The sequence below is a fragment of the Roseateles sp. genome, assembly GCF_039595295.1.
In the GTDB taxonomy this organism is placed as follows: domain Bacteria; phylum Pseudomonadota; class Gammaproteobacteria; order Burkholderiales; family Burkholderiaceae_C; genus Roseateles.
The window spans coordinates 1-89,326 of sequence record NZ_JBCNLU010000022.1 but is presented as its reverse complement, the minus strand read 5'-3'; the positions used below and the strand labels follow the sequence as shown (position 1 = coordinate 89,326).

The window sequence follows — 89,326 nt, the reverse complement described above, 5'->3', positions numbered from 1 at the left end:
GTCTTGTTGGCGTAGAAGCTGAACACCGTGGCGTTGCTGCCCATGGTGCCGATCAGCTCCTTCTCCAGCGTCGTGGGCAGCGCGTGCGCCGCGTCCTCGACCACCTTCAGCCCGTGCTTGCGCGCGATGTCCAGCAGCGTCAGCATGTCCACCGCCAGACCGGCGTAATGCACCGGAATGATGGCCTTGGTGCGCGGCGTGATCTTGGCCTCGATCTGGTCGATGGCGATGTTCATCGTCGCCGGGTCGATGTCGACCAGCACCACGTCCGCGCCCATGTAGCGCACCACCTCGGCGGTGGCCGTGAAGGTGTGGGTCGTGGTGATGACCTCGTCGCCGGGGCCGATGCCCAGGGCCTCCAGCGCCAGATGCAGGCCGGCCGTCGCGGAGTTCACCGCCACGCATTCGATCTGCGGCTCGCCGAGGAACTCGGCGAAGGCCTGCTCGAAACGCTTGGCCTTGGGGCCCGTCGTGACCCAGCCGCTGCGCAGCGTGTCGACGACCTCGGCGATCTCTTCCTCGCCCAGCTGGGGCAGTGCGAACGGGAGGAAGGGCAGCTTCTCGCCGTCGGGGTTCTGGTCTTGGCTCATGGTGTCTTGGTGATCAGCGCCAGCACATGGCTGCGCAGCAATGGAATCGTGTTGAGGACGCGGTAGGCGGCGGGATGCAGGCGGCAGGCCGCGCGTGCGAGCGGCGGGGCCAGCGTGACGCGGCGCACCGTCGCCCGGCCCTGCGGGAACAGCGCGCGCACGCGCGCCATCGGCATGCCCCGGACGTCCGGATTGCGCGGATTGTCGACGATGAAGTCGTACCAGAGCACCGCCCCGCCCGGCTTGAGCCAGCGCCACATCGCGTCGGCCAGCCGGCGCTGCAGCGCGTCGTCCAGGATGGAGGAGAACACCGTCGACTGCAGCACCAGGTCCTGGCTGCCCGGCTCCACCGCCGCCTGCGAGGCATCGCCCGCCAGCAGCCGCAGCTGCTGAGGGAGCGCGGCGCGGGCCGCGTCCAGGCGCTCGGGCAGCAGCTCGATGCCGGTGAGGTGCTGCGGCAGCGCGCCCAGGCGCAGCAGGTCCATCAGATTGCCGCCCGCGCCGCAGCCGACCTCGGTCATGCGCCACTCGGCCGGCGGCAGCGGGCCGTCCGGGCCGGACAGACTGGATCCCGGCGCGGCGCGATGTGCGGCCAGCAGCCGCAGCATCGCGGCCTGGCGCTCATGCAGCATCTGCCAGACCTCGGGGCGCAGCAGGCTGTAGCGCTCCAGCCCGGCCAGCCGCTCGTCACGGCGGGCATAGCGCTGGGCGATGGCCTGAAGTTCTCGGTCCTGGGTCATGTCGTCGTCGGCAAGGCCGGGGTGAAGACTGCGTGGAGGGTCAAGTCACCGCGTCGATGAAGCGCTGCGCGAGCACCGGATAGGTGTGATTCGCCAGCACGAATTCTCTGCCGCGCTCGCCCATCGCCTCGCGCTCGGCGGCGGGCACGGCGGCCAGGCGCAGCAGGCCGTCGGCCACGGCCTTCGCATCCTGCGGCGCGACGGTCAGTCCGGCGCCGGCCTCGGCCACCGGATCGTTGCCCGCCTCCACCGAATGCAGCACCGGCCGCTTGGCCATCATGTAGTCCATCAGCTTGTTGGGCGCGATGCCGAAACGATAGATCGGCGTGCGCTGCCAGCCGATGTAGGCGATGTCGAAGCCCTTGAGCAGCGACGGGATCTGCGCCTTCGGGATGGGCGGGAACATCGCGACGTTCGTCAATCCCTCGTCACGCACGCGCGCTTCGAGCTTCTCGCGCAGATGGCCGCCGCCCACGAGCACGAAGCTCATCGGCTTGTCCTTCAGCAGCTTGGCGGCGTCGAGCAGCACGTCCAGCGCATTGGGCTCGCCCATCGAGCCCGCGTAACCCACCACCGTGCGGCCCGCCGCGCGCAGCGCGACCAGGTGCGCCTGCACCGCGGCGTCCAGCGGCTCGCCGTGCTCGCTCCACTCGTCCAGCGTGATGCCGTTGGGGACGATGTGCAGCTTGTTCAGGTCCAGGCCGTGATCGGCCATGTGACCGTGCACCTTGGGCAGCATGGACACGACCACGTCGGCATCGCGGTAGGCGTCGTTCTCGGCCTTCTGACAGAGCATCGCGAAGGGGTGACGCGGCGACATGCCCGACAGCTCGATCGGCGAGAGCGGCCACAGGTCGTGCACCTCGTAGACCAGCTTGGCCTTGGCCAGGCGCGCGATGCGGCGCGCCACCCACACGTCCATCGGATAGGTGCTGGAGGCGATGACCACGTCGGGCTCGAACTCGCGCGCCAGGATGTCCGCGTCCTTCCAGACCTGACGGCAGAAGGACCAGATGTTCTTGACCCGGCCCATGCCGTTGCCCTGGTACTCGGGCGTGTCGTAGAAGTGGTAGTTCACGCCGCTCATGCGCGCCATGCCGGGGTCCGGCTGCGTGGTCCGCACATGCGAGTAGGACGCCCCCAGGATCAGCACCTGATGGCCGGCCTTCACCCATTCGCGGGCCAGGTAGAAGGGGCGGTATTCCATGCCGTGCTTGGGCGAGCCGGCGTAGTGGTTGATGAGCAGCAGCTTCATGAGGACGATGGGAAAGATCAGAGCTCGGACGTTCAGGCGCTGGACATTCAGACGTCCTGGCGCTTCAGGCGCTCGATGAATCGGGAGACGGCGGGTCCGAACATCGCGTGCTCCGCGATCCAGGCCCGGTTGGCGGCGCCCAAGCGGTCCGCGTCGACGGACTGGCCGGCGACATCGGCCTCGCCGAGCAGCATCTGCAGACGGTCGGGCAGCGTCGCGAGGTCCTCGTCTTGCTTGAGGATCAGGCCGTGGCGACCCAGCAGGGTCTCGGGCTGAACGAGCTCCAGACTGCCGGCGGTGCCCAGCACCTCGTGATTGGCGGGCAGGTCGGAGAGGATGGGCAGGCACTCGTGCGCCATGGACTCCAGCACCGAGACCGACACCGAGTCGCTCTCCGGCAGGCTCAGGAACCAGCGCGCATGGGCATAGCGGCGGCCCTGCGCTGTGGCGTCCAGGCGGCCGGTGAATTCGATGCGATCGGCCAGACCCAGCGAACGCGCCTGATCCTCCAGCGCGCCGCGCAGCGAGCCGTCGTTGGCGACGACCAGGCGCGCCTCGGGCCGCTTGGCGGCGATGGCGGCGAAAACCTCGATCACGCGATGCGGCTGATAGATCGGCTCCAGCCCGCGGTTGGCGAAGAACAGCCAGGGCTGTTTGCGCACGTTCTGCTTGGGCATCTGCTCCAGGCCGAAGGGGAAGGTCATGACCTCGGACGCGCCCAGCTCGCGCATGCGGGCGGCCATGTATTCGGAGTCGGAAGTCGTCACGGCGCAGGCCTTGAGCACCTGCGTGGTCAGCCAGCGATAGGCCCAGCCTTGATTCGGCGTGACCAGGATGTCGCTGCCCCAGGCCGAGCCGGCGATGCGGGCCCGCAGCTTCCAGCCGCGGCGCGCCGCCCAGGCCAACGTGCCGTGCGAGGTCAGGTAATGCGCATGCAGCCAGTCGGCGTCGACCTTGCGCAGCCAGGCGCCCAGCGCGGGCAGCTGCTTGAGCACGGCGATGTTGCCACCTGCATGCGCGGGGTCGGTGCTCAGCGCCAGGCGGCGGTCCTCGGGAATCAGGAAGAGGAACTCGGGCGCGAAGCCGCGGGTGGACGCGGCCCAGAGCTCGAGATCGCGCTGCTGCGAGAGCGCGCGGGCCCATTTCAGGAGGTGGGGGCTCTCGCCGTCACCGATCAGGACCAGTCTCATGCAGGCACTCCGTGGAAGCCGGGTCGAGGCGCGGCACCGCGCACCAGCCATCCCAGATAGATCGCGAAATAGAGGGGCAGCAGCACGGCGATGACGCCCAGCGCTGTCGTGAAGTGACCGCCCTGGCTCAGGACGACGGCGACCGGCAGCACGTAGAGCGAGTTGCCGATCAGGCTGAAGATCAGGGCGCCCTGCTGGCGGCCGGTCACCATGGGCGTGACCGTCAGCGGCGCGGCAATGAAGTGCGCGGCGACGTAGGGCGCGAGCCACCGGCCGTACTCGCCCGCTTGGGCCCAGTCGGCGCCCAGCAGCCAGCCGAAGAAGGCCGGGCCGACGGCCATCAGGAAGACCATGCAGGGCAACGCCACCATCGCCAGCAGGCGGATCGCGCGGATCAGGCGCGGACGCAGATCGGCGCCGCGCTGCCAGTCGCGGGCGAGCTCGCCCAGCAAGGCCTCGGACAGTGCGCCTCCCACCAGCGTCGCCGGGGCTTTCACCAGACGCACCATCAGCGCGTAATAGCCGGCCGTCGCGGCGTCGGCCCAGGCGGCGATCAGCGCGAGGACCAGGGTCTCCTGCGCCGCATTGACGAAGGCGTGCGGGCTGTTGAGCAGCGGGAACTGCTTGTAGCGCCAGGCCAGGCGGCGCAGGTGGCGCCAGTGCCAGGTCTTGCCGGACTGGTCCAGCCGGGTGGCGCGGCGCCAGCGGCTGCCGCGCTTGAGCAGCCACAGCGGCGCGAGCAGCGAGGCCAGGCCTTGCGACAGCACCAGCGCCGCGACGCCGGCGAAGCCCCCCAGCGCGGCTACCGCCTGCGCGGCGGCCATCACGCCCTGCTGCAGCACGCGGGCCTGGGCGATGACGCCGATGTTGTTCTGGCGGTTGTTCCACAGGCTGAGCGCCTGCTGCAGCCCCGCCAGCGCGACGATGGGGGCGAGCATCAGCAGCCACGGGTCGAGCGCGTCCAGCGAGACCCAGCGACCGCCGAGCTTGGCGTGATGCGCCATCGCGAGGTGCCAGGTACCGGCGCCAACGGCCGTCGCCAGGCCCATGAACAGGGCGATCCAGAGCGCCAGCTGCAGCACGAGCGCGGCCTCGCCGTCGCGGCGCGGGATGACGATGGCGTACTCGTAACGTGCGTTGGCAATGGTGGCGAGGTTGGCCGCCAGCGCCACGAACAGCGCCCAATGGCCGAGCGCCTCGGCGCCGTACCAGCGCGTGAGCAGCGGCGCGGCCAGCATCGGGATCGCCTGCGTGAGCAGCGAGGCGCTCGCCAGTTGCGCGAAGCGGCGGCGGATCGTCATCGCCGCCCTCCGAAGCGCTCGGCGATCGCGCGCACGGCGGCGCGCTGCGAGGCGCTCAAACGCGCATGGCGGCCCAGCGGCAGATTGAGCACGGTGCGTGCGGCGCGCTCGCCGTGCGGGCAGTCGCCCTCGGCGTAGCCGAAGCGACGGCTGCCTTTCGGATGGACGACGTCGTCGAACCAGGTCCCGCCGACGATGCCGGCTTGGGCGAGCGCTTCGATGGCGGCGTCGCGCGTCGCGGTGTCAGGCAGCAAGACGGGGTAGCGGAGCAGCACATCGCCACGCCCGACGACCGCCGCGCTCGTGGCCAACAAGGGTGACGACGCGGATGTCAACGCGGATGTGGACGCAGATGTCGACGGAGAGACCGCTACGGCGACCTGTCGCTCCCATCCCGGCAGATCGGCAAGCAGCGCGTCGTACTCCCCCGCCTGGGCGCGGCGCAGCGCATGGATCTCCGCGAAGCGGCGCGCCTGGGCAAGACCGATCGCAGCGCTGAGCGGATGCAGGCCGGCGCGGTAGTCGGGCTGGCTGTCGCCGGCGATCTCGCTGTCCGGCGTCTTGGCGACGACGCCCAGCATCCGCGACGGCGTGCGCAAGATCGCGATCAGCGCATTCAGCGCCGGACGCGGCAAGCTCATCGTGAGCCGATGCCAGCCCAGCGTGAGCAGCTGCTTGACGACGGTCGAGGTCGACGGCGCATGCCGCGCGGGGCGCTTGGCCTCGAAAGCGGAGAAGCGCTCGCGCAGCGCGGCGTCGTGAACGACGAGCGCGCCGCCCGTGCCGGTCGTCAGCGGCTTCGAGTACTCGAAACTGAAGAAGGCCGCATGGCCCAGCGTGCCGGCGATGCGGCCCTGGGCATCGGTGCCGCCCCAGGCATGCGCGGCGTCCTCGACGATGACGATGTCGGGATGCTCGGCGCGCAGCCGATCCAGGCAAGCGGTGATGAAACCGAAGTTGTGCGGCACGACCACCAGCCGCGTCTTCGGGCCGATCGCGGCGGACCAGTCCTCGACGCTCGGGTTGAAGCTGTCGGCGGGGATGTCGACATAGCGGACCGTCAGCCCCAGGTGCATGAACACGTTGGGCACGACGACGCAGGTGTAGCCGGGCAGCAGGACTTCCGATCCCGGCGGCAGCTCAAGCGATGCGGTGAACGCGTGCAGCGCCGCGCGGCCGCTGCCGAAGAGTTTCAGCTCGCCGGCATCGATGCCCAGGCTGCGGGCGAACACGGCGCGGAAGTCATCGCCGCTGGCGTGACCGCGCCGCAGCCAGTGCAGCAGCGCGGCAGGCAGATCACGCCAACGCAGCGCGCCGGCGACATGACCTTTCATGAGCGGGTCGACGGGGCGATGGCGCCGTCGATGCCCTCAAGCCGACTGGCCAGCTCGTCGTCGAAGACGGCGCCTTGCGTGGCCTCGGCGGCGGAAGCCGCGCCGCGCTCGGCATCGATGCGATGCAGCGGCCGTGCCGGCACGCCGCCGTAGACCCAGCCCGAGGCCAGGTGCCCTCGCACCACCGCATGCGCCGCGACGACCACGTCGTCATCGATGACGCTGCCTGGCAGCACCGTCACGCGGGCGCCGATGAACACGTTGCTGCCGATGCGCACGTCGGCGCGCCGGTAGGCCTCGCGGAACAGGCCGGTCGCGGTCACCGCGTTGGACTCGCAAAAGACCATCAGGCCCGGCCCGATGGCGACGTCGTCCCCGATGGACAGGCGCTGTCCCGCGACCAGCAGATAGCCGCCCGGCGCGATATGGCTGCGCGCGCCCATCGTGAAGCGACCCTGGCCGGTGGCCAGCACCTGCACGTCGCGATAAAGGATGGAGCCGTCGCCGATCGCGCTGCCGGCACCGGAGCGCACGCGCGCACCGGGATGGATCTGAACGCGCGCCCCGACCCGCAGTCCCAGCCACGCCGCGACCCGCGCCCCGATTCGCGCGCGCACCGCATCCAGCGTGTACCCCAGCAGCGCCATCGGGTGCTTGCCTCTCGTGGTCCGGGTCAGGTCAGCGCGGCGCGCAGCGCGGCGACGACCTGGTCCTGTTGCGCCTCGCTGAGGTCCGCGCTCATCGGCAGGCTCATCACGCGCTGCGCGGCGGCCTCCGAGTGGGGCAGCGGCGTCGCGATGCGGCAGCGGTTCTCATAGGCGGGCTGACGATGCAGCGGCTTGGGGTAATGCACCGCCGTCGGAATACCGGCCTGCTTCAGCGCCTCGACCACCGCCTCGCGGCGGTCCACCTGCACGGTGAACTGCGCCCAGACGCAATCGCGGTCCTCGCGCACGGCCAGACGCTGCAGCGGCAGCTCACCGATCAGCTGCTGGTAGCGCACGCCGATGGCCAGGCGCTGCGCGATCTCCCAATCGAAGCGCTCCAGCTTGCCCAGCACGACCGCGCATTGCAGCGTGTCCATACGGCCGCCGACACCCACTCGCGTGTGCGTGTAGCGCTGGCTCTGGCCGTGGACGCGGATCTCGCGCGCGGCTTGCGCCAGCACGTCGTCGTCGGTGAACAGCGCGCCCCCGTCGCCGTAGCAGCCCAGCGGCTTGCTCGGGAAGAAGCTGGTCGCGCCCCAGGTCGACAGGCCGCAGCTCTTGCGGCCCTTGTACGACGCACCGAAGGACTGCGCCGCGTCCTCGATCACCGGGATGCCGCCGTGCTTGGCCGCGATCGCATTGATCGCATCCATGTCGCAGACCTGACCGTAGAGGCTCACCGGCATGATGGCCTTGGTGCGCGGCGTGATGGCCGCCTCGATCAGCGTGGCATCGAGATTCAGGCTGTCTGGCTCGATGTCGACGAAGACCGGCACGCCGCCCAGCAGCACGATGGTCTCGGCCGTCGCGGCGAAGGTGAAGGGCGTGGTGATGACCTCGTCGCCCGGCTGCAGGTCCAGCGCCATCAGCGCGATCAGCAGCGCCTCGGTGCCGCTGGCGACGGTGATGCAGTGCTTCGTGCCCGCATAGGCCGCGAGCGCGGTCTCCAGCTCCTTGACCTCGGGACCCATGATGTATAGGCCGTGGTCGAGCACGCGCTGAATGCGCGCGTCGATGCTGGGCTTGAGCGCCGCGTACTGGGCTTTGAGATCGATGAAGGGCAAGGGGATCGACATGATCAGAACTCGCCTCGAAGAATGGCTTCCTCGACCAAGTACATGGGCTTCTTGCGGACCTTCAACAGCCACAAGGCGTGGGCATAAACGAAGAGCTCGCGCCAGCGGCGCACATAGGCGCCATACAGACGCTTCTGATAGGCCCAACGCTTGGGGAAGACTCCCAGTTCATAGTTGTCCAAGAAGCCAACAATCCGCACCAGCCGATCCATATCCAATTGGTTCGCCGCGATGTACAGGCAGCGCTTGGAAATCCCCGCATGGTGGAACATGTTCTTCACCACGGCATCACGGAACACGATGGCAGGCATCTCGATCACGGGCAAACCGGCCTGCGGGCCGCGTTCCTCCGGGAGGACCTCAAAGGTCTGCGTATCGATGTGACAGTCGTACGACTGGCGTCGCCCATCTGGCCAGCGCACCGTCAGCGTCAGGTCGCCAGCGCAACCTGCGGGACGTCCCTTCGCCTTGAAGTACTCCATGAAGCGCTCGACCATCCGGTCGTTGATCTTTACGGCATTCTCCTGTTCCGTGTACTTGACCAGCGTCGCCGAAACCTTCTCGCGATAGGCGCTCAACGACTCCTTCAAGTTCTCGAATTCCGTCTCAGGTCGTAGCGAGAACCCCCGCTCCGAGCTCCACGTCGAGCCAGGCATCATCACCTGAAGTTTCCAGTCCACATTCGGCGCGCGATCGCAGTACTCGCGCAGTTGAAGCGGATTGGAGATGTAGCCGTTCATGCCGTAAACGTCGTCGTGCAGATGACAGTGGTTGGAAGCAAAGGGCACCGCATGGCGCGGTTTGACGGCATCCATGAACCCCTGGAACGAACGGAAGTAGTGTTCTCGATCATCGGCAACGAAGCTCTCATCGCCGATAACCTTGAAGCAGACACGGGCGTTCGCCGAAGAATGTGATCGGAAGGCGAAGTCGATTTTTCCGTGCCTATTTACGATGTTCTGCAATGCCGCGCCGGCAATCTTTGCGTCGTTCGCATTGAGCAACACCGTTCCACCACCTTCGACGACGATCGCAGCATCGTTGAGATAGCGACCAAACTGGTACATCGTGAGCGTCAGATCACCGATCTTGAGCGGCTTCCCGTGCGGAAGTCTGACCACGTCCTTGAACCCAATCGCTTGAAGGTCCTCCGCGCTGCGCAACCCCGGCTCATCAGGCACGATGATCCGCTTGCCGCGAAGCAGCTTCTTCAAAGTGGGACCGTGCCAATGATCCCAGTGGACATGGCTGATAACCACCGCATCCACCGCAGCCAACTCGGACTGGTCGAACACAGGCTCCGGGAAGTTCCACCACGAGCGCCAATAGCAGGAGCCGAGCAGCCACGGATCCATCAGGATCGACGCCCCACCTTGCTTGACCAACAACGAGGCATGGGACAAAACCTTGAACTCCACAATCACTCCCTCAGCGTCTGGCGACGCAGTTCTTCTTTCAACCTTCAGCCCGTGCCAAACGGCAGCCGGACTCCGTGACTTCATATCGCTCGCCGCTCGCCGGACACACTGCCCAGCCGGCGACAACTTCCAGCTTCTCGCCATGCCGGCTCATCCAGCCGATCTGGCGGGCCGGCACGCCGACCATCAGCGCGTAGGGCCGCACATCGCCCTTGATCACCGCGCCGGCGCCGACGAAGGCGTACTCCCCGACGGTCGCGCCGCAGACGATGGTGCAGTTGGCGCCCAGCGTCGCGCCGCGCCGGATCAGCGTGCGGCGGTACTCGTTCTTGCGCGACACCGCCGAGCGCGGGTTGTAGACATTCGTGAAGACCATGGACGGGCCGCAGAACACGTCGTCCTCCAAGGTCACCGCGTCATAGACCGACACGTTGTTCTGGATCTTGACGTTGCGGCCGATGGTCACGTCGTTGCCGACGTACACGCCCTGCCCCAGCGAGCACCCGTCCCCGATGCGCGCGCCCGCGCACACGTGGCTGAAGTGCCAGACCTTGGTGCCCTCGCCCAGCTGCGCGCCCTCGTCGACAAGGGCGCTGTCGTGTTTCCACCAGCCCATGTCAGAACACCAGCGGCAGGCCGACGCGCTGTCCGTCGCGCGCGCTGCGGTAGCAGGCGATCAGCAGTTCCAGCGAGCGCAGACCCTCGTAGCCGTCGACCTGCGCCTGCGCCTCGCCGCGCAGCGTCTGGATGACGTTGTCGTAATACGCGGCGTGGCCGAAGCCGTAGACGCTCGTGGTCTCGTAGCTGGCGTTCTTGACCAGCTCGTCATCGGGATGCGGGGTATCGAACTGCCAGTGCTCGATCTTGTTGACCGCGGTGCCGCCGATCTTGACCGTGCCCTTCTCGCCCAGGATGGTGATCGAGCCCTCCAGGTTCTGCGGGTAGGTCAGCATCGTGACGTTGATCGACGCCAGGCCGCCGTGGCGCAGGCGCAGGCTCATCACGCCGGTGTCCTCGGCCTCGATGTCGCGGTCCAGCGTCGCGGTGTAGGCGTGCACGTTGTCGACCGGGCCGACCAGCCAATCCAGCAGGTCCACGTAATGGCTGGCCTGGTTCATGAAGGCGCCGCCGTCCATGTCCCAGCGGCCGCGCCAGCGGGCGGCGTCGTAATAGCTCTGCGGACGGGTCCAGAACACGTTGACCGTGCTCATGAAGATGCGACCGAAGCGGCCCTGGTCCAGCGCCTTCTTGACCAGCTGCACGGTGGCGTTCAGGCGGTTCTGCTTGACGACGAAGAGCTTCACGCCCGATTCGCGGCAGGCGCGGACCATGGCCTGGCCTTCCTCGAACTTGGTCGCCATCGGCTTTTCGCTCAGCACGTGCCGGCCGGCCTGGGCGCAGGCGATGGCCTGCTGGGCGTGCAGGCCGCTGGGCGTGGACAGCACGATCAGGTCCGCATCGGAGCCGGCCAGCAGCGCCTGCAGCGAGTCGAAGCCGCGCTCCGCCGGCAGGCCGGTCTGGGCCAGCGCGGCCTGGACCGCCTCGGGGCGGATGTCGCAGACGGCGACCAGCTCGGCGCGGCCCTGGTGGCGGGCCAGCGCCTCCACGTGATTCTTGGAAATGCGGCCGCAACCGACGAGGGCGACACGGACGGGCCGGTCCAGGATGGGGAACTGAGACATGGGGGGCGATTTTAAAAGCCTAAAATCGCGCCCTGCCTTTTTTGCAGCCCACGATGAGCCAGTCCCAAGACCCCCAGATCGGCACCGACACGCCGGCGCCCGCCCAAGACGAAAACAAGCTGATCGCCGAACGCCGCGAGAAACTCGCCGCCGTCCGCGCGAAAGCCCAGGCCAAGGGGGTCGCGGCCTTCCCCAACGACTTCAAACCGCAGCACCGCGCCGCGCCGCTGCAGGCGCGGTACGGCGAGCTGGCCAATGAGGAGCTCGAGCCGCAGGCCGTGCAGGTCACGGTGGCCGGCCGCATGATGCTCAAGCGCATCATGGGCAAGGCGAGCTTCGCCACGCTGCAGGACGCGACCGGCGCGATCCAGCTCTTCCTGTCCAAGGATGCGCTGGGCGAGGAGGTCTACGCCGACTTCAAGCACTTCGACCTGGGCGACATCCTGGGCGCCGAGGGCACGCTCTTCCGCACCCGCACCGGCGAGCTGTCGGTCAAGGTGACGACGCTGCGCCTGCTGACCAAGTCGCTGCGTCCGCTGCCGGACAAGTTCCACGGCATGGCCGACCAGGAGCAGAAGTACCGCCAGCGCTACGCCGACCTGATCTCGGACGGCAAGGCGCGCGAGCGCTTCGTCGCGCGCTCCAAGGCGGTGTCCTCGATCCGCTCGTACATGGTCGACAACGGCTTCCTGGAAGTCGAGACGCCCATGCTGCATCCGATCCCGGGCGGCGCCAACGCCAAGCCCTTCATCACGCACCACAACGCGCTGGATCAGGAGATGTACCTGCGCATCGCGCCGGAGCTCTATCTGAAGCGTCTGGTGGTGGGCGGTTTCGAGCGCGTCTTCGAGATCAACCGCAACTTCCGCAACGAGGGGATCAGCGTCCGGCACAACCCCGAGTTCACGATGATGGAGTTCTACGCGGCCTACTGGACCCACCAGGAGGTCATGAGCTTCACCGAGGAAGTGATCCGTCACGCGGCCCGCGCCGCGACCGGCAGCGCGCTGGTGACCTACGCCGGCAAGCCGGTGGATCTGGAGAAGCCCTTCACCCGCCTGTCCGTGCGCCAGTCGCTGATCGTGCACGCCGGCGTGACCGAGGCCGAGGCCGATGACGCCGAGGCGCTGCGCGCCAAGCTCAAGGCGCTGGGCGAGGAAGCGCCCGCGCATTGGGGGCTGTCGGCGCTGCAGTTCGGCATGTTCGAGGCGGCGGTCGAGGAGAAGCTCTGGGAGCCGACCTTCATCGTCGACTACCCGGTCGAGGTCTCGCCGCTGGCGCGCGCCTCTGACGCCGATCCGACGATCACCGAGCGCTTCGAGCTCTTCATCACCGGCCGCGAGTACGCCAACGGCTTCTCGGAGCTGAACGACGCCGAGGACCAGGCCGCGCGCTTCCAGTCGCAGGTCGCCAACAAGGACGCCGGCGACGAGGAGGCGATGTTCTTCGACGCCGATTTCATTCGCGCGCTGGAGTACGGCATGCCCCCGACCGGCGGCTGCGGCATCGGCATCGACCGCCTGATGATGCTGATCACGGACAGCCCGTCGATCCGCGACGTGATCCTCTTCCCGGCGCTGCGCCGCGAGGGTTGATGTGACGCGGGGCCTGCGGGCCCTGCCGCCGCCCCGGACGCTTCCGGGCGGCTCCAACGCCAACGGCGAAAGCCAAAACGCGAAAGGGACACCGATCGGTGTCCCTTTGCTTTTGGTCTCTGCCCCGATCGCCGGCCGGCGCATCCGGCGGTGTCGAGGGGGCCGGCCCGTGAGGGCCGTGCGAGGTCAGGCCTTACTTGGCGGCGTTGACCGGCTCGGTCGAAGCGCCCTTCTTGGCGAGCTTCTGAGCGGCGGCCTTGGCGGCCAGCTGGCTGGCGGTGGGGGCGTTGATGCCGTTGCTCAGGCCGCTGACGCCGGCTTGGTCGGCCGACAGGGTGGCGACTTCGCCGGAGTCACGGGCGGCTTGCAGCTCGGCGATCACTTCGGCGCGGGTCTTTTCGACCGGCTCGGCGGCGAAGGCGGCACCAGCGGACAGCAGGGCGGCGGCGATCAGGGTGAACTTGTTGAGCGTGTTCATGGCGGTTTCCTTCAGGGGTTTGTTGCACCGGACTCCGCACTCCGCGTCGTCCATGGGTTGAACTGTAGGCGTCGGACCCTAGGGGAAACACTAGACAAACCGGAAAGATCCGTTCATGGATCGTCAACAATCGCCCAGCTGAGCGGTGACCGTACAGTGACAGGGGTCAAGGATGGCTGACACATTCGTGCAATCGGGCACGGAGCGGCAAACCGGCCGTCCGAGGGAAACACACCACCCCGGCGGCCGGCGTCTTGCTCACTTGTGCTTGAAGACCGGCGAGCGCTTCGCCAGGAAGGCGTCCATGCCCTCGCGCTGGTCGTCGGAGCCGAACAGCGCGTGGAAGTAGCGGCGCTCGACCGCGACGCCGTCGGTCAGCGGGCCTTGGTAGGCCAGGTTGACCAGTTCCTTGATCAGCATCGTCGACGGGCCGCTGAAGCCGTTGATGGTCTCGGCCGCCGTCAGCGCCTCGCTCATCAGCTGCTCGGCCGGGACCACGCGCGACACCAGGCCCGCGCGCTCCGCCTCGGCGGCGTCCATCATCCGGGCGGTCAGCAGCATGTCCATCGCCTTGCTCTTGCTGACCGCGCGCGGCAGGCGCTGCGTGCCGCCCGCGCCGGGGATGATGCCCAGCTTGATCTCCGGCTGGCCGAAGCGCGCCGTGTCCGCCGCGATGATGAAGTCGCACATCATCGCCAGCTCGCAGCCGCCGCCCAGCGCGAAGCCCGCCACCGCGCCGATCACCGGCTTGCGGATCTCCAGAATCGTCTCCCAGTTCTTGGAGATCAGCCCGCTCTTGAAGGCCGACATGAAGGTGTGCGGCGCCATCGTCGGGATGTCCGCGCCCGCCGCGAATGCACGTTCGCTGCCGGTCAAGACAATGCAGCCGATGCCATCGTCCGCATCGAAGGCCCGCAGCGCGCGGCCCAGCTCGTCCATCAGCGGATCGCTCAGCGCGTTCAGCTGCTTGGGACGATTCAGGCGGATCAGGCCGGTCTTGCGCTCGCCGGTGCCGACGACCTCCACCAGGATGTTCTCGAAAGGCGTCTCGGTCAGGGCTTGGGTCATGAGGGTCTCCTTGGAATGCGGGCAACTATAGGGGCGACGAGGCGGCGCTCGAAGCCGGCGCGGCCGGCGCCATCGCCTGCAGCGGCATGCGCTTGAGCACCAGATCGATGTGGGTGCGCGGATCCCGTGGCCGGTCCTGCCAGATCCGCACCCGCACCGGCATGAACTGCAGCGAGGGCGCCAGCCAGAACTCCGCCTGCATGTCGCCGCGCGTGTCGTCCATGTCGGAGTCCACGTGCCAGGCCGGGATGGCGCCCATGGGCGTCTGCACATCCTCCAGCCCGCGCACCTTGTAGCGCCACAGGTGCAGGTTGCGCGGCAGCGCCAAGGGCTGCTGGATGAGCTGATCCGCCTGCGCCGTCTGCCGGCCGGTCAGGAACATCCAGGTCAGTTGCACGAACTGGCTGGCCGCGTCCTGTGTGCCGTCGGGCGCGGGCTCGCGCCGGCCGTTGGACATCCGCACGCCGCCAAGGTCGAACAGCAGCGTCGACTGCCGCTTGGCGCCGGCCAGTCCGCCGGTCACCTCGTCGAAGCGCTTGGGCACCAGGCCCATCGGCGTGATCTCGCCGTCGCTGCTCAGGCGCCGCGACATCAGCGGCGCGAAGGACGGCCCGACCCAGGCCTCCAGATGAACTTGATAGTGCGCGCCGGTCCGCAGCCACTGGACGCGGGCGTCGCCATGGATGGCCCCGCGGAAATCGCCGCCCAGCGTGTACTCGAGCTGCGTCGACAAGGGCCATTCGACGCCGGGAATGAAATCACCCACCGCGTCCGAGACCGCCAGCGCCGAAGGCGCGACCAGCGTCTGCAACTCGGGCGGCGGCGGTCGACTGGCCACCTCGTCCGGCGGGATCGGCGCGATGCCCTCGTTCGATGCGGGCGACGGCGCCAGTCGGGGCGCAGGCGCGCCCGGCCTTCCTTCACTGCCCTGCGGCGGTTTGGGCGGTTCGGCCTGAGGAAGCTCGCGCACGAAAGCCGCTTCGAGCCGATCCGGCTCGGGCGTCTCCGGCATCCATCGATCGTGCAGGTCCTGCGCGCCGCGCAGCAGCCACAGGTGGGCCGCCAGCACGGCCAGCGTCAGCAGGCCCAGGCCGAGCGCACCGCGCCCGGCTCGCGGGCTCAGCCGCCCAGCCATGCGCGGCGCAGGCTCTGCGCCCGCGCCGGGGCCTTGTCCAGCAGCCCCAGGCAGACCGGGCGCGCCGCCCCGTCCTGCGCCGGCAGCGCCAGCTTGAGCGTCAGCATCCGCTGATCGCGCGAGACCAGCAGGGTCAGGCGTTGCGGGTCCTGCTGATCGAGCATCAGGGGCAGGTCCTCCAGCTTGCGCACGCGCCAGCCGTTGCAGGCGATCAGCTCATCGCCCGCGCTCAGCCCCGCCTCCAGCGCCGCCGACTCCAGCAGCACCTGCTTGACCATCACCACGCCGTCGGCCTCGGTCACCCGCAGGCCCAGGCGCTGCGCCAGCGTCGGCTTGTCATGGCCCCAGCGCACGCCCATGCGCTCCAGCAGCTGCGGCAGCGGCAGATCGTCGGTGCCGTGTACCCAGGTCGACAGCGCCTGCGCCACGGTCTCGCCGCCGATGTCGCTCAGCTTGCGCAGGATCTGCGCCTCGCTCACCGGGCCGCCGCCGGTCTCCTTCCAGAGCCCCCGCATCAGCTCGTCCAGCGAGGCCGTCTTCTCCGCGCCGCGCAGCGTCAGGTCCAGCGCCAGCGCCACCATCGCGCCCTTGGCGTAATAGCTCACCACCGCGTTGGGCGTGTTCTCGTCCTGGCGGTAGTACTTGGTCCAGGCCTCGAAGCTGGAGCGGGCCACGCTCTGATGCTTGCGGCCCGGCGCGCCCAGCACCTGGGTGAAGGTCTGCGCGATCAGCTTGAAGTAGCGGGCCTCGTCGATCAGCCCGGCGCGCACCAGGAACAGGTCGTCGTAATAGGAGGTGAAGCCCTCGAAGAACCACAGCAGCTCGGTGTAGTTCTCCTGGTCGTAGTCGTAGCGCTCGAAGACGTCGGGCCGCAGGCGCTTGACGTTCCAGGTGTGGAAGTACTCGTGGCTGATCAGGCCCAGCAGCTTGACGTAGCCGTCGGTGACCTCGGCCTGGCCTAGCCGCGGCAGATCGCGCCGCGACGCGATCAGCGCCGTGCTGGCGCGGTGCTCCAGGCCGCCGTAGCCGTCGTCCACGCAGTTGAGCAGGAAGACGTAGCGCCCCATCGGCGGCTTGCTCTTGTGGCAGTGCCAGAAGGCGATCTGCGCCTCGCAGATGCGCTGGGCGTCGCGCAGCAGGCGCTCGCCGTCGAAGATCGGCAGCGCGCCGGCGACGATGAATTCATGCGGCACGCCCTCGGCGACGAACTCGCCGCGCCAGAACGGCCCCAGTTCGAAGGGGTGGTCGGCCAGCTCGTCGTAATCGGCGGACTCGAACAGATGCGGCGTGCCCTCGACCGCGCGCATCGCCGTGCCCACGTCCCAGTCCTTGGGCAGGCCGGCCAGCTCGAGGCGATGCGGCGCCGACTCCTTGCCGTGCACCCGCAGGCACAGGCTGGTCGGGTTGAAGAAGCCGCGCTGCGCGTTCAGGAAGGCCGCCCGCACCGAGGTGTCGAAGGCGTAGACCGAATAGCTCACGACCAGCGCGCCGCGCCCGCTGCAGTCGAAGGACCAGGTGTTCTTCGCGTCCTGCCGCACCGGCACCTCGCGCTGACCTTGGCGGGCGGTCACGACGCCGAAGTGGCGGGAGAACTCGCGCACCAGATAGCTGCCCGGGATCCACACCGGCAGGCTGAGCGTCTGTGACGGCTCCGGCGCGGGCACGGTCAGCGTCACCTCGAAACGGTGCGCGTGCGGGTCGGAAACGGCGACGCGGTAATGGATCGCGGCGGTGGCCGAAGCGGTGTGGGAAGTCATGACGGACAGCCTACCAAGACTGGCCCGGCCGGGAATAGAGTCCTGTCCCTGCCGGGCGTTTGGCGCTCAGGGACGACCCGAGGTCGAACGGCGAGCCCCCGGGGCTGCCGAACTCGCCTCAGGTGCCCTGGGCGGCGATGAAGCAGCACAGCGCCGCGACGGCGCTCAGCCGGAAGCGCAGCGTCAGCCAGGCCGAGGCGCCCAGCGACGGATACAGCCGCCGGTCCACCAGGTAGCAGACGATCAGCAGCACGCCCTCGATGACCAGGCCGGCATAGGCGGGCATGGTCGAGGCGATCCAGGCCAGCAGCGCCGGCGCCACGCCCCAGATGAAGGGCGTGGGCGAAGGGACGGTCTGGCGGAAGCCCAGACCCCAATGGATCGCGCCCAGGAAGGAGATCACCACCGCCGCATAGCGCGACAGCCCGTCGGTGACGTAGGGATGGGCGTCCTCGCGCACCAGCCAGACCAGCGCGGCCCCCAGGATGAAGGGGATCAGCCCCGCGTAGCCCAGCCGCAGCGCGACGGGATTGACGCCGCGCAGCGACGCGGCGGCGGCGGAGTTGGGGGACGGGGTGACGGTGCGGTCGTTCATCGCTGGGGCGCCTGGGGCGCGTTGGGCCGCGGACCAGGCCGCGGGGACGGATCAGGATTTCTTCTCGATCGCCTGCAGGCGCTGTTCGAGCTGCTCGGCGGAGATCGCACCCGGCGCGCGCGAGCCGTCCTCGAAGAGGATGGCCGGCGTGCCATTGACGCGGATCTTCTGGCTCAGCGCCAGGTTGCGGTCAATGGCGGCGGCGTCGCACTTGCCGTCCGGACGCGGCAGCGCCGCGCCGTCCAGCATCCAGTTGCGCCAGGCGACGGTGTTGTCCTTGGCGCACCAGGCGGCGCGGGCCTTGTCCGGGGAGTCGCCGCCCAGGATGGGGATGACGAAGGTGTAGACCGTCACGTTGTTGGCCTCCTGCAGCGACTTCTCGAAGCGCTTGCAGTAGCCGCAGTTCGGATCGGCGAAGACGGCGATGCGGCGCTTGCCGTCGCCCTTCTTCCAGACGATCGCGTCCTTGAGCGGCAGGGTCGAGAAGTCCACCGCGGTGATCTTGTTGACGCGGTCCTGCGTCATGTTGCGCTTGTTCTTGAGATCGAGGATCTCGCCTTCGACCAGGTACTGGCCGGTGGCATCGGTATAGCGGATCTCGGAGCCGATGCGGACTTCCCACAGACCGGCGATCGGGCTGGGGCGGACCTCGTCGACCTTGATCTCCTTGGGCAGGATGGTCGCGAGGTTCTTGCGGATGGTGTCCTCGTTGGCCTGCGCGGTGCAGCCGAACAGCGCCAACGCGGCCAGCGCCAGCGGCAGGGCCAGGGACTTGCGGGAAACGGTCTTCATGGTCGCCTTCATTCGATTCGTGCCATCGGTGCGCCGCGTGGATGTCACGCGAGGATTCACACGGGGGATGGACGGGATTGTGTCGCTCACTGGCCCAGCGCGCGCGCCGTCAGCCACTTCTTCAGGGGGCCCGCGCGGTCGACCAGTCGCAGGCCTTCGTTGCGCAGGCGCGCGATCACGGGGACTTGACTGGCGAAGCCGCGCAGCAGGCCGTCAGTGAGCTCGCCCATCGCCCAGGTCGGCGCGATGCGGGCGCGCTCGTAGCGGCGCAGCAGCTTCTCGTCGCCCAGTGTCCGCCAGGACTCGCGGGCGGTGATCACGTCGACCAGCGCTTCCACGTCGGCCAGGCCCAGGTTCAGTCCCTGGCCGGCGAGCGGATGCACCAGATGCGCCGCGTCGCCCAGCAGCACCCAGCCGGGGCCGCACAGCGTGTCGGCGCGGCACAGCTGCAGCGGCCAGGCCTGGCGCTCGCCCGCCAGCGACAGCGTGCCGGCCACGCCGCCGGTCGCTTCCAGCAGCGCGGATTCGAACTCGGACTTGCCGCAGCTCAGCAGCTGCTGGGCGCGCTCGCGCGGGAGCGACCACACCATCCCATAGCTGTTGCCCGGCTCGGGCCGGTCGAAGGGGAGCAGCCCCAGCACGTCCGGCGAGCGGAACCACTGCCAGGCCTGGTTCTGATGCGGCTGGCTGGAAGTCAGCCGTGTGGCCACGCCGAGGTGGCCGTAGTCGTGGCGCTCGTAGCGGACGCCGAACTCCTCGGCCGCGCCGGTGTCGCGGCCCTCGCACAGCGCCTGCAGCGTCGCGGGGACGGGCTCGGTGACGCGATGCACATGCGGGGCGAAGCGCAGCGCGGCGTCGAGCTGGTCTTCCAGCGCGGCCGCGTCGACGATGTGGCAGAGCTCGCCGGCGCCCTGCTCCCAGGCGCTGAAATGCAGCTCCGCGCCGGCGCGGTCGCCGTGGATGCGCATGTCGTGCACGGGCGTGCGGGCGTCCTCGGCCAGGCCTTCCCACACGCGCAGCCGGGTGAGCAGCGCGACCGAGGCGGCGTTGAGCGCATAGGCGCGCACGTCGCCCGAGCGGTTCGGTGCCAAGGGGCGGGCCAGCAGCGCGACGCGATAACCGCGGGCGCCGAGCGCCAGGGCCAGACTGCGGCCGACGCAGCCGCTGCCGCGCACGAGGACGTCGAACTTTTCCATGGCGGGGGATTGTAGGCAGGGGGCTGGGGTCCACCCGGTCGGGCCGTCTAAAATGCGCGCTTCGCGCCGCGGGCGTCGCCGCCGGCCCACAAGCGCCGGGGGGTTGACGGAATCCTCTGGCCGCCCTTTCTCAAGTTCCCGAAAGCTTTCCTATGAGCCTCAAATGCGGCATCGTGGGCCTGCCCAACGTCGGCAAGTCCACCCTCTTCAACGCCCTGACCAAGGCCGGCATTGCCGCCGAGAACTATCCCTTCTGCACGATCGAGCCGAATGTCGGCGTGGTCGAGCTGCCGGACCCGCGCCTGGGCGCGCTGGCGGAGATCGTCAAGCCGGAGCGCATCGTGCCGGCGATCGTGGAATTCGTGGACATCGCCGGTCTGGTGGCCGGCGCGTCCAAGGGCGAAGGCCTGGGCAACCAGTTCCTGTCGCACATCCGCGAGACTGACGCGATCGTGAACGTGGTGCGCTGCTTCGAGGACCCGAACGTCATCCACGTGAGCGGCAAGGTCGACCCGATCGCCGACATCGAGGTGATCCAGACCGAGCTGTGCCTGGCCGACCTGGGCACGGTGGAGAAGAGCCTGCACCGCTACAACAAGGTGGCGCGCGCGGGCGACAAGGAAGCCATCGCGCTGGTGAAGGTGCTGGAGAAGTGCCAGGCGGCGCTGGACCAGGCCAAGCCGGTGCGCACCATCGACTTCAGCAAGGAAGAGCTGGTCATCCTCAAGCCGCTGTGCCTGATCACGGCCAAGCCGGCGATGTTCGTCGGCAACGTGGCCGAGGACGGTTTCGAGAACAACCCGTTCCTGGATCGCCTGAAGGAATACGCGGCGGCGCAGAACGGTCCGGTGGTGGCGATCTGCGCCAAGACCGAAGCCGAGCTGTCGGAGATGGAGGACGAGGACCGCGCGATGTTCCTGGCCGAGATGGGCCAGGACGAGCCGGGCCTGAACCGTCTGATCCGCGCGGGCTTCAAGCTGCTGGGTCTGCAGACCTACTTCACCGCGGGCGTGAAGGAAGTGCGCGCCTGGACCATCCGCATCGGCGACACGGCCCCGCAAGCGGCCGGCGTGATCCACACCGACTTCGAGCGCGGCTTCATCCGGGCTCAGACCATCGCCTTCGAGGACTTCGTCCAGTACAAGGGGGAAGCCGGCGCCAAGGACGCGGGCAAGATGCGCGCGGAAGGCAAGGACTACGTGGTCAAGGATGGGGACGTGTTGAACTTCTTGTTCAACGTCTGATTCCAGCCGATCCCACCATCAAATGAAGTCCCCGGCGGCCGCCAGGCCCCGGGGACTTCGCGCATTCAGGCGGCGCCCTTCCCCGCCGACGCGGCGCCGGCGCGCCAACTCTCCATCAACACCCGCGCATGCTCCCTCGCCGCGCGCTTGATCATGGCCACTTCGTCAGGCCCGAACTGGTCCCAGCGCAGCTTGGTCAGCATGGTCCGCTTGCCCAGCGAGAACACCATCACCTGTCCGCACAGCATCATCACGCGCATCGGCAGCATCGGGTCCGTCGGCTTCAGGCCGCAGTAGCGCGCCACCAGCCGCGCCGAGACCTCGCCCATGCGCGGCCGCACCGTGCTGTCGAAAAGCTCGAAGAGCACGCCCGGCGCATGCCCCACCTGCTCATGCGCGATGAAAAGCCGGCGGTACTCGGCATCGTCGGGCAGCAGCTGGAAGTCGGTCAGCGCGTCCAGCATCTCGCCGAAGGCCTCAAAAACCTGATCCGGCGTCGCCGCCGGATCCTCCAGCACGGCTTCCGTCCGCGTCACCACCGGCGCGAAATGGGCCCGTGAGCTCTCCGCGATGTATTCGGCGCAGGCCCGGTACACGCCTTCCTTGTTGTCGAAGTAGTACTGCAGCGCCGGCGCATTCACCCCCGCCGCCTTGGCGATCTCGCGCGTCGAGGCCCCCTCGAAACCGCGCTCGGCAAACAGCCGCATCGCGACTTCGATGATGCGGCGACGCGTCTCCTCGCCTCGGGCATACGAGGCTTCGGCGCGGTGGCGGGGCGGGCGGACAGGGCGAACGGGGCGATCGGTGGCGTCGGTCATGGCGGGCGGTACGGCTGGCCGTCAGGCTGCTCGCGGTCGCGGCGCCTCGCCGTGAAGGTCTCGTGAAGACCGCGGCGGAGAAAACGCACACGTCGGCGCGAACCCGACGGAAAGCAAAATATAGCAGTTGACATAAATATTCCAACTGGAAAAAGATATCGGTCGGAATAATTCTTTGCGCCGGAGATCCGGCTCGACCATGTCCTCCCAGACCTCCGCCGGCCCGCACGGGCCCGACGCCGCGCCGTCCTCCGCCCTCTCTTCCCCCTCCACTTCCGCGTCCTCCAACGGCAAGCCGCCCCGCAAGCGCCGTCCGGTGATGCTCGCGATCGCCGCGGCCGCCCTGGTCGCCGCCGGCGTCTACGGCGTGCACTGGTGGACCGTCGGTCGCTTCATCGAGTCCACCGACGACGCCTACCTCAAGGCCGACAGCGTCACTGCCGCGCCCAAGGTCGGCGGCTACGTGACGCAGGTCTACGTCGTCGCCAACCAGCCGGTGAAGCGCGGCGACCCGCTGGTGCGGCTGGACCCGCGCCAGTACCAGGCCGCCGCCGACCAGTCGCAGGCCACCATCGACGCCCGCAAGGCCGACATCCGCCGCGTCGAAGCGGACCTGCTCCAGCAGCAGGCGCAGCTCGCGCAAGCACGGGCGCAGGCCGATTCGTCCCGCTTCGCGCTGGCCCATGCGCAGGACGAGCTCACGCGGCACACGCCGCTGGCCGCCACCGGCGCCACCACCGCCGAGCGCCTGTCCGAGCTGCGCAACACGCGCGATCAGGCCGTGGCCAGCCTCTCCGCGAGCAACGCCGCGGTGAAGGCCGCCGAGGGCAAGCTCAAATCCAGCGAGGCGCAGATCGCGCAGACCAAGGCGCAGGTCGAGGCCGGCGAGGCCGCGCTGCGCCAGAACCACCTGGACGTCGACGACACCGTGGTGCGCGCCTCCATCGACGGCCGCGTCGGCGACACCACCGTGCGCGTCGGCCAGCTGCTGCAACCCGGCACGCGGCTGATGACCGTGGTGCCGACGCAAGACGTCTATCTCGTCGCCAACTTCAAGGAGACGCAGATCGGCCGCATGCGCGCCGGCCAGCCCGTGACGCTGCGTGTCGACGCCCTGCCCGATGCCGAGCTCCACGGCACCGTCGAGAGCTTCTCGCCCGGCACCGGCGCGCAGTTCGCGCTGCTGCCGTCGGAGAACGCCACCGGCAACTTCACCAAGATCGTCCAGCGCGTGCCGGTACGCATCCGCGTCGAGACGACCGCCGCCGTGCGCGATCGTCTGCTGCCCGGCCTGTCGGTGACGGCCGAGGTCGACACGCGCGAGGGCGCCGCCAAGTCCGCTGAGAGCAAGTCGGCGGAAACCAAGCCCGCCGACGGCAAGCCCGCGGCTCCGAAGAACGTCGGCGCGAACGCCGGCTCGGAGGCCCGCCATGGCTGAAGCCGCGGCCGCCGCCGGCGCCGCGCCGAGTCGCCCGCAAGCCGCAGCGCAGGCCGAGCCCAACGCCACCGCCACCGACTGGATCGCGGTGGCCGCCGGCGCGCTCGGCGCGCTGATGGCGACGCTGGACATCTCGATCACCAACTCGGCGCTGCCGCAGATCCAGGGCTCGGTCGGCGCGACCGGCACCGAGGGCACCTGGATCTCCACCGGCTACCTGATGTCGGAGATCGTCATGATCCCGCTGGCCGCGTGGCTGACGCGCGTCTTCGGGCTGCGCAACTTCCTGGTCGGCAATGCCGCGCTGTTCACGCTGTTCTCGGTGCTGTGCGGCCTCTCAGGCAGCCTGCCCATGCTGATCCTGGCGCGCATCGGCCAGGGCTTCACCGGCGGCGCGATGATCCCCACGGCGCAGACCATCATCCGCACCCGCTTGCCGCGCCATCAGCTGCCAGTGGGCATGACGCTGTTCGGGCTGATCGTGCTGCTCGGGCCCTTGCTCGGGCCGGTGCTGGGCGGCTGGCTCACGGAGAACGCCAGCTGGCACTGGTGCTTCTTCATCAACGTGCCGGTCTGCGCGGCGCTGCTCGCGCTGCTGCTGCTGGGCCTGCCGCCGGAGCGCACGCATCTGGACCAGTTCATCCGCGCCGACTGGCTGGGCATCGTGGGTCTGGCGGTCGGGCTGTCGACGCTGACCGTGGTGCTCGAGGAGGGCCAGCGCGAACGCTGGTTCGAGTCCTCGCTGATCGTGATGCTGAGCCTGGTCTCGGCCGCCGGGATGATCATGATCGCGCTGTCGCAGCGCTACGCGGCCAAGCCCATCCTGCGGCTCAAGCTGATGCGCAACATCCATTACGCCAGCGTCATCGTCATCGTCTTCACCGTGGGCGCAGGGCTGTACTGCATCTCGTACCTGGTGCCGCAGTTCCTGGCGCTGATCGCGGGCTACAACGCGCAGCAGTCGGGCGCGATCATGCTGCTGGCCGGCGTCCCGGCCTTCCTGATGATGCCCATCCTGCCCCGGCTCATCACGCGGGTGGACCTGCGCGTGATGGTGATCCTGGGCCTGCTGGCCTTCGCCGCGAGCTGCCTGCTGGACATCAGCCTCACCGCGCAGAGCGTGGGCCAGGATTTCATCGGCTCGCAGCTGCTGCGCGGCGTGGGGCAGATGCTCTGCATGATGCCGCTCAACCAGGCCTCGATGGCCACGGTCACGCGCGAGGAATCGGGCGACGCCGCCGGCATCTACAACATGGCGCGCAACCTGGGCGGCTCGGTCGGACTGGCCGTCATCGGCACCTTCATCGACCGCCGCAACAGCCTGCACGTCGAGCGCCTGAGCGAAACGCTCAACGCCAACTCGACGACGCTGCAGGAACGGCTGGCCGCCAGCACCGCCAGCCACGTCGCGCAGGTCGGTGACTTCGCCCACGCGCAGCTGCAGGCGATCAAGGAGCTGGTGCTGACCATCCACCAGCAGGCCAGCGTGATGACCTTCTCCGAAACCTTCTACGTGCTGGCGATGGCGCTGCTGCTGTGCATCCCGCTGGCGCTGACGCTCAAGGCGCCCAAGCCGCCCGCTCCCGGCGCGGCCCCGGTGCAGAACGACGCGCATTGAGCGACCCGCTCAAGCCGCGCGCAGTGAGACCCTTCATGACGACCTTCCGACTTCCCTCCCCGATCCGCGTCGGCTTGACGACGCTCACCACGCGGTCGGCGGTGGCTGCCGCCGCGGCCATGCTGCTGCTGGCCGGCTGCGCCGCCGTCGGCCCGAACGACGAGGGCGCGCCGGCGGTGGCCGGCAACGCGCTGGCGCAATCGCGCTTCGCCCGCGATGCCGCGACCGCTCAAGCTGCTCAGGCCGCCCAGCCCGTCGCCGCCAGCTGGTGGCAGGCGCTGAACGATCCGGCGCTCGATGCGCTCGTCGAGCAAGCCCTGCGCAACAGCCCCACGCTGCAAGCCGCCGAGGCGCGGCTGCGTTCCGCCCGCGCGACGCTGAGCCAGCAGGAGGCCAATCGGCGTCCAAGCGGCTCGGCCTCGGCGCTGGGCGCGGGCGTCTGGCAAGGCCCGGGCACGGACCACGAGAGCACGCTGCATCTGTACAGCGCCGGCTTCGACGCAACCTGGGAGATCGACCTGTTCGGCGGCCCGCGCCGCGCGGTGGAATCGGCCACCGCGCAGGCCCAGGCGGTACAGGCCGACCTGGCCGATGCGCAGGTGTCGCTCACCGCCGAGGTCGCGCAGACCTACGTCGCGCTGCGTGCGCAGCAGCGCCGCCAAGCGCTCTTGCTGGGCACCTCCGCCGTCGACTCGCAGGCCCTTGCGCTGGCGCGGCAGCGGCTCGCGCAAGGCGTGGCCCCGGCCGACGACGTCGAGCAGCGCGCCCAGCAGGCCGAGACCACCTTCGCCGCGCTGACCGACGTTGCCGCCGAGATCGCCGCCTCGCTGGACCGGCTCGCGCTGCTGACCGGGCAGGCGCCGGGCGCGCTCGATGCGCAACTCGCCAGCGACGCGCCCGTCTTGCCGACCGCGCCACGCGAGGTCGCCATCGGCGACCCGACCGGTCTGCTGCAACGCCGCCCCGACATCCGCGCCGCCGAACGCCGACTGGCCGGCCGCACGGCCCAGATCGGCCAGGAGAAGGCCAAGTACTTCCCCAAGCTCAGCCTGCTGGGGAACATCGGCGTGGCCGCGACCGATCCGGGCAAGCTGCTGCGCGCGGACAGCCTGGCGCTGGCGGCCGTCCCTTACTTGAGCTGGAACTTCCTCGACTTCGGCCGCACCGCCGCCGCGGTGCGTCAGGCCGAGGCCGGCCGCGACGAGGCCGTCGCCAACTACAAGGCCGCGGTCCTGGGCGCGCTGCAGGACGCCAACACCGCGCTGTCGCGCTTCGGCCAGCAGCGCCAGGCCTTGCCGCATCTGCGCGCGCAGCAAGCCTCGACGGCGCGCGCGCTGAACCTCGCCCAGCAACGGCGCCAAGCCGGCACGGCGAGCCAGCTGGACCTGCTCGACGCCCAGCGCCGCGACACGGATGCGCAGCTCAAGGCGCTGGAGGGAGAGGCCGAGCTGCTCAAGGACTTCGTCGCGCTGCAAAAGAGCTTGGGACTGGGCTGGCAGCCGGTCTGACGCGCGCCGGCGGGAGCGCGAACGCGTGACGGAGTCGACGCGGTTCGCGTTCCCGTCGTTGGATTACAGGGACAGCCGCGCGTTCGCGGGGCTGATCGCGGTTCCGGCGGCGACCGGGCGGCGGTAGGCTGGGGCCATGACCGCCGCGCCCTCCCTCGCGTCAGCCTCCCCGTCCCCTGCCGCAACGCCCCTCGACCCCGAGGAACAAGCTCCCCGCAGCCTCGCGCGCACCGCGCTGCTGAACCTCGCGCTCGCGCTGGCCTATGCCGCGCTGGGCGTGCTGGCGTTGCGGCTCATCCTGCCGCCGGACTTCGTCTCGCCCGTCTATCCCGCCGCCGGCCTGGCCGTGGCTGTGGTGCTTCGCTGGGGTCGGCGCGTGCTGCCGGGCATCTTCGTCGGCGGCGCGCTGGTCAGCCTGTCCATCTCCCATCAGCGCGAGCACCTGAACCTGCTGCAACCGCTGCTGGTGGGCCTGGGCGGCGCGCTGCAGGCCTGGCTGGGCGCGTGGCTCGCGCGGCGCTGGCTGGGCCCGCATCCCACGCTGATCGAGCCCCGCGAGCTGCTGCGCTTTCTGGGCGCCACCGTGGGCGTCGCCTGCCTGGTCAGCCCGAGCATCGGCATCGCGGCGCTGTGGCTGTCGGGCGCCGTCGGCGCCGGACAGCTGGGGCAGCAATGGCTGTTCTGGTGGATCGGCGACGCCATCGGCGTGCTGATCGGCGCGCCCATCGCGCTGACGCTGTTCGGGCTGCCGCGCGCGCACTGGGCGCCGCGTCGGCTCAGCGTCGCCCTGCCCTTGCTCGTGGCCTGCGCGCTGCTGTTCGCGGCGACCTTGCACGTCGCCCGCAACGAAGAAAGCCGCCGCCGCCACGCCTTCGAGCTGGAGGCAATCAACGCGCTGGACGGGATGTCGGGCCGGCTGATGGCGCCGCTGAACGCGCTGGAGGCCAATCACAGCCTGCTGATGGTGGCGCCGGGCATCTCTCGCGTCGACTTCGAGCGCGCGCATGCCGAGCGCGCCCGCGCCGGCGGCGCCGTCTATGCGGTGGGCTGGGCGCCGGTGCTGCGCGCGGCCGACACCGCCGCCTTCGAGCGCGCCGCCCGGGCCGACGGCTATCCCGATTACCTGGTCCACGAGCGCGCACGCCCTGGCGACCGTCCCGACCCGATCGGCAGCGATCTGCTCCCGATCCGGCTGATCGCGCCCTATGCGCGCAACCGGCCCGCGATGGGCGTGAACATCCGCAGCATTCCGCAGGCCCGCGCGGCGCAGGACCGCGCCTTCGCCACCGGCCAGCCCGCCGCCAGCGAGAGCTTCCCGCTGTCCCAGGACGTGGGCGTGCGCATCATGGGCGTGGTGGTCTACCGGGCGATCTATGAGGACGGATCGTCCTCCCCGCGCGACGCGGCCGGTCAGGCGCGCCGCGCACGCGGGCTGGCCTTCGCCACGCTGCGGCCGGAGGCGCTGCTGCAAGCGGCGCTGCCGCAGGGGTCCGCGCTGGACTTCTGCCTGACCGACGTCACGCCCGGCGCGACCCATGCACTGCTGGCCGGCGACCCTCGCTGCCGCGAGCTGCCCGCCGCGCTGCCGCACCAGGAGCGCGACCTTGACTTCGCCGGCCGCGCCTGGCGGCTGCAGGTCTACGCGCCCCGCGGGCTGCCCGTGCTGGAGGGCAACGCCACGCTGCCCTTCGCGCTGGCGGGACTGGCCGGCACGGCCTTGCTGGGCGTGCTGCTGCTGGTCATCACCGGCAACACGGCGCGGGTGGCGCGCCGGGTCGAGGAGGCCACCCACCGCCTGCGCGACAGCGAAGAGCGCTTCCGCGCCATCGTCGAGAACGCGCCGGTGGGCGTGATGTCCACCGACCTGAGGGCCCGCCCGCAGGAGATCAACCCCTACTTCAGCCAGCTGCTGGGCATCCCGTCGGAGAAGCTCAAGGAACGCTCGGTGATGGCCTTCACCCACCCGGACGACCGCGCCGAGGACAACCGGCTGGGCCTGGCGCTGATCCGCGGCGAGCTGGACCGCTACAGCCGCATCAAGCGCTACATCGGCGGCGACGGGCAGGTCATCACGGTGCGCTCGACCGTCAACCTGCTGCGCGATCCGCAGGGCCGGCCGTTCCGGCTGCTGGGCATCGTCGAGGACATCGGCGAGCAACTCCGGCTGGCCGAGCTCGAACGCGAGCACGAGGCCGAGATCGCCGCCAACAAGGCCAAGAACGAGTTCCTCTCCCGCATGAGCCACGAACTGCGCACGCCGCTGAACGCGATGCTGGGCTTCTCGCAGCTGCTGGAGACGGACCAGGAACGGGCACTCAGCCAGCGCCAGCTGGGCTGGGTCGCGCAGATCCAGCAATCGGGCTGGCACCTGCTGGCGATGATCGACGACACGCTGGACCTCTCCCGGCTGGAGGTCGGCCAGTTGCGGGTGCGGATGGGCGACCACGCCTTGGCCCCCATCGTCGCGGACAGCCTGGCCATGGTCGAGACCCAGCGCCAGCGGCGGCGGGTCGCCATCGAGGTCGATCTGGCGCCGGAAATCGACCTGGTGCGCGCCGACGCGACCCGGCTCAAGCAGGTGCTGACCAATCTGCTGAGCAACGCGGTCAAGTACAACCACGAGGGCGGCCAGGTCTGGCTGCGCGCCCGCCGGACCGGCGCCGGCACGATCGAGCTCAGCGTCACCGACACCGGCCCGGGTTTGTCGCCCGCCCAGCAAGCCCAGCTGTTCCAGCCCTTCAACCGTTTGGGCCGCGAGGGCGGCGGCATCGAAGGGACGGGCATCGGGCTGGTTATCACGCAGCGCCTGCTCGATCTGATGGGCAGCCGGCTGAGCGTTTCCAGCACCGAGGGTGCGGGCGCGACCTTCAGCTTCGGTCTGAAAACTTCAGAGATTTCTCAATCAAGTCAATGACTTAAGTCGGCGCTAAGACGCGGTGCACATACTCATTTGTGCGGCGGAGCCATTGAAGTCCCATCTGAAACAGTGAGTTTCGGGACGCTGTTAGCACTCGCCGGATGCGAGTGCTAATATCACTGCTCATCGGCCCGGACGACCGGCCCGGTACAGGAGAAACGAACACATGTCCAACAACCTTGCATTGACGGTCCGCGATCCCTGGGCTCTGGTGCCTTCGCTGGGGAACCTGGACGCGTACATCACGGCGGTGAACCGCATCCCGCTGCTGACTTCCGACGAAGAACGCGATTACGCCGAGCGTCTGCAATCCAAGGGCGACGTCGACGCCGCCGGCCGCCTGGTGCTGTCGCACCTGCGCCTGGTCGTGTCGATCTCGCGTCAGTATCTGGGCTACGGGCTGCCGCAGGGCGACCTGATCCAGGAAGGCAATGTCGGCCTGATGAAGGCCGTCAAGCGCTTCGACCCCGCGCAGAACGTGCGCCTGGTGTCGTACGCGATGCACTGGATCAAGGCCGAGATCCACGAGTACATCCTGAAGAACTGGCGCATGGTCAAGGTCGCCACGACCAAGGCCCAGCGCAAGCTGTTCTTCAACCTGCGCTCGATGAAGCATGCGCTGAAGGAGAACTCGGATCACCAGCAGCGCGCGTCGCTGACCGAGAGCGAGATCGACCACGTGGCCGAGACGCTCAATGTCAAGCGCGAGGAAGTGCTGGAGATGGAAACCCGCATGTCCGGCGGCGACGTGGCCCTGGAGCCGCAGACCGACGACGACAGCGAGACCTTCGCGCCCATCGCCTATCTGGCGGACGACTCGCAGGAGCCGACCCGGGTGCTGGAATCGCGCTCGCGCGACCACTTGGCCAGCGACGGCCTGCGTCTGGCGCTTGAGACGCTGGACCCGCGCAGCCGCCGCATCGTCGAGGAACGCTGGCTCAAGGTGAACGACGACAGCTCCGGCGGCATGACGCTGCATGAGCTGGCCGCCGAGTACGGCGTCTCCGCCGAACGCATCCGCCAGATCGAGGTCGCGGCGATGAAGAAGATGCGCAAGGCGATGACGGCGGCCTGATCCGCCGGCGATCAGCGCTTCGGCGCCGCCCTGAACGACGAAAGGCTCCTTCACGGAGCCTTTCTCTTTGGGGCCCAGGCGATCAAGCGCCGCTCAGCAGCGTCTTGATGTCGGCCAGCATCGCGGTGGCGCCCGCGCCATAGCGCGAGAACACCCGGATCCGGCCCTGCGGATCGAACAGGAAGCTCGCCGCGGTGTGATCCATCGTGTAGCTGTCGGGCGACTGGCCCGGCACCTTGGCGTAATAGATCTTGAACTCCTTGGCCACGTCCTTGAGCTGCTCCGGCGTGCCGCGCAGGCCGATGAAGCTGGGATCGAAGCTGGACAGATAGGGCTTGAGCAGCTCGGGCTTGTCGCGCTCCGGATCGACGGTGATGAACACGCCCTGCACCTTGTCGCCGTCCGCGCCCAGCGCCTTCTTCACCTGCGCGAGCTCGGCCAGCGTGGTCGGGCAGACGTCGGGGCACTGGGTGAAGCCGAAGAAGACCACCACCACCTTGCCCTTGAACTCCTCCAGGCTGCGCGAGCGGCCGTTCTGGTCCGGCAGATTGAAGCCGCGCGCGTAGGCCGCGCCGGTCAGGTCCACGCCCTGGAAGCTGGCCTTCTGGCCGAAGCCCAGCTTGTCGAGGCCGAGCTTGTCGCAGCCGGCGAGCAGCGCCGCGGCGCCGAGCGCCGACAGCAGGAGGGGACGTCGCGAGATCATGGGCACTTCCGATTCCGTCATCGATGCGGCGCGCACGCCGCGTCAGTCATGGAGCCACGCGGCCGGCCTCAGCCGATCCACGGGCTCGCGTAGTGGTCCAGCAGCAGCGCGCCGAAGAGCAGCGACAGGTGCAGGATCGAGAACATGAAGGTCTTGCGCGCCAGCGCTTCCGAGTACTCGCGCCACAGCTGCCAGGCGTGGTGGCAGAACTTCAGGCCCAGCACCACGGCCGCGGCCAGATAGATCCAGCCGCTCATGCCGCTGAGGAAAGGCAGCAGCGTCGCCGCGAACAGCACCCAGGTGTAAAGGAAGATCTGCAGCCGCGTGAACTCGTTGCCGTGCGTCACCGGCAGCATGGGCAGGCCCGCCTTGCGGTAGTCCTCGCTGCGGTACAGCGCCAGCGCCCAGAAGTGCGGCGGCGTCCACAGGAAGATGATCAGGCACATCAGCCAGGGCTCGGGACCGAGGTCTCCGCGCATCGCGGCCCAACCCAGCACCGGCGGCATCGCGCCCGAGGCGCCGCCGATGACGATGTTCTGCGGCGTCAGCGGCTTGAGCACCACCGTGTAGATGATCGCGTAGCCGACGAAGGTGGCGAAGGTCAGCCACATGGTCAGCGGATTCACCAGCACGTACAGCAGCGCCGAGCCCAGCGCGCACAGCAGGCCCGAGAACGCCAGCGTCTGGTTGCGGCTGAGCTCGCCCCGGGCGGTCGGCCGCCAGGCGGTGCGCTTCATCTTGGCGTCGATGTGCTGCTCGATCAGGCAGTTGAATGCGGCCGCGGCGCCGGCCACCAGCCAGATGCCGGCAGTGGCCGCCAGCAGCGTGCCCCACTCGGCGCCTTGCGGCAGACCGGGAATCGCCAGCGCCATGCCGATGACCGCGCAGAACACGATCAGCTGCACGACCTTGGGCTTGGTCAGTTGATAGAACTGCCACCAGCGCGAAGGCATGGGGGCGGAGGTCGCGGAACTCATTTCGAACTCACCGTCATGAGGCCGACGCTGTGGCGCGTCGTCTCGATCACACACGTCCGGGCGCCGGCGCGCGAGCGCGCCAGCACGATGGAACACATCAGCAGCAGCGCGGCGGCGCCACCGGTATGCGCCAGGGCGGCCAGCAAGGGCCATCCCAGCACCACATTCGACAGGCCCGAGGCCAGTTGCCACGCGCCGACCGCCAGCAGGCGGCGGGCCCAGCGCCGACCCTCGCCGGCCGGATCGCTCGCGCCCTGGCGCCACAGCGCGGCCGCCAGCGCCAGCAGCGCGACGAACACGATCATCGCGCCGGCGCGATGCGCCAGGTGAATGGCCGTCAGCGCCTCGAAGGGCAGATAGCCGCCCTGCGCGCCGCGGCCCAGCTCACGCCACAGCGAGAAGCCGTGATTGAAATCGGTCGGCGGTAGCCATTGGCCCTGGCAGGTCGGGAAGTCCTGGCAGGCCAGCACCGCATAGTTCGTGCTGACCCAGCCGCCCAGCGCGATCTGCGCGATCACCAGCAGCGTGAAGCCGCCGATCGCGGCGCGCAATCCCGCTGGCCAGCGCAGCGGGCGGGGCTCGTAGGACTCGGCCTGCCAGGCCAGCAGCACGAGCAGCCCGAAAGCCAGCAGCAGGTGGCTGGTGACGATGGCCGGGAAGAGCTTCATCGTCACCGTCCAGGCGCCGAACAGGCCCTGCACCAGGATCCAGATCAGCGACACCGTCGCCCACCAGGGCGAGATCGCGGCGACTTGGGACGACCCGACCGCCTTGGACGCGCGGCGGTGGCGCCACCACACCGTCCAGCTCAGCACCGCCAGCACCACCAGCAGGAAGCCGACGCCGCCCGCCATGTAGCGATGCAGCATCTCCATCCAGGCCTTGCCGTGGGTCACCGGGCCGGTGGGCATGGCCGTCTGGGCGGCGTGGATCTCGTCGCGCGCGCCCAAGGGCGAGGCGCTGCCGTAGCAGCCCGGCCAGTCCGGGCAGCCCAGGCCGGAATCGGTCAGCCGCGTCAGCGCGCCGATCAGGATCAGGTCGAAGGTCAGGAAGGCGGCGAGCACCGTCAGCGCGCGCAGGCGCCGGGCCGTCGTGTCGCGGCGATGGCGCCACTGCCAGAACAGCAGCGGCACGGCGCCCACGAGCGCGGCCACCGCCAGCAGCTCCAGCAGCGGCTCGAAATCGAAACCGAGGGCCAATCCGTTCATGCGCGCGTCGTCCTCATCCTCTCAACGGCCCGGCTTGTCCCAGCCGGCGTTGGCGCGCATCAGGCGCTCGAGGTCCTTCTTCAGCTGTGCCGGCTCCGGCGTCGCGGGCGAGCGCAGCATCCAGCGGCCCATCGGGTCGACCAGGAAGAGGTGCTCGCCCAGGCGATGACCGGGCGAGGCCATCAGCCAGGACTCGATGGCGCCGCGCTGGGCGCGCAGCACCGTCGCGGGAGCGCTGTGACCGGTGAGCGCATCGACCTGGGCCGGCGTGAGCTGCACGTCGTCGGGGACGAGGACCAGCTTGTCCAGCCGGTCGCGGTCCTTGCCCAGCATCTCGCGCAGCTGGCGCTGCATGAAGAGCATGCGCTCGCAGCCGGTGTCGCAGGCGCGGTCGGGGATGTAGGTCAGCAGCCACTGGCCCTTGAGGGCCTCGGCGGCTACCGGGGCGCCTTGCAGCGTGCTGAGCGTGAGCGTCGGCGGCAGATCGCGCGTGGGCGAGATCAGGTCGCTGTAGGCGCGGCCGCGCAGGTCCAGCACGTAGAAGCTGAAGTAGGACGCGATGACCGGCGCGGCGCAGACCGCCAGCACCAGCCACAGCGTCCAGCGCGAGCGCTTGGGCGGATCGACCGGCGCCAGCGGCGAGGGCATGGTGTGCACGGCCATCGTCACCGGACCGTCCGGCGGCAACGGCGTGTCGACCGGCGCGGGGGCGGCCTCAGTCATGGGCGCCGACGGCTCGGCCAGCGCGATGGGGGGCGAGGACTTGGAACCAGACATAAAGACCCAGGAACAGCGCCGCGAGCGCAAACCATTGAAAGGCGTAACCGTAATGCTTGTGAACGTCGACAGTGGGCGCCGGCCAGTGGCGACGCAGTCCGTCGGTCGTGTCGTCGAGCGGGCTCGCACCCGCCGGTCCGGAGGCTGAGAAGCTGGCCGAGGAGGCGACGGCGGACGCACCGCCGACGCGGTCGGAATCGCCTTGCAGCAGCACCAGCGGCAGCAGCCGCAGACCGGTCTCCGCCTGGAAGGCCGCGAGGTCGACATTCTGCCGGATCGGCCCCGACCCCGGTTCGCGTCCGAGTTCGAAGGCGCGCGAGAGCGAAGCCGCGAGGCGGCCGTCGATCCGCACATCGCCCGGCGGGGTGGTCACAGGGGGCAGATCCTCGCGGCGCGCGGCATTGCGAGGGACCCAGCCGCGCTGGACCAGGATCGCGTCCTGACGCCCGGCCAGTTTCAAAGGCGTGACGACGTAGAAGCCCGTGCGGCCCTCCATCACGCGGTTGTCCAGATAGATAGTGTGGGCGGCGTCCCAGGTGCCGGTCAGCGTCGCATGGCGATGCTCGAGCGCGCCGGGCGGCGGCAGGTCGGCGGGCGGAAGATCGCTGCCGCGGATCGGCGCGAGCAAGGCGCGCTCGTCGATGGCGCGCTGCAAGACCTTCTTCTGATCGGCGCGGTCCAGCTGCCAGAGCCCCAGCGCCACGGTCGCGGCCATGCCGACGATGGTTGCGATCAGCAGGACACCGCGCCGCCGCGGCTTGGCCTGGGTCTCAACCACGCTCATCCCCGGGCGCAGCCCGATGGCCTTGCGGGTCTCGGCATGAATAATCGATCGTCATGAAATTCATCGTCATCGTCGCGTTCATCGGCATCCTTGGCGCGCTCGCCTCGGCGGGGGTGCTCATGCTGCGCAAGCAGAAGGGCAAGGCGACCATGTTCCGGGCCTTGGCGCTGCGCGTCGGGCTGTCGGTGGCGCTCTTCCTGTTCATCCTGTTCAGCGCGTGGATGGGCTGGATTCAACCCACGGGTCTTCCCATCGGCAAGTAAGACCCCTCTTCTCCCCCGGCCGCTACGTTGCCCCTCGCCCGCTTGCGGGAGAGGGGTTGGGGTGAGGGCGGTGGCAGTCAGCGAGCCCAAGAAAAAAGCGCCGCACAAGCGGCGCTTCCTCATCGGGTGGTCAGCTCACATCCAGTAAACCACGACGTACAGCCCCAGCCACACCACGTCCACGAAGTGCCAATACCACGCCGCGCCTTCGAACCCGAAGTGCCGATCCGGCGTGAAGTGCCCCTTCATCAGCCGCAGCGTGATGAACAGCAGCATCAGCATGCCGACGAACACGTGGAAGCCATGGAAGCCCGTCAGCATGAAGAACGTCGAGCCAAAAATGCCGGAGTTCAGCTTCAGGTTCAGCTCGTGATACGCATGGAAGTACTCGTAGCCCTGGAAGCCCAGGAACACGATGCCCAGCAGCACGGTCAGCCACATGAACCCGATGCAACGCGCGCGGTGATTGGCGATCAGCGCATGGTGCGCGATCGTCAGCGTCACGCCCGAGGTCAGCAGCAGCGCCGTGTTGATCGTCGGGATCGGCCACGGCCCCATGGTCGAGAAAGCGTCCACCGTACCCGCCGGTGACGCCGTCGCCCCGGCCGCGACGCTGGGCCACAGCCCGTTGAAGTCCGGCCACAGCAAGGCGTTGTCCAGGCTGCCCAGCGTCGGGATGCTGTAGCCCCGCGACCAGAACAGCGCGCCGAAGAAGGCCGCGAAGAACATCACCTCCGAGAAGATGAACCAGCCCATGCTCCAGCGGAAGGACACGTCGATCCGGTCGCTGTACATGCCGCCTTCGCTCTCGCGGATCGCGTCGCCGAACCACTGCTTGAGCGTGAAGGCCCACCACAGCAGGCCCACCAGCAGGGACCACTTGCCCCAGTCGTGGCCGTTGATCCACTGCGCCGCGCCCAGGATCACCCAGAACAGACCGAACGCGGCCATGACCGGATGCCGGGACGGACCGGGCACGAAGTAATAAGGGGTCTTGCCTTGAATCGTCGTTGCCGACATGCCTGTCTCTCCTCAGACGCGATCGCGTTCACAACCGCTGATTTCTCTGAACGACTACAACTTCAAACTGCCAACTTCACTCTCAATTCAGCGCCGCGCCGCTGCTCACGACCCAGCGCACCAGCAGGATCAACCCGACCACGAACAGCGCCGCGGCGATCACGCCCGCCGCGATCACGTGCAGCGGGTTCAGCTGCGACACATCCTTCTCGTACTCCGAGCCCTTGCGCACCCCGAAGAAGGACCACGCCACCGCCCGCAAGGTGCCCCAGAACGAGCCCCGGCGCCGGGCGGCCAGCTTCAGGTCCTCGCCGGGCTTGAGCTCCTCGGACATCGGGCGATCCCTGTCAGCTGCTCGGCCCGGCGCGCAGCACCGGCGCGGCCGCCTGCGCCTTGCCCTTGCCGGCGACCTCGAAAAACGTATAGGACAGCGTGATCGTGCGCACGTCCTTGGGAATCTTCGGATCGATGACGAAGACCACCGGCCATTCCTTCTGCTCGCCCGGCTTCAGCGTGTACTCGTTGAAGCAGAAGCACTCCAGCTTGTTGAAATACGGCGTCGCCTGCTTGGGCGCGTAGCTCGGGATCGCCTGTGCCGACATGGTCCGCTGCTGGATGTTCTGGAAGGTGTACATCACCGTCGTCAGCTCACCCGGATGCACGACCAGATGCCGCTTGGCCGGCTTGAAGTCCCAGGGGCCGCGCGCATTGGCGTCGAACTCGATCGTGATCTGCCGGCTGTAGTCGATCTGCGTGTTCTTGACGTCCTCGGCCCGCACCGCATGCTGGCGCTCCGACAGCGACAGCACGTTGATCCCCAGCGCCGTGCAGATCGCGCGGTACATCGGCACCAGCGCGTAGCCGAAGCCGAACATCAACCCCACGACGACCAGCAGCTTGCCGGTCATCCGCAGGTTCTCCCGGCGGAGCCAGGCGGCGATCTTGCGACTGCTCATCGGGTGCTCGCTCGGGGCTGGCGTCGACGTGACCGCGCGCCCGCTCAGGCCGCGCCCAGCACGGCGATCTTCACGACGAAACCGATCGCGAAGATCGCGGCCACGCTGGCCAGGATCAGCGCCAGGCGCAGGTTGCTCTTGCGTTGTTCGGGCGTGTGCGCCATGGCCTTGCTCCTTCGCTCACCGCGCTCAATGCGCGGGCGAGCTGTCGCCGATGATCTTGGTCGCCGTGACGTCCAGCTTGGGCGGCGTCTCGAAGGTGTGGAAGGGGGCCGGCGACGGCACTTCCCACTCCAGCCCCTCGGCGGCTTCCCACGGCTTCTGCGGCGCCTTCGCGCCCTTGCCGCGCATCATCGGGACGGCCACGAACAGGAAGAAGTAGACCTGCATCAGACCGAAGCCGAAGGCGCCGATGGACGCCAGCGCGTTGAAGTCGGCGAACTGCATCGGGTAGTCGGCATAGCGTCGCGGCATGCCGGCCAGCCCCAGGAAGTGCATCGGGAAGAAGGTCACGTTGAAGAAGATCAGCGAGCCCCAGAAATGGATCTTGCCGCGCGTCTCCGAGTACATGACGCCGCTCCACTTCGGACCCCAGTAATAGACGCCCGCGAACAGCGCGTAGAGCGAGCCCGCCACCAGCACGTAGTGGAAGTGCGCCACGACGTAATAGGTGTCCTGGATCTGGATGTCGATGGGCGCCATCGCGCAGATCAGGCCGGTGAAGCCGCCCATCGTGAACACGAAGATGAAGCCGATCGCCCACAGCATGGGGGTCTCGAAGGTCATCGAGCCGCGCCACATCGTCGCCAGCCAGTTGAAGATCTTCACCCCGGTCGGGACCGCGATCAGCATGGTCGCGTACATGAAGAACAGCTGACCCGTCACCGGCATGCCGGTAGCGAACATGTGGTGGGCCCAGACGATGAAGGACAGGATCGCGATCGATGCGGTCGCGTAGACCATCGAGGCGTAGCCGAACAGGCGCTTGCGCGCGAAGGCCGGCACGATCTGGCTGATGATCCCGAAGGCCGGCAGGATCATGATGTAGACCTCGGGATGGCCGAAGAACCAGAAGATGTGCTGGTACATCACCGGGTCGCCGCCGCCCGCGGGCGTGAAGAAGCTGGTGCCGAAATGACGGTCCGTCAGCGTCATCGTGATGGCGCCCGCCAGCACCGGCATCACCGCGATCAGCAGGTAGGCGGTGATCAGCCAGGTCCACGCGAACATCGGCATCTTCATCAGCGTCATGCCCGGGGCGCGCATGTTGAGGATGGTCACGATGATGTTGATCGAGCCCATGATCGAGGACGCGCCCAGGATGTGCATCGCGAAGATGCCCGCATCCATCGACGGACCCATCTGCAGCGTCAGCGGCGCATAGAGCGTCCAGCCCGCGGCGGGTGCGCCGCCGGGCATGAAGAACGAGGCCACGAGCGTGATCGCGGCCGGGATCATCAGCCAGAAGCTGAAGTTGTTCATCCGCGCGAAGGCCATGTCCGACGCGCCGATCTGCAGCGGGATCATCCAGTTCGCGAAGCCCACGAAGGCCGGCATGATCGCGCCGAACACCATGATCAGACCGTGCATGGTCGTGAACTGGTTGAAGAGTTCGGGGTTGAAGAACTGCAGACCCGGCTGGAACAGCTCGGCGCGGATGCACAGCGCCAGGATGCCGCCGATCATCAGCATCGTGAAGCTGAACAGCAGATACAGCGTGCCGATGTCCTTGTGGTTGGTGGCGAAGACCCAGCGCCGCCAGCCCGTGGGGGCATGGTGGTCGTGGTGATCGTCATGATGGTCATGAACATGACCGGTCGGGTGGTCAAGCACTGCACTCATGTCAATTCCTCGGTCGCTCTATCGGCGGAAAGTCACTTGGCGCGCTCGGCCACGACTTCCGCGGGCTGCACGATCTGGCCGGTCTTGTTGGACCAGGCGTTCTTGGTATAGGTCACGACGGCGGCGATCTCGCTGTCCTTGAGCACGCCCTTCCAGGCCGGCATCTGGTTGCGGCCGTTGAGCACCAGGTGCAGCTGCTGCGCGTGGTCCTCGGCCTTCACGACCGCCGACCCGTCCAGCGCCGGGAACTGGCCCGCGCCCTTGCCGTTGGCCTGGTGGCAGACCGCGCAGTTGGCGTCGAAGAGCTTCTGGCCGCGGGCCATCAGATCGTCCATCGTCCAGACCTTGCTGGGATCGTCCGCCTTGGCGGCGATCTTCTTCATCTCACCGTCGACCCACGCGCTGTAGTCCTTGGCGCTGAGCACCTTGACGTGGATGGGCATGTAGGCGTGTTCCTTGCCGCAGAGCTCGGCGCACTGGCCGTAGAAGTCGCCCTCTTTCTCGGCCTTGAACCAGGTGTCGCGCACGTAGCCCGGGATCGCGTCCTGCTTCACGCCGAAGGCCGGCACCATCCAGGCGTGGATGACGTCGTCGGCGGTGGTGATGATGCGGATCTTCTTGCCCACCGGCACGACCAGCGGGTTGTCGACCTTGAGCAGGTAGTTGTCGACGGAGCCCGGATGGCCGGAGTCCGACAGCGCGCGGTGCGAGGCGTCCAGCGTCGAGACGAAGCCGATGCCCTCGCCCTCGCCCTTGAGGTAGTCGTAGCCCCACTTCCACTGGTAGCCGGTGGCCTTGATGGTGAGGTCGGAATTGGTCGTGTCCTTCATCGCGACCACGACCTTGGTGGCGGGCAGCGCCATCAGGATGACGATGATGAAGGGGATGATGGTCCAGGCGATCTCGACCTTCACGCTCTCATGGAAGTTGGCGGAGACCGCGCCCTTGGACTTCCGGTGCTTGAAGATGGAATAGAACATCACGCCGAAGACGGCGACGAAGATGGCCAGGCACAGCACGAGCATCATGTTGTGCAGCCACATCTGCTCCTGCGCGATCTTGGTGACCGGCGGATGCAGGTTGAGCTGGTTGACGGCGGGGCCTCCCGGCAGGTCGTTCACCGCCCAGGCGACCTGGCTGGCCAGCGCGGCCGACAGGCCGAACGCGAGCTGGCTGCAGCGGCGCCCCAGTTGATGCACGCAACTGATGTCAATCGTCATGGTCGTCTCTTTATCCAGTCTTTCTCAAGCTCTTGTCACCCGGCTGTCTCCTCCAGGCGGCGTCAGCGCTCGAGCCCGCACGGGCGGGCTTCGATGCCAACGCGTATGGCAGAAACCTTCAGGGCCAGCAGACGTACTCCAGTCGGGGGCGGATTCTAGCCCCGCCCCCTCACGGACTATGACCGCCCATAGAGGGCCGACCGGCCCAGGATTACCCTCAGAGCACGTGCGCGGCTGGCTCGCCCGCGTCGGTGCTGACACCATCCGCGCGCGACGGGGGTCAGTGTTTGCCCGCGCCGCGGACCATGGCCCGCATCTGGTCCAGCGAGACCTCGGTCGTGGCCGCGACCTTCAATTTCGGCTGCGGCTTGAACGCGTGGCCGTAGACCAGCTCCACGCTCAAGGACAGCAGCCCGTCGGCGCCGCGCAGCGACTCCAGCGCGCGCATGAGCCGATCGCGCCAGGCCCGCGAACGCAGACCCTTCATGCGCGCCGGCGCGACGTTGCCGCCCAGCGCGCGCAGATCCCGCAGCAGATCCTCCGGCTGGCGCCAAGTCAGCCGCAGATGTTCCTGGTCCATCACCGGATCGGCGAAGCCCGCATGCACGAGCAGATCGCCCAGGTCATGCATGTCGACCCAGTCCGGCGAGGGCGGTCCCCAGCCCTCGTGCGCGAAGATCGGACGCAGCTCGATGAAGCTGTCCGGCCCCAGGCACGAGAACATCAGGCAGCCCTCGACTTCCAGCCCGCGATGCCACTGCGCGACGAGCGCCGGCTTGTCGGCCTCGCCGTGCAGCTCCATGTTGGACCACAGCAGTTGCGCGGCCGCGGCGGGCGGCTCGGCGATCACTTCGGTCCCCGCGCTGCCGCGCAGCTTGTCCATCACCGACTGCATGAAGCCGCGCTTCAGGCGCTGCTGCTGCAAGGCGCGCACGTCCTCGTCGGGCTCCAGCCAGAGCTGCGTGGCCTGCGGATAGTGCCGCCGCAATCCGGCGTCGCCGCCGCCCGTCGAGGGGCGGCTCTGCAGCACCGCGGTGGGTTGGAGCCGGATCACCGGCAGACGGTCCAGCATGCGGGTCGCGACCTCGTCATGCAGCCACGGGGCCTGCTCGGATGCGGCCATCCGACGGCGCTGCCGCCGCGCCGCGCCTGCATCGATCTGCTGTGTGCTGGGCGGCCCAAGCTCTTCGCCATTCATGGGCCGGGATTGTAGGCGGCCATGTTTGACCTCGTCCGGCGCTGGACCTTGACTGGCACGACCCTCTCCATGCCGGGCCAGTGCGCGCTGTGCCGCCTCTGGTGCCGGGGCCCGATCTGCGCGGAATGCGAAGCTTGCCATCCCGTCGACGATGCGCCGCGCTGCGCGCTATGCGCCCTGATGTTGCCGGCAGGCATCAGCGCAGAGCTTGGCGCGGGCATCGGCGAGACCGTCGACGAGCCCAACGTCGCTGGCCGGCCGCTCCTGCGCTGCGGCCGTTGCGCCTCGCATCCGCCGCCGCTGTCGCGCTGCATCGCCGCGATGGATTACGTCTTCCCGTGGGACCGGCTGCTGCTCGGGCTGAAATTCGGCGAGCGTCTGGAGCTCGCGCCGCTGATGGCGGCGCGGCTGGGACGCGCGATCGCGCGGGCGGACATCGGCGCGGCGCCCGATCTGATCGTGCCGATTCCCTTGTCGACGGAGCGCCTGCGCGAGCGCGGCTACAACCAGGCGCATGAGATCGCGCGCCGATTGCCGCTCGTCACGGAGCGACAATCGCGGCTTTGCGCGCGCACCCTGGTCCGCGTGCGGCACACCGGTCAGCAGGCGAAGCTGCCGCTCGACGAGCGCCGAAGCAATCTGCGCGGGGCTTTCGCGGTGCTGGGATCGGCGCGGGGACTGCGGGTCGCGATCGTCGACGACGTCATGACCAGCGGCGCCACGCTGCACGAGGCCGCGCTCGCGCTGCGCCGCGCGGGCGCCGTCAACGTGCAGGCCTGGGTGGCGGCGCGAACGCCGTAGCCCTCGCATCGGTCAGCGCGCGCATCACATCGAGAAGCAGAGTCCTCCCATGTTCAACATCGTGCTGGTCCATCCGGAGATCCCGCCCAACACCGGCAACGTGATCCGGCTCGCCGCCAACACCGGCTGCCGGCTGCATCTGATCGAGCCGCTGGGGTTCTCGATGGAGGATCGTTTGCTGCAGCGCGCGGGCTTGGACTATCACGAGTACGCGCCGGTGCTGCGGCATGCGGATTGGGAGCGGTTCCTGGCCGATGAGCAGCCCGATGCGGCGCGGATGTTCGCGTTCACGACCAGGGGGAGCAGCTTGCTTCCGACGGTCGCGTTGAAGCCGGGGGACTGGCTGGTCTTCGGGTGCGAGACGGCGGGCCTGCCGCCGGCGTTGCGCGACACGTTCCCGTTGGAGCAGCGCGTCAGGCTGCCGATGCGCGAGGGGCAGCGAAGCCTCAATCTGAGCAACGCGGTGGCGGTGGCGGTCTTCGAAGGGTGGCGGCAGAACGGCTATGTGGGCGGCGTTTGACGCCCCTCACTCCGGCTCGATCTTGAGCTGCTTGACCAGCGCCCCCCAGCGCCCCCGCTCATCGCGCATCAGCGCATCCAGCCCTTCAGGCGCCGTCCCCGCCGCGCTGAAGTACAGCGGCAGCAACTCCCGCCGAAACGCCTCGCCGCGCACGATCCGGATCGTCTCCATCGCGACCCGCCGCACGACCGCATCCGGCGTCCGTGCCGGCGCCAGCAGCGCCTGCCACGACGTCGCCTCGAATCCCGGATACCCGGACTCCGCCACCGTCGGCAACTCCGCGAGCGCCGCGAAGCGTCCCGCGCTGGTCACCGCGAGCGCTTTCAACTTGCCCGCCTTCACCTGCGGCATCGCGATCGCCGGCACCATGAACCCCGCGTGGACCTGTCCGGCCAGCATCGCGTTCACGACCTGCGGGAACCCGGCATACGGCACATGCACGATGGACAGCCCCGCCCGCGCGATGAACGACTCCATCGCCAGATGCGCCGCCGAGCCCGTCCCCACGCTCCCGTAGTTCAGCGCTCCGGCGCGCCGCTTGGCCAGCGCCACGAACTGCGCCACCGTGTCCACCCCCAGCGACGGTGGCACCACCAGCACATTGGGCGAGCTCGCCACGAAGCTCACCGATCGCAGCTCCCGAGCCGGGTCGTAAGGCAAGGCCTTGGACAGCAGCGGCGCCGTGATCAGCGGCCCCTGAATCGTGAACAGCAGCGTGTGCCCATCGGGCGGCGCCTTCGCCACCGCGCTGGTACCGATGTTCCCGCCGGCGCCGGGCTTGTTGTCGATGACGACGGGCTGCCCGAGCGCCTGCCCCAGCGGCCCCGCCAGAGATCGCGCCACCAGATCCGGCGAGCTCCCGCCCGGGAACGGCACGACGAGCCGGATCGGCCTCGACGGCCAGACCGTCTCCGCCCTTCCCGCACCGGCAAGCGGCAACAGCGCGGAAGCGGCGAGCAGCTCGCGGCGCCTCAGCATCGCGCTCACCACTCCGACTTGGCCTCGCGGCCCATCAGCGCATCCATCGCGGCATGCGTGCTCATGCGCCCTTCCAGCACCTCGACGACGGCCGCGGTGATCGGCATGTCCACGCCCGCGCCCCGCGCCCGCGCCAGCACCGTCGGCGCGCTGTAGACGCCTTCGGCCACATGGCCCAGCTTCGCCAGGATGCCCGGCAGATCCAGACCCTCGGCCAGCAGCAAGCCCACCCGCCGGTTGCGCGACAGATCGCCGGTGGCCGTCAGCACGAGATCTCCCAGCCCCGCCAGACCCAGCAGCGTTTCCGGATGCGCGCCCAGCGCCAGCGCCAGCCGCTGCATCTCCGCCAGACCGCGCGTGATCAGCGCCGCGCGCGCATTCAGGCCCGGGCCCTGCCGCCCTTGCGCCTCGGCCGCCAGCCGCAAGCCATCGGCGATGCCCACGGCGATCGCCATCACGTTCTTGACCGCCCCGCCCACCTCGACGCCCACCGGATCGGCCGACGAATAGACCCGCAGCCGCTCGCTGTGGAAGGCCTGCACGCCCAGCTGCGCCAGCGCCGGATCGGCCGAGGCCGACACCATCGCCGTCGGCTGACCCGCGGCCACTTCCTGCGCGAAGCTCGGCCCCGACAGGATGCCGGCGGCCAGATGCGGCGCGACCTCGCGCGCGATCTCGTGGCCCAGGCGGCCGGTGCCGGCCTCGAAGCCCTTGCACAGCCATTGCGCGCGCACGCCCTCGGGCAATCGCGCCAGCATCCCGCGCAGGCCGGACATCGGCGTCGCGATGACGATCAGGCCTTCACGGCCGTGGCGGATCGCGGTGTCCAGGTCGTCGTCCAGCACCAGGGACGCGGGGAACGCGGCGCCGGGCAGATAGCGCTCGTTGCTGCGCGCGTGGCGCATCGCCGCGATGGCGGCGGCGTCGCGGGCCCAGAGCAGCACGTCGTGGCGTGCGCTCGCGGCGATCGCCAGCGCCGTGCCCCAGGCGCCCGCGCCCAGCACGGTGATCTTCATCGGCGCGGAGGTGTTCATCTCGTCGGATCGGTCGATTCAGAAAGCAGAAAGCGACACGCCGGCCGGCGGACAGGTCCGCGAGGCCGGCGCGTTCACGGGCGAGCGCTCAGTTCGGAGCGGTCGACGCGTCGCCGTTGGCTTGCGCCACAGCCATCATCTGCGCCTGCTGGGCCTCGAACATGGCCTGGAAGTTCACTTCCGTCAGCATCACCGGCGGGAAGCCGGCGCGCGTGCACGCGTCCGAGACGATGGCGCGCAGGTAGGGGTAGATCATCTGCGGGCAGACGATGGACAGGATGCCTTCCAGCTGGTCTTGCGGCAGGTTGCGGATCTCGAAGATGCCGGCCTGCTTGGCTTCGATCAGGAAGAGCGTCTTGTCTTCGCCGCCGGTCTGGACGGTGGTGGTCACCGTGGCGGTGACGCTGACCTCGAACAGGCCTTCGGCGATCGGCTCGGCGGCCAGCGAGAGCTTGATGTCGACCTGCGGCTGAGCCTGCTCCAGCAGGATCTGCGGAGCATTGGGCTGCTCCAGCGACAGATCCTTCAGGTACATGCGCTGAATCTGGAACACGGGGATGTTGGTGTCGTCGGCCATGAGGGTCATCCAAATGAAAAGGCCCGCCAACGCGGGCCGCGGCGGGCATTATGACCGAGGGATCCCGGATGTTCGCATCGTCGCAGCGACGGGCGATCTCCGCGGAGCCGCCCTTCCCGTCCGATACGCGCGCGCCGTTCAGGCCGCCAGCAGGGGCTGCAGGCCGCCGCGCTGGTCCAGCGCGATCAGGTCGTCGCAACCGCCGACGTGGGTGTCGCCGATGAAGATCTGCGGCACGGTGCGGCGACCGGTGAGCTGGATCATGGCGTCGCGCTCGGTCGGGTTCAGGTCGACGCGGATCTCCTCGATCTGGCTCACGCCGCGCTGCTTGAGCAGCGACTTCGCGCGCACGCAGTAGGGGCACACCAGGGTCGTATACATCTTCACGGCAGCCATCGCCAGTTCTCCAAATGATCAGGTCAGGGGCGTTCGAGCCGGGTCCGCGTCGGGTCCGGTTCGACCGCTTGCGCGATCGGACCGGTCAGGCCGCGGACTTCTCGATGGGCAAACTCGCCTCCCGCCAGGCCTTCAGACCGCCTGCCACGACGACGACATTCGCATAGCCCTGTTTGCGCAGGATGCCAGCGGCGCGCTGGGCGCGTGCGCCGCTCTTGCACATCAGCACCACCGGCAGGGCCTTGTTGCTGGGCAGTTGCTTGGCGGGGAGCTCCGTGCCAGTCAGCGTTTCCAGCGGCACGTTGCGTGCGCCGTTGGCATGGCCGGCGGCATACTCCGCGGCGTCGCTGACGTCGACGAGCACGCCCTTCTCGCGGTTGATCAGGCGCACCGCCTCGGCGGTGGAGACGCCGGCCGACTTGTCCTTCACGGACGTCCAGGCCAACAGGCCGCCGGACACCAGGGCCGTCAGCACGAGATACCAGTTTTCGATCAGGAACTTCAAGGCGCCGCCCGTCTTTGTTGAATCCAAAAGCGGGCGATTATAGAAAGCCCGGCTTCCCGCGGCGCAGGTCGTCCCGCAGGACCGACCTGTGCCCGATCCCCCCGATCACCCGATCACGACAGCTTGAAGGTCGACACCGCCGACTGCAGGCCGCGGGCCTGCTGCTCCAGGCTGTTGGCGGCGGCGGCGGCCTCCTCGACCAGCGCCGCGTTCTGCTGCGTCATCTGGTCCAGCTGCACCACCGACTCGTTGACCTGGCCGATGCCCTGGCTCTGCTCGGCCGAGGCGGCGGTGATCTCGCTGATGATGTCCGAGACGCGCTGCACGCTGGCCACGATCTCCTCCATCGTCACGCCCGCGTCCTGCACCAGGCGCGAGCCCGATTCGACGCGCTCGACGCTGGCGCCGATCAGGGTCTTGATCTCGCGCGCGGCCTCGGCGCTGCGCTGCGCCAGCGAGCGCACTTCCGACGCCACCACCGCGAAGCCCTTGCCGTGCTCGCCGGCACGGGCGGCCTCGACGGCGGCGTTCAGCGCCAGGATGTTGGTCTGGAAGGCGATGCCGTCGATCACGCCGATGATGTCGCCGATCTTGCGCGAGCTGGCACTGATCTCGTCCATCGTCGACACGACCTGGCCCACCACCTCGCCGCCCTTGCGCGCCACCGTGGCGGCGCTGCCGGCCAGCTGATTGGCCTGGCTGGCCGCGTCGGCGCTCTGGCGCACCGTCTCGGTCAGCTGCTGCATGTTGGAGGCGGTCTGCTCCAGCGAGCCGGCCTGCTTCTCGGTCCGCACCGACAGGTCCTGGTTGCCGGCGGCGATCTCGCGCGAGGCCACCGTCATCGAGTCCGTCCCGCTGCGCACATCGGCGACGATGGCCGACAGGCCCTGCGCCATGTCGCGCACCGCGGCCAGCAGGCTGGCGTCGGCGCCAGGCGCCACTTCGATGCGCTGCGAGAGATCGCCTTCGGCCATCTGGCGCATCACGTCGCGGGCGTACTCGGGCTCGCCGCCGAGCTGGCGCCACACGCTGGCGATCAGCAGCCAGGAGCCCAGACCCAGGCACAGCACCACGATCAGGCCGCTGCCCACCGTCGCCCACAGGCCCGCGCCCACGCCGTTCTCGGCGCGCGAGAGCGTCGCGTCGAAAGTCGCGCGCGCGTCGTTGCGCGCTTCGGTCAGGGTCTGCTCCAGCGACTTCTGTGCCGCCTGCATCTTCGGGATCGCGCCGGCCTGATCGCCCTGCTTGATACCCAGGAAGAGCTGAGCGGTCTCCACCGAGGCCGCGTAATAAGCCTCGAAGCCGGCGTCCAGCTTGGCGCCTTCATCGGCGCGGCCCGGGATCGCCTTGATCGAGGCGATCACCTTGCGCATGGACGCGGCGCGCTCGGCGGCCTCGTCCAGGCGCTTCTTCTCGCCCTCGGCGACGGCGGACTGGATGGTCCCGCCCAGCGCCTCGAGCTGCGCGGCGACCTGGTTGGTCGCCACGAGATAGGGATAGTCGGCCTCGCCCAGCGCATGGATGGCGCCCGAGGTCCGCGAGGAAAAGAGCAGCACCACCGCGATGCCCACCGCGAAGATGATCGCCGCCAGCACCGGCAGCATCGCGATACGGGTCTTCAAATTCATGCCTGACTCCAGTTCTTCACTGTCTTCACTGTCTCCACCCGGCCTCCCCGGAAGATCGATCCGCCCGAAGTGCCGCGGGGCCACCGCTCCGGCCGTCTGCGCGGCGTCGGAGCGGGGCGAGCCCGCGGCGGGCGGCGGCGTCAGTCGACGCTCAGCACCACCTTCACCGAGCCATCGACGGCCGACTTCTCGATGTAGCCGATGGCGTCGGGATTCGCGGCGACGAACTTCTTGACCTCGGCGGCGCTGCCCAGCTCCTTGGGCGGCGTGCCCTTGCCGGAGAACACCAGGCGCGACCAAGCGGCCTTGACCTGCGCCGAGGACTTGCCGGTGGCCTTCGAATAGAAGTGCTCGCGCGCGGCGGCGCTGTCGGGCAGGTCCACCGCCTGCGCGGCGGCGCCGCTGGGCAGCGTATTGGTCTTGCCCAGGAAGATGCTGGAGACCTGGTCGGCCGTCATGCTGGCGGCCGGGTTCTTCGGATTGACGACCACGGCGACCTGCGCCTGGGCGCAGGCCGCGGCGACGAGGGCCAGCGCGCCGAGCAGGGGCTTGATCATGTTGAACTGCATTGAAGCCTCTTGTCTTGCTTAGAACACGAAGTCCACAGCCAGGCTGTAGACGCCGACGCGCGCGTTGTTGAAGCCCGGCTGGACGTTGTAGAACTGGCCGGCGCCGGTGGTCTTGATGCTGTCGTACTGGGCCTTGACCGCGACGTTGCGCCACGCGTCCCAGCGCACGCCCACGGCGATGGTCTTCTGCGGCGTGCTCTGCGCGGCCAGGGCGGCGTCGACGACGGCGCGCAGCGGCAGGTTGGCCACGACCACGCTGGACGGGATGGTGTTGTCCACGTTGCTGCTGTCGGTCTTCTGCTGCGACAGCGTGGCGTAGGGCGTCCACTTGCCGACGCGGTAGCCGACGGTGGTGTACCAGCCGGTGGTGTCGGGGACGAAGGAGTCGGTGCGGCGCTTGGTGTACTCGGCGGCGACCAGCCACTGGCCTTCGTCGTAGGTCAGGCCGATGCCGGAGAAGCTGGCGTCCTTGTCGGTCGGGTCGAAGGCGTTGCCCACGGCGGCGAAGGGCGTCTGGCGCAGCAGGCCGACCAGCGCGTCGGCGGAGGCGCTGTGCGCGCTGAGCTTGCCCTGGACATGGCCCAGGCGCAGGTTCAGGCCGTCCAGCAGCTCGGCGGTGAAGTTCACGCCGACCATCTTCTTGATCTCGATCTTGACCTGGCGAACGTAGGAGGAGCTCTCGCCGCCGATGGCCTGCACCGACACGGTCTTGCCGGCGATCTGGGTGGTCCAGTTCACGTCGGCGCCGTCGAAGTGGCTGACGGGCACCTGGCCGTAGACGTCGATGGGCGGGCGCAGCCAGGTGTTGGCGTAGCCCACGTCACGGAAGTCGGACACGGCGAAGAAGGGGGCGCCCATGCGGCCGGCGCGGAGGGCCAGGCCGGGGGTGGCCTGCCACTTGGCGAAGGCCCATTCGATCTGCGGCGTCCAGTCGCCCTTGCCGGTCTGCTTGGTCAGCACCTGGACGGTGGCGGAGAACTGGCTGTTGAACTTGGCCGTGCCCTGCAGGCCCAGCTTGGAGTCGACTTCGCCGCTGATGGACTTGTCGGCGCCGTGCACCTGGCCGGGGATGACGTACTCGGCGCCGTCCTTGGTCGCGCCGGTCAGGCCGACCGTGCCGAAGCCGGAGAACGAGAACATCGAGTCCGACTGACTCTGCGCCTGGGCGCCGAAAGCCACCAGCGCCAGCGCCAGGGGCGTCATGCGCAAGCTCTTCACAACCATCATTGAAAGTACTCCAGTACTGCGTTGAAGCCCGGCACGGGCCGGAGCGGAATGGCGAGGGCGCGGTGCGCCTTTCGCCCGATGCGAAAACTGTTGTCGGCGGTGTGGAAGGCTTCTTGAGGCGATCCCCCTGGGGGGGAACCTCTAGAATCCGCCGGGCCCGCCGGGACCCGGCCAAACTTCACAGACAGACCCCATGTACAAGCTCGTGCTGATTCGCCACGGCGAATCGACCTGGAATCTCGAGAACCGTTTCACCGGCTGGACCGATGTCGATCTGACGCCCACCGGCGTGGCCCAAGCGCAGCAGGCGGGCCGTCTGCTGAAGGAAGCCGGTCTGGATTTCGACGTGGCTCACACTTCGGTGCTCAAGCGCGCCATCTGGACGCTGTGGCATGCCCTGGACCAGATGGATCGCCAGTGGCTGCCCGTGCGTCACAGCTGGCGCCTGAACGAGCGCCATTACGGCGCCCTGCAGGGCCTGAACAAGGCCGACATGGCCAAGCAATACGGTGACGAGCAGGTGCTGGTCTGGCGCCGCAGCTACGACACGCCGCCGCCCGCGCTCGAAACGGGCGACCCGCGCAGCGAGCGCGGCGACATCCGCTACGCCGGTCTGCAGCCCAGCGACATTCCGCTGACCGAGTGCCTGAAGGACACCGTGGCCCGCGTGCTGCCGTACTGGAATGAACAGATCGCGCCCGCCATTCTGTCGGGACAACGGGTGCTGATCGCGGCCCACGGCAACTCGATCCGCGCTCTCGTGAAGTATTTGGACGGCATCGCCGACGAAGCCATCGTTGGCGTGAATATTCCCAACGGCATCCCGCTGGTCTACGAACTGGACAAGGACCTCAAGCCCATCAAGAGCTATTACCTGGGCGATGCCGAAGCCGCCGCCAAGGCCGCCGCGGCGGTGGCAAATCAGGGCAAGGCGTGATCGCCCTGAGCGCTTTCACGGCCTGAGCCGCGGCCCACGAACCGCGGCCGCAGGCAGCAAAAAGCCCGGCAGTGCCGGGCTTTTCTCTTTTGGGCGAGCGCGCGCGGGACGCGATCTCAGACTGGCCTCAGGGCCGCCTCACCGCCGCCGAAACACCGTCGCCAGCAGCTGCGCCACGCACACGGCGTTGCTCTCATGCGGCACCGCATTGCTGCTCCAGACATGGCGCACGCCGGCCTCGCGCAGCTTGGGCAGCGCATCGCCGTTGAACAGCGCATGCGTGACCGCCACGTCCACGCTGGTGGCGCCACGCTCCAGCGCCTCACGCGCCGAGCCCATCAGCGTGCGTCCGGTCGAGGCCATGTCGTCCAGCAGCACCACCGCCTTCCCGCGCACCTCCACGTCCGGGAAGGCCAGCGTGACCTGCGTGTCGCCGAAGCGCACCTTGCGGCCCACCGCATGCGCCAGCTTCCCCGCCCTCGCCGCCTCCGCGACCCATTGACCCGATTCCTCGTCCGGACCGACCAGCACCGCGCCCGGCACCTGCGCCGCGATCCATCGGCCTAGCAGCGCGGCGGCCGACAGCGCCACGCCGCGGCCCGCCGGCATCACCTCGTCCAGGCTGGCGATGCGGTGCAGATGCGGATCCACCGTGACCACGCGATCAAACTGCGTCGCCAGCAGGGCCGAAATGTGGCGCTGGCTGACCGCCTCGCCGGAGGTGAATTCCATGTCCTGGCGCATGTAGGCCAGGTAGGGCGCGACCAGCGACAGCCGCTGCGCCCCCCAGGCGCGCGCGGTCGGCGCGGCGATCAGCAGCTCGACCAGCCGGTCGTTGGGCTGATGCTGCAATCCGCGCAGCAGGATCACGTCCGTGGGCAGGGGCTTGGGCAGCACCAGCCGGACTTCCCCGTCCGGGAAACGGTGGCGAGTGATGACGCCCATCGGGCGTCCGAGCTCAATGGCCAAGCGCGTGGCCAGGTCCTGTTCGTCGTCGAAGGCAAGCAGCATCGGCGGATCCTCGCACCATTTGCCGCCGTCGGGGACCGGTCAGTCCCTGGTCCGGGCGGCAATCGGTCGCCCGAGGGCAAGTACCGCGCCTGGGGGGGGCGGCGTACTGCGACGCTCCCACCCTCTCCCCCGCCCTCTCCCGCCCCGCGGGCGAGGGAGTAATACAGCGCCCGCAGGCGAGGGAGTGAACAAGCACCGCGCTGAATGCCCCTCGCCCGCTTCAGCGAGAGGGCACGCGTGGCCCCCTCGCGCGCTTTTGCGAGAGGGCACGCCCGGCCCCCTCGCCCGCTTGCGGGAGAGGGCTGGGGAGAGGGTCTTCGGGCTCACCGGACAGCGAGGCCCCCGCGCTCATCAGGGCGTCGGCAACGCCGCCGTGATTCGACGCGCCAGCTCCTCCGCCAGATGACGGCGGTCCAGCCCCTCGGTCGGGAGCGCTGGCAGCGCCCGCACTTCCACCGCCAGATCCTTGGCGGTCAGGATGCGCCACAGGCTCTCCATCAGCGACATCTTCCCGATGTACTGCGCCGCCTCGCTGTAGGGTTTGCCGGGCTGATGCCAGCGCAGCACCACCGGCTGCAGCGGCGTGGCCGTGCTGATCGCCGCCTGCAGCAGATTGCCGTGCAGCGGCAGCAGCGGATATCCGGCGCCGGTCGTGCCCTCGGGGAAGACGGCCACCGTCTCGCCGGCGGCCAGCGCCTCCGCCGTCTTGTGCACCACGCGCAGCGCGTCGCGCTTGCTGGCACGCTCGATGTAGAGCGTGCCCACCGCCGTCGCCAGCGAGCCCACCAGCGGCCAGGTCGCGATGTCCGCCTTGGACACGAAGCGCGCCTCCGGCATCACGGCGTGCATCGCCGCGATGTCCAGCCAGGAGATGTGATTCGCGGTGATCAGGCGCGGGGCCGGCGTCTGCGCCCCCGGCGCCTCCAGTCGCACGCCCAGCACCCGCAGCAGCTTGCCCGACCACCAGCCCACGTAGCGCTGCTTGGTCTTCTGATCGAAGCCGCTCCAGCGCAGCTGCACGAGATACACGCCGTGCCCGATGTGGGCCAGCATGCGCAGCGCGCGCCAGGCGCCGACGAGGGCCCGCATCAGGCGGTCCGCTCGGCGTCGGTGACCAGCGATTCGTAGGCAACCGTGCCAGCCACCAGCGTGTAGCGCACCTGGCCCGGCAACTCGAAGCCGGTGATGTCGAAGCTGAACGGGGTGTGCTTGCCCTGGCTGACCAGACGCTCCGGCGTCACCGCGCCGCTGGCCTCGGCGTCGAAGACGAGCACGTCGCCCACGCCGCCCTCGACCAGCCGGCCCGCGCTGGCCGCCAGCGAGCCCAGTGACCCGCCCAACACCTTCACCGGCCGCGAGGTGATCGCGTCCAGGCTCTGCGCCATCGTCAGACCCGCGTCCGCGCCCCAGCGTAGCGCCAGGCTCAACAGCAGCTCCAGACCGGTCGCGCCCGGCGTGGCCTCGGCGAAGGGCAGCGATTTCTCGTCCGCCGCCACCGGGTTGTGGTCGCTGACCAGCGCGTCGATGGTGCCGTCGGCCAGACCGGCGCGCAGCGCGTCGCGGTCGCGCTGCTGGCGCAGCGGCGGCGTCAGGCGCATCGACGGGTCGAAGTAGCCGATGTCCACGTCGGTCAGGTGCAGCGAGTTGATGGACACGTCGGCCGTCACCGGCAGACCGTCCTTCTTGGCCTGGCGCACCAGCTCGACGCCGGCGGCGCTGCTCAGGCGGCACAGGTGGACGCGGGCACCGGTCACGCGGACCAGCTCCAGGATGGTGTGCAGCGCGATGGTCTCGGCCGCGACGGGCTCGCCCGACAGGCCCAGCCGCGTCGCCACCGGGCCGCTCGCCGCGACGCCGCCGCTCAGCCACGGATCCTGCGCATGCAGCCACAGCGTGTAGCCGAAGCTGGCCGCGTACTGCATCGAGCGCTGCAGCGTCAGCGTGTTGCGAATGGGCTGGTTGGCCTGCGAGAAACCGACGCAGCCGGCCTCGGTCAGCTCGGCCATCTCGGTGAGCGACTCGCCCGCCAGACCGCGCGTGATCGCGCCCAGCGGGAACAACCGGCAGCGGCTGAGCTTGCGGGCGCGGAACTTGAGCATTTCGACCAGGCCGGGCTCGTCCAGCGTCGGATCGGTGTCGGGCGGGCAGACCAAGCTGGTCACGCCGCCGGCCGCCGCGGCGGCCAGCTCGCTCTCCAGCATGCCCTCGTGCTCATGGCCGGGCTCGCGCAGACGCGCGGCCAGATCGACCAGGCCCGGCGCGACGACCAGGCCCGTGGCGTCGATGACGCGGTCGGCGTTGAAATCGCCGACCTCGCCCATCGCGACGATGCGGCCCGAGGCGATCGCCAGGTCGCCGGTCTTGTCCAGGCCCGATGCCGGGTCGAGCAGCCGGCCGTTCTTGATCAGGATCTTCATGCTTCGTTCCCCGCCAGGATGGACATCACGGCCATGCGCACCGCGATGCCGAAGGTGACTTGAGGGAGGATCACGCTGTGCTGCCCGTCGGCGACGGTGGAGGAGATCTCCACGCCGCGGTTGATCGGGCCCGGATGCATCACGATGGCATCGGGCTTGGCCAGCGCCAGCTTCTCGGGCGTCAGGCCGAAACTCTTGAAGTACTCGCCCGCGCTGGGCAGCATCGCGCCGCTCATGCGCTCGTTCTGCAGGCGCAGCATGATGATGACGTCGGCGTCCTTCACGCCCTCGGCCATGTCGTGGCACACGCGCACGCCCATGTCCTTGAGATCGCCGGGGACCAGCGTCTTCGGACCGACCGCGCGGATCTCCGGCACACCCAGCGTCGACAGCGCATGGATGTCGCTGCGCGCCACCCGCGAGTGCACGATGTCGCCGACGATCGCCACCGTCAGCTTGGTGAAATCCTTCTTGTAATGACGGATCGTGTACATGTCGAGCAGGCCCTGCGTCGGATGCGCGTGGCGGCCGTCGCCGGCGTTGACCACGTGGACATGCGGGGCGCAGTGCTGCGCGATCAGGTACGGGGCGCCGGACTCGCTGTGGCGGACCACGAACATGTCCGCATGCATCGCCGACAGGTTGGCCACCGTGTCCAGCAGCGTCTCGCCCTTGGCGGTGCTGGAGCGCGCGATGTCCAGATTGATCACGTCGGCCGACAGGCGCTTGGCCGCGATTTCAAACGTCGTGCGGGTGCGGGTGCTGTTCTCGAAGAACAGGTTGAACACCGACTTGCCGCGCAGCAGCGGCACCTTCTTCACTTCGCGGTCGTTGACCGAGAGGAACGTGCCGGCCGTGTCCAGGATCTGGTGCAGCACCGCGCGGGGCAGGCCCTCGGTGGACAGCAGATGGATCAGCTCGCCGTGCTTGTTGAGCTGGGGATTGCGTTTGCTCAGCATGGGATCAGTCCCCCTTCACGTCGAAGCTGAAGCGGCCGGACTCGTCCTTGGCCAGGCGCAGGCGCTGCTCGGGCGCCAGCGCGACGCGCGCGGCCGAGAACACCGGTTCGATCGGCAACTGGCGGCCGCCGCGGTCGACCAGCACCGCCAGCGTCACGCTCGCGGGGCGGCCGAAGTCGAAGAGCTCGTTGATCACCGCGCGCGTGGTGCGGCCGGTGAAGAGCACGTCGTCGATCAGCACGATGTGGCGGCCTTCGACATCGAAGGGCAGCTTGGTGTGATCGGCGCTGGCGTTCATGCCCTTGCTGCCGAAGTCGTCGCGGTGCAGCGCGCTGGAGATGACGCCGTGCTGGCCGTCCAGCTTCAGGTCCTGCTGCAGGCGCTCGGCCAGCCAGGCCCCGCCGGACCAGATGCCCACCAGGGCGCAATCAGGTTGCAGCAGGCGCTGGACGCCGCGCGCGAGGTCGGCGTAGAGCGCTTCCGCATCAAGGTGCAATGTGCTCATGGATGTTCCCGGAAGAATTGTTCAAGGATCAATGCCGCGCTGGCGGCATCGAGGTCGCGCGCGCCCTGCGACTGGGCTTCCGCGCTGGTGTAGCGTTCGTCGACTTCGACCACCGGCAGCCGGTGGCGGCCGCGCAGCTGGCCGGCGAATTTCTTCGCGCGCGCCGTCATCTCGTGCTCGGCGCCGTCGGGGTGCCTCGGCACGCCGACGACCAGCGCATCGGGTTGCCACTCCTGGATCAGCGCCGCGATCGCGGCCCAGCGGGCGTCGCCCTGCTCGGTGATCGTCCGCAACCCGCGCGCGCTGCCCAGCATCCGGTTGCCGGTCGCCACGCCCAGGCGCTTGGTCCCGAAATCGAATGCGAGGGGAGAAACGTAGGAGGCGGGAGTCGCGGCGTTCATGGCGTGGCTCCCGGGGTTCATGCGTGCCCGGCCTCCTGGCTGAGCATGCGCGGATCGATGCCCAGCAGCGCGAGCGCCTTGGCGTAGCGCTCCTCGATGGGCGTCTCGAAGATGATCTCAGGCGTGGCGTCGACGGTGATCCAGCCGTTGCGGCCGATCTCTTCCTCGAGCTGTCCGGCGGCCCAGCCGCTGTAGCCCAGCGTGACCAGCACCCGGCGGGGGCCGGCGCCGTTGGACAGGGCCTCCAGCACATCGCGGCTGGTGGTCATCTCCAGGCCGCCTGGGACGGCCAGCGTCGCGTTGTAGTGATTGCCTTGCTCGTCCAGCGGCTCGTGCAGGACGAAGCCGCGTTCGGTCTGGACCGGCCCGCCGTAGAACACCGGCCGCGCGGCCATGTCGATGTCGTTGAGTTCGAGCTCGACCTTCTCGAACAGGTTGCCCAGCGTGAGCGAAATCGGCTTGTTGATGACCAGGCCCAGCGCGCCCTTCTCGTTGTGCTCGCACAGGTAGACGACGGAGCCGGCAAAGGTCTCGTCCACCATGCCCGGCATGGCGATCAGGAACTGGTTGGTCAGGTCGATGCGTTCCTTGGACATAGCGGCGGATTCTATTTCACCGACACTCCGCTCCCATGACGGATCGCTCCCCAACCACCGCGCCGGACCCGGACACCGCCCTGGTCTGGCTACGCCGCGACCTGCGCGCCGACGACCACGCCGCGCTGTATCACGCGCTCAAGCGCCACCGCCGCGTGTTCTGCGCCTTCGTGCTCGACACCGCCATCCTGGACGCGCTGCCGCGCGCGGACCGGCGCGTGGAGTTCATCCTCGAGGCGCTGCGCGTGCTGGACGCGGATCTGGGGGCGCTTGCCGAGGGCGCCGGGCTGATCGTGCGCCACGGCGCGGCCCGCGAGCAGATCCCCGCGCTGGCCGCGCAACTGGGCGCCGGCGCGCTCTATTTCAACCACGACGACGAGCCCGACGCGCTGCGGCGCGACGCCGCCGTCGGCGAGGCGCTGCTGGCGCGCGGGCTGCAGGTGGAGAGCTTCAAGGATCACGTGATCTTCGAGCGCTCGGAGGTGCTGACCGGCGCGCGTCAGCCCTACGGCGTCTTCACGCCCTACAAGAACGCGTGGCTCAAGACGGTCACGCCCTTCTTCCTGAGCAGCTATCCGGTGGCGGCCTATGCGCACCGCCTCGCGCGGTTGCCGGCGACCCTGCCCGACGGAACGCCGCTGCACGGCGAGCGCGTCCCCTCGCTGGCCGAGATCGGCTTCCAGCCCGCAGGCCTGAACGCGGCGCTGAGCGGCGGCAGCGCCGGGGCGCAGCGGCTGTTCGAGGAGTTCCTCGATCGCATCGACCGCTACAACGACACCCGCGATTTCCCCGCCGCCAAGGGCCCCAGCTACCTCAGCACGCATCTGCGCTTCGGGACGATCTCGATCCGCCAGCTGGCGCGCGAGGCGCATGCGCGCGGCTACGCGGCGGAGGGCGGCAGCGCGGGCGCGCAGACTTGGTTGTCGGAGCTGATCTGGCGCGATTTCTATCACCAGGTGCTTCACCACCATCCCCGCGTCGCCGAGCGCGCCTTCCGGCCCGAGTACGACCGCATCCGCTGGGCCGAAGGCCCGGATGCCGACGCCGATTTCGAGGCCTGGTGCCAGGGCCGCACCGGCTATCCGCTGGTGGACGCGGCCATGCATCAGATCAACGAGACCGGCTACATGCACAACCGGCTGCGCATGGTGACGGCGAGCTTCCTGATCAAGGACCTGGGCATCGACTGGCGCCGCGGCGAGGCCTACTTCGCCGAGAAGCTGATCGACTTCGACCTGGCCGCCAACAACGGCGGCTGGCAGTGGGCGGCGTCCAGCGGCTGCGACGCGCAGCCCTACTTCCGCATCTTCAATCCGGTCAACCAGAGCGAGAAGTTCGACGCCGACGGCAAGTTCATCAAGCGCTATCTGCCGCAACTCGCCAAGCTGCCGCCCAAGCTGATCCACGCGCCCTGGCTGGCCAAGCCGGTGGAGCTGGCCGCCTGCGGCGTGGTGCTGGGCCGCGACTATCCCGCGCCCATCGTGCGCCACGAGACGGCGCGCATGGCCACCATGGACCGCTACGCCGTGGTCAAGGACCGCGGCTTCCCGGACGCGCCTCAGGTGTCGGATCAATGAGACCTCGCGGTGCGGCCTCCGCGGCGGCTCGCGGCCGGAGCGCGAGGGTGAGGATCACTGGTAGGTGATCGTCACCGTCACCGCGTCGACGTAGGGCCCGCCCGGCACGGTCGTCACCTGCCGGCCCGGGATGCGGCCGTAGACGGTGTAGGTCGCCGTGCCCAGCAGGCTGAGCACGTCCAGCAGCACGCCGCCGGAGATGATCGATGTCGACGCCGTGCCGTCACCCCAGATCGAGGTGTAGCCCGGGTCGGAATACAGGTTGTAGCTGAGCAGGTTGACGCCGCTGGCCATGCGCCGACCGGCATAGGTGCTGCCTCCGCCGGTGCTGAGCGCGATGGTGAACGGGATCAGCAGGCCGGCGATGCCGCCGCACTTGATCGACACCGTGCCCGTCGTGTCGACATTGCCGTAGGCCAGCGGGTTGTAGTTGGCGAAGAGCAGGCTGGTCGTCTGCGCGGTGCAGCTGCAGATGCCGGTGCACAGAATCGCCGAGGCGTCCTGCGCGGCCAGCACCAGCGGCAGCGCCAGCGCCGCCCTGAGCGCCAGACGCGCCGGCAAGCCGGTGGGACGAGGAGGGGAGCGGAAAGGCACGCGGGAGAAAGCGCGAGGGCTCATGACGACTCCTTCGAAGCAGAGGATGAGGCGGGGGCCGGCGATGTGGGGGCTGGTGACGCGGGCGGCGGCGATGCGGGCGGCGTGGCCGGAGCCACCTTCTTGCAGACGATGTCACCCAGCTCGGGCAGCTCCGCCGCCTGCGGCGCGAGGCGCAGTTCGAGCATGCAGGCGGTGCCGTCCTCGCGCATCGCGCGCACCCGGTTGACCGCGCCGGACTCGGTCGCGAGCCCGGTCAGATAGGCCCGCCCGTCCAGGCCCATCGGGAAGGCGCGCGGCGAGCCGATCAAGCGCAGCTCGGTGCCGGCGGGCAGCGGCTCGCCGTCCTCGTCGACGGCGCGGAAGGTCGCGGTCTGGCTGTGCGTGATCGGGAAGCGGATCAGCGCCGCGCTGCGCGCCGCCGGCGTGACTTGCAGCTCCAGCGCCTCGATCTCCGCGTCCAGCGGCAGATCGTCGGCCACGACGCCGACGCGATTGACCTGATAGCCGCGCAGCGAAGGCAGGAAGGCGCGACCGCGCGAATCGGTGCGCGCCACCGGCTGGTTGTCGTGGGTGATGCGGACATTGGGCTGCTCGCCGACCTGCACCACCGCGAAGCCGCCGTCGATGCGGCGGCTCGCATAGGCGCTGCCGTCGATGTAGGCCAGCCCGCCGCTGGCGCCCAGCCGCACGTCGGTGCGTCCGGCCAGCCGCGCCACGCCCCCCTCCAGCGCCACCACATTGCTCTGCCACTGCGCCTGCGCCTGCTGACGTCCGCTGGATTCGGCCATCAGCTGATAGCCCACGCCCTCGCCCACCGGGGGGTTGCTCTGCAGCTGCACCTGCCAGACATCCTGCGCCGGCTGCGCGCCGCCGCGCAGCCCCTGCCAGGCGGTGGACAGACTCTTGTTCCCGTCCAGCAGCATGGTCCAGAACACCGAGATCGAAGTCCCGCCGCCGTCGCCCGCGCGCAGCGCCGACACGCCGAAGAAGCCCCAGTTGCCGAGCGAGCGGCTGGCATTGAGCGACACCAGCTTGGTCCCGACCTGCAGCAGCCCCTCGGGCGCCGGCCGCTGCGGCTTGCCCTGGTTCACCACGCCGATGCCCAGGCCCCACTGGCGCCACGAGGTGCCGATGGAGGCCGACATGCTCCATTTCGGCAGCACCGGCGCGCCCAGCTGGGTGAAGCCGGCGCTGGCCCGCTTGATCTGGAAACCGCCGCTCCAGTTCATGCCCTGGCGCTCCACGCCCAGCGTCAGCAGGCCGCCGCGGCGCGCGTCCGGATCGTCGCTGCGGCTGGCCACGCCGGACAGGCTCAGCGTTCCCAGCGACCGGATCAGCCACAGGCCGGAAGCCCCCACCGCCTGCTGGCGCGCGGCGAACTCGCCCCGCCATTCCTGCGTGAAGCCCGCGCTGACGCCGTTGCGCCAGGTGCCGCTGAGCATCGCGCGACCGTAGCGGTTGCTGTCGACGCCGTAGTTCTCGCGCAGCCAGCCGGTCTCCAGGCTGTAGGCGGACAGCCCCGGCTTGAGCAGCGAAGGGCTGATGTAGTACGGCTGCACCACCACCTGCTCGCGCCCCAGCAGATCGCGCACCACGGTGCGGATCTCCCCCTGCCCGGTGACGATGGGCAGGTCCGTGATGTCGAAGGGGCCGGCCTGCACCCGGCCCTGCAGGCGCTGGCTGTTGTTGACGAAGACGTCCACCGTCGAGGGCAGCGCCGCCTCGCCCTTGAGCGTGGGCAGCGGAAAGCTCAGGAAGCCGGGTCGCAGCGAGAAATCGGTGCTCCACTGCACGCCGCCGAAGCGCATCGCCTGGCCCCAGGTGCCGGGCTGCGCGATGCCGTCGCCCAGGCGCCAGCTGGTCAGGTGCTCGGGCCGGTCCATGGTCCAGCGCGTGGACAGCCGCACCCAGCCGCCGCCGGTGCCGCTGCGATAGAGCTGCTGATGGTTGAGGTCGCCGGCCGGCGTCAGCAGGCCCAGCTCCCCGAAGCCGTCGACGGTGCCCCTGCCCGCCGTGCCCGCGCCGGTGCCGCTGCGCAGCTGGCGCTGCCATTGCAGGTCGTAGTTGCCGTAGAGGCCGAAGGTCGAGGGCAGCGTCACCTGCGTCGCGGCGCGCGCGATCTCGATCTGCTGATCGGCGAAGGCCTGCGGCGGCGCGTCGATCTCCAGGGTCTGGCTGAGCTCCTCGATGCGCCAGCGCATCAGCTCGCCGGGCCCCTCGCCCAGGATCATGTGCAGCTCGCCGTCGATCATGCGCGGCGGCAAGCCGCCGGGCCTGAACTTCAGCTCGGTCCAGAGCTCCTGCGGGATCGCCAGGCCCTCGGGCACACGCACCGCGCGCACCGTCTGCGGCTGGGCAATGCCGTTGATCGTCAGCCCGAGCAGCAGGGTCTCGCCGAAACGCGGCGTCTGCGCGGCCAAGCGCTCCGCGGTGGCGCCATCCTCGGCGGCGGAGGCCGGCGCGGCGGGGGGCACGGGGGGCGCGGGCAGGGGCGCCGACGCGGCGGGCCGCGGCGCCGGGACCGGCGCGGGCACGGACGGCACCGGCGTGACGGGCGGCGCCTGCGCGCGTGGGTCGGCGCCCGCGCCGATCGCGGTCAGCGTCACCAGCGCCCGCAGACCGTGTCGAAGGATCATCGGCGGCAGGGCCGTCTCACTTGGTCGTGGTGCCGGCCGCCGGCATGGTCTGCAGCCCCTGGTCCGTCATGACCTGGAGGTTGCCTACCGCGCCGCTGGGCATCTGCACGCGGTAGCTGCGCTGCTCGCCGGGGAAGACCACGCTGTTGGCGCCCTGCACCGGCAGGGACTTCACCTCGCCCGCGGCGGTGGTGATGCGCAGCTCGCTGACCTTCACATGGACGTTGCCGCCGTTGGTGACCGTGGCCACCGTCTCGCCGCTGGCGGCGCGCTGCACGCTCCAGCTCTCCGCGCGCCGCACCTGCGCCGGCGCGACGAACACCGGCACCCGCAGCGCCACCAGCACCCGCACCGCGCCGGTCACCTGCGTGCCGTCGGTGGCGCGCGGGGTGGGCACCTCGCGCAGCACCATGCGGTAGGTCGCCTCCTGCTGCAGATCGGGCGCGCGCCGCATGCCCACGCGCAGCACCTGCGCCTGGCCCGGTTGCAGCGTGAAGATCGGCGGATTCACCAGCAGGTCGTTGGTCGGGCCGTCCACGTCCTGCCCATTCTGGCGGGTCCAGAGGATGCCCTCGGCCTGCATGGTCACGGACTCGTTGCCGTTGTTCTGGACCTGCACCGTCGCCCGGTCGTTCACGCGGTCCAGCCGCACGTTGACCGGCATGATGCTCACATCCGCCGCCCACGCGGCAGGCGTGAGGCACGCCGCGGCGGCGGCTCGCATCGCCACCCGCCGCAGGGTGCTCAAGACCCGTCTGCACGCGCCTCGCCGAGCGCCCGGCCGGGCCGCCGCAGGTGCGGCCGTCCCTTCGCACCACACTGTCTTCTTCGGATTCATCGACATCTCTCCCTGATCTGTTCGATTGCTTCCGTCGCGGGCCGCATCGGCCTCGCCCGATACCGTCAATGCCTGATCGTCAACACGCGCTCCTCACGCTCCTCAATACGTGATCGTCACCGTCACCGTGTCCGTGTAGGTCCCCGGCACCGCGCCGGTGAGCGTCGGCAGCCGGCCGTAGAGGTAGACCGTCTGCAGGTTGCCGGTGCCGGTGCCGCCGTAGGTCGAGCTGCCGCCGGTGCCGTCGCCCCAGACGGTCGTCCGGCCGGAGTCGGTGTAGAGCTGATAACTCAGCGTGTAGCTGCCGTTCTTGAGCTTGCGCTGGCTGAAGTTGGTGAAGCCGCCCGCGTTGATGCCGGCGTTCAGCGACAGCGTGAAGGTCGTGGAGTTGGTGCACTCGACGGTGAGCGTCGAGCTGGCGTCGATCGGCACCGCGCCGATGGGATTGATGGTGGTGCCGAAGCTCAGCGTCGAGCCCGACACGTTGCAGGCCGTGGTGACCGTGGTCTGAGAACTCAGCGAGTTGGTCGCGGTGGCGGCGCCGGCCTCGTGCGGCCACAGCGCGAGCGCGCCCATCAGGTGCAACAGGGCCGGAAGCAGGTCCAGCCGATGTGCCGCACGCGCCAGGCGCAGCGGCGCTGCCGGCGGTCCGCCGCCGTGGGCGGGCAAGCCTGTGGCCGCCGCCCGGGCGTCGAGTCGATCGGGGAGGAGCTTGTCTATCCGTCCCTGCATCCGTGCTCCGTCAATGCACCACGACGCTGCCCTTTTCGGGGAGCCGTGCGCCATGGGCGCGGGCCTCCGCCAGGATCAGCAGGCCCCGCGCGGTGATCGCGTCGCGGGGGTAAAGCGACATGCCGACATGCGCGTCCAGCCGCACCGGATGGCCGCCCAGATCGAAGGACTCGCTCAGCGACTCGCGCATGCGTTCGGCCAGGGCCTCGGCTTCCGACGGCGAGCCCACTCGGGTCACGACCAGGGCGAACTGCTCGCTGGCGTGACGCGCCAGCAGGTCGGCCGGGCCGGCGCAACCGGACAGGCGCCGGCCGATCTCGACCAGCACCGGCGCCGCCGCGGCGACGCCCTCGCCGCGCAGCAGCGCGTCCAGGCCCTTGAGCACCACGATGTTGACCGCCACCTTGCCCGCCTCGGCGTTGACCATGCGCAGCACCTGATCCAGCCGCTCCAGCAGCGCGACCTGCCCCAGCATGCCGGTGGTGCCGTCGCGCAGCAGCGACGAGGGCCGCGACTGACGGCCGCTGGCGCGCTCGCTCTGCAGCAGCTCGTCCAGATCGCCGAACAGCGTCTCCAGACCGCTGCCCTTGTCGTAGAAACCGTCGGCGCCGGCCTTCATGCACAGGTCGCGGTAGGCGTCCATCGCATGGTGGGTCAGCATCAGGATGCGGCCGGTGTAGCCCTTGCGGCGCAGCGCGCGCAGCACGTCGATGCCGGTGCCCACCACCAGGGTCATGTCCAGCAGCACCGTGTCGGGCTGCAGCCAGTCGATCAGGGCCACCGCCTGGGGGGCCGAGTCCGCTTCACCGACGACGCGCACGCCGGGCATCGAGTCGAGTCGGCGCGCCAGGAGCCGGCGGATGGCCGACGAGTCCTCGACGAGAAAAATGTCCATGAAGCGGCACTCCGGATCAGCGCAGCCACGGGTCGTCGCTGCATGTCCGGCATCTTCCGCTCGGGCAGGGGAACGCATCAGCAGCGTGCCACGCAAGCTGGTGTCGGGCTCCGTCCGCAGGGTTCGTCCGGCGATCACCTACAGGTCCCCTCCCCATTTTCCAACCCCTCAGGGTTGCGCTGTCCCAAGCGATGCGGCGCTCAGATCGCGTCCGTCAGCCCGTGCTGCACGCAATACTTGGTGAGCTCGGTGTTGTTGCGCCAGCCCGTCTTCTCCAGAATGCGGGCCCGGTAGGTGCCCACCGTCTTGGCCGACAGGTGCATGGTGTCGGCGATCTCGGCCGGGGTCTTGCCCGCCGCGATCAGCAGCATCACGCGGTGCTCCTGCGCCGACAGCTGCTCATGCGGCAGCTGGTCGGGCGACGCGCCGCTGAGCAGCCCCAGCAGGTGATCCGCCATCGCCGCCGTCACATAGCGCCCGCCCTGCAGCAATCGCTGCAGCGCCACCACCAGCTCGTCGGTCGCCTTGTCCTTGGGCAGATAGCCAGAGACGCCCATCTGCAGCAATCGCGCCGCGTAGGCGGACTCGGCATTCAGACTCAGCACCAGCACCGGCACGCCCTTGAGCGCGCGCAGCATGCGGCTGGCGCCCTCGGTGCCGCTGGCATCGGGCAGGGACAGGTCCAGCACCAGCGCGTCGGGCTTGTGGGCCTGGCCGTGCTGAAGCCCCTCGGCGATGGTCGCGGCCTCGTCGATCACCGCCTGCGGCCATTGATGCTGGATCAGCTGCTTGACCCCAAGCCGCATGATCGGATGGTCGTCAACGATCAGAAACCTCATCCCAGCCCTCCTCGTTCTCGATGGCCTCGCCATCGGCATCCGCCGCTCCCGTTCCTCCCGAAAGCGGCACCCTCACGTCGATACGCGTCCCCCGGCCGTCCCCCGGTCCAAAAACCATGGATCCGCCGGCCAGCACCGCGCGCTCCCTCATGTTGCGCAAGCCCGAGGCGTCCGCCCGCACATGGCCGGGGCCGACGCCGTCATCCTCGATGCGCAGCAGGTACTCGCGCCCCTCGATCACCGAGGAGATCGTCAGCTGATGCGCCTGCGCATGCCGCAGCACATTGGTCGCCGCCTCCTGCAGCAGGCGGAACAGCTGGTTGTGCTGCTCCGACGTCAACGCGTCGTCCGGCGCCAGGTCCACATCGACGACCAGCTCGGTCTGCCGCTGCAGGCCCTGCACGTAATGCTGCACCGCGGCGGCAAAGCCGAAATCATCGAGCAGCGGCGGCCGCAGACTGGTCGCGATCCGGCGCGCCGCGCCGATCACCTCGTCGGCAATGCCCAGCATCTCGTCCAGCATCGGCTCCTTGGCCGGCGCGATCTTGCGTGCCATCGACAGCGCCAGCATCTTGCCCGCCGTGCCCAGCTGACCGAGCTGATCGTGCACCTCGCGCGCCAGCCGCCGGCGTTCCGCCTCGACACCGCGATCGAGCTCCGCGGTGAAGCTTTGGATGCGCGTCAGCGCCTCGCTCAATTCCCGGGTCCGCTCGGCCACTGCCGATTCCAGCTGCGCATGGCTGTCGCGCAATGCGCGCTCGGCGCTGTCGCGACCCTGGCGCTCACGCCACAGCGCCAGCATCGCGGCCGCCACCATGACGCCGCCCGCCAGCGGCAACACCTGCGCCAGCAGCGTGGTGCGCTCGGTCTGCCGGACCACCTCCACCTCGATCGCGTCGATGCGGCGCTGCTGCAGCGACTTCAGCCGTCCCAGCTCGCCGCGGATCTCGTCCATCACCTGCTTGCCGGCGACGTAGGCCTGCACATTGCCCAGCGCGCCGACGCCCAGCTTCCAGCGGCTCTCGATGTTGCCGGCCACCTGCCGGCGGCGCTCCGCGATGACGCGGTCCAGACGCTCGAAGGCCGGCTGCTGCCGGTCGCCACTCACCGCCAGCGCGTCCTTGAGCGCCACGTAGCTGGCGTCGAGCTCCCGATTGGCCTTCTCATAGGGGTCCAGAAACGCCGCATCGCCGGTGATCAGAAAACCGCGCTGGCCCGTCTCGAGATCGACCAGCAGCCCGTTCAGCTCGCTGATCAGCAGTTGCGTGCGCAAGGCATGGGCGCGCACAGCCTCCTGGCGCGTGAGATCGCCCAGACTGCGGTATTCGCTGTACGCGGTGACTACGAAGGCGATGCAGCCGGCGAGCAGCAAGCCCGCGGCCACCGGAAAGGTCTGCAAGCGCATGTAGGACCGGGCTCGAGCACCCGTGTTCAACTCACCCTGTGGAGACCGTCGTATTCCGGTGATGACAAGCGTCCGGCTCCACCCCACTGCCTCGGACCCCGTTCATTCGCTGGGGGATCCGCTGGATCTTTCGATCCCTGGAACTCTCGCTCTCTCTTCGGTCGACTGGACGTGCCCTCTGCGTGACACGTTCACATGGGGCTAACGCTAGAGGTGCTCGCCCAGAAAAGCAAGCCCCTGCTCACATGCCCGTGCCTGTGGCACCACGATGTCCATGATGCCGAGGCCCCCGACCGGCCGCCGCGCGCCCGGCATGCGGCGTACGGTACGCGGGGTCAGTTCTTGAGCGCCCCGTCCGAGGGTGTTCGCAGGGGCCGAATCGGGGTTCAGAACAGCTCGACATCGCTGAGCTGCAGGGACTCGGTCATTCGGCCCTGCGCGACCAGCGCCGCGTGGCTCTGGACCTGATTCCGGCCGGCGCCTTTGGCGTGATAGACCGCCTTGTCGGCGCGTTCGAACGCCGCCGCCGGCGAATCCCCGCCGCGGATCTGCGTGAAGCCGATGCTCACCGTGATGCGGCCCACCTGCGGGAACGCGTATTGGGCGGTGTTGTGGCGGAAGCGCTCGAACGCATGGGCCGCGTCGGCCTCGTCCTCGCAGCGCATCAGGACGACGAACTCCTCCCCGCCGAAGCGGTAGAGCAGGTCATTGAAACGGAAGCTGCTGCGCATCAGGCGCGACAGCAACAGCAGCACCTCGTCGCCGATCAGATGACCGAAGCGGTCGTTGATGGACTTGAAGTGGTCGATGTCGATCACGCCCAGCCAATAGCGCGGATGGACATCGGCGTGGCGCCGGTCGTCGCCGGCGCTCGCCGCCTGCTTGCGGCTCGGGAGCTCCGACACGGCCTTCAGGAAGCTCTCGTCGAAGGTCTTGCGGTTGAGCAGCCCGGTCAGCGTGTCGCGCTCGCTGTAGTCCAGCAAGCCCTGGAAGTTGTGATAAATCCGCAGCACGCTGGAGACCATGCGCTGGGCGTCGGCCTTGAGCCGGCGCGCGGTGTGCAGTTCCAGCACGCCGACGATCTCGCGCTCGGTGGCCAGCGGGAACAGCGTCACCCAGTCCTGCTCCTCGCGCTGCTGCAGCACGCTGCGCTGCGTCAGGCATTCGAGCCGGCGGGGATGTTCGTCCAGTTTCGGGAGCGCGTCCGGGTCGATCCAGAGCGAATCGGCGGTGGCGACCGCATCGCCGGCGCGCAATCGCGCGCGGGTCAGCCAGCGCTGCTCGCCGGGCTCGCCGACGCAGCGGTAGATGGCCACGGCCACCAGGCCGCCCACGAGGTCGCGCAGCGCCGTGACCAGGGTGACGTCCATGACGTCCCGGTCACGAAACCCCGTCAGTTCGGCAAGATGATCGACAACCCCGGACATGGTGCGTGTTCGCTGCTCTTGTAGGGCATCGACCGCATCCGGGAGCTTCCCGACGCTTATGCCCGCGCCGGCTTGCCGGCGGAATGGTGCGCAGTGTATCGGGCGATGAGTCCGAGCAGGTGCTCTTCGTCATAGGGCTTGCCCAGGTAGTCGTCGACGCCGAGTTGCTGCGCGTAGTCGCGATGCTTCTGCGCGATCCGCGAGGTGATCATGATCACCGGCAGCGATGACAGGCGTGCGTCGGCCCGCAGATTGCGCACCAGATCGAAGCCGTCCATGCGCGGCATCTCGATGTCCGACAGCACGACCGTGGGCAGCTCGTCGCCGCCCAGGCGCTCCATCGCATCCAGACCGTCCTTGGCCAGCAGCACGCGATAGCCTTCGCGCTCGAGCAGGCGCTGCGTCACGCGCCGCACCGTCAGCGAGTCGTCCACCACCATCACCAGGGGCGCGAGCGGGACCGGAGCCTGCTCGACCACGACCTGGCGCGCGGCCTGCGCTTCGTGCACGCGCTGCTGCGCGGCATGGCCGTAGCGGTTGGCCAGCGCCACCGGGTTGTAGATCAGCGCCACGTCGCCCGAGGCCAGCAGGCTGATGCCGGCAAGACCCGGCACCTGCATCAGCTGCGGGCCCAGGTTCTTGATCACGACTTCCTGGTTGCCCAGCACTTCGTCGACATGCAGCGCCAGGCGCTGCTGCGCGCTGTGCACCAGCGCCACCGGCACCGTCTTGCTTTGCGCGACGCCGCGATCGCTGTGATGCATCAGACCGCCCAGCCAGTAGAAGGGCATGCGCTCGCCGGCGGCCATCAGCGCGCCGTCGGCATAGGCCTGCTCGACCTGCTCGACCGACAGGCGCTGCACCGACAGCATCAGGCTGGCTGGCACCGCGACCTTGCGATCGCCGTAGCGCAGCACCACGACCTGCGTCAGCGCCGTGGTCAGCGGCACGCGCAGCTCGAAGCTGGCGCCCTGCCCCGCGGTCGACTGGGTCAGCACGTAGCCGCCCAGCGTGTTCACTTCCGAGCGCACGACGTCCATGCCGACGCCGCGGCCGGCCATCTCGGTCAGCGCTTCCGCCGTCGAGAAGCCGGGCTCGAAGATCAGGTCCATCAGCCGCGTGTCGTCCAGCGTCTGACCCGGCTGGATCAGACCCTGGCTTTCGCCGCGGGCGCGGATGCGCGCCAGATCGAGGCCGGCGCCGTCATCGCTGAAGCGGACCTGGATCTCGTTGCCTTCCTGATGCAGGCTCAGCACGATGCGGCCCGACGCGGTCTTGCCCGCCTGCTGGCGCGCCTCCGGCGTCTCGATGCCGTGCACCACGCTGTTGCGCAGCAGGTGCTCGAAGGCGCCCGTCAGGCGCTCCAGCACCGCGCGGTCCAGTTCGACGCCGCCGCCGCGGATCTCCAACTGGGCCTGTTTGCCGCTCTCGCGGGCGGCCTGGCGGACGACGCGATGCAGACGTTCGGCCAGGCTGGAGTCGAACTCCACCATGCGCGTGCGCAGCAGGTCGTCCTGCAGCTCGCGGGTCAGGCGCGACTGGGCGGCCAATTCGTCTTCGCCGGCCGCGACGTTGCGCTGCAGTCCGCGCTGCACCGTGGCCACGTCGTTGACCGACTCCGCCAACATGCGGGTCAGCTCCTGGAAGCGGGTGTAGCGGTCGAACTCCAGCGGATCGAAGTCCTTGCCGGTCGCGTGGACGGCTTCCTGGCGGGCGGCGATGCGGGCCTCGGCCTGCAGCTCCAGCTCGCGCAACTGCGTGCGCAGGCGCTCCAGGTTGTCGTCCAGATCGGCCAGCGAGGTCCGCATCTGACCCAGCTCGGACTCCAGCCGCGCGCGGCGGATGGAGACCTCGCCGGACAGCGCGGCCATGCGTTCCAGCAACACGCCGCGCACGCGCACCTGCGCGGCCGGCGCCACCGGGGCGCTCTCCAGCGGCTGGCCGAGGTCGGCGATCTCGCTGAAATGGGCCCAGTCGATCTCGACGTCGGGCGCGGGGACTGGCGCGGGCGTCGGTTCCGCTTCGGGTTCCGGCTCGGCTTCGGTCTCGGAAGACACCAGAGGCTCAGCCGTCGTGGACGGCTCCACCAGCTCCGCGGCTTCGGACGCGTGAGCGGCCTGGGCTTCGGCCCCAGCTTCGGCCGAGGCATCGCCTTCGGCCACCAGGATCGCGTCGGAACCCTCGGCGGGCGCGGGCACGGTCTCGACCACGGCGGTCGCCGAGATCGGCGCCTGCGTCGGCACGGGCGTCGAGGCCGCGGCCAACGGCTGCGGATCGCGCCAGGTGCGCTGCAGCGTGGTGAAGGCGTGCTCCAGGCCGTCGCCGGCGTCCTGCAAGGCGAGCAGCTGCTCGTAGCGCGGCTCGCCGTCGCCGACCAGGCGCTCGATCTGCGATTCCAGCTGATGGGCCAGCTCGCCCAAGCGCATCGCGCCGGCCAGGCGGGCGCCGCCCTTGAAGGTGTGCAGCACCCGCATGCAAGCGGCGGCGCGGCCTGTGTCAGCGGGCGTCGCGGCCCACTCGCGCAGCGCGGCGTGCAGCTCGCCCAGCAGGTCCTCGGCCTCTTCCTCGAAGATCGGCATCAGCTCCGGCTCGATCTGGTCGGGCAGGCTGAAGTCGAAATCATCGTCGGCCGCGGAGACCGGCGCGGACGCCGGCGGCAGCTCATGCGCCGAGGCGATGAAGGGCGGCAGCGCGTCGCTCGGATCGATCGGATCGACCAGCGAGGCCGACAAGTCGTTCGGGCTGGACGACAGCGCGGCGGTCGAGACCTCCTGCAGCGACATGGCCAGCAAGCCGGCGTCGCTGTCGGCATGGCCGTCGGGCAGCGGCGCGCCCGGCTCGAAGTCTTGCAGATCGGCCATCAGCACCGGATCGGCTTCCTTCAGGAAACCGGCGGCGAACTGATGCAGCAGACGGCGGATCTCGTCGGCGGCGCGCGGGAACAGCGTCGGATCGGCGACCTCGTGGCCTTGGGCGCGTTCGAGCGCATGCTCCAGCGCGCGGGCCAACGCGGACAGATCCTCGAAGCCGACCGTCGCGGCGCTGCCGGCCAGGCCATGGGCCAGCGCGGCGGCGTCCGTGGGCAGCGGCGATTGCGGCAGCAGCGACCACTCGCTGAGCTCGACCTGCAACTGGCGCGAACGCTCGTCCGCTTCGTTCAGGAAGATGTTGAACAGCGCGATGCTGATGCGCAGGGGACCGATGACCTTGACGCCCTCGTCGGACTCCTCGGGCTCGTCATCCAGCGGCGGCGAGACCGCCGTGCCGCCGACCAGGCTCAGCGCCGGCGCGGCGTGCGTCAACGGCGTCGGCGGCGACGACAGGTCGAGGTCGGGCAGCTCCAGATCGGACAGGGTCAGCGGCGACAGGCCGTCGACCGGCGTCCCGGACGGGGTAGCCGTGGCGGCCTCGTCGTCGAGCGTCGCCAGCGCGTCCTCGTCGACGGGCTCTGCGCCTTCGGGAGGCTCGACGTGTTCGGCGCCTTCGATCAGCTCCTGCGACAGGTCCAGCGTCAGCTCGACGGCGGGCGCATCGATCGCGTCGATCGCGGGCACGGCCTGCGTGTTCAGCGCGGACAGATCGGACAGGTCCAGCAGATCCAGCGTCGGCTCATCGATGAACGACGCCGGCGCGTCCTCCAGCGGCATCGCGGAGGTCGGCTCGATGTCCACCAGCGGCGCGTCCTCGGGCCAGCCGGGTGGCAAGTCCAAGCTCGTGGTCGGCTCCAGCGGCAGCGTGGGCTCGGCGGTGAAATCCGGAGGCGTGGACAGATCCAGGGTCTCGAAGGCCTCGGACGGCGTGGCGGGCTCGATCAGATCGGACGCCTGCACCTCCTCGGCCACCGTCGGCAGCTCCAGCGTCGCGTCCAGGACCGGCGGCTCCTCGGGCGGCGTCGGCTTCAGCGCGGCCAGATCCACCGTCGCGTCGAGCTCCGGCAGCGCCTGCGTCAGCTCCGGAATCTGGGCCGGCGCGTCGGCGCTCAGGTCCAGCGGCAGATCGGCGGGGAACTCCAGCGGCAGCTCGGTGAGCGTCGTCAGTTCGGCAGCAGCGACCGCGCCAGGCACCGCTTGCGGCAACCCGATGTCGGTGACGATGTCCAGATCGGGCATCGGCAGCGGCTCGACGTCCAAGCCCGGCAGGTCCAGCGCGGGCAGGTCCAGCGAGGGCAGATCCTCGACCAGCGAGCGCGGCGAGGCGTCCAGCGTCGCGAGCAGGTCCAGCGCGGCCTGCTCATCGGGCGTCGGCGCGACGGCCTCGGAGGGCTCCGCCAGCGTCGGCTCGGACGGGTCCGGCACGTCCGACGGCTCGATGAACTCGCCCGGCGCCAGGTCGATCGCGTCGCCCCGGAAGGAGAGATCGTCGACACGGGCGACATGGTCCGCATCGACCGGGTGCTCGTGCTCGACGGCATCGACCGCTTCAGGGAAGGCGGGCAGCTCGGCGACTTCGATGACTTCGCCGACATCGGCCAGTTCCTTGAACTCGGCCAGCTCGGGCAGATCGCCCAAGTCCACGAACTCGACCAGCTCCGGCGCATCGGGATCGACCGGCGCGGCGTGCGCGATCGGAGCCTCATGCGGCTCATGCGCTTCGGGGAGGGCCGGCGCGGGCGTCAGGCCCAGGTCGGCCGTCTCGGCGGCCACGGCGAGCGAGAGCGGCACGGCGGCCTCGGCCACCGGCGTCGGGATCGCGGCGGCCGCGGCTTGCAGCGGCTGATAGCGGTTCTCCAGCCGCAGCGCATCGGCGGCGGCGCGGAACGGAGCGCTGTGATAACCGTGCGGACGGGACTCGCCGATGGCGACGGCCCAGTCCTGGAAGGCGTCCAGGGCCTCATTGCTGAAGCGCAGCAGATCTTGGTCCGCCTGCGGATGCTCCGCCAGACGGTGATTGAAGAGCTGCTCGCAGGCCCAGCCGGCTTCGCCGAACTCGTTCAGCCCGACCATGCGCGAGCTGCCCTTGAGCGTGTGGAACGCGCGGCGCACCGTCGTCAGCTGCTCCTTGTCGGAGCCGTTGCGGGCCAGCGCGATCAGCGCCTCGCGCGCGGTCGCGACGACCTCGGCGGCCTCTTCCAGGAAGATGCCCAGCATCTCCTCGTCAATGGCTTCCTCGGCCTGCGGGATCGGGGCGCTGGGCGCGGGTGCGGGGGGAGCCACCGGGGCCGCGGCCTCGATGAACTGCTGCAGCGACTCGGCGGCCTGATGGCCGGTGGCCGTATCGCCGGCCGACAGCAACTGCTGCTGCGCCTGCTGCGCGGCCTGCGCCAGGCCGAGATCGTCGGCGGCACGGGCTTCGTGAGAAATGCGTTCCAGATCGCGCGCCAGATCCTCGGTCGAGCGATCGCCCTGGGCGACGGCTTGCGCGGTCGCCTGCAGCTGATCCAGCAGCTGCGGCTTGGCGGCGGCTTCGGCGTCGGCCAGCTCGCGCGCATGGGCGCGTTGCTCGCTCTCGCGGCCGACCAGCGACTGCAGCAGGCCCGCGTCCTCGTCGAAACGGAACATGCGCTTGGCCAACTGCGGCTGGACGCTGAGCATGTCGATCAGGAAGCCGACCGCGCCCAGGTTGTGGGCCAGCCGGTCGAACTGCGCCTGCGGACCGGGCAGCGTGGGATCGACTTCGGTGTTGGCCAGTTCATCGACCTGGTCGCGCATGCGCAGCATGGCCTGCGCGGCCTGCGTCAGACCCAGCACGCTGAACACGCCGCGCATGGTCTGCAGCTGATTCGGCACCGGGATCAGCAGCTCGCGCTTGGCGGGGTCGCGGAAATACTCGTCGCACTGGCGCTCGACCTCGGACAGGCTGGCGCGCAGCTCGTGCACGACCGAGCCCAGCGTCTGGCGATCGGCGACGCGGCGGTACAGCTCCTCCATCCAGGCTTCCAGCGCCAGCGGCGCCTCGCCGTGACCGACGGACTCGATGCGGCGAGCCAGACTCTTGACGCGCTCGGCCTGCTCGGGCTGGTCGAAGGCCTCGTCCTCGAGCGCCGCCTCCAGATAGAGCATGCAGGTCGCGATCTCCATCGCCAGCGCGGGCGACGGGGCCTGTCCCGAACGCAGCGTCGCGACGACGGCCCGACGCAGCGTGTCACCCAGCACTTCACCACTGGGGAAGAGCTTCTGCAGCGACTCGCCGACGTTGGCGAACTGCTCGTTCAGCCCGCCCAGGCGATGGGTCTCGCCCTCGGCGGCCGAGGCCCACGATTCCTTGGCCACGGCGACGCGGCGCTTGGCGCTGGCGACCCAGTTCGGATCGATGCGGCCCAGCGTGTCGTCGCGGTAGTCGACCGATTGCGCCTCCACCAGCCCGTAGACCTGTTGGACGGCTTCCAGCCGCGGCGCGCTGCCGGGCTCGGGCTGACGCGAGGCGGCGGCGAAGAACAGCAGGTCCTTGGCCAGACGCTCGGACGGGGCGGCGTCACCACCCGCGCGCAGCTGCGCCAGCAGCCGCGAACCCAGCCGCTTGACCAGCGTGTCCACGGGGAGCAGCCCGCGCGATTGGGCCTCGAACTGGCCCGCGGCCAGCATCCAGAGCGTGCGCGCATTCGGCAGCGACTGCGTCCGCGCCAGGCCCGCGCACAGGTCGCTCAGCAGCTGGCCCTGACCGGGCGCCGGGGCGCGCATCTGCTTGAGCAGCAGGGTCTCGAAGGGACCGCGCATCTGCTCGGCGCTCAGCGCGCGGACGGCGGTATCCAGCGGCAGCTCGCGCCAGCGGAACTCCTCGGTCCACAGGTCGGCCGGGTGAATCCGGCCCGCGCCGTTGAGTTCCTGCAGCGACTGGTAGGCCGGGAACAGCGCCAGCGAGCTGGGCTGACCACCGGCCAGGGTCTTGGCGATGAAGGCCAGCACCGCGAAGTCGGCGCGCTCGACGGCCTCCACTTCGGCGACGGTGACCGCGTTCGGGGACTCGGCCAGACGGAACAGCGTGGCCTCGGCGGCGCGCAGCAGCTGCGCGGCGGCGGGCAGGCTGACCACCGCCAGCACGCCGGCCGCCTGGTGCATCTGCTGGGCCGCGCCCTGCAGCGCCGGGCTGGGTTGGCCGTCGCCGCCGGTGAGGGGCGAGGACCGCGCATCGGCATCGCGCAGCACGCGGCGAAGGGCCTTGTGCACCGATTCCAGCGTGCGGCGCAGTTCCTCCTGCACCCAAGCCAGCGGGCTCAGGTCGGCAGGGAACTCGGATTCGCGCGTGAGGTCCATGATCAGACGACCTTGAATCGGGCCACCGACTGCTTCAGCGCCTCGGCGGAACGCGACAGCTCATGCACCATCTGAGCGGTGGAGCGCGTGCCCTCGGAAGTCTGCTCGGTCACCGCGAAGATGTGCTGGATGTTGGCGCCGACCTCGTTGGCCGCGCGCGCTTCGTTCTGCGCAACCGCCGAGATCTGCGCGGTCAGCTCGTCCAGGCGACGCGACACCGAGTCGATGTCCTCCAGCGCGCGGCCGGCCGCGTCGGACAGCTTCGTACCCTCGACCACGCCCAGCGTGGAGCGCTCCATGGCGGCCACCGCGTCGTGGGTATCGGTCTGAATGGTCTTGACCAGCGCCGCGATCCGGCGCGTCGCGTCGGCCGAGCGTTCCGCCAGCCGCTGCACTTCTTCCGCCACCACCGAGAAGCCGCGACCGGCTTCACCGGCGGAGGCCGCCTGGATCGCCGCGTTCAGCGCCAGCACGTTGGTCTGCTCGGTAATGTCGGAGATCAGCTCGGTGATCTCGCCGATCTCCTGCGAGGACTCGCCCAGCCGCTTGATGCGCTTGGAGGTCTCCTGGATGTGATCGCGGATCTGGTTCATGCCGCCGATGTTGTTCTGCATGGCCTGCAGACCCTGCTCGGCCGCTTCCCGCGACTGGCGGGCCACGTCGGCGGTCTGCTGCGCCTGCGCGGACACGTCGTTGATCCGGTGGGCCATCTGCAGCACGGCCTCGCCGGTGGCGCGGATCTCGTGCAGCTGTTCGGTCGAGGCGGCCAGCAGCTCGGTCGAGGTCTGGTCGACCTGCGCGGTCGTTTCCGTCACCCGGCCCGCCGTGGTCTGCACCTGGTGCACCAGCGTGCGCAGCTCTTCCACCGTGTAGTTCACCGAGTCGGCGATCGCGCCGGTGATGTCCTCGGTCACCGTCGCCTGGTGCGTCAGGTCGCCCTCCGCGACGGTCTGCAGCTCGTTCATCAGACGCAGAATCGCGGCCTGGTTGGCGTCGTTGACGCGCTTGGCCTCTTGCTCCTGCGCCTCGGCCTCGCGGCGTTGCTCTTCGGCGAGTTGCGCGCGGCGGCCCTGGTCCGACACGTACAGCCGCAGGAAGCCCAGCGCGCCCACCACCAGCAGCGCCAGCGAGGCGACCATGCCGATCAGCAGCAGCGGATTCAGTCCGCCAGCCGATTCCAGGCCTTGCGAGAGCTGGTCCAGGTCCTTGCGCAGCACTTCGCTGTCGTTGAGGATCGCCGTCTGCGCTTCCCGCGCGGACACCAGGCCCTGCAGGTTGGACAGGATGGCCGTGGCCTGCGTGCGGGTCTGGTCGTACTGGGTCAACAGGACCTTCAGACGCTCGCGCACCTGCGCGTCCTTGGCGCCGGCCAGGTGCAGCTCGGGGTTGCCGTTGAGCAGCGCCTGGGCGATCTCGCGGAAGGCGTTCAGGTCCTTGCCCAGCAGGAAGACGGCCTCCGGGCTCACGCCCTCTTGCGTCAGGAATTCGTTGGCGGACTTGCCGATGCGCTGGGTCAGCATCACCAGCTGACCGACCGCGGCGACTTCGCCGGTCGGGGCCGAGCTCTGCAGCGACAGCGAGGCCACCGCCTCGGCACTTTCCAGCAGGTCCGACGATTGACGGTTGATCGCGCGCAGCGCGGCGCCGACCTGCGTCAGCACCTTCTCCTGCGCCAGCATGACCTTCGTGTTCTTGTCGGCGCGGGCGACCATGGGGGCGATCTTGTCCAGGGTCTCGTCCAACGAGCCCGGGGCCTTGGCCAGATCGCCGCTGCCGTCGCGCAGCGAGCCGATCACGCCGGTCAGCACCTCGGACGCTTCCTTCATTTCGGGGAAGGCGTTCTTGTTGCCCAGCAGCGCGGTCGAGACCGCCTTGGCCAGGCGCTGCGACTGCATGGCCGCCTGACCGGCGCCGCGCACCTGCGCCGCCGAGCGGTTGCTGCCGTACAGCGCGGTCGCGACCGTGGCGGCCGTGCCGATCACGCCGACCGCGACCAGCACCGTGTACAGCGGCGTGCGCCGGGCCGCGGGCGCCTTGACCGCCGGCATGGGCGTGGGCGTGTCGGGGGCGGACGCCGAGGGCTGATAGCCGGCGTTCGTGTCCTGGAACTCGGGCGTGGGCTGGGCGGTCGTGATGATCGAGGGCTGGAAGTCCTGCGTGTCGTCGCTGCCCGGCCCCGTCTGCTCGGTGGTCGGTCCTGCGTCGATGTCGACGTCCGCCTTGCCCTCGTTCTTGCCCTTGTTCTTGATCTTGTCCAGGAAGCTCATCTCACCCTCGTTTGGTCGTTTCGTCGTTCGGGACCCGGGACGGGACCTTGGCCTCGCCGTCTGGCGCTCAGTTCAACACGATGCGCAGGAACTGCGGATGCCGGGCCAGTGCTTCCAGATCCAGCACCTGCCAGCGCCGGCCCTCGCCGTCGCGCATGCGCGCCGGGGCGAAGTCCGGATGGCCGGGCGCATCGGGCTCGGCCTGGAGTTGTTCGTCGCCGCGCAGCCCCAGCAGCTGATCCACCAGCAGCGCGCAGTTGATGCCCAGTTCAGGATTCACCGACACCAGCCGATGGGACGCGCTCAGCGACGTGGAGCCGCGCAGGCCCAGGAACGCCGACAGGTCCACCACCGTGTGCAGGCCGCCGCGCAGATTCGCGACGCCCAGCATCCAGGGCTGCGTGTAGGGGACGGGTTGGAGCGGGACCGGCGTGAAGATCTCGCCGGACTGCTTCAGCGGGAGCAGCAACCCCAGCCCGGCGCATTCGACGGCCAGCCAGCTGGCAGCCTGGGGCGCTTCGCGCGCCGCCTGCATGCGCTGCGCCAGCCGTTGTTGAAGTTCGCGCAGCGCTTGCTTGTTGGCCATGATGTGCTCAGCCCAGCGCCTTGATCTTGGCCAGCAATTCCTCGGCCTTGACGGGTTTGACGACGTAGTCGCGCGCGCCTTGGCGCATGCCCCAGACCTTGTCGGTCTCCTGGTTCTTGCTGGTGCACATGATCACCGGGACGTCGGCGTAGCGCTCGTCGCGGGTGATGGCGCGGGTCAGCTGGAAGCCGTTCTGGCCGGGCATGACCACGTCCATCAGGATCAGGTCGGGCTTCTCCTCGGCCAGGCGCTTCATCGCCTCCTCGCCGTTCTCGGCGGTGCGCACGGAGAAGCCGCGCTTGCCCAGCATGTCGCTGAGCGCGTGCAGCTCGGTCTTGGAGTCGTCGACCAGCAGGATCTTTTGGATGGGCATGAGATCTCCCCTTGTGGCGCCCCGCGACGGCGTGCGGCGGCCGGGTCGGATTGGGCGTCGTTGGGTGGGTGAAGCAGAAACTGGGCTGGAGGCCGGACGCGGGCTCAGGCCTCGCGCCGGTGCTGCTGGACCGCCTGCAGCAGTTGGTCCTTGGTGAAGGGCTTGGTCAGGTAGTCCTGCGAGCCCACCATCCGGCCGCGCGCCTTGTCGAACAGGCCGTCCTTGGAGGACAGCATGATCACCGGGACGTTGGAGAACTGCGGGTTGCGCTTGATGATGGCGCAGGTCTGGTAGCCGTCCAGGCGCGGCATCAGGATGTCGCAGAACACCAGGTCGGGCTGGTAGTCGCTGAGCTTGGCCAGCGCGTCGAAACCGTCCTCGGCCAGCACGACCTCGTGGCCGCCCTGCTTGAGGAAGATCTCGGCGCTGCGGCGGATCGTGTTGCTGTCGTCGATGACCAGCACCTTGGTCGCCGTGCGGGGGCTCGCGCTGGATTCCAAGCTGTTCTCCGTATGGTTCAGACGTTGGTTGTCAGAGAAATTTCAAGCTCGCGACAGTCGCCGGACGACGGGCGTCCGGCTTCCGGGTCGGCGGCGATGATCGATGACAGGACGATCGGCCGGCGCCCGGAAATACGGGTCAGATCGGGGTCAGATCTGGACCATCTCGAAGTCCTCCTTGCGGGCACCGCATTCAGGACAGGTCCAGTTCATGTCGACATCCTCCCAACGTGTGCCGGCGGCGATGCCGTGCTCGGGATCACCCGCGGCCTCGTCATAAATCCAGCCACAGATCAGGCACATCCAGGTCCTTGCTTCGCTCACGATGGGTTGACTTTGCATCACTACAATGATCGAAAGATTGTAGCCACGGCCCCCAAGCCGATCGGAGGGCAGAAGTACCGATGAAACAACAGTCGATACCGGTGCTTCTTCACATCCCGCGCATCAGTTCACGGCTTCGCGCCACCCATTCATGAGCCGCCCAGACCTCTCCTCGCAAGCCCCCCACGACGCCGTCGACGACGAGCAGGAATCCCCCCCGCCCGCCTGCGTGATGAGCTTCAACGCCAGCGACCCCAGCGGCGCGGGCGGCAGCGCGGGCGACGTGGCCACCATCGCCGCCATGGGCGCGCACGCCCTGCCGGTGGTGACCGCCATCGTCATGCGCGACACGGCCGAAGTCTTCGACCACCACACCCTGGACGGCGACGTCATCGTCGAGCAGGCCCGCTCCATCCTGGAGGACGTCCCGGTCGCCGCCTGGAAGGTCGGCTTCCTGGGCAGCGCCGAGGGCATCTCCTCGGTCGCGGAGGTGCTGTCCGACTACCCGGACACGCCGCTGGTGGCCTATCTCCCCAGCATCTCCTGGCTGGACGAGGAGCAGCAGCAGAGCTACCTGGACGCCTTCCGCGAGCTGGTGCTCCCCCAGACGCTGGTGCTGGTGGGCAACCACAAGACGCTGAGCGACTGCCTGCTCCCGGACTGGGACGCGGATCGCCCGGCCTCCCCGCGCGAGCTGGCCGTCGCCGCGAACCAGCATGGCGCCGCCCATGTGCTGGTGACCGGCATCGGCCTTCCCAATCAATTCATCGACAACGTGCTGGCCGGCCCGCAGGGCGCCATCACGGGCGAGAAGTTCGAGCGTTTCGAAGCCAGCTTCGTGGGCGCCGGCGACACGCTGTCGGCCGCGCTGGCGGCGCTGCTGTCGGTGGGCGCCGAGCCGCACGACGCGGTCGGCGAGGCGTTGGCGTTCCTGGACCAATCGCTGGAGGCGGGATTCCGTCCCGGCATGGGCAACGTGGTGCCGGACCGCTTCTTCTGGGCGCTGCCGCCCGGTGAGGAAGGCGAGGACGGCCAGCCGCTGACCGCCGCCACGACCGACGAAGTCGCCATGGACGAGCCGCCCAGCCGGGGCGGCCCGCGCCGCATCCACTGACCCTGCCCCGCGACAAACGCTTTCGCGCCGCGCGGCGACCCTCGAGTAGTACGGACCCGATCCCATGAGCCAGAACGAGACCCTGTTCGCCCGCGCCCAGCGCGTCATTCCTGGTGGCGTGAATTCGCCGGTGCGCGCCTTCCGCGCGGTCGGCGGCACGCCGCGCTTCATCAAGCGCGGTGAAGGCGCCTACATCGTCGACGCCGACGGCAAGCGCTACATCGATTACATCGGCTCCTGGGGCCCGATGATCCTGGGCCACGGCCATCCGGCCGTGCTGGAGGCGGTGCAGAGGGCCGCGCTGGAAGGCTTCTCCTTCGGCGCGCCCACCGAGCGCGAGGTCGAGTTGGCCGAGGAGATCCTGGCCCTGGTCCCCAGCTGCGAGCAGATCCGCCTGGTCAGCTCCGGCACCGAGGCGACGATGAGCGCGATCCGGCTGGCGCGCGGCGCGACGCGTCGCAGCAAGTTCATCAAGTTCGAGGGCTGCTACCACGGCCACACCGACGCGCTGCTGGTGAAGGCGGGGTCGGGTCTGGCGACCTTCGGCCACCCGACCTCGGCCGGCGTGCCGGACGAGACGGCGCAGCACACCCTCGTGCTCGAGTACAACAACGTCGCGCAGCTCGAGGAAGCCTTCGCGCTGCACGGCCCGGAGCTGGCCTGCGTGATCATCGAGCCCATCGCCGGCAACATGAATTTCGTTCGCGCCAGCGTCCCGTTCATGACCCGGCTGCGCGAGCTTTGCCGCCAGCACGGCGCGCTGCTGGTGCTGGACGAGGTGATGACCGGTTTCCGCGTGGGCCTGCGCAGCGCGCAGGGCCTGTACGCCGATCTGATTCCCGGCTTCGTGCCCGACATCAGCGTGTTCGGCAAGGTCATCGGCGGCGGCATGCCGCTGGCGGCCTTCGGCGCGAGCCGCGAAATCATGCGCCACCTCGCCCCGCTGGGCGGCGTCTATCAGGCCGGCACGCTGTCGGGCAATCCGGTGGCCACCGCCTGCGGTCTGGCCACGCTGCGCGAGCTCAAAAAGCCCGGCGTCTTCGACGCGCTGACCGCGCGGACCCGGCGTCTGGTCGACGGCCTGAAGGCCGTCGCGGCCGAGAACGGCGTGCCCTTCTCCGCCGATTGCGAGGGCGGCATGTTCGGCTTCTTCCTGCTGCCGGAGCTCCCGCAAAACTACACGACCGTGATGACCACGGACAAGGACCGCTTCAACCGCTTCTTCCACGGCATGCTGGACGCGGGCGTCTACCTGGCCCCCGCGCTGTATGAAGCGGGCTTCGTCTCCGCCGCCCACAGCGACGCCGACATCGACGCGACGCTGGATGCCGCCCGCGCCGCGCTGCGCTGAAACGACCGGCGACGGGCCGGGCCGAGTGCCGGCCCTTTGCCGTGACCTCGGGACCTCGGAGCGCCGGGATTTCCGATGCGCTCGTCAGGCGGCGTGCCCGGGCTTGCGCGGGTATTTCACCTCGCGACAGGCATTACCCTTGCTTACCGTTTGGTACAGCAGCTGAGAGAGAGACATGCATATCCACATCCTTGGCATCTGCGGCACCTTCATGGGCGGCCTGGCGGCACTGGCGCGCGAGGCCGGCCACACGGTGACCGGCTGCGACGCCAATGTCTATCCGCCGATGTCCACGCAGCTGGAGGCCCTGGGCATCGAGCTGATCCAGGGCTTCGGCGCGGAGCAGCTCTCGCTCAAACCGGATCTGTTCGTCGTCGGCAATGTGGTGACGCGCTCGTCGGAAGGCCGCTTCCCGCTGATGGAAGCCATCCTGGATGCGGGCCTGCCCTACACCAGCGGTCCGCAATTCCTGGCCGAGCACGTGCTGCAGGGCAAGCATGTGATGGCCGTCGCGGGCACACACGGCAAGACCTCGACGACGTCGATGCTGACCTGGATCCTGGAGGCGGCGGGCCTGGCGCCGGGCTTCCTGATCGGCGGCGTTCCTCAGAACTTCGGCGTGTCGGCGCGGCTGGGCGGCGGGAAGTATTTCGTCATCGAGGCCGACGAGTACGACACCGCCTTCTTCGACAAGCGCAGCAAGTTCGTCCATTACCGGCCGCGCACGGCCATCCTGAACAACCTCGAGCACGACCACGCGGACATCTTCCCGGACCTGGCCGCCATCGAGACCCAGTTCCACCATCTCGTGCGGACCGTCCCGTCCACGGGCCGCCTCGTGGTGAACGCCCGTGAGGAGGCCTTGCAGCGCGTGCTGGCGCGCGGCTGCTGGAGCGAGGTGCAGCGCTTCGGCGCCCGCAAGGAAGAGCCCGGCGCGCTGCGCGCCCGCGGCGAGCCGACGTCCTTTGACGTGCTGCGCGGCAGCCTCAAGGTCGGCCACGTCACCTGGGACCTGCTGGGCGAGCACAACCAGCTCAACGCGCTGGCCGCGATCGCGGCGGCGGAGCACGTCGGCGTCGATCCCGAGAAGGCCGCCGAGGCGCTGGGCACATTCAAGAACGTGCGGCGCCGGCTGGAGCTGCGCGGCGAGGCCGGCGGCGTGAAGGTCTACGACGACTTCGCGCATCACCCGACGGCCATCCACGCCACCATCGACGGTCTGCGCCGCCGCATCGCGCCGCAGGAGCGCATCCTGGCGGTCTTCGAGCCGCGCTCCAACACGATGAAGCTAGGCACCATGAAGGCGCAGCTCCCGTGGGCGCTGGAGGAGGCCGATCTGAGCTTCTGCAACCAGGACGGTCTGACCTGGGACGCGGCCGAGGCGCTGGCCCCGCTGGGCGAGCAGGGCTTGGTGGGCGCCAACGTCGACGCGCTGGTGGCCATGGTCAAGCGGGCGGCCAAGCCGGGCGATCACGTGCTGTGCATGAGCAACGGCGGGTTTGGCGGCATCCACGAAAAGCTGCTGGACGCGCTGAGGTAAACCGGCGATCCTGCGCCCCGCGCCGATCCGGGCGGGTGTCCGGATCCGAGCGGGGTCGGTTCTTGCCTGCCCCGCCGACATTCGACAGTTCCCGAGGAGCGACGAGACGATGAGTGGTCCTGGCAAGCTGGTGCCTGCGCTGCAGAACCGGTCCTTCCTGTGCCTGCTGGCACTGGTGACGGTGGCGTTCGGCTGGATCCTGTGGCCGATGCTGAGCGCGGTGCTGTGGGGGGTGGCGCTGGCCATCGTGTTCCAACCGCTGTATCGCAAGCTGCTGCGCAAGACGAAGCGGCCGGGTGTCGCCTCGGGGCTGACCATCGTGTTGATCCTGCTGCTGGTGGTGCTGCCGCTGACCTGGATCATGGGCGCGCTGGTGAAGGAGGCGACGGTCGTCTTCGAGATGGTCAAGAGCGGCAAGTTCAACTTCGGCGTCTATGTGTCGCAGGTCTATGCCGCGCTGCCGGCCTGGTTGCTGGAGCTGCTGGAGCGCGTGGGCCTGCACAACCTGTCCAACCTGCAGGAAAAGCTGGGAAGCGCGCTGAACCAGGGCAGCCAGTTCATGGCGACCAAGGCGCTGGGCTTCGGCCAGGACACCTTCGACTTCCTGGTGAGCTTCTGCGTGATGCTCTACCTGCTGTTCTTCCTGCTGCGCGACGGCGAGCAGCTCTCGGCCCGCATCCGCGATGCGCTCCCGTTGCAGGACTCCTACAAGCGCCAGCTGGGCGAGAAGTTCCGGACGGTGATCCGCGCGACGGTCAAGGGCAACATCGCGGTGGCCGCGATCCAGGGCGCGCTGGGCGGACTGGCCTTCTGGGTGCTGGGCATCCATGCGCCGGTCCTGTGGGCGGTGCTGATGGCCTTCCTGTCGCTGCTGCCGGCGGTGGGCGCGGCGCTGGTGTGGGCGCCGGTGGCGATCTATCTGCTCGCGACGGGCCAGATCGCCTCGGGCGTGGGTCTGCTGCTCTTCGGCACGGTGGTGATCGGGCTGGTGGACAACCTGCTTCGGCCCCTGCTGGTGGGCAAGGACACCAAGATGCCGGACTACATCGTGCTGCTGTCGACGCTGGGCGGCATGTCGGCCTTCGGCATCAACGGCTTCGTGATCGGCCCGCTGTTCGCGGCCATGTTCATCGCCGTCTGGGACATCGTGGCCGCCGAGCGGCGGTATCCGGTCGGGGACAGGGACGCTTGAGGGTCTGAGCCACCGAGCGGCTCGCCTGGTCCATCTACACAGCGGCGCCTTCGGGCGCCGTTTTCAGTTCGCGACTACGCGCGGAGCAGCTCTCTCGCCTCGCGCGTCTGATCGTGCTCGAAGGCGTCCTTGAAGGCGTCGAGCTCACGCTTGGTCAAGCCTACTTCCGGCGCCATGCCCTCGTGGCGCCACGCGTCAATCGCATCCACGACCTCTTCGAGGACCGTGCGGGCATCGCTGCCCGAAAGCTTGAAGTACCCGCAAGCGTCCATGAGCATGCCGATGGAATCGATCGGGCCTGAGTCCTCGCTCAACCAGGTTTTCGATTCGCGCAGCTTGCCGGGCATCGCATTGAGGTCGAAGGCCGGCGCGAGCCGCCACTGGCCACCGCCGTCGTAAAGGAACCCGAGATTGCGAAGATGGTCGTCGGTGTTGGTGATCAGCAGATTGAACGCCAGCCGCCGCCAGAGCTCTCGCGCGTCAGCAGACGGATTGGCGCCCTTGCGCATGAGGAGGTCGACGAGTTCGGTGTAGGCCCGGCGCTCCTCGCGCTCCGCTTGCAGCATGGACGCCGCTGACAAGTAGGGAATTCGGGCTCCGGTCGTCGTCCTGTCGAAGCGCCGGATCAGCGCAATGGGGATGCCCTTGACCTCCACCGCACGCGCCTCCGGCACGTCGATGCCAGCCCTTCGTGCCAATCGCAGGGCGAGCACCTCGGCCCGAGTGACGTTCATCGAATCCGCGATGCTTGGGAACTTCCCGATCGCCAGATGTCCCGTCTCGTCGAGCACCGTGCATTTCGGGCGCATGCCCCCCAGAGACGTTCCCTTGCCTTGGAGGTAACGGAGATCCTCCTGCGTTTCTTTGCTGGACTCGACGGCACGAGTAGCGCGATAGACGCGCTCCAGCTCAATGAAGGGAGGCGTCGCACGTTCGCCCTGTGGGACTGCCCGCAGGCACTGATCGCCGCTCGTGAGACGGAGCGCTCCGATCCTGCTGAAGTCGTCGACCGCGCAGAGATAGTCGATGGCACGCAAAGGAGCCAGAGTCGCATCCTTGCGTCGCGCCTTGGCATGCGCACGGTCGATGACCTGTCGCCCCCAGGCATCCGGTTCGGTATCGGCGAGCGCGAAGAAGAATGGCGAGTCACGATCACCCGCTGCACGTCGCGAGAAATACCCCGACTGCCGGGGAAGATCTGGAGAGATCTCGAAGCAGCGCTCATGCGACAGCCAGGAATCCTCATAGACGAACTGCGCCAGTTCGCGTCGCCCCTGCGAAACGAATTTGAGTCGACCGACGGGGACTGCGGCATCTCCGAGGCACACGCCGAAGACATCACTGTTCAGAGGCTTGGTGGCTGGCGGCATCTGCGCTCCTCAGAACGCGCCATCGCGAGACTTGCTGGTGCGAACCCGCTTGGGCAGTTGCTCGTCCATCAGCGCAAGTCCGATGTCGTCCAGCCCGGTGTCAAGAAGGTGATCCAAGCGCCCGACTTCGCCGAAGACCATCAGCACCCTGCCCAGCACATGCAACTGCATGCGCGGATCTCCCGCCTCCAGTCGCTTGATCGTGCTCAGGCCGACGCCGGCCCTCTCGGCCAACGACTGCTGCGAGAGCCCCCGCCGTCGCCGAGCCCGGTTGATATCGCCCCCGAGCTTGGACAGCACGCGCCCGACGGGTGCGGGCAACGGGCGAATTTCCTTAGGGCTCTGTCCAGACCCATCAAACGCTTTTACGGTTCCCATAGGGACCGTATGTAAGCACTTAGGAGAGCAATCGTCAAGACTCCATTAAGGGTCTTATGAGAACCAATAAATCAAATAAGAGTTCCCATCAGACCCATAAAAAAGGCCGGCAATGCCGGCCTTTCGCTTGGATGCTGGAGAGGCCCGATCACCAGGACCGAGCCGCTCATCCCATCAAGTGCGCGTCATCGATGCCTTCAGCACGGTGCTGATCAGGTCCAGGCTTTCGGCCAGATGGGCGCGGGTCTCGATCGAGCCCTTGCCCTGGGCCGCGCGCAGCTCCGATTGCAGCTGCACCGCGTTCAGACGCAGCACCGCGTAGGCCTCGGCGAACTGACCCGACGCCGCGCCGCCGCGCGTCAAGTTGGCCTGCAGACGGCGCAGGTACTCGCGCTGCAGATTGCGACGCAGCGGATCGATCTCCGCGCCGGTCTTGAGCTCGCTCCAGATCGACGATTGCACCGTCGAGTAGACCTCGTGGATCGAGATCAGCCCCTTGCGCTGCGAGGCCGGCACGTAGTTCGGCAGCTCGATCAGGCGGATGGCCGTCTGCGCTTGCAGCAGGCGATCCAGCGCCGCCAGCTGCACCCGCGACACCGCCGCCGGAATGCTGACGAAGCCGCGGTTGTTCATGTCCACGTAGTCCGCGGTGATCGAGGTCAGGAACTCCGGCTTGAAGCGGAAGCTGTCCGCGCTGAACAGACCGGTGGCCAGGAAGCGCAGCGCCTCGCGTTGCTTGGCCGGATCGACCGGACGCTGGGCCGGCGTGGCCGCGCCCGGGACGTCACGGTTCGTGATCATGCCGCCCACGTACTTGCCCACCAGCTCCGACGCGCGGCCCAGCTGCGAGAAGCCGCTCTGCAGCTGACGGCGCTGGCGCAGCGGATCGTCGCCGGCCTCGGGCTTGCGGCTCTGCACGCGCGCCCACAGCTCCTGCGTCAGCTTCAGACGCTTCTTGTAATAGGCCAGCGGATCGTCGCCCAGGTCGAAGCGGTTGATCAGCGGATCCATGCCGTCGATCGGACCGAAACCGCCCGCGTCGTAGTCGTCCGCGTAGGCATGGCCCGGCAGCGTGTTCTGCGACGCGATGCGCAGCAGCTCGGCGGCCTCGGTCTCCTTGGGGACCTGCTTGTAGGCGTACTCGATGGCCCAGTAGTCGTAGGCGCCCAGCGTGGTGTTGTTGTAGGTGGTCGGCGCCTCGCCCTGCAGCGGGATGTTGTAGGCGTTGTAGTCCATGACCGAGGCCGACAGACCGTTCGCGTCGGTCCAGGCCTTGTCCTTGAGCTGCGCCTGCGTGACCTGCGTCGAGGCCTTGAAGTTGTGCTTCAGACCCAGCGTGTGACCCACCTCATGCATGATCACGTCCTTGATCCGCGCCTGGATGAAGGCGTCGGCTTCGGGACTGTCGGGGGCGATCTCGCCGCGCGACTCCAGCACGTCCAGCGCGAAGGACATCTCCGCCGCCGCGTCCTGCGCATAGGTGCAGTAGGTCGCGTTGCGGCTGTCGCGCCAGCCCTGGTTCAGGGCGGCCAGCGCATGGGCCTCGCCGATCGAGGCGACCTCGCCGGTGCCGTGATCGTGCAGGCCGCGCGGGGCGTCCTCGGCGATGAAGGCGCGGCCGCCGCGGCTGAACACGTCGCTCATGCCGATGTCCGCATCCAGGATTTCACCGGTGCGCGGATCGACGTGGCTGGGGCCGATGGCGAAGCCCACGTCCGAGCCCACGAACCAGCGGATCGACGCGTGCGACGCGTCCATGTTGTCCCAGTCCGCGTCGTCGGGCTGCTGCTTGGCCACGACGGCGTTCTTGAAGCCGATCTTCTCGAAGGCCTTGTTCCATTCCAGGATGCCGGCCTCGACCGCGGGGCGGTACTTCGGCGGGATGTTCTTGTCCATCCAGTAGACGATGGGCTGCACCGGCTCGGACAGCGCGGCGGACGGATCCTTCTTCTCCAGGCGCCAGCGGTTGACGTTGTGCACGCGCGGATTGGGCTTGAGGTCGTCGCCCAGGTCGGTGTACGACTCGGTGAAGTGGCCCAGGCGGCCGTCGGCGCGGCGCGTGGCGGCGGGCTGCTCGGGCAGCGCGCGGAAGTTGTAGACGAAGCCCATGAACATCGAGCGCGCGTCCGGCGTGGCCTGCGGCGGCGTCGGCACCGGCACGGGCGGCGGCACCAGCGGCGGGGCCGGGATGCGCGGCGTGAAGTAATGGACCTTGGCGCCCAGCGTGCTCAGCTGCGCGTCGGCGCGGGTGTTCTCGAAGTAGGAGTTGCCGCGATCCACCGCATAGGGCAGGCGGTAGGCCATCTCCAGGCGGGTGGACATGCCGGGGATGTCCGTCAGCAGCAGGCCGGCGTCGACCAGGAAGGACTTGCGCTCCGGATGATCGGCGCTGGCCACGGGGCCGGCGGCCAGCAGCGAGGGCGAGAAGGCCTCTTCGACGGCGCGCTTGCCGCCGCCTTCACCGCGGAACTTGGTGTTCAGCGCGATCAGCTGAACGGTGTTGCCGACACGGCGCCATTCGGCCATCACGTCCGGGCCCATCTGGCTGGCGTAGAAGCCGCGCTCGCCGATGGAGCTGGTGATGTTGATGGTGAACAGGAAGGGCTTGTTCAGCATCGCGCGCGGGATCTCGATCCAGACCTTCTCGTCCTTGCGCAGGATCGGGAACAGGCCGTCCTGGCGCTTGGTGTCGCGGCTGACTTCGGCGAAGGGCTTGGGCGCGGTCGGGTCGACCGGCGGGCGCGCGGCCGTCATCGGCGAGGTCGCGCCCGGGGCGCCCGGCGCGCCGGAGGCGGCGTTGGCCGGCGCTTGCGCGGCGGGGGCGGCCGGCGCGGCGGCGGTGGGGGGGGTGCCCGGCGTGGCGCAGGCGGTCAGCAGCAGCGCCGCGGCCGCGATGGCCGTCAGCTGGATCGTGTCCCTGTGGATCATGGTCGACGTCTTGTTCTGGGCGAGGCCGGGGTCGCCGGCACGGGCCCTGTTGGGAAATGCCGGCCCCTCCCTGGGGTCCGGCCGGATCGCGCAATGTGCGGGGCCCGGGGCCACGCGTCAATGCGAAGTAACGAGCGCAACGGCACGCTGCCGCCGCGACGCGGGCGCGATCTTCGCGCGCCGAATGACCCATGCCGGAAGTGACGTCGGGCTCACCCTGCCCCGGATGCTCGATGCCATCGGCCATTCGCACGATCGCCCCGCGCGCCGCGCCTACACTGCCGCGCCATGAGCGCTCCGATCTCCGCCGCACCGCCGCAGGGCACGCCGCCCGCACGTCGCACACATCTGCTGTATCTGCATGGCTTCCGCTCGTCGCCGCGCTCGGCCAAGGCGATGCGCATGGCGCGCTGGGTCGCCGAGCATCGCCCCGGCGACCTGGTCTTCGCCAGCCCGCAGCTGCCGCCCTCGCCGCGCGAGGCGATGGCCCTGGTGGCCGAGCTGATCCGCGACTGGCCGCGCGCGACCATGGCGGTGATGGGCAGCTCGCTGGGCGGCTTCTATGCGACGCATGTGGCGCAGGGCAGCGGCGCGCGCACGGTGCTGCTGAATCCCGCCGTCGATCCGGCGCGGGATCTGGCCCACTACATCGGCGAGCAGACCTGTTGGCAGAACCCCGACGAGCACTTCTTCTTCCGCCCCGAATTCGTCGACGAGCTGCGCGCGCTGAA

The 89,326-nt window shown here is 69.2% G+C and carries 80 protein-coding genes; 17 read left to right on the top strand and 63 right to left on the bottom strand.

Annotated elements, in window-relative coordinates; genetic code table 11:
- The 11 genes from ABDW59_RS16440 to ABDW59_RS16390 all read right to left on the bottom strand — a co-directional run.
- On the bottom strand, positions 1–590 hold a 590-nt coding region (locus tag ABDW59_RS16440; protein WP_343630952.1), incomplete at its 3' end, for an aminotransferase class I/II-fold pyridoxal phosphate-dependent enzyme.
- Entirely contained in the window at positions 587–1,330 is a 744-nt protein-coding gene (locus tag ABDW59_RS16435) for a class I SAM-dependent methyltransferase (protein WP_343630950.1), read from the bottom strand. The genes ABDW59_RS16440 and ABDW59_RS16435, both read right to left, overlap by 4 nt.
- 40 nt (positions 1,331–1,370) lie before the next feature.
- Positions 1,371–2,585 carry a glycosyltransferase family 4 protein gene (locus tag ABDW59_RS16430; protein WP_343630948.1) on the bottom strand — a complete coding sequence of 405 codons (1,215 nt, stop codon included), beginning with the start codon at positions 2,583–2,585 and terminating at the stop codon, positions 1,371–1,373.
- A 47-nt stretch (positions 2,586–2,632) separates the two neighbouring features.
- Entirely contained in the window at positions 2,633–3,775 is a 1,143-nt protein-coding gene (locus tag ABDW59_RS16425; RefSeq protein WP_343630946.1) for a glycosyltransferase, read from the bottom strand.
- Positions 3,772–5,076, bottom strand: a complete 1,305-nt coding sequence (locus ABDW59_RS16420; protein WP_343630944.1) for a lipopolysaccharide biosynthesis protein — start codon at positions 5,074–5,076, stop codon at positions 3,772–3,774. The genes ABDW59_RS16425 and ABDW59_RS16420 overlap by 4 nt, the downstream gene beginning before the upstream one ends.
- On the bottom strand, positions 5,073–6,410 hold the full coding sequence (locus ABDW59_RS16415) for a DegT/DnrJ/EryC1/StrS family aminotransferase (protein ID WP_343630942.1): 1,338 nt from the start codon (positions 6,408–6,410) through the stop codon (positions 5,073–5,075). Before ABDW59_RS16415 ends, ABDW59_RS16420 begins: the two co-directional genes overlap by 4 nt.
- On the bottom strand, positions 6,407–7,057 hold the full coding sequence (locus ABDW59_RS16410; protein WP_343630940.1) for a hypothetical protein: 651 nt from the start codon (positions 7,055–7,057) through the stop codon (positions 6,407–6,409). Before ABDW59_RS16410 ends, ABDW59_RS16415 begins: the two co-directional genes overlap by 4 nt.
- 26 nt (positions 7,058–7,083) lie before the next feature.
- Entirely contained in the window at positions 7,084–8,181 is a 1,098-nt protein-coding gene (locus tag ABDW59_RS16405) for a DegT/DnrJ/EryC1/StrS family aminotransferase (protein WP_343630960.1), read from the bottom strand.
- A 14-nt stretch (positions 8,182–8,195) separates the two neighbouring features.
- Positions 8,196–9,611, bottom strand: coding sequence for an MBL fold metallo-hydrolase (locus tag ABDW59_RS16400; RefSeq protein WP_343630938.1), 1,416 nt, complete (start codon positions 9,609–9,611; stop codon positions 8,196–8,198).
- Between the two features lie 37 nt (positions 9,612–9,648).
- Entirely contained in the window at positions 9,649–10,227 is a 579-nt protein-coding gene (locus ABDW59_RS16395; RefSeq protein ID WP_343630936.1) for an acyltransferase, read from the bottom strand.
- A gap of 1 nt (position 10,228) precedes the next feature.
- Complete coding sequence (locus ABDW59_RS16390; protein ID WP_343630934.1) at positions 10,229–11,293, bottom strand: Gfo/Idh/MocA family oxidoreductase; 1,065 nt, start codon at positions 11,291–11,293, stop codon at positions 10,229–10,231.
- Between the two features lie 53 nt (positions 11,294–11,346).
- Between ABDW59_RS16390 and lysS the strand changes: the two genes are divergently transcribed.
- Positions 11,347–12,888: a lysine--tRNA ligase gene (gene lysS, locus ABDW59_RS16385; RefSeq protein ID WP_343630931.1), complete on the top strand. Its 1,542-nt coding sequence runs from the start codon at positions 11,347–11,349 to the stop codon at positions 12,886–12,888.
- A gap of 193 nt (positions 12,889–13,081) precedes the next feature.
- Here the strand turns inward: lysS and ABDW59_RS16380 are convergent, their stop codons facing one another.
- From ABDW59_RS16380 to ABDW59_RS16350, 7 genes are all read right to left on the bottom strand, one after another.
- Positions 13,082–13,366 (bottom strand): DUF4148 domain-containing protein, encoded by a 285-nt coding sequence (locus tag ABDW59_RS16380; protein WP_343630929.1) that lies wholly within the window; start codon positions 13,364–13,366, stop codon positions 13,082–13,084.
- Positions 13,367–13,624: 258 nt separating this feature from the next.
- Positions 13,625–14,434: an enoyl-CoA hydratase gene (locus tag ABDW59_RS16375; protein ID WP_343630927.1), complete on the bottom strand. Its 810-nt coding sequence runs from the start codon at positions 14,432–14,434 to the stop codon at positions 13,625–13,627.
- 25 nt (positions 14,435–14,459) lie between these two features.
- The gene (locus tag ABDW59_RS16370; RefSeq protein WP_343630925.1) at positions 14,460–15,569 is read right to left on the bottom strand and encodes a DUF3108 domain-containing protein; all 1,110 of its coding nucleotides are present in this window, start codon (positions 15,567–15,569) and stop codon (positions 14,460–14,462) included.
- The gene (locus tag ABDW59_RS16365) at positions 15,554–17,326 is read right to left on the bottom strand and encodes a PDZ domain-containing protein (protein WP_343630923.1); all 1,773 of its coding nucleotides are present in this window, start codon (positions 17,324–17,326) and stop codon (positions 15,554–15,556) included. Before ABDW59_RS16365 ends, ABDW59_RS16370 begins: the two co-directional genes overlap by 16 nt.
- Positions 17,327–17,444: 118 nt before the next feature.
- The gene (locus ABDW59_RS16360; RefSeq protein ID WP_343630921.1) at positions 17,445–17,921 is read right to left on the bottom strand and encodes a DUF3429 domain-containing protein; all 477 of its coding nucleotides are present in this window, start codon (positions 17,919–17,921) and stop codon (positions 17,445–17,447) included.
- A 51-nt stretch (positions 17,922–17,972) separates the two neighbouring features.
- The gene (locus ABDW59_RS16355) at positions 17,973–18,713 is read right to left on the bottom strand and encodes a DsbC family protein (protein WP_343630919.1); all 741 of its coding nucleotides are present in this window, start codon (positions 18,711–18,713) and stop codon (positions 17,973–17,975) included.
- A gap of 86 nt (positions 18,714–18,799) precedes the next feature.
- Positions 18,800–19,909 (bottom strand): FAD-dependent monooxygenase, encoded by a 1,110-nt coding sequence (locus ABDW59_RS16350; RefSeq protein ID WP_343630917.1) that lies wholly within the window; start codon positions 19,907–19,909, stop codon positions 18,800–18,802.
- A gap of 152 nt (positions 19,910–20,061) precedes the next feature.
- Here ABDW59_RS16350 and ychF point away from each other — a divergent pair, with 152 nt between their 5' ends.
- On the top strand, positions 20,062–21,153 hold the full coding sequence (ychF, locus tag ABDW59_RS16345) for a redox-regulated ATPase YchF (protein WP_343630915.1): 1,092 nt from the start codon (positions 20,062–20,064) through the stop codon (positions 21,151–21,153).
- 65 nt (positions 21,154–21,218) lie between these two features.
- Here ychF and ABDW59_RS16340 read toward each other — a convergent pair whose 3' ends face one another.
- The gene (locus ABDW59_RS16340) at positions 21,219–21,971 is read right to left on the bottom strand and encodes a CerR family C-terminal domain-containing protein (protein ID WP_343630913.1); all 753 of its coding nucleotides are present in this window, start codon (positions 21,969–21,971) and stop codon (positions 21,219–21,221) included.
- A gap of 319 nt (positions 21,972–22,290) precedes the next feature.
- Here ABDW59_RS16340 and ABDW59_RS16335 point away from each other — a divergent pair, with 319 nt between their 5' ends.
- The 5 genes from ABDW59_RS16335 to rpoH all read left to right on the top strand — a co-directional run bounded on the left by ABDW59_RS16335 (position 22,291) and on the right by rpoH (position 30,527).
- Positions 22,291–23,409, top strand: a complete 1,119-nt coding sequence (locus ABDW59_RS16335) for an HlyD family secretion protein (protein ID WP_343630958.1) — start codon at positions 22,291–22,293, stop codon at positions 23,407–23,409.
- The gene (locus ABDW59_RS16330; protein WP_343630911.1) at positions 23,402–25,027 is read left to right on the top strand and encodes an MDR family MFS transporter; all 1,626 of its coding nucleotides are present in this window, start codon (positions 23,402–23,404) and stop codon (positions 25,025–25,027) included. The genes ABDW59_RS16335 and ABDW59_RS16330 overlap by 8 nt, the downstream gene beginning before the upstream one ends.
- Positions 25,028–25,062: 35 nt before the next feature.
- The gene (locus tag ABDW59_RS16325) at positions 25,063–26,535 is read left to right on the top strand and encodes an efflux transporter outer membrane subunit (protein WP_343630910.1); all 1,473 of its coding nucleotides are present in this window, start codon (positions 25,063–25,065) and stop codon (positions 26,533–26,535) included.
- Between the two features lie 136 nt (positions 26,536–26,671).
- Positions 26,672–29,449: a CHASE domain-containing protein gene (locus tag ABDW59_RS16320; protein WP_343630908.1), complete on the top strand. Its 2,778-nt coding sequence runs from the start codon at positions 26,672–26,674 to the stop codon at positions 29,447–29,449.
- Positions 29,450–29,618: 169 nt separating this feature from the next.
- Positions 29,619–30,527 (top strand): RNA polymerase sigma factor RpoH, encoded by a 909-nt coding sequence (gene rpoH, locus ABDW59_RS16315; RefSeq protein WP_343630906.1) that lies wholly within the window; start codon positions 29,619–29,621, stop codon positions 30,525–30,527.
- Between the two features lie 82 nt (positions 30,528–30,609).
- Here the strand turns inward: rpoH and ABDW59_RS16310 are convergent, their stop codons facing one another.
- The 5 genes from ABDW59_RS16310 to ABDW59_RS16290 form a co-directional block, all read right to left on the bottom strand.
- A complete protein-coding gene (locus ABDW59_RS16310; RefSeq protein ID WP_343630904.1) occupies positions 30,610–31,230 on the bottom strand; it encodes an SCO family protein in 621 nt (206 codons plus the stop codon).
- Between the two features lie 68 nt (positions 31,231–31,298).
- Positions 31,299–32,207: a heme o synthase gene (cyoE, locus tag ABDW59_RS16305; RefSeq protein WP_343630902.1), complete on the bottom strand. Its 909-nt coding sequence runs from the start codon at positions 32,205–32,207 to the stop codon at positions 31,299–31,301.
- Positions 32,204–33,415, bottom strand: a complete 1,212-nt coding sequence (locus ABDW59_RS16300) for a COX15/CtaA family protein (RefSeq protein ID WP_343630900.1) — start codon at positions 33,413–33,415, stop codon at positions 32,204–32,206. The genes cyoE and ABDW59_RS16300 overlap by 4 nt, the downstream gene beginning before the upstream one ends.
- A 21-nt stretch (positions 33,416–33,436) precedes the next feature.
- On the bottom strand, positions 33,437–34,138 hold the full coding sequence (locus ABDW59_RS16295) for a hypothetical protein (RefSeq protein ID WP_343630898.1): 702 nt from the start codon (positions 34,136–34,138) through the stop codon (positions 33,437–33,439).
- Positions 34,131–34,976, bottom strand: coding sequence for an SURF1 family protein (locus ABDW59_RS16290; protein WP_343630896.1), 846 nt, complete (start codon positions 34,974–34,976; stop codon positions 34,131–34,133). Before ABDW59_RS16290 ends, ABDW59_RS16295 begins: the two co-directional genes overlap by 8 nt.
- A 53-nt stretch (positions 34,977–35,029) precedes the next feature.
- Here ABDW59_RS16290 and ABDW59_RS16285 point away from each other — a divergent pair, with 53 nt between their 5' ends.
- Complete coding sequence (locus tag ABDW59_RS16285) at positions 35,030–35,239, top strand: DUF2909 domain-containing protein (RefSeq protein ID WP_343630894.1); 210 nt, start codon at positions 35,030–35,032, stop codon at positions 35,237–35,239.
- A gap of 135 nt (positions 35,240–35,374) precedes the next feature.
- Here the strand turns inward: ABDW59_RS16285 and ABDW59_RS16280 are convergent, their stop codons facing one another.
- From ABDW59_RS16280 to ABDW59_RS16250, 7 genes are all read right to left on the bottom strand, one after another.
- Positions 35,375–36,259 carry a cytochrome c oxidase subunit 3 gene (locus tag ABDW59_RS16280; RefSeq protein WP_343630892.1) on the bottom strand — a complete coding sequence of 295 codons (885 nt, stop codon included), beginning with the start codon at positions 36,257–36,259 and terminating at the stop codon, positions 35,375–35,377.
- An 82-nt stretch (positions 36,260–36,341) separates the two neighbouring features.
- Complete coding sequence (locus ABDW59_RS16275; RefSeq protein ID WP_343630890.1) at positions 36,342–36,593, bottom strand: DUF2970 domain-containing protein; 252 nt, start codon at positions 36,591–36,593, stop codon at positions 36,342–36,344.
- A gap of 13 nt (positions 36,594–36,606) precedes the next feature.
- Positions 36,607–37,215 carry a cytochrome c oxidase assembly protein gene (locus ABDW59_RS16270; RefSeq protein WP_343630888.1) on the bottom strand — a complete coding sequence of 203 codons (609 nt, stop codon included), beginning with the start codon at positions 37,213–37,215 and terminating at the stop codon, positions 36,607–36,609.
- Positions 37,216–37,259: 44 nt separating this feature from the next.
- Positions 37,260–37,379: a cytochrome oxidase small assembly protein gene (locus ABDW59_RS16265; RefSeq protein ID WP_343630886.1), complete on the bottom strand. Its 120-nt coding sequence runs from the start codon at positions 37,377–37,379 to the stop codon at positions 37,260–37,262.
- 25 nt (positions 37,380–37,404) lie between these two features.
- The gene (ctaD, locus tag ABDW59_RS16260; protein WP_343630884.1) at positions 37,405–39,057 is read right to left on the bottom strand and encodes a cytochrome c oxidase subunit I; all 1,653 of its coding nucleotides are present in this window, start codon (positions 39,055–39,057) and stop codon (positions 37,405–37,407) included.
- Between the two features lie 32 nt (positions 39,058–39,089).
- Positions 39,090–40,277, bottom strand: coding sequence for a cytochrome c oxidase subunit II (coxB, locus tag ABDW59_RS16255; RefSeq protein ID WP_343630882.1), 1,188 nt, complete (start codon positions 40,275–40,277; stop codon positions 39,090–39,092).
- 280 nt (positions 40,278–40,557) lie between these two features.
- Complete coding sequence (locus ABDW59_RS16250; protein ID WP_343630880.1) at positions 40,558–41,475, bottom strand: biotin synthase; 918 nt, start codon at positions 41,473–41,475, stop codon at positions 40,558–40,560.
- Positions 41,476–41,496: 21 nt separating this feature from the next.
- Here ABDW59_RS16250 and ABDW59_RS16245 point away from each other — a divergent pair, with 21 nt between their 5' ends.
- Together ABDW59_RS16245 and ABDW59_RS16240 are read left to right on the top strand one after the other, a co-directional pair.
- Positions 41,497–42,276 (top strand): ComF family protein, encoded by a 780-nt coding sequence (locus tag ABDW59_RS16245; RefSeq protein WP_343630878.1) that lies wholly within the window; start codon positions 41,497–41,499, stop codon positions 42,274–42,276.
- Between the two features lie 49 nt (positions 42,277–42,325).
- Positions 42,326–42,796 carry a tRNA (cytidine(34)-2'-O)-methyltransferase gene (locus tag ABDW59_RS16240; RefSeq protein ID WP_343630876.1) on the top strand — a complete coding sequence of 157 codons (471 nt, stop codon included), beginning with the start codon at positions 42,326–42,328 and terminating at the stop codon, positions 42,794–42,796.
- 6 nt (positions 42,797–42,802) lie between these two features.
- Here the strand turns inward: ABDW59_RS16240 and ABDW59_RS16235 are convergent, their stop codons facing one another.
- The 8 genes from ABDW59_RS16235 to ABDW59_RS16200 all read right to left on the bottom strand — a co-directional run bounded on the left by ABDW59_RS16235 (position 42,803) and on the right by ABDW59_RS16200 (position 49,710).
- Positions 42,803–43,774 (bottom strand): tripartite tricarboxylate transporter substrate binding protein, encoded by a 972-nt coding sequence (locus ABDW59_RS16235; protein ID WP_343630956.1) that lies wholly within the window; start codon positions 43,772–43,774, stop codon positions 42,803–42,805.
- 5 nt (positions 43,775–43,779) lie between these two features.
- Positions 43,780–44,790: an NAD(P)H-dependent glycerol-3-phosphate dehydrogenase gene (locus ABDW59_RS16230; RefSeq protein ID WP_343630954.1), complete on the bottom strand. Its 1,011-nt coding sequence runs from the start codon at positions 44,788–44,790 to the stop codon at positions 43,780–43,782.
- A 106-nt stretch (positions 44,791–44,896) separates the two neighbouring features.
- On the bottom strand, positions 44,897–45,385 hold the full coding sequence (gene secB / locus ABDW59_RS16225; protein WP_343630874.1) for a protein-export chaperone SecB: 489 nt from the start codon (positions 45,383–45,385) through the stop codon (positions 44,897–44,899).
- 138 nt (positions 45,386–45,523) lie between these two features.
- The gene (gene grxC / locus ABDW59_RS16220; protein ID WP_343630872.1) at positions 45,524–45,781 is read right to left on the bottom strand and encodes a glutaredoxin 3; all 258 of its coding nucleotides are present in this window, start codon (positions 45,779–45,781) and stop codon (positions 45,524–45,526) included.
- 85 nt (positions 45,782–45,866) lie between these two features.
- Complete coding sequence (locus ABDW59_RS16215; RefSeq protein WP_343630871.1) at positions 45,867–46,286, bottom strand: rhodanese-like domain-containing protein; 420 nt, start codon at positions 46,284–46,286, stop codon at positions 45,867–45,869.
- A gap of 113 nt (positions 46,287–46,399) precedes the next feature.
- Positions 46,400–47,914, bottom strand: coding sequence for a methyl-accepting chemotaxis protein (locus ABDW59_RS16210; RefSeq protein ID WP_343630870.1), 1,515 nt, complete (start codon positions 47,912–47,914; stop codon positions 46,400–46,402).
- Between the two features lie 140 nt (positions 47,915–48,054).
- Entirely contained in the window at positions 48,055–48,483 is a 429-nt protein-coding gene (locus ABDW59_RS16205) for a hypothetical protein (protein WP_343630869.1), read from the bottom strand.
- Positions 48,484–48,501: 18 nt separating this feature from the next.
- A complete protein-coding gene (locus ABDW59_RS16200; RefSeq protein ID WP_273490632.1) occupies positions 48,502–49,710 on the bottom strand; it encodes a hypothetical protein in 1,209 nt (402 codons plus the stop codon).
- Between the two features lie 193 nt (positions 49,711–49,903).
- Here ABDW59_RS16200 and gpmA point away from each other — a divergent pair, with 193 nt between their 5' ends.
- On the top strand, positions 49,904–50,647 hold the full coding sequence (gene gpmA, locus ABDW59_RS16195) for a 2,3-diphosphoglycerate-dependent phosphoglycerate mutase (RefSeq protein WP_067065667.1): 744 nt from the start codon (positions 49,904–49,906) through the stop codon (positions 50,645–50,647).
- Between the two features lie 138 nt (positions 50,648–50,785).
- Here gpmA and ABDW59_RS16190 read toward each other — a convergent pair whose 3' ends face one another.
- The 7 genes from ABDW59_RS16190 to ABDW59_RS16160 all read right to left on the bottom strand — a co-directional run bounded on the left by ABDW59_RS16190 (position 50,786) and on the right by ABDW59_RS16160 (position 56,536).
- The gene (locus ABDW59_RS16190; RefSeq protein WP_343630868.1) at positions 50,786–51,658 is read right to left on the bottom strand and encodes a ribose-phosphate diphosphokinase; all 873 of its coding nucleotides are present in this window, start codon (positions 51,656–51,658) and stop codon (positions 50,786–50,788) included.
- 351 nt (positions 51,659–52,009) lie between these two features.
- Positions 52,010–52,747, bottom strand: a complete 738-nt coding sequence (locus ABDW59_RS16185; protein WP_343630867.1) for a lysophospholipid acyltransferase family protein — start codon at positions 52,745–52,747, stop codon at positions 52,010–52,012.
- Positions 52,747–54,075, bottom strand: coding sequence for a dihydroorotase (locus ABDW59_RS16180; RefSeq protein WP_343630866.1), 1,329 nt, complete (start codon positions 54,073–54,075; stop codon positions 52,747–52,749). Before ABDW59_RS16180 ends, ABDW59_RS16185 begins: the two co-directional genes overlap by 1 nt.
- Positions 54,072–55,034, bottom strand: coding sequence for an aspartate carbamoyltransferase catalytic subunit (locus ABDW59_RS16175; RefSeq protein WP_343630865.1), 963 nt, complete (start codon positions 55,032–55,034; stop codon positions 54,072–54,074). The genes ABDW59_RS16180 and ABDW59_RS16175 overlap by 4 nt, the downstream gene beginning before the upstream one ends.
- A gap of 4 nt (positions 55,035–55,038) precedes the next feature.
- A complete protein-coding gene (gene pyrR, locus ABDW59_RS16170) occupies positions 55,039–55,539 on the bottom strand; it encodes a bifunctional pyr operon transcriptional regulator/uracil phosphoribosyltransferase PyrR (RefSeq protein ID WP_273490635.1) in 501 nt (166 codons plus the stop codon).
- Positions 55,536–55,940 carry a Holliday junction resolvase RuvX gene (ruvX, locus tag ABDW59_RS16165; RefSeq protein WP_343630864.1) on the bottom strand — a complete coding sequence of 135 codons (405 nt, stop codon included), beginning with the start codon at positions 55,938–55,940 and terminating at the stop codon, positions 55,536–55,538. Before ruvX ends, pyrR begins: the two co-directional genes overlap by 4 nt.
- A gap of 17 nt (positions 55,941–55,957) precedes the next feature.
- Entirely contained in the window at positions 55,958–56,536 is a 579-nt protein-coding gene (locus ABDW59_RS16160) for a YqgE/AlgH family protein (protein ID WP_343630863.1), read from the bottom strand.
- 35 nt (positions 56,537–56,571) lie between these two features.
- Here ABDW59_RS16160 and ABDW59_RS16155 point away from each other — a divergent pair, with 35 nt between their 5' ends.
- Positions 56,572–58,113 carry a deoxyribodipyrimidine photo-lyase gene (locus ABDW59_RS16155; RefSeq protein ID WP_343630862.1) on the top strand — a complete coding sequence of 514 codons (1,542 nt, stop codon included), beginning with the start codon at positions 56,572–56,574 and terminating at the stop codon, positions 58,111–58,113.
- 54 nt (positions 58,114–58,167) lie between these two features.
- Here ABDW59_RS16155 and ABDW59_RS16150 read toward each other — a convergent pair whose 3' ends face one another.
- From ABDW59_RS16150 to ABDW59_RS16085, 14 genes are all read right to left on the bottom strand, one after another.
- Positions 58,168–58,731: a spore coat U domain-containing protein gene (locus tag ABDW59_RS16150; protein ID WP_343630861.1), complete on the bottom strand. Its 564-nt coding sequence runs from the start codon at positions 58,729–58,731 to the stop codon at positions 58,168–58,170.
- Entirely contained in the window at positions 58,728–61,346 is a 2,619-nt protein-coding gene (locus ABDW59_RS16145) for a fimbria/pilus outer membrane usher protein (RefSeq protein ID WP_343630860.1), read from the bottom strand. Before ABDW59_RS16145 ends, ABDW59_RS16150 begins: the two co-directional genes overlap by 4 nt.
- 16 nt (positions 61,347–61,362) lie before the next feature.
- Positions 61,363–62,094 carry a fimbria/pilus periplasmic chaperone gene (locus ABDW59_RS16140; RefSeq protein ID WP_343630859.1) on the bottom strand — a complete coding sequence of 244 codons (732 nt, stop codon included), beginning with the start codon at positions 62,092–62,094 and terminating at the stop codon, positions 61,363–61,365.
- 192 nt (positions 62,095–62,286) lie between these two features.
- Positions 62,287–62,916, bottom strand: a complete 630-nt coding sequence (locus ABDW59_RS16135; protein ID WP_343630858.1) for a spore coat U domain-containing protein — start codon at positions 62,914–62,916, stop codon at positions 62,287–62,289.
- Positions 62,917–62,926: 10 nt separating this feature from the next.
- Positions 62,927–63,811 (bottom strand): response regulator, encoded by an 885-nt coding sequence (locus ABDW59_RS16130; RefSeq protein WP_343630857.1) that lies wholly within the window; start codon positions 63,809–63,811, stop codon positions 62,927–62,929.
- 200 nt (positions 63,812–64,011) lie between these two features.
- On the bottom strand, positions 64,012–64,650 hold the full coding sequence (locus ABDW59_RS16125; protein WP_343630856.1) for a response regulator transcription factor: 639 nt from the start codon (positions 64,648–64,650) through the stop codon (positions 64,012–64,014).
- Positions 64,631–66,055, bottom strand: coding sequence for a CHASE3 domain-containing protein (locus ABDW59_RS16120; protein ID WP_343630855.1), 1,425 nt, complete (start codon positions 66,053–66,055; stop codon positions 64,631–64,633). The genes ABDW59_RS16125 and ABDW59_RS16120 overlap by 20 nt, the downstream gene beginning before the upstream one ends.
- Positions 66,056–66,441: 386 nt before the next feature.
- The gene (locus ABDW59_RS16115; protein ID WP_343630854.1) at positions 66,442–67,425 is read right to left on the bottom strand and encodes a GGDEF domain-containing protein; all 984 of its coding nucleotides are present in this window, start codon (positions 67,423–67,425) and stop codon (positions 66,442–66,444) included.
- 113 nt (positions 67,426–67,538) lie between these two features.
- Positions 67,539–74,672, bottom strand: coding sequence for an Hpt domain-containing protein (locus ABDW59_RS16110; protein WP_343630853.1), 7,134 nt, complete (start codon positions 74,670–74,672; stop codon positions 67,539–67,541).
- A gap of 2 nt (positions 74,673–74,674) precedes the next feature.
- Positions 74,675–76,939 carry a methyl-accepting chemotaxis protein gene (locus ABDW59_RS16105; protein WP_343630852.1) on the bottom strand — a complete coding sequence of 755 codons (2,265 nt, stop codon included), beginning with the start codon at positions 76,937–76,939 and terminating at the stop codon, positions 74,675–74,677.
- A gap of 67 nt (positions 76,940–77,006) precedes the next feature.
- Positions 77,007–77,525, bottom strand: a complete 519-nt coding sequence (locus tag ABDW59_RS16100; protein ID WP_343630851.1) for a chemotaxis protein CheW — start codon at positions 77,523–77,525, stop codon at positions 77,007–77,009.
- A 7-nt stretch (positions 77,526–77,532) separates the two neighbouring features.
- On the bottom strand, positions 77,533–77,898 hold the full coding sequence (locus tag ABDW59_RS16095; RefSeq protein ID WP_067065647.1) for a response regulator: 366 nt from the start codon (positions 77,896–77,898) through the stop codon (positions 77,533–77,535).
- Between the two features lie 104 nt (positions 77,899–78,002).
- Entirely contained in the window at positions 78,003–78,398 is a 396-nt protein-coding gene (locus ABDW59_RS16090) for a response regulator (protein WP_067065646.1), read from the bottom strand.
- A gap of 150 nt (positions 78,399–78,548) precedes the next feature.
- On the bottom strand, positions 78,549–78,740 hold the full coding sequence (locus tag ABDW59_RS16085; RefSeq protein ID WP_084452486.1) for a rubredoxin: 192 nt from the start codon (positions 78,738–78,740) through the stop codon (positions 78,549–78,551).
- A gap of 133 nt (positions 78,741–78,873) precedes the next feature.
- On the opposite strand from ABDW59_RS16085, the gene ABDW59_RS16080 reads away from it, so the two are divergent.
- From ABDW59_RS16080 to ABDW59_RS16065, 4 genes are all read left to right on the top strand, one after another.
- A complete protein-coding gene (locus tag ABDW59_RS16080; protein WP_343630850.1) occupies positions 78,874–79,836 on the top strand; it encodes a bifunctional hydroxymethylpyrimidine kinase/phosphomethylpyrimidine kinase in 963 nt (320 codons plus the stop codon).
- Positions 79,837–79,900: 64 nt separating this feature from the next.
- Complete coding sequence (hemL, locus tag ABDW59_RS16075; protein WP_343630849.1) at positions 79,901–81,187, top strand: glutamate-1-semialdehyde 2,1-aminomutase; 1,287 nt, start codon at positions 79,901–79,903, stop codon at positions 81,185–81,187.
- Between the two features lie 175 nt (positions 81,188–81,362).
- Positions 81,363–82,727: a UDP-N-acetylmuramate:L-alanyl-gamma-D-glutamyl-meso-diaminopimelate ligase gene (gene mpl / locus ABDW59_RS16070; RefSeq protein WP_343630848.1), complete on the top strand. Its 1,365-nt coding sequence runs from the start codon at positions 81,363–81,365 to the stop codon at positions 82,725–82,727.
- 109 nt (positions 82,728–82,836) lie between these two features.
- Positions 82,837–83,919, top strand: a complete 1,083-nt coding sequence (locus ABDW59_RS16065; protein WP_343630847.1) for an AI-2E family transporter — start codon at positions 82,837–82,839, stop codon at positions 83,917–83,919.
- A 74-nt stretch (positions 83,920–83,993) separates the two neighbouring features.
- On the opposite strand, the gene ABDW59_RS16060 is transcribed toward ABDW59_RS16065, so the two are convergent.
- From ABDW59_RS16060 to ABDW59_RS16050, 3 genes are all read right to left on the bottom strand, one after another.
- Positions 83,994–85,289 carry a type II toxin-antitoxin system HipA family toxin gene (locus ABDW59_RS16060; RefSeq protein ID WP_343630846.1) on the bottom strand — a complete coding sequence of 432 codons (1,296 nt, stop codon included), beginning with the start codon at positions 85,287–85,289 and terminating at the stop codon, positions 83,994–83,996.
- A gap of 9 nt (positions 85,290–85,298) precedes the next feature.
- Positions 85,299–85,610, bottom strand: coding sequence for a helix-turn-helix domain-containing protein (locus ABDW59_RS16055; RefSeq protein WP_343630845.1), 312 nt, complete (start codon positions 85,608–85,610; stop codon positions 85,299–85,301).
- Positions 85,611–85,841: 231 nt separating this feature from the next.
- The gene (locus ABDW59_RS16050) at positions 85,842–88,595 is read right to left on the bottom strand and encodes a zinc-dependent metalloprotease (protein ID WP_343630844.1); all 2,754 of its coding nucleotides are present in this window, start codon (positions 88,593–88,595) and stop codon (positions 85,842–85,844) included.
- A gap of 288 nt (positions 88,596–88,883) precedes the next feature.
- Here ABDW59_RS16050 and ABDW59_RS16045 point away from each other — a divergent pair.
- A partial coding sequence (locus tag ABDW59_RS16045; RefSeq protein WP_343630843.1) for a YqiA/YcfP family alpha/beta fold hydrolase occupies positions 88,884–89,326 on the top strand: 443 nt, incomplete at its 3' end.

Coding starts and splice junctions, on each gene's coding strand:
- ABDW59_RS16435 (WP_343630950.1), bottom strand. CDS start 1,330: ATGACCCAGGACCGAGAACTTCAGGCCATCGCCCAGCGCTATGCCCGC.
- ABDW59_RS16430 (WP_343630948.1), bottom strand. CDS start 2,585: ATGAAGCTGCTGCTCATCAACCACTACGCCGGCTCGCCCAAGCACGGC.
- ABDW59_RS16425 (WP_343630946.1), bottom strand. CDS start 3,775: ATGAGACTGGTCCTGATCGGTGACGGCGAGAGCCCCCACCTCCTGAAA.
- ABDW59_RS16420 (WP_343630944.1), bottom strand. CDS start 5,076: ATGACGATCCGCCGCCGCTTCGCGCAACTGGCGAGCGCCTCGCTGCTC.
- ABDW59_RS16415 (WP_343630942.1), bottom strand. CDS start 6,410: ATGAAAGGTCATGTCGCCGGCGCGCTGCGTTGGCGTGATCTGCCTGCC.
- ABDW59_RS16410 (WP_343630940.1), bottom strand. CDS start 7,057: ATGGCGCTGCTGGGGTACACGCTGGATGCGGTGCGCGCGCGAATCGGG.
- ABDW59_RS16395 (WP_343630936.1), bottom strand. CDS start 10,227: ATGGGCTGGTGGAAACACGACAGCGCCCTTGTCGACGAGGGCGCGCAG.
- ABDW59_RS16390 (WP_343630934.1), bottom strand. CDS start 11,293: ATGTCTCAGTTCCCCATCCTGGACCGGCCCGTCCGTGTCGCCCTCGTC.
- lysS (WP_343630931.1), top strand. CDS start 11,347: ATGAGCCAGTCCCAAGACCCCCAGATCGGCACCGACACGCCGGCGCCC.
- ABDW59_RS16380 (WP_343630929.1), bottom strand. CDS start 13,366: ATGAACACGCTCAACAAGTTCACCCTGATCGCCGCCGCCCTGCTGTCC.
- ABDW59_RS16375 (WP_343630927.1), bottom strand. CDS start 14,434: ATGACCCAAGCCCTGACCGAGACGCCTTTCGAGAACATCCTGGTGGAG.
- ABDW59_RS16370 (WP_343630925.1), bottom strand. CDS start 15,569: ATGGCTGGGCGGCTGAGCCCGCGAGCCGGGCGCGGTGCGCTCGGCCTG.
- ABDW59_RS16365 (WP_343630923.1), bottom strand. CDS start 17,326: ATGACTTCCCACACCGCTTCGGCCACCGCCGCGATCCATTACCGCGTC.
- ABDW59_RS16360 (WP_343630921.1), bottom strand. CDS start 17,921: ATGAACGACCGCACCGTCACCCCGTCCCCCAACTCCGCCGCCGCCGCG.
- ABDW59_RS16355 (WP_343630919.1), bottom strand. CDS start 18,713: ATGAAGACCGTTTCCCGCAAGTCCCTGGCCCTGCCGCTGGCGCTGGCC.
- ABDW59_RS16350 (WP_343630917.1), bottom strand. CDS start 19,909: ATGGAAAAGTTCGACGTCCTCGTGCGCGGCAGCGGCTGCGTCGGCCGC.
- ychF (WP_343630915.1), top strand. CDS start 20,062: ATGAGCCTCAAATGCGGCATCGTGGGCCTGCCCAACGTCGGCAAGTCC.
- ABDW59_RS16340 (WP_343630913.1), bottom strand. CDS start 21,971: ATGACCGACGCCACCGATCGCCCCGTTCGCCCTGTCCGCCCGCCCCGC.
- ABDW59_RS16335 (WP_343630958.1), top strand. CDS start 22,291: ATGCTCGCGATCGCCGCGGCCGCCCTGGTCGCCGCCGGCGTCTACGGC.
- ABDW59_RS16330 (WP_343630911.1), top strand. CDS start 23,402: ATGGCTGAAGCCGCGGCCGCCGCCGGCGCCGCGCCGAGTCGCCCGCAA.
- ABDW59_RS16325 (WP_343630910.1), top strand. CDS start 25,063: ATGACGACCTTCCGACTTCCCTCCCCGATCCGCGTCGGCTTGACGACG.
- ABDW59_RS16320 (WP_343630908.1), top strand. CDS start 26,672: ATGACCGCCGCGCCCTCCCTCGCGTCAGCCTCCCCGTCCCCTGCCGCA.
- rpoH (WP_343630906.1), top strand. CDS start 29,619: ATGTCCAACAACCTTGCATTGACGGTCCGCGATCCCTGGGCTCTGGTG.
- ABDW59_RS16310 (WP_343630904.1), bottom strand. CDS start 31,230: ATGATCTCGCGACGTCCCCTCCTGCTGTCGGCGCTCGGCGCCGCGGCG.
- cyoE (WP_343630902.1), bottom strand. CDS start 32,207: ATGAGTTCCGCGACCTCCGCCCCCATGCCTTCGCGCTGGTGGCAGTTC.
- ABDW59_RS16300 (WP_343630900.1), bottom strand. CDS start 33,415: ATGAACGGATTGGCCCTCGGTTTCGATTTCGAGCCGCTGCTGGAGCTG.
- ABDW59_RS16295 (WP_343630898.1), bottom strand. CDS start 34,138: ATGACTGAGGCCGCCCCCGCGCCGGTCGACACGCCGTTGCCGCCGGAC.
- ABDW59_RS16290 (WP_343630896.1), bottom strand. CDS start 34,976: ATGAGCGTGGTTGAGACCCAGGCCAAGCCGCGGCGGCGCGGTGTCCTG.
- ABDW59_RS16285 (WP_343630894.1), top strand. CDS start 35,030: ATGAAATTCATCGTCATCGTCGCGTTCATCGGCATCCTTGGCGCGCTC.
- ABDW59_RS16280 (WP_343630892.1), bottom strand. CDS start 36,259: ATGTCGGCAACGACGATTCAAGGCAAGACCCCTTATTACTTCGTGCCC.
- ABDW59_RS16275 (WP_343630890.1), bottom strand. CDS start 36,593: ATGTCCGAGGAGCTCAAGCCCGGCGAGGACCTGAAGCTGGCCGCCCGG.
- ABDW59_RS16270 (WP_343630888.1), bottom strand. CDS start 37,215: ATGAGCAGTCGCAAGATCGCCGCCTGGCTCCGCCGGGAGAACCTGCGG.
- ABDW59_RS16265 (WP_343630886.1), bottom strand. CDS start 37,379: ATGGCGCACACGCCCGAACAACGCAAGAGCAACCTGCGCCTGGCGCTG.
- ctaD (WP_343630884.1), bottom strand. CDS start 39,057: ATGAGTGCAGTGCTTGACCACCCGACCGGTCATGTTCATGACCATCAT.
- coxB (WP_343630882.1), bottom strand. CDS start 40,277: ATGACGATTGACATCAGTTGCGTGCATCAACTGGGGCGCCGCTGCAGC.
- ABDW59_RS16250 (WP_343630880.1), bottom strand. CDS start 41,475: ATGAATGGCGAAGAGCTTGGGCCGCCCAGCACACAGCAGATCGATGCA.
- ABDW59_RS16245 (WP_343630878.1), top strand. CDS start 41,497: ATGTTTGACCTCGTCCGGCGCTGGACCTTGACTGGCACGACCCTCTCC.
- ABDW59_RS16240 (WP_343630876.1), top strand. CDS start 42,326: ATGTTCAACATCGTGCTGGTCCATCCGGAGATCCCGCCCAACACCGGC.
- ABDW59_RS16235 (WP_343630956.1), bottom strand. CDS start 43,774: ATGCTGAGGCGCCGCGAGCTGCTCGCCGCTTCCGCGCTGTTGCCGCTT.
- ABDW59_RS16230 (WP_343630954.1), bottom strand. CDS start 44,790: ATGAAGATCACCGTGCTGGGCGCGGGCGCCTGGGGCACGGCGCTGGCG.
- secB (WP_343630874.1), bottom strand. CDS start 45,385: ATGGCCGACGACACCAACATCCCCGTGTTCCAGATTCAGCGCATGTAC.
- grxC (WP_343630872.1), bottom strand. CDS start 45,781: ATGGCTGCCGTGAAGATGTATACGACCCTGGTGTGCCCCTACTGCGTG.
- ABDW59_RS16210 (WP_343630870.1), bottom strand. CDS start 47,914: ATGAATTTGAAGACCCGTATCGCGATGCTGCCGGTGCTGGCGGCGATC.
- ABDW59_RS16205 (WP_343630869.1), bottom strand. CDS start 48,483: ATGCAGTTCAACATGATCAAGCCCCTGCTCGGCGCGCTGGCCCTCGTC.
- ABDW59_RS16200 (WP_273490632.1), bottom strand. CDS start 49,710: ATGATGGTTGTGAAGAGCTTGCGCATGACGCCCCTGGCGCTGGCGCTG.
- gpmA (WP_067065667.1), top strand. CDS start 49,904: ATGTACAAGCTCGTGCTGATTCGCCACGGCGAATCGACCTGGAATCTC.
- ABDW59_RS16190 (WP_343630868.1), bottom strand. CDS start 51,658: ATGCTGCTTGCCTTCGACGACGAACAGGACCTGGCCACGCGCTTGGCC.
- ABDW59_RS16185 (WP_343630867.1), bottom strand. CDS start 52,747: ATGCGGGCCCTCGTCGGCGCCTGGCGCGCGCTGCGCATGCTGGCCCAC.
- ABDW59_RS16180 (WP_343630866.1), bottom strand. CDS start 54,075: ATGAAGATCCTGATCAAGAACGGCCGGCTGCTCGACCCGGCATCGGGC.
- ABDW59_RS16175 (WP_343630865.1), bottom strand. CDS start 55,034: ATGCTGAGCAAACGCAATCCCCAGCTCAACAAGCACGGCGAGCTGATC.
- pyrR (WP_273490635.1), bottom strand. CDS start 55,539: ATGAGCACATTGCACCTTGATGCGGAAGCGCTCTACGCCGACCTCGCG.
- ruvX (WP_343630864.1), bottom strand. CDS start 55,940: ATGAACGCCGCGACTCCCGCCTCCTACGTTTCTCCCCTCGCATTCGAT.
- ABDW59_RS16160 (WP_343630863.1), bottom strand. CDS start 56,536: ATGTCCAAGGAACGCATCGACCTGACCAACCAGTTCCTGATCGCCATG.
- ABDW59_RS16155 (WP_343630862.1), top strand. CDS start 56,572: ATGACGGATCGCTCCCCAACCACCGCGCCGGACCCGGACACCGCCCTG.
- ABDW59_RS16150 (WP_343630861.1), bottom strand. CDS start 58,731: ATGAGCCCTCGCGCTTTCTCCCGCGTGCCTTTCCGCTCCCCTCCTCGT.
- ABDW59_RS16145 (WP_343630860.1), bottom strand. CDS start 61,346: ATGATCCTTCGACACGGTCTGCGGGCGCTGGTGACGCTGACCGCGATC.
- ABDW59_RS16135 (WP_343630858.1), bottom strand. CDS start 62,916: ATGCAGGGACGGATAGACAAGCTCCTCCCCGATCGACTCGACGCCCGG.
- ABDW59_RS16130 (WP_343630857.1), bottom strand. CDS start 63,811: ATGGACATTTTTCTCGTCGAGGACTCGTCGGCCATCCGCCGGCTCCTG.
- ABDW59_RS16125 (WP_343630856.1), bottom strand. CDS start 64,650: ATGAGGTTTCTGATCGTTGACGACCATCCGATCATGCGGCTTGGGGTC.
- ABDW59_RS16120 (WP_343630855.1), bottom strand. CDS start 66,055: ATGCGCTTGCAGACCTTTCCGGTGGCCGCGGGCTTGCTGCTCGCCGGC.
- ABDW59_RS16115 (WP_343630854.1), bottom strand. CDS start 67,425: ATGGACGTCACCCTGGTCACGGCGCTGCGCGACCTCGTGGGCGGCCTG.
- ABDW59_RS16110 (WP_343630853.1), bottom strand. CDS start 74,672: ATGGACCTCACGCGCGAATCCGAGTTCCCTGCCGACCTGAGCCCGCTG.
- ABDW59_RS16105 (WP_343630852.1), bottom strand. CDS start 76,939: ATGAGCTTCCTGGACAAGATCAAGAACAAGGGCAAGAACGAGGGCAAG.
- ABDW59_RS16100 (WP_343630851.1), bottom strand. CDS start 77,525: ATGGCCAACAAGCAAGCGCTGCGCGAACTTCAACAACGGCTGGCGCAG.
- ABDW59_RS16095 (WP_067065647.1), bottom strand. CDS start 77,898: ATGCCCATCCAAAAGATCCTGCTGGTCGACGACTCCAAGACCGAGCTG.
- ABDW59_RS16085 (WP_084452486.1), bottom strand. CDS start 78,740: ATGCAAAGTCAACCCATCGTGAGCGAAGCAAGGACCTGGATGTGCCTG.
- ABDW59_RS16080 (WP_343630850.1), top strand. CDS start 78,874: ATGAGCCGCCCAGACCTCTCCTCGCAAGCCCCCCACGACGCCGTCGAC.
- hemL (WP_343630849.1), top strand. CDS start 79,901: ATGAGCCAGAACGAGACCCTGTTCGCCCGCGCCCAGCGCGTCATTCCT.
- mpl (WP_343630848.1), top strand. CDS start 81,363: ATGCATATCCACATCCTTGGCATCTGCGGCACCTTCATGGGCGGCCTG.
- ABDW59_RS16065 (WP_343630847.1), top strand. CDS start 82,837: ATGAGTGGTCCTGGCAAGCTGGTGCCTGCGCTGCAGAACCGGTCCTTC.
- ABDW59_RS16060 (WP_343630846.1), bottom strand. CDS start 85,289: ATGCCGCCAGCCACCAAGCCTCTGAACAGTGATGTCTTCGGCGTGTGC.
- ABDW59_RS16050 (WP_343630844.1), bottom strand. CDS start 88,595: ATGATCCACAGGGACACGATCCAGCTGACGGCCATCGCGGCCGCGGCG.